Raw genomic sequence first — 115,343 nt, 5'->3', positions numbered from 1 at the left:
GACAGCGAGTTTCGAACGTTGGGGTCGTCGTCGACCACAAAGATTGTGGCGGGCGGGGGGGCCGACATCATTCGGGGAGCACCTGACACGAGTGTGCGTGCTTCGACCGGCGTTGCGCGCGGGTGGGTAGTTACACTTTACACTACTCCCGCGTCGGGAGAAACACTGAACCGGCCGGTTCGGCGACTTGTCCCGTCGGGCGCTGCCATGTTTGGAGCGCATAACCGCTACCTTGCAGCGCCCGGGTGGTCGTCCGCTCGGGTCGAAGTGACGGAAGGCCCACCCACCCACCCTGGGTGCGGTGAAACTGCAAGCGGCCGTCGGTAACCCGGTGCCGTCCCTGCTGCAAACCGACGACGCCTTGAAAGGAAGTATGAGAGCGAGAGGTGTCGGAAGGCCCGTTGCATGTTGTCGATAACAATGATCTTTACGATCTGGTCGGGGTCGGAAAAGGACCGAGGCGATGATCAAGTGGGGACCGGCGACGAACAAGAACGAGAGCGCCCCGCAGGTCGGCTGTCACTTCCAGGTTGAGTTGTTGGTATTCGTCCCGAAGGAACGGTCGAAACGCTCGTCGTGGGATTCTTTCAGCGGCGAGCGCGCTTTCTCTTATCGCCGGCCGACTGAAAGTCATACCATTGAGTTTAGAGCCGAGCTTGGGCAATACCCATATTGTCGCGGTTCGGCACCGCCCCACGTTTTCCTATTCAAGTCGCCCCCTGACATTCGACAGTGCTATCTGCGATTTCGGTCGCGATCACGTGACGCGCCGCGCTTTGTGGTCCTCCCCGCGCTATGTCAGACACCTCACACCTTCCCTCGAACCCCGGTCGGCCGTCGGCGGAACTCGTGCTCGATGCGCTAAGCGACGGTGTTCTGGTCGTTGGCCCTGACGGCGTGATCGGCTCCGCCAACCGCCCCGCAGAGGTGCTGTTCGGGTACGGCCCCGGGGAACTGTGCGACGTTCACCTCGACGCCCTCGTGCCCGACCGCGCGCGGCGCGACCACGAGCGACATCGGCTCGCGCGTGCGACCGATCAGAACGTTCAGGCCGTGTGCCGCCGCCCCGGCATCCGGGGGCGCCGCAAGGACGGCACGGAGTTCCCCGTTGAGGTCGCGGTCCGGCCGTTCCACGGCGGGGCGGTGCTGGCAGTGGTTCGAGCGGAGCACGTTACGCCCGCGCGGGGCACAGAGACGGCCCTGGGCCGGGCGGTGGTTGGTGCGCTCGACGAACTGGTCGCGGTCGTCGATCGCTCCGGGGTGATTGTTGCCACGAGCGCGGGGTGGGAGGAGTGCGCCCGCGCGACCGGGTGCCCCGCTCAGCGCTGTGCGGTCGGGGCGAACTACCTGGACGCGTGCCGCCAGGTGGCCGGGCCGAACTCCGCAGGGGCGGCCGAGATGTGCGGCGGGTTGGCCGCGGTGCTGAGCGGAACGGCGGACCGCTTCGCCGCCGAGTACCCGTGCCCGAGCGGCGGAGCGGAGCGGTGGTACCGGGCGGTTGTCAAGCCGCTCCCGAACGAATCGGGCGGCGCGGTCGTGGTTCACCACGACGTGACCGCCCGTCGCGCCGCCGAGCGGGCGCTGGCGGAGAGCGAACAGCGGTTCCGCGGCGTCGTCGAGGCCCAAACAGAGTTGCTCTGTCGGACCCTCCCGGATGGCACCCTCACGTACGTTAACGGCCCGTACTGTCGGTACTTCGGCCGAACCCCTGAACAGCTACTCGGGCGCCGGTTCTGGGAACTGCTCCCGGAACCGGAGCGGGAGTACGTCGCCCGGCACCTCGCGGCGCTCACGCCCACGCGTCCCGTCGCCTCGGTCGAAAACCGGGTAATCGGCGCCGGGGGCGAACTGCGGTGGCATGAGTGGACGAACCGGGCATTCTTTGATGACGCCGGGCGGGTGACCGGGTTCCAGTCGGTGGGCCGGGACGTAACCGACCGCGTTCGGGCCGCGGACGCGTTGCGCGCGAGCGAGGCCCGCTTCCGTGACCTGTTCCAGAACTCGCCACTGGCGACCGCGTGCTGGAGAGGTGACGGGGCGGACTTCGTGCTGGCCGACTGCAACGAGGCCGCCCGGCGGCTCACCGCCGGGGGAATCACGCGGGTGCTCGGGCGCCGGCTCTCGGAACTGCACCGGAACCAACCGGACCACCGGGCAAGCGTGGCGCGGTGCCTGCGGGAGCGGAGCGCGTTCGAGTGCGAGTCCCGGTGGGCCGGGGTGGACTGGGTCGGGCCGGCGGGGCCGGACGGTGACGTGCTCGTGTCGTACTCGTTCGTGCCCCCGGACCTGGTCATGTCCGCAATGCAGTTCATCACTGCTCGCAAGCAGCAAGAGCGGGCGCTGCGCGAGAGCGCCGAGCGCAACCGGCTGATCCTGTCGGCGCTGCACGAAGGGGTGTTACTGCTGGACGCGGGCGGGCGGGTGCTGAAGGCCAACGAGAGCGCGGCGCGGATCTTCGGCGGCACGACCGATCGGTTGCTCGGCACGCGCCCCGGTAACACGCTCGGGCGCGTTCGGGGCGCGGACGGGCTGCCGGTCGCTGCGGACCTGCTGCCGTGGGAGGTCGTGCGCCTGGGCGGGGGCGTGTGCGTGGGGGTGGTTCTGGTCCTGGACGGCGGTCGGGACGGTGAGCCGGTTCGTCTGGTTGTGAACGCTCACGCGCTTCCGGGGACCGGCGCACCGTTCCCTGTGGTGGCGTCGCTCACGGACACCACCGCGCAATGGCGGGCCGAGGAGCAACTGCACCAGCACCAGGCGGAACTGGCGCACGTGGCCCGGTGCGTGGCGGTCGGTGAGATGGCGGCGGTGCTGGCGCACGAGCTGAACCAGCCGCTCACGGCGGTGATCAACTACTGTCGGGGCGGCGCGCTGCGGCTCCGCGGGGGCACGGGCACGACGGCCGAAGTGGCCGACGTACTCGACCTGACGGTGGCCCAGGCGGAGCGCGCCGCGCGCATCATCCGGCGGCTGCGGGACTTCATGCGCAAGCGGGCACCGCACCGGTCCACGACCGAGCTGAACGACCCCGTGCGCGACGCCCTCGCGCTGGCCGGTCCGGAGCTGCGGCACCATCATGTTGCGGTGACCCTCGACTTGGGGGCGGGGCTGCCGCCGGTTCAGGCCGACCGGATTCAGATCGAGCAGGTGCTGTTGAACCTCCTGCGGAACGCGACCGAAGCGCTGACCGGCACGCCGCCCGGGGCGCGCATGGTCGCGATTACGACCCGGCGCGCCCCGGACGGTGTACGGGTGGAGGTGGCGGACACCGGCACGGGGTTGCGCCCGGACGAACTGGAGCGGGTGTTCGAGCCGTTTTACACAACCAAGGAGCAAGGCACCGGGTTGGGGTTGGCGATCAGCCGGAGCATCATCGAGGCACACGGCGGGCACCTCAGTGCCCGCCCGGCTGACGGCGGCGGAGCCGCGTTCGCGTTCACACTACCCGTTGCCGGTGCGGATTAACCGGCCGCTCTTGGTCCCGAGCGGCGCCTACGGCTTATGGGATGCTGCTGGTACGCAGGTCTCGGTTACTTTTTCTTTTCCACCGTAACGAGTTGTGGCAGCACACGCTCTGCCAGGAGTGCGGCCGCGCTTTGGAGTGCGGTCTTGCCCGCGATCTGTTCGGACGAATCGACCACGACCGATGTGTGACGGTCCACCGCGAGCACTTTGCCGGTTCGGCGATCGATCGCTTTTAATTCGACGCGCGCCCGCACACTGACCAGCGGCCCGACTCGGCCGGCCGCCTCGCTGAGCCCTTCGCCCGTGACGAACACGTCCGCACGACTTTCGCCGTCCGCGTCCAAGTCGATCACCTCGAACGCCAGAGCCCTGGCGCGTTTGGTGATTTCCGTCTGTGCGGCCGGGTCCGCGGTCGGTTGGCCGACGTGCCGTTCGGTCACGCGCACTGCGATCGTGGGGCGGGCGGCTTTGCCGAGCTTGCGGTTGAGTGCGGCGGTACGGTCCGCGACCGGGACCGGCGCGGGCAAAAGCCGGTCGCGTTGCTTGATTGTCACTCCGGTGATCACGTTGGCAAGTTGAGCTACGAGCCCTTCAAGATCGTCCGAGAGCGTCCCCTCGGCGGAGGCACCGACCACCCGGCCGGTCTCGGAACTGATGACCTTGGCGATCAGGTGGACCCGTTTGTCGATCTGAACCACGGACCCCGTTATGAGCAACTTGGCGCCGGTGAGTTGTCCGACCGTCACCGCCGTGTCGGCCTTGACCGCACCGGTCAGGCTCAACACCTGCTCGTCGAGCGCCTTCTTCAGGTCCGCGCGGTCCACCAGAAAGAACTCGGTCCGTGCCGCGAGTTTCAGAAACAACAGGTCCGTGACCTTTGGGCCGAGCCCCTTCGCGCCGGCGCCGCGCTCGTCGAAGCCCAGCAGGGCCACCGGAAGGACGGGTTTGTCCTTACCCCCTTTGGTTTGCTTGTCCTTGGCTTTGTCGCTGACCTTGTCCGGTCCGTGACCGAAGGCCGCGGCCGGGAGGAGGCCGCACACCAGCACCGCAGACACCGCGAGCACGATGCGCACGCTCGTCATTGTTCGGTCTCCCACTCGGGTTGTTCCTCCCCGCCCCGGACGGGTGCTTCAGGAGGGCGCATAAGAATCGCGGTCCGGGTTCGGCGTTACGGCTTCGGGTCGGGGGTGACGAGTCGGGGTAGCAATCGCTCGACGAGTTCGGCGGTGGCACTTTGAACCGCCGCGTGTGCGGCGACCGAATCGGCCAAATCGACCACGATCGCAGTTTGCCGGTCCTCCGCCAGGATCTTGCCGGTTTTCCGGTCCGTTGCTTTCAGCTCCACCCGCGCGCGCACGCTCACCAAGCCTTCGGCGCGGCCGATCACCTCACTGAACGCATTGCCGGTGATGACCACGGCCGCCCGGTCCGGGCTCGTTACTTCGAACCCCGTTTCTTTTGCGTATTTCGTGATCTCCGTTCGCGCCGCTGCGCCGGCGGCCGGTAGCCCGAACTCGCGCTCGGTCGTCCTCACCCCGACGCCCGGGCGGGGGGCGGTCCCGAGCCGTTTGTTGAGCGCAGCGATCCGATCCGCGACCGGAACCGACGCGGGGAGCAACCGATCGCCGTGCCGGTTCACCGCATCTTCGACCGCGCCGGCCAACCGCTCGACGAGCGCCGTCAGGTCCTCGGTGATCGCGCCCGCAACAGCGGCCCCGGTGACCTGTGTGGTCTCGGTGCCGATGATCTTGGCAACGAGGTGAAGACGCCCGTCCGCCCGGACCACAGAGCCGGTGACGATCAGCCGGGCACCGATTAACTGCCCGACCCGGACGGCCTCGGTGGGGCTGACCGCGCCCGAGAGGCTGAGCCGCTGCTCTTCAAGCGTTTTCTTCAGGTCCGTGCGGTCGACGAGGTGAAACCCGGGCTTCGCGACCAGCTTTGCGAACAGCAGGTCGCTCACGGCGCCGCCGAGCCCGCTGGCCGCCCCGCCGCGCTCGTCGAACCCCAAGAGCGCGACCGGAACGGCCCGAACGGCGGCGCGTTTCGGGTCTGGCGGTTTCGCCGGCTCGGTTTGTTGCGCCGGGGGCTCGGCGGGAGCGACCGTTGCGGACGGTAGCCATTGACGCGTGCCGGCGGCGAGCAGAAGCGCGACGAACGCGCCGGCCGCGATCCACGCCCGCCGGGCGCGTGGGGCTCGGACCGCGGTCGGTAAGGGAAGGGGGGCGGACGGAAGCGGCTCGAACCCCGCGCGGCGCAAGAGGCTCGCCGGATCGGCGCCCGCGCAGAACGGCGCGAGCGCCTCGGCGGCAGCGTCGGCGCTCGGGAACCGGTGTTCAGGGTTTTTCGCCAGCATCCGCGACAGAACCCGTGCGAGGGGCGCCGGCACGTCCGGGCGGCTGCTCCGGACCTGTGGCACCGGCCCCACGGTGTGGGCGAGAACCTTGCTCCGCGGGGTGGCGTGCGCCGTTCCTTCATACGGGGCGGCGCCGGTGAGCAGGAAGTACAACGAGCAGCCCAGGCCGTACACATCAGCCCGGGCGTCGACCGTCCCGGTCGGGGCCGCCTGTTCTGGGGGCAAATAATCGAACGTGCCGAGAATTTGTCCGTCGCTGGTGAGCGCCGTGTCCGCCGTACTGGCCTCGGCTACCACGGGGGCCGGGTCGGTGCGGGCCGCGAGCCCCAGGTCGAGCACCTTGACCGTTCCCCCGCGGTCGAGCATGAGGTTCAACGGCTTCACGTCGCGGTGGACGAGGCCGTGACCGCTCAAGTGGTGCAGCCCGGCCGCGGCCTGCCGCGCGAGTGCGCACGCGTCCGCAACCGGTAGCGGGCCGCAGCCGCGGACTAACCCGTCGAGGTCGATCCCGTCCACCAGGTCCATGACCAGGAACGCGGTCCCGTTCGCCTCTCCGGCGTCCGTTGCTCGGACGACGTTCGGGTGGTCGAGCTTCCCGTGGGCGATCATCTCACGCTGGAACCGGGCCAGCGCCGTGTCCCGCACCCGCTCCGGTGGAATGACCTTGAGTGCGACCTCGCGACCGAGCCGGACATGTACGGCGCGGTACACGTTCCCCATGCCGCCGCGGCCGATCAGCCGGAGCAGCCGGTATTCCCCTAGTTGACTCGGGAGCGTTATGGTGGCGGGCTCGCTCACTTCCCCTGGAACCAGCAACTGGGCGCGTTCCACCGCCCGGCGGCACTCCGCCTCGGCCTCGTAAGCGTCCGCCTGGCCGGGTGTGCCTTGGAGGTTCGCGAACAGGGCGTCGGCCTGCCCCACCGTCTCGCCGGCCAGGGCGTGGAGTACGCCCTGACACGTCGGGCAGTGGTCCAGGTGTTCAACGAGCCCGTCGATCGCGCCGGCGGGCACCATGCCCGCATAAAAGCTGGACCACATCTCGCGGTCCGGGCAACAGGTGTTGATCGCAACGTGGCGCATGATCGCTGCCGGGGTACAGGTACGGCTCCCGTGACCGCTCAACCAAGATAACGGCCTCACCTTTCACGCGTTCTTGCAGCGTAATAACTCCGGCCGGAAGTGTCCGTCACTGCGGTGCCCCACCGATTCCGGCGGAGTCTTCGCCGAGTAACTCGCGGAGGCGGTTCAGGATGCGGGACCGGGCGATGTAAACGGCGTTGACGGTCATCCCCAGCTCGCGTGCGATGTCCGCGCCGGGGTGACCCTCGACGGCAGCGCGCCAGAAGGCGTCCCAGCTCCGCGGCTCGAACTCGGCCCGCACCAGTTCCATTGCCCGCCGGAGCAACCCTTCCGATTCGGCCGCGAGCCCGGGCCGGCTGTCGGAGCCGCTCTCGGCGATCAGCAGTAACCGGTCCTGCGCGTCGGTCCCGCCGGCCGCTTGCGGGCGAACGGCCCGCTGCCGCCAGAAGTCGCGGAGCTTGTTGTGGGTGACGGTCCAGAGCCACCCGCGAAAGGTGTCGCCCGGGCGGCCGTGTTGGAAGCGCGACGCGCGGGCGGCGACCGACCGGAACACCTCTTGCGTGATGTCGGCGGCGTCCTCGTTGTGGAGCCCGGCCCGTCGTGCCCATCCGTAAACGAGCGGGCCGTAGACGGCCGTGAGCTGGCGCCAGGCGCTCGGGTCGCCTTGCTGAACGCCGGCGATCAGGCCCGCCTGAGTGGACCCGGGGTCCGCGCCCGTCGCGTGAGATGGGTTCATAACTGAGTTCGGTGGTTTCCCGTTCCCGGTTCAACTTACAAGTGCGTTGGCCGGCTCTGGGGCCTGGCAAAGGTGCCAGGGTAGCGGCTTACTTACCGGCCGGGGCGGCAACCTCAACCTTGTAGAAGTTCGTTGTGCGGTCAGGGCCGTCGGACTCACCCAGGGCAACGAGCCCGTAGTGCGCACTGGTCCCGACCCAGCTAATGTGCGGCAGCCCCGAAGCGGCGAGCCGGGCGCGGGTTGCTCCCGGTTCCACCACCCACCAGTTGGAGGTCCAGCGTGCGGGGGCCTGTGCGCCGGCAGGCGGGGGGATGAACACATGCTCGATCACATGGAACCGCTGGCCGTCCGGGTGAATGAACCAAACATTGCGCGGCAAACCGGTGGCGACCACTTCGCTCACCGGACCGGGAACGGTGAGCCGCATCAGCCGCTGCTCGCCGTACAGGGTCGGTTCTTGAAAGAACAGCTTTCCGTTGAGCATAGGACCTTTGCCGCGGTTCCCGGCTCGCGGGTCGAATGACGGGACTCGCAAGTCGGGTACCACTTCCGTGGTCGCTCGATCGGGATCAATGATCAGAGGTCGCGCACTGATCTCGGGGGTGTCGCCGATGCTCCGCCCCACCACGATGCGGGTGACCGGTTGGCCGTCCGCGGACGCGCCCGTGAGGACGCGGACGGACCCCGGCATGAACTTCACGTTCGTTTTTTTCCACTGGTCCTTCTCGAGCCGGTCCGGAGCCTCTCGCGCTTCGTGAAGCACCTTAGCCGTCCCGCCGGTCGCGGGGTTAAATGTTAACGTCGCCACCCAGGCGCGGCCTGCCGCGCCGGCAACGCACACGCGCCCCGGTCCCAGCGCCGCGATGGCCAGCGGGCGCTCACTGCGCCACTGAACCTCGGTCAGCGCGGGTGGGGCGGGCAACCCGTCCGTTTTCGTCAGGTTCCAGGTCTTACCCGCAACTGGGTCTGTGGCCGTCAAGAACCAGCCGGTGACCCCGATCTTGGGGTTCACGTCCATGCCCGAGGCCCACACGTACTTTCCGTCGAAAATAACGCTCTCGGGTAAGCTCGGCCACGTTGCGGATGGGGCCAGTCGCTCGAACTGCCCCTTCTCCTTCGTGACGTAAACGGCCATTCCGTCCCACGCCACATCGAGATTCGGGCCGGCCGCCACCAGCCCGAGGAGCGGTCGCGCCGGCCGGTTCGGGAGAACCGGGAGTTCCAGTTTAAGAGCCGTCAGGCGAACGTCTCTCGCGCTCGTCGTGGCTGGAGCAGGGGGCCGGTACTTCTTCGAATCCGCCTCTCGCTTTTCGGCGCGCGCCAGCTCGTCTTTCGCCACGGCCGCGAACCGGAATTTCTCGTTCAGGACGCGAGATTTGAACGCCTCGTAAGCCGGCCCCGTTCTGAACACCGCCGGCCGGCCCTGCTCGGGCTGGTCGAACGCATCAAACCCCAGTATCAGGTACCAGCGCGCCTTTTCCGCCGAGGCGGGGGCGTCGGGCAGGCCCGCGAGCAGGCGCTCGACAACGGCGTACTGCTCGGCGGCCGACAGGTTGTGAAGGAGGGGGGCAACGAACTGCAGGTGAACGTCCTGGGACGCGTTAGCGACCTGAGGGGCTTTCAGAAGCCGGGCGAACAAGGCGCGCTCGAACTGCCGGGCCTCTTCAAGTAGCGCCGGCCCCTCCGGGGCGTGCAGGTGCATCGTGACGAGTTCGGTTCTTAAGTAGTAGGCCTGACCGCGGAAGTACGACAGGAACAACTGATCGACTCCCGTTCCCCGCATCGTATGGCGAGACGGGTCGCCGCCGGCGTCGATAAACGCCTCCAAATGCTCGAGCCCGCGGCGGTACAGGAGCAGGAACCGGCGAAAGGCCTTCAGGCCGTCCGTCCTGGAACTCAGCTCGTGCCAGTGGATCTTGCGGAGCGGATCGCCGAGAGCGATCATCACAAACACGTGGAGGTCGATCTGCGTCGGATCGACGAGGAGCGCCGCTTCCGCTAGGGCGACGGCCTCCTCCCAGTAGCCGAGCCGGAGGGCCGTTTTGGCGCGAGCCGCAAGCTGCGCGGCTTCGGCTGCGGGAGCGGCGGGCTGTCGGCCGGGGCCGTCGGTCCCCGCGTCGATCGCACCCGCCGACCACTTGCGCACGGCCGCCGCCACCGCGTCGCGCTTCAGCGTGAACGTTTCCGACTTGCCGACCGGTTTACCGGCGCGCTCGGCGCGGAGCTTCAGTGCGATCGTCCGTTCGTTGCCCTGGCCCTGGTGCCGGTACTCGCCCAAGAGGTAGACCGGGGCCGGGCGCTCGAGTTTGGTGCCCGGGGCCGCAAGGGCGAGCTCCTTCGCCAGCGCTTCGGCCTCGGCGAGTTCCACCACCACGACGCCCTTCCGCCCGAGCGCTTCGGCCTCGGCCAGTTTGGCCAGTGCGCCGCGCATGTGGTCGTGAGTGTGTTCCAGGTCGTTGCTGACGAACGGCGGAACGGCCACCACCTGCGTGACCTTCTCGCCGTGCCGCACGACGCCCGCCCGCACCGCCGCGAGCAGCGCCGCAACATCGGCATCGGCGTCACCGGTTACGGGCACGGCGCTGGCCGCGAGCCGCAACCCGCCCACGGTCTCGCTGACGATCACTTCGAGGGCGGTTGCGCCGGTCCCCGTGACCGGTCGAACGGTGACCAGCAAATCGGCTTTGAGTAGTTTGCCGAACCGGACCCGGTCGCCGACGCCTTGTGGCGCAAGAAGGGCCTGAAGCTTCTGCTCCTTAAGCACCTTATCGATCGCTGTGCGCTCGACCCAGGTGGCGCCCGGTTGCGTGAGCAATCGGGCCTCCAACAGGGTCACGCGCGGGTGCTTGTCCGGGTCCAGCAGGGCGCACACCGGGTCCGCCCCATACACCGGTCCGGTAGACAGAACGGCCGAAATCAGAACGACGAGGCTCAGGCGCACGCGGCGATCCTTGAAGACAAACGGCGACTCGCGCCACGTCCTATCGCTTTGGTGCCCCGTGTTCAGGCCACGGGCGACACCAGAGACGTGAACGCGGTGCACAGTAAACGACGATACGTCCACGCCTTGCGCGGGCACCAATTCGTGGCAGGCGTTCGTACCGGATGTGCGTATTTTACTTCTCGGAGTGGTTCTGTGCGTTGAGTCGGCGGGTTTTCTGAAACGCCTACTGCTTCGCGTGCCGTGTCGGGCGTTCGGGTGGTGACGTCATTCACCTTCCGTTGCAAGAGCCGCTTTCGCGAGCGTTTGCGTTGTTGCGGCGGTCTTGGGCGGGAACAATGGTCGCGTCAGTATCTCTTCCAACGTCCATCGATGATCCGTGATCCCGGCGACCATCGCGGGGGTGCGGGGCCGGTATCGAGGCGGGTTCGCGTGGGTCTTCTGGCGGAGCGTGCGGACGGCCCACCCGAAGTTGTACCGCACTACGCACAACTAGGTGACCGCGAGCGCCTTGGAGAACGTGTACACCTTGCGCGCCTTGCGGGCGTTGAAGTGCCGCTGGGTGCCGTGGCACCGCTCCACGTAGCTCACGTTGATCGTGGGTGGTGTCGATCCGCGCGTCAGCGCCGTGGCCACGGCCTCCGGGGTGCCCCGCACGATCCGCTTCTCGATCGACACCACGCGCCCGCCCTGTCGCTCCTTGCGCACCGTCGCGTGGTTGATCTCCTCGGGGAAGTACACCGCCGGCCGGGACGCGAAGTCACACGCCTTCTTCTCCCGGACGCTCAATTCGAGTGCGGCCTTGGGCACCCCATAGGTCCGGAGCAGGGCCGTGGAATACGCCGGGTACTCATCCGTGGTGACCAGGTCCGGCAACCCGCCGTCGGTTCGCGCGTCGAAGTCGGTCCACGCCGATTCCAGCGTTCCGAGGTTCCGGCGCCCCACCACCAGGGTCACGATGAGTCGGCTGCTGGTGTCCAGGATGACGTGGTCCCACCAACTGCCGCGTTGGCGATCGGCCGCGTTCTCCGGATCACAGTTCTTGTCTTTTTTTCCCCACATAGGACCACGCCTCATCGGCTTGGACCTGCTGCGGCTGGACGTGCCGGACCATCTGGTCGTGGAACCGTTGGGCGTGGTCCCCGGCCTTGCGGGCGAACCGGAGCACCGTGTTCAGGGTGCCCCCGCACAGGCGCCCCGTGGGCCGCATGCCGTTGCCCTCGACCAAGTGGTGGGCGATGTCCAGGGCCTTCTCGTCGCTCATGTGGAGGCCGAACAGGGGCGTCCCTTTGCGCTCCGAAAAGTTCTTCCCGCAGGCCGTGCAACGGAGGCACCGGATGCCCCGCGGCTTGCTCGACCACCCGTGCGGGCGCAGGTTCGATTGACCCACCTGGCCGTACACGGAGCACGCCGGATTCGGGCACGCGAAGGTCGACCAATTACGCTCGCTCATACACCCCTCCGCACTCGGCTGGGCGTACTATCATCCTAGCCCATCGAGACTTCCGGCGGAAGGGAAAGAACGTCACCACCCGTCTTCTCCGTGTTGATGGCGGTCTGGAACAGGGGGAACACCAAGTTGTAAACGTTACCCTGCTCGATGTACGGCAGGATGCGGATCGGCCAGCTTACCCCCTGCGTCGACCCTTCCACCGGGAACCCGTTATAGACATCGTGGAAGTTGTGCATCGCCAGCCCAACTTGCTTCAAGTTGTTCTGACACTTCGCCGCGCGATGCGGCTTCGCGGACCTTCTGAACGGCCGGCAGGAGCAGACCGATCAGGATGGCGATGATTGCAATAACCACCAACAGTTCAATGAGCGTAAAGCCGGCACGCCGGGATCGGAGAAAGCCCTTCATACATGCCCTCACGGATAAGAAACACGAGCGAAACAAGCGATATGGAGCAATGGCCGCGCCCGCGAGACGATGCAAAGCCACATCATGAATGGTCGGTGAAAAAGAAAGGTCACGTTTTTCGTGAACGACTGGTGTATCACCTCTCCAAAATGCCGTAAATAATGTAAATTTAATTGATTAGCTTTGGTGTGCAATAATGGCGCGACTTGCTTTGTGAACGTGAGTCGCGGCCATTCATCAAAGAAGTTTGTGCTCGGCCAAGGTGTGGAAGAGTCCCTCCGGTCAACAAAATCACATTGCGAATGTGCAGGCGGTTGTTTGATGGCGCGGCCGAACACGCTCTTGCCATCTGTTCAGTGTGGGGGCGGTGGTAGTTCCAAATGCACCGAGCCAGTGTGGGTCGCGATGACGTAGTGTATAAATCTTACAGTGAGGATATCGTTTTAGACTCCGGAATTTGGGCTGTCTCGGCAGAACTCGGGAGTACGGAGGAACCCGATGGGGTGCCAACTGGACATTCGCTGCCAGTCCGATGGCAAACCGCTACCAGTTCGCTAGTTGTTTGCTACCCCGAAAAACGGCCAGACGAGTGCCCGGTTGCGGTTGCCAGGACAACTCGGATTCAGCTCAATGTGTTCGCCTCGGATGCTGCAAATTGCTGTCGGGATGGAGGTTGCGGCATTTTGATTCAAGAATGTGGCTATGTTCCTGGGAGTGGAAGTCAATGTCTGGTCAGTCGTGTGGTGCGGATTCTGCTTGTCGCGGCTCCGTGAAGGTTCACCTCAGGAACGTTCAGGCGGAAAAGTACCCGGTGTACGGGCTTTGACCGCTCCGAGTATGGGCAAGAAATGCGCTCGCGCTCGTCTGGCAACACGATTCCGCGTGTGCCGTTTTTGCGAGTGACAACGGCGAGATCACGCAAAGGTCATTCGGGGTGTTGTGTCGGAGTTGATTTTGATGTCTACTGTGTCGGCGCGAGCCGGTTGTCCTGCGATCCCCCCGTGGCGCCGTCGCGATTCGCCAAGCCGAGCGACCGACGGCGCCAAGTATTAGCAGGTTGAGATCACTTGGAGGTAAAGCGGACGAAATCCAGTTCGCTCTTGGCGTCGCGTTTATCTTCGTGTATACAGTTATTCTCTCTTGCGTTTTTTGCAACCGAACCGACCGGCCGCTCCGTGATTGCGGGCCGCGTATCGCTTTTGTCTGAAACCGTCGCGGGGCAGCGACGTCTGTCTGGATCCAAGAACCCACGGGAGCTGCGGATGGCGGGCACACACGGGGGCGGCGATTCGCCGAACGGGGCCGCGGCGCCGGAGTCGGTCGTCCGGTTCCTGAACGGCGTGCGCGAACGGATCGGTACCGTCGTCGTCGGCCAGGACGCCGTCGTCGAGCGCATCCTGATCGCCCTGCTCACCAGCGGGCACCTACTCCTGGAAGGCGTGCCGGGGCTGGCGAAGACGTTGCTCGTCTCGTGCCTCGCGAAGTCGATCCACCTCCAGTTCGCCCGCATCCAGTTCACGATCGACCTGCTCCCGTCGGACATCCTCGGGTCCGAAATCCTGGACCAGCGGACCAACGAGTTCCGCGTCAACAAGGGGCCGGTGTTCACCAACCTGCTGCTGGCCGACGAAATCAACCGGGCCGCGCCGAAGGTGCAGTCGGCGCTACTCGAAGCGATGCAGGAGCGGAAGGCGACCATCGGCAAAGAGGCGTTCAAGCTGCCGTCGCCGTTCCTGGTCATCGCGACCCAGAACCCGGTCGAGCAGGCGGGCACGTTCGAGCTGCCCGAAGCCCAGCTCGACCGCTTCATGCTCCGGCACCGGCTCCGCTACCCGACGCTCGACGAGGAGCGCGAGGTGCTGAAGCGGAACCTCGCGCTGGGGGTGAAGCGCGAGGGCGGCGGGGCGGTCGCGCGGACCGAGTTCGACGTACTCGACGAACAGCCGGTGGGCACGATCGATGACCTGATCGTCGCGATGGAGGTCGCGTCTCGGGTCCACGTGAGCGACACGTTCGTGGAGCACGTGCTCGACGCGATTCACCGCACCCGGAGCCACCCGGACATCGAGTTGGGCGCGAGCCCCCGGGCCGGCATCTCGCTGCTGAAGGCGGCGAAGGCCCGGGCGCTGATCCGGGGGCGCGGCTACGTCGTACCGGACGACCTGTACGCGCTCGCGCCGGACGTGATCCTGCACCGCATCCGCCTGAACTACGAGGCCCTGGCGGACGGCAAGACCGGCGAGCAGGTGCTGCAAGAGCTCCTGCACGACCTCACCCGCGGCAAAAAGAAAGTCACCTCGGTGAGCTGACACATGGACGGGCAGCTCGACACCGCCGACCACCTGACCGCGCGCCAGTTCGTGATCGCGGTCAAGAAGCTGGCCGACGCGCTCAACTACGGCACCGACCGGTCGCCCTTCCTGGGCTCCGGGATCGAGTACGCGCAGTCGCGCCAGTACCAGCCGGGCGACCCGGTGCGGTCCATCGACTGGCGCATCACGGCCCGCATGGGGAAGGTGTTCGTCAAGGAGTACGAGGCGCCCAAGCAGCTTCCGTGCTACCTGCTGCTCGACACCTCGGCGTCCATGACCGTGAGTTCGGTGAAGCGGAGCAAGTACGCGGTCGCGGTCCACATCGCCGGCGCGCTGGCGTTCGCGTGTCTGGACCGGGTCAGCCCGGTCGGGGTGCTCGGCGTCGGCGGGCGGGACGTGCGGCTCGAGCCGAGCCTGTCGCGGGCCGCTGTGCTGCGGTGGCTGCACGAGTTCCGGCGGTACCGGTACGACGAGCACACGACGCTGGGCCGGCGGGTCGCCGAGTTGGCGCCGACCCTGCCGAACCGGTGCCTGGTGGTCGCGCTCAGCGACCTGCACGACCCGACGGCGGTGCCCGCGCTGAAGCTCATGGCGCAGCGGCACGACGTGATCGTGATTCAGCTCCAGGACCCCGCCGAAGAGGGCGTCCCGGGTACAGGATTTTTGCGGGCTGGTGAGGCCGAGACCGGGCGCGTGTTCGTCACCCGCGGCTCGCGCCGGTGGGTGGATGCCGAGCGCACCGCCCGGCAACTCAAACGCGCCGGGGTCGACCACTTGTTGGTGCGCACGGACCAACCGTTCGTCGCGGACCTGCGCAACTTTTTGATCGGCCGCAACGTGCTCGGGCGCGGGCGGCGGTGAGCGAACCACAAGCAGAAGGCGTGAGGCAAACGGGCAATGACACACCGCCGTCCGGCCGAACTCTTCCGTACCGCGGCGCTCGCGTGCGTTCTTGCGCTGCTCGCGCCCGCCGATCGCGCCAGGGCACAGACCGAGACCACCGTCGGCATGACGGGAACGCTCGAGGGCCTCGTGTTGCCCGGTTCCGAACTGGAGGCTGCGCCGCTCACCGACCGAACGGCCAAGGCCGTGGTCCGTGTGGTCCGCGTTTTTCCTCACGGCACCGCGTTCCGCTACGACATCGAGTACTTCGGCCTCGAGCCCGGCACGCACGACCTGCGCCAGTACCTCAAGCGCAAGGACGGATCGCCGTTGGGCGAGTTGCCGCCGATCGCGGTGCAGGTGAAGCCGGTGCTGCCGCCCGGACAGGTGCAGCCGAACAAGCTCGAAATCGACACCGGTTCGCGTCTCGGCGGCTACCGGTTCCTCGCAATCGGTGCTGTCGTGGTGTGGGCTCTGGGGCTGATCGCGGTCGTGGCATCGTTCTTCTTCCCACGACGGAAGAGGGCGGTCGCCGACGCCGACCGCCGTCCGGTGTCGCTCGCAGAGCGGTTGCGGCCGTTGGTTGAGGGCGCGACCGCGGGGACTCTCTCGCGGGCGCAACTGGCGGATTTGGAGCGGGCCCTGCTCGCGTACTGGCGGAAGCGGCTCAAACTCGAAGGCGCGGAGCCGGGTGAGGCGATCGAGGCGATGCGCAAACAGCCCGACGCCGCACCGCTCCTCGCTCAACTGGAGGTGTGGCTGCACCGGCCCGGGCCGGTGCAACCGGTCGATGTGGCCGCGTTGCTGGCCCCGTACCGCGATCTGCCCCCCGAAGCGCTCGATCTCGAAGTGAGGGGCGCGGCGTGAACTACAAAGAAATTCCTCTCGTCTGGCCGCAGTTCGCGCACGTCCCGGTGCTGGTCGCGCTGGTCGTTCCTGCGCTCATGCTCGGGTGGGTGTGGGCCGGCCGTTGGTTGCTCCCGACCCGCCGGGTCGTGCTACCGCTCGACGGTGCCCGCGCTCGCGGTGGGTGGTTCGTGTGGACGCTCATCACGCTGGCGGAATCGGTGCCGCCGCTGCTACTGGCGGTCGCGGTGCTGATCCTCGCGAACCCGCAGCGGAACGGCCCGCCGCAGCAAAAGCGATCACTCACCAACATCCAGTTCGCCGTGGACGTGTCCGGCAGCATGCTGGCGCCGTTCGGCGACGGGAACCGGTACGACGCCTCCATGAAGGCGATCGACACGTTCCTGGACTTCCGCAAGGGGGACGCGTTCGGGCTCACCTTCTTCGGGGACGCGTTCGTCCACTGGGTGCCGCTCACCACCGACGTGACCGCGATCCGGTGCTCGCCGCCGTTCATGCGGCCGGAGACGGTGCCGCCGCCGTTCGGCGGTACGGCGATCGCCAAGGCGCTGAACGGGTGCAAAACGGAACTGCGCCGCCGCGACGAGGGCGACAAAATGATCGTCCTCATCACCGACGGGTTCAGTTACGATCTCACGGGTAACGACGAAGAGATCGCTCGCACCCTGAGTGCCGAAGGGGTGGCGGTGTTTTGTATCATCGTAGGTGGGTTTGAGCCGCAAGCGGAGATCGTCAACATTTGTCGGCTCACCGGCGGCGAAGCGTTCCGTGCCGACGACCCGGACGCGCTGCCCGCCGTGTTCAAGAAGATCGACACCATGAAGCAGGCCCAACTCAAGCCGACGATTGCGGACACGGTCGACTATTACGAACCGTTCGTGATTGTGGCGATGGCTCTGCTGCTGCTGGGCGTACTGTGCCTGTTCGGACTGAGGTACACGCCGTGGTGATGCCAATTCCCAAACTGGACCCCACTTCCGCGACCGGGCTGAACGCGGCCGTCACAGCGGGGTTCGTCATCGCTGCGATCGTCGTGGTGGTGGCGGTCGCGGCGGAGCTGCTGCATTACCTGCGGGTGCGGCGGGTCGCGGCGCTGGCGTTCGGTCCGCGCCGGGACCGGCTGTTTCTGTCAGCCGTCGCGCCGGTGCTCCGGGTGCTCGCGCTGGCTACGGTCGCGTGGGGGCTCACGGTACTGCTGACGGTCGAACCGAAGTCGCACAAGCCGGGGGAGATCAAGGAGTCCGAATACCGGCACCTCGTGCTCGTGCTGGACGTTTCGCGCAGCATGGAAGTGGAGGACGCCGGTGGGGGCGGGAAGCAGAAGAGGTCTGAGCGTGCCGCCGACCTGATCCAGTCGTTTTTCGAACGCGTGCAGGCCGAGCGGTACAAAACGACGGTGATCGCGGTGGCGTCCGAGGCCAAACCCGTGGTGCTCGATACCACCGACCGTGAGGTGATCCGCAACATCCTCACCGAACTGCCGATGCGACACGCGTTCAAGCCGGGCGAGACCAACATGTTCGCCGGGCTCGAGGAGGCCGCCAGGGTGGCGAAGCCGTGGCCCCCGGGGAGCGCGGTGCTGATGGTGGTTACGGACGGTGACACGGTTCCGACGACCGGCATGCCGAAGATGCCGGCGTCGATCGGGGGCAACGTGGTGATGGTGGGCGTCGGCAACCCGACCGTCGGGAAATCACTCGGCGGGCACACCACGCGCCAGGACGCCTCCACTCTTCGGCAGGTGGCGACACGGCTGAACGGTACGTACCACGACGGCAACGAGAAGCAACTGACGACGGCGCTCGTGTCGAGCATCGACGAGCGCGCGAAGCCGAAAACCGGGGACCGGTGGACCGCCCGCGAGTACGCGCTGTTGTGCGTCGGGACCGGGGCCGGGGCGCTGGCACTCATTCCGGCGATTTTGATGCTGTTTGGGACCGGCTGGGAGCCCGGTCGCCGCCCGACGCCAGAGGGCGGTTCCGGACCGCGGCGGTGAACCTGTAGTGACAGGTTCGTGTGGGTTGACGCACAGAGCACGGTTGGCTTGCAGGCTCGGTTCCTGTTCCCTTCGCGGAGGACGGTTCGATGGCGCTTCGCGTTCTGCTGTTGACCGGGTGGCTGCTGCTCGGCGTGGGCGCCGCGGTGGCGCACTGGTTCGGGCCGGGGGTGGACGGGCGCAAGCTCGACCGGGTGGCGCTGCACGTGGCGTCCGCCGAACAGGCGTTGGCGGCCGAGGACTATGCCACGGCGGTCGAGGCGTTCGACCAGGCGCTCAAGGCGCTGCCGGACGGGCGCGCCGCCGAGGCCCGCAAGCTGCGGCTGGAGAAGGCCAAGGCACAGATGCTCGCGCAGCAGCTGACCGAGGCGCACGGTGACCTCCGCACGCTGGTGGACGAGATGGCGGCGGACCCGGCGGCGGACCCGAAGGTGCTGGCCGAGGCCCGGTCCGCGCAGGCCAACAGCCAGTACTACACCACCTGGCTGATGCGGCTCGAGGGGCTGTCCCGGGACGAGTGGGAGCCGGAGATCGAGGCCGCGCGGCAGAGCTACCGGCTGCTGGCCGAGCAGGCCGACAAGCGGGGCGACGGGGCCGCGGCGGCGAAGCACCGCGAGGACCTGGAGTCGGCCGTGCGGCTGGCCCGGATGGAGCTGTCCGAGCTGCAGGGGCTGAACCTGCCGAAGCAGTGCAAGGGGTGCTGTAGCTGCAAGGGGCGCAAGCCCAGCGTCGCCAAGGGGCCGCCCAAGAAGAACGACGTCCGCAGCGCCGGCGGCGCGCCGCCCCTCGACGACAGCGGGCACTGATCTGCTGCGGGGTGTGGGCCGAGCCCGCCCCGCGCTTCTCATCTTCGGAACCTCTTTTGTGTCCGCCCATCCGGCGGATCGACTCAACATTCGGTCCCTCGCGCCGAGGCCACACCTGTGAAGAAGACGTTCGCATTCACCCTGCTCGCACTCGCAGCCGGGATGACCGCCTACGCCCAGTTGCCGGTGGCCCCGCCGCCCCACGAAGCGGGCAAAGGCGCCACACCGACCGCGCCCGGCGCGCCCAAAAAGGAAGAGCCCAAAGAAACGCCACGGATGTCGCGGCTCAAGTCGCTGAGCTTTGACCGCCGCCCGTCCAGCATCTTGAAGGCGTGGGCGCCTCAACCGGAACCGAAAAAAGACGACACCCCAAAGGAACCGGCCGCCAAGAGCCCTGAGGCGAAGGAGCCGGACCCGAAGGCTGCGGAGCAAGCCGCGGCACTCGACAAAGAAATCGCCGCGTTCCAAAAGAACGTCACGCTCGGAAAATGGGCGGATGTGAAGGCATATTTGGTGTCACTGCCCGCGGACGAGGGCGAAGCCGGGTACAAGCAGTTGCTGATGAGCCTTCAAGGGCGGCCCGGAATGGGGCGCCCGGGGGGCGCCATCGACCCAATGGAACTGCAGATGATGCAGGGGCCAGGCCAGCAGTTCGCCGAGCGGAATGTGTTCTCCGCCGACGACGTGCTCGGACTGGCGGCGGCCGCCCCGGTGGGCAAGGCGCCGGCCAAGCCCAAGCAGGAGAAAGAGACGCTGGCGGCGCTGGGCGCGATCTTCCGCGAAGCGGTCAACGGCGGCACGCTGCCCGAGGTCGCCGTCGCGCGGCTCAAGGCCGAGTGCGCGAAGCCCGCGGGCCAGGCGGTGCTCACCAAGCGGCAGGCGGCGAGGCTGCTCACCGGTGCCGGCCTGGCGGAGTTCGCGGGCGACTTCTTGCCGGCCCCCGAGCAGGCCCAGAAGGACAAGGATCTTGAGGCGCTGAACCTGCTCGCGCAGCACTTCCTGGCGCTGAACGCCAAAGAGGCCAAGACGGGTAATCTGGAGCGGGCGTGGGCGGCCGTGCAGGCCGTGCTCGGCGTACCAGACGGGCTGGCCGAGGAGAAGGAGGAGGCGCTCGTCCGCGCCGTCGAACTGGCCCCGCGGCTGAAGGACGAACTCGGTCAGGAGTGGCTCGGCGCGAGCTTCACCAAGGCCCCGGAGCGGGGGCAGGAGATCCTGGCGTCGGTGGGCACCCTCGTGTCCCGCGGGCTGTCCACCCGGCCGCACGCGATCGAGGAGCGGCTGAACGCGCTCAAGCTGTCGCAGACGGCCGTGGCGGCGCTGATGAAGGCGGCCCCGGGGCGGGCCAAGGAGTGGAGGGCGGCGCTCACTGTGCTCGCGCTCGGGTGGCAAAAGGAGGCCGAGTTCTCCCAGCGGTTCGACCGCTCGTCCGGGGGCTCCCGGCTCCGCCGCGACATTTACGGCAACATCTTCTTCTCGGCGAGCGACGAGGACGACCAGATGTCGCGCATGATGATGATGCAGCAGCCGAACATGCCGCGGCCGATTCTGGTGGCGGACGTCATCAAAGCCGCCCCGGACGCCGCGTGGCTCGCCGCGGTCGACGAGTCGCTGCGCCCCAAGCTCGCCGAGGCGGTGGCCCGGTTGCACCTGAAGGTGAACGAGGAGGACAAGGCGTTCCCACTCATTGAGCAACTCGCCACCGCCCAGCCCGCCGAGGCGAAGGGGCTGGTGAAAGAGTTCCTGCGGGTGTGGACCCGGAACCACGACCCGAACGCGAGTCGTAACGAGAACCGGTACTCGTGGTTCTTTTTTGCCTTCGAGCAGCGGGCCGAGAGCATTCCGCTGACCCGCTCGAAGCAGGAGCGGAACCTGAAGGAACTGGCCGACTGGGTGTCCCGCATCAAGAAGCTGCCCGGGGGCGCCGGCGACCTCGACGACGAGGCCGTGGTGCGGGCGTTCACCGCGTGCCACAGCTCCGCCGAGGTGTACCGCACCGAGGCGATCGAGGCCGTGTTCGGGCCGCTCGGCGGGCTGAAGCCGAAGACGCTTGCCGGCCTGGCCGATCAGATGCGCACCAACCTCGCTGGTTTGTGGAAGTCGCCAGCGAACCAGGAGCAGAACAAGACCAAACGGAAGAAGAAGGACATTGAGGCGGAGGTGCTCCGCGGGTACGAGGTGGCGCAAGCGGTGGTGACCGATGGGCTGAAGAAGTTCCCCGGCCACTGGGTGCTGCTCACCGCCCGGGCGGGGCTGATGCACGACGAGATCAACTTCCGCCAGGAGCTGAACAAGTCGTCCGATTTCTCCGCGAAACGCACCGCCGCACTCAAGACGTACCGCCAAGCCGCGGAGGAGTACGCGAAGGCGGTCCGCACTCTACCCGAGGACGAGCATACTACGTCTGTATACGAGCAGTGGTTCGCGGCGGGGCTCGGGGCCGTCGATCTGGGTATGATCTCGGAGGAGAAACAGCCGGACTGGACCCAGCCACCGCTCATCCGCGCGGCCCTGCTCGCGCTGCCCGGCGACCTCGCCGAGAAGCACATGGGTAAGTTCGCGAACAACCTCTTCATCAAGATGAGCGGCGCCAAGCCGCACGTGAAGTTCAACTACCTGAAGGCCGGGTTCCAGATCGTCGAGGATCACAAGCAGGCGGCCGAGGCGAAGAAGGTGTTCGATTACTACAAGGACCTCGTCACCGAGATCAAGCTGGAGGCGGTGGTCGACGGGTCGAGCGAGGTGGGCCACGGGCGCCCGTTCGGGCTGTTCGTGAACCTCAAGCACACGCGCGACATCGAACGCGAGTCGGGCGGGTTCGGCCGGTACCTCCAGAACCAGAACAGTATGTCCTACTCCTACAACTACGGCCGCCCCACCGCGGACTACCGCGACCGGTTCGAGTCCGCCGCGCGAACCGCTCTCAAGGAGCAGTTCGAGGTGGTGTCGGTGACGTTCCAGGACGAAAAGGTAACGTCGCGGGCGGCCGCCGGCGAGTTCGGGTGGCGGTACACCCCATACGCATACATCATGCTCAAGCCGCGTGGCCCCCAGGTGGACAAGATCCCGCCGCTGCGGTTGGACCTCGACTTCCTGGAAACGTCGGGCTACGTCGTGATGCCGGTGGAGACGCCGGCGGTTCCGATCAGCGCGCGCACTGTACTGGGCGAGCCGCGTCCGGTGGAGAAGTTGTCGGTCACGCAGACGCTCGACGAGCGTCAGGCCGATAAGGGCGTGCTGTTGCTTGAGGTGAAAGCGGTGGGGGTCGGGCTCGTGCCGGAATGGTCGGAACTTGCGGGCGACTATGTCCCGGAGGGGTTCGAGGTGGCCAAGACGGAAACGAACGGGTTGGGCGTGAAGAAGTTCGATGAGGACAGCGACCGCAACGCGGTAGTTTCAGAGCAAGTGTGGACGCTCACGCTGAAGGGACGCGAGGACCGGACTCAGCTCCCGAAGACGTTCAAGTTCGCTTCGGTTAAGGTGCCGACCAAGGAGACCGTATACCAGCGCTACGTGGACGCGGACCTCGCGTCGGTCAGTGAAGAGGTGCCACTGGAGCAGACCTACGGCAAAAAGAAGAGCATGCTGCTTTGGTATGTGTTGGCGGGATTGATAGCAGCTTTCGTACTGGTTGCCGTGGTGGTTGCGGTGGTCGTGTCGCGAACAGCCACGCACGCACCGGTCGAGAGCCGGTTGCCCAAGAACCTCGACCCGTTTACCGCGGCCGCCCTCCTGCGAGAGGTACGCGAGCGCGCTGATCTGAGCCCGTCACAGCGCGCCGCGCTGGATCAGGATCTTGCCGAGATCGAACGCTTCCACTTTGCGGCAGCGGTAAACGGGCAACCCGCACCAGACCTGCGGCAAATTTTGGAGCGGTGGGTGCAAAAGGCCGCGCCGGTAAAATCGGTTGTAACGGTGTGACCGTTGCACCCGTTCGGGGTATGGCTGACGCGGTGGCTGGCAGAGCTCATCTCACGGCCACCGTAGCGGCGATGTTGACTTCCCGTCCTGGAACTGAGTGGGCTCATTCAGTGGCCACCGAATCCGGGCTTACGCCGCCCGGGTCTTCGCTGCCGTCTACACTCCGAACATGCTTCTCGACACCCAAACCGAGGGTCTGGAGCTTCGCGCGTAGAGTAGTGCGCGAGATGCCTAATCGGTCCGCGGCCTGCTTCTGGTTTCCGTGAACGTGTTCTAATACGGCCGTTAACAGCGCGCGGTCGACGGTGTGAGTCACTTGCCTGTAGATGTCGGTGGCACCGACTCGCAGCAGACTCGTAATCAGCGCGGTCAGTTCCAGCGCGTCGCCCGGCGGTGCTGCCGCGCCACGTAACGATGCCGGAAGGCAGTCCGGAGTGATCACCTCACCCACGGCCTGGACCACCGCGTATCGCATTGCGTTTTGCAACTCACGCACGTTGCCGGGCCAGCGATGCGACTCCAGTACAGCCAGGGCCGCAGCGTCCACCCCCCGGACGTTCTTCTTCAGCTTGCGGTTCGCCGCCGTCACGAAGTGGCTCACCAGCGGCTCGATGTCGCCCGTCCGGTCACGCAGGGGCGGTAGCGTGACCGTGAACGAGTTGAGTCGGTAGAGCAGGTCCTCACGGAATTTGCTGTCCCGTACCAGGGCTGACAGGTCGCGGTTGGTCGCCGCGATTACCCGCACGTCGGTCTGCACCGACTCGTTCCCGCCCACCCGCTCGAACCGCTGGTCCTGCAGCAACCGCAACATCTTGGCCTGTGCCGCCGGGGGCATATCGCCGATTTCGTCGAGGAACACGGTGCCGCCTTGCGCCTGCTCGAACTTGCCCACCCGGCGCCGGTCGGCGCCGGTGAACGCCCCCTTCTCGTGTCCGAATAACTCGCTCTCCAGCAGCGCGTCCGGAATGGCCGCGCAGTTGATGGCCACAAACGGCTTGTCGGACCGCGGCGAGTGCAGGTACAGCGCACGTGCGACCAGTTCTTTGCCAGTGCCACTTTCGCCCAAGATTAGAACGGGTACGTCCTGTGGCGCGATGCGGCCGATGGCCTTGTACACATCGAGCATCGCTGGGCATTGCCCAACGATCTGTTCTGTATCGGCACTATCTTCCGGCGGTGGAGCGTCTCCGCTCGCTGTCGGTGCAACCTGCGCGAGTCGCATCTCGAATGCCCGTCCGAGCACCTCGTCGAGTTGGTGGAGGTCGATCGGTTTGAGCAGGTACTCGAACGCGCCGCGCTTGGTGGCCTCAATGGCGGTCTCGGTGCTGCCGTGCGCGGTGATCACGATCACCGGCAACCGAGGGTCGGTCTCACGAATCAGTAGGAACGCGTCGAGACCCGACATGTCCGGCAACCGCACGTCGAGGATCACCGCATCCGGGCGCTCGCGCGCCACCGTAGCTAACCCCTGTTTGGCGGTGGCGGCGGTCGCTACCGCGGTGTCACCGCGCTCAAGGGCGGACTTGAGCGAGTATAAGATCCCGGGCTCGTCGTCGATGATGAGCACCTTCGGCATCACGTGGCTCCTGCGGGGCTGAGCGGGGCAGGTCGGGCGTTCGTTTGCGCCCGGCACGGAAGGCGGATCACAAACACCGCCCCTCCGGCAGGGCCGTTGGTTGCGCCGATCGATCCGCCGTGCGCCTCCACGATCCGCCGACAGATGGATAGTCCGAGCCCCAGCCCTGTCTCTTTCGTGCTGATGAACGGGTCGAAGATTTGCTCCTCCAGTCCCACCGGCAGCCCGGGGCCGGTGTCCGATACGAGTACGGTAAGCGTGCCCCCGGGTGTGTCAGTGCCATCGGGCGTGACCGCCGCGGTCACCCGCACCGTCCCGCCGGACGGGAGGACGTCGAGCGCGTTAAACAAGAGATTGTAGAGCACCTGACCGAGTTGTCCTGGGTCTGCGTCGAGCGGCGGTAAGTCTGACGAGACAACCGCCCTGACAGTCACTCCCTGCAACTCGGCCCGAGCCGTCACACCCTCGACGCAGTCTCGGATCAACTCGGCCGGGGCCACGCTCTTTTTCTCGGGGCGCGGCGGCCGGGCGAAATCCAGGAACGTGCGGATGATCTGCTCGAGCCGCAAAATCTCCCCTTCCAGCACCCGTAAATCTTGTGGGCGGAACCCGTTGGCCCGGCGCGGGTCGGTGGCCGCCTGAACCAGTAGTTTGATGACGGTGAGCGGGTTCCGCACCTCGTGCGCGATCCCCGCCGCCATCTGTCCGACCCACGCGAGTTGTTCGGCCCGCAGCGCGTCCCGTTCGGTCTTCTTGAGCCGGTTGAGTACAGCAGCCGCGGCCTGCGTGACGCGCTGGACGGTCGTCTCAGAGTGCTCCCCGAGCGGCGCTACCCCGTCGGCCGCCGGCACAGCCTCACCCAGCAGTGCCGCGGTGTCACGCAGCACGCGGTCGGTGTCGAGCAGTGAGCGGCGGAGTGATACCGCGATCGCCCATCCACCCAAGAGGCCGGCGACCGATCCGCACACGCCCAACCCCACGAGCCCGACGGTGAGTCGTTGCGACAGCTCGTGGTTCGCCTTGGCGGTGTGGTCCAGCATGTCCCGGTTCACCCGCAGGTACTCGCGGGCGGGTTCCAGGATCTCGCGTGTCAGCACCGTGTCGATTAGCTCTAACACCTTCGCGTACACACCCTGTTCGGGCGGGGTCTGCTCAAGGCGGTCGTACGCGTCGAAGAAGTGTTGGTAGCCCGTGCGGACCTTGCGCATGAGAACCTGCTCGGGTTCGGTAGTCGCCATCCGTTCGGCCGCACGCAGCGCCTCGGTGGCATGTTCCCGCAACCGCGGCACAGGGCTGAGGTGTTTGCGCTGACCGGTGATCAGGTAACGGTCGAATTGGACGTGAATCTCGCGCAGGCTGATTTCCAGTTCCTGAGCGGCGTGGACGCTTGCGACATGACTGTCGAGCATCACCGAGACGTTGCGCTGGGAGTTATGCGCGTACCATGCTGCCCCGGCAGCAACTGCGACCAGGAGGACGCTGACCGCGACCACCGGGGCGGTCAGTCGCGCGATCAACCGAGAATGCATGTCCTCTCTGCCTCCACATGATTTGCACGCACTTCATCTTGGCCGTAAACGGTGATCAATAACTGGCCACGCCGGCGCGTTCTGCCCACTTATTGCCTCGCACAACCGACCACTTGAATTGGGCCGAAGGCATGATGCCCTGCATAATCGCCCCCGAAACCCCTCACCCGGAGACGTTTGCGCCATTGCGGTGGGAAGGTAGTGGGGACTTCCGCGCTCTTTTTCGCAACCAACTCAATTAGGGTAGCAATCGTGGTGCCTGACACCTCATTTTATGCGCGGTGTTGTCGGCCCAACACCGACGATGTCTCCGTTTATGTTTGTCCCGGAGCCGAAGACGCGAACGAGCACGCCGGCGACCGCTGGGCGATTTAGTACCATGATGTGCAGACCGGTGCCATCGCTCAAAGTCTCATAGAATCGCCGCCCAAACGCGCGTGACGGTCCGGTGTTGAAAACTCGCTACCGTTCCGGGTTTCTGTGGGCGAACGGACACAACTGCTGCTATCCTGCGATCTTTAAAGAGGTGCGCTGGCCCTCGGCGCGCGAGTTGCGTTTCGCTCAGCGCTCTTTTATTCGATCCGTCCGGGTGGACCGCCGCCGGAGAGCTCGCAACGCTGCGCTCACACGATGTCGGTAGCGGTTTCGAGGTGCTTCGCTCGAAGAAGGACACGCCATGTTCAGCTTGCCCCTCTGGTCGAAACAGCAGCCGTTCAGCCCGCAGACCGCCGATAAGGGCTCGCGCCTCCGTGGCGCGACGGTTACTGATGGGGTGTGTCCCTACTGCGCCGTCGGGTGCGGGCAGTTGATCTACACCAAAGGCGGGACGCTGATCGACATCGAAGGCGACCCGCGCAGTCCTATCAACGAGGGCACGCTCTGTCCGAAGGGCGCGAACGCCTTTCAGCTCGCCACCAACGCGCACCGGGTCACGCGGGTGATGTACCGCGCCCCGCACTCCGACCGTTGGGAGGAGCGGTCGATGGACTGGGCGCTCGACCGGATCGCCGAGCGCGTGAAGGCGGCCCGCGACCGGGACTTCGTGACGCGTAAGGCCGACGGCCGGTTGCTCAACGGGTTCGATACGATCGGTACCCTCGGCGGCGCGACTCTTGATGTTGAAGAGAACTACCTCATCAAGAAGTTGTTCACGGCCGGTCTCGGGGTGATTCCGGTCGAGAACCAGGCAAGAATTTGACACTCCGCCTCGGTGCCCGGTCTGGGCACTTCGTTCGGGCGGGGAGCGGCGACGAACTTTACTCAGGACCTGGCGAACAGTGACTGCATTCTGATCATGGGCTCGAACATGGCGGAGGCCCATCCGGTGGGGTTCCGCTGGCCGATGCGGGCAAAGGGCGCCGGCGCCACGCTGGTCCACGTGGACCCACGGTTCTCGCGTACCTCGGCGCTGTGCGACGTGTTCGTTGGCATCCGTGCGGGGTCCGATGTCGCGTTCCTGGGCGGCGTCGTGAACTACGTCCTGACTCAGGATAAGTGGTTCAAGGAGTATGTTGCCGCGTACACCAACGCCGCGACCATTGTTGAGCAGGGGTTCGAAGACGCGGAAGACCTGGACGGGCTGTTCAGCGGCTACCGACCCGAGAGCGGCACCTACGATCCGAAGGGGGGGCACTGGGCTTACGCGGGCAGCAGCGGGAACGAGCAGAAGAAATCGGAGCCCGGTCAGCACGGCACCCACGGTTACGGCCTGATGGGTGTCGCCGAAGCCGGCGACGCCCCGCGAACGGACCCGACGCTCCAGCACCCGCGGTGCGTGTTCCAGATCCTCAAGCGGCACTTCGCGCGATACACGCCCGAGGTGGTGGCGGAGGTGTGCGGCTGCAGCCCGGAGGAAATGGTCCGCGTGGCCGAACTCCTGTGCGCGAACTCGGGGCGCGACCGGACGAGCGCGATCGTTTACGCGGTCGGTTGGACGCAGCACACCACCGGGGTGCAGATCATTCGCACCGCGGGCATCCTGCAACTGCTCCTGGGCAACGTCGGCCGGCCCGGGGGCGGCATTATGGCGATGCGCGGGCACTCGAGCATCCAGGGCAGCACCGACGTTTCCACGCTGTACGACACCCTCCCCGGATATCTGCCGCAGCCGGTGGCGCACGCCGACCATGAGAGCCTCCAGGGGTATCTCGACAAAGAGGGCATGAAGACCGGCTACTGGTCCAACTTCCCGGAATTCGTCGTCTCGCTGTTGAAGGCGTACTACGGTCCGGCCGCGACGCCGGACAACGAGTTCGGGTTCGGCTGGCTGCCGCGGGTGGACGGCGACCATTCGCACCTCGTCACGTTCGATCGCATGAGCCGCGGCGGGCTCACCGGCTTCTTCCTGTTCGGGCAGAACCCCGCCGGCGGAGGGATGAACGCCGGGCTCCAGCGCGCCGCCTTGCGGAACCTCGACTGGCTCGTGGTGGCGGACTGGTTCGAGACCGAGAGCGCGGTGTTCTGGAAGGACGACCCGAACGGCCCGCCCGCCAAAGACATCAAGACGGAGGTGTTTTTCATCCCGGCCGCCGGTCACGTGGAGAAGGAAGGTACACTCACCAACACGCAGAGGCTGCTGCAGTGGCACAACAAGGCGCTCGACCCGCCCGGCGAAGCCCGCTCGGACGCGTGGTTCGTGTACCAACTCGGCAAGCGGCTGCGGGCGCTGTACGCCGGTTCGACAGACCCCAAAGACGCGCCGCTGCTCAACCTCACCTGGGACTACGAGTACGATCACCCGCACACCCTCCCAGATGGCACGGTGAGCCGGGTCGCGGGTGAGCCGGACGCCGGAAAGGTGCTCCAGGAAATCAACGGCTACCAGACGGCCGAAATTGACCCGCGCAGCGGCCGGCCGAAGTTGCTTCCCGGGTTCTCGGCCCTGAAGGCCGACGGCTCCACCGCGTGCGGGTGCTGGGTGTACAGCGGCGTGTACCCCGAGCCGGGGCGGAACCGCGCGAACCGGCGCGAGCGCACCCCGGGCAATCCGGTCGAACCGAACTGGGGGTTCGCGTGGCCGCATAACCGCCGGGTGCTCTACAACCGTGCGTCGGCCGATCCGGAGGGGCGCCCGTGGTCGGAGCGCAAGAAGTACATCTGGTGGGACGACTCGCAGGACCGTTGGGTGGGGCCGGACGAACCCGACTTCGAGCCCGGCAAGGCGCCCTCGTACCGCCCGCCCGAAGGGGCGCGGGGCATGGCCGCGATCGGGGGCGACCAGCCGTTCATCATGAAGACCGACGGCCTCGGCTGGTTGTACGCCCCGAAGGGCGCGAAGGACGGCCCGCTGCCGTGCCATTACGAGCCGCTCGAATCGCCGGTGCGTAACCTGCTGTACCCCCAGCAGGCCAGCAGTCCGACCGTCCGCACCTTTGCCGGGCCGCTGAACAGCGTCGCGCAAGGGCCGACGGACGTGTTCCCGCTGGTGGCGTTCACGTTCCGGCTGACGGAGCACTACCTGAGCGGCCCGATGAGCCGGTTCAACTCGTGGCTCAACGAGCTGATGCCCGAGATGTTCGCGGAGATCGGCCCCGAACTGGCCGCCGCCCGCGGGGTCGCGAACGGCGACTGGGTGACGGTCCGCTCGGCCCGCGGGGCGATCGAGTGCCGGGCGCTGGTGACGCCGCGGATCAAGGCGCTGACGGTGGACGGTCGTGCGGTGCATCAGGTGGGGCTGCCGTTCCACTGGGGGTTCGCGGGCGAGGTGGTGGGCGGTAACGCCAACGACCTCACCGCAATCGTGGCCGAGGCGAACGTGAGCATGCACGAGGGCAAGGTGTTCGCGTGCCAGTTGGAGGCCGGGCGGCACGGGGGGAACCCGCCGGCGGCGACCAAGATTGCGGTGCCGTGGCCGACCCGCGACCCGGTTCCCGACACGCCCCGGTCCGCACAGCCCGAGGGAGGGTTCGCGCATGGCGGTTAGAGAGCTGGAACTGCCGGCGCACCCCGCGGGTGTCGATGCGACTCCGGCGCCCCGCGGCCTCTTCGCCAAGCTGTTGCACCGGCTGACGTACCCATTCCGTCGCGGCGTCCGGCCGGCACAGCAGCCGCCCACCGGGTTCTACACCGATACCACGGTGTGCATCGGGTGTAAGGCGTGCGAGGTGGCGTGCAAGCAGTGGAACCAGCTCCCGGCCGACGGGTTCACGTTCACCGGCAACAGCTACGACAACACCGGCGCGCTGACCGGCGACACGTGGCGGCACGTGAAGTTCATCGAGCAGTTCACGACCCCCGAGCCGGTCGCGCCGGCGCCGCAGCGGTTCCCTCTGGAAGTCGTCACGGCCCCCGTTTCGCAACCGCCGGTCGATTTCGGCCGGTGGCTGATGATGTCCGACGTGTGCAAGCACTGCGCGGCGGCGCCGTGCCAGCAGGCGTGCCCGACGGGCTCGATCGTGTACACCGAGTTCGCCAACGTGTACATCCAGCCGGACATCTGCAACGGGTGCGCGTACTGCGTCGCCGCGTGCCCGTTCGGGGTCATCACCCGGAGCCACTTCGACGGCCACTCGCACAAATGCACCCTGTGCTACGACCGGCAGTGCGACGGCCTGGTGCCGGCGTGCGCGAAGGCGTGTCCCACCGCGTCGATCCAGTTCGGGCCGGTGAGCGAGTTGCGCGAGCGGGCACAAAACCGCGTGGAGCAACTGAAGGCGAAGGGCGTGCCGGCGTACCTGTACGGGGCCGAGGCGACGGAAACCTATACCGAACTGCACTCCTTCTACCTGCTCACCGACCGCCCGGAGGTGTACGGCTTGCCGGCCGACCCGGTGAACCCGTGGCTGCACATGCGCGGCGACTACCTGCGCTCGGCGCTCGCGGGGTTGGTCGGACTGGTGGCGCTGCTCCTCGCGTTCCTTCTGGGCGGGTGAATTCATGAGCACGTCCGCCGCAACGGGATACGCCAGCGAGGAACCGACGCACGCGCCGCCGTGGCACGGGCTGGTTGTCTGGGATGTCTTTTTCAACGCGCTGACCACGGGTCTGTTCCTGACGGTTGCGGTTGGCGAGTTGACGCGGCCGACCGCGTTCGCGCCGGTCGCGGCCTGGGCGTACCCGCTGGCCCTCGCCTTTTTGCTCATCGACCTTTTGCTGCTGGTGCTCGACCTGGGCGACCCGCTCCGCTTCCACCACATGCTCCGGGTGTTCAAGCCGAGTTCGCCGATGTCGCTCGGTACGTGGTGCCTGACGCTCTATTCGTTCCCGCTCGCGGCACTCGCTGTTACCGACGTTCTGGGCCTCCTCGGCGCGATCCCGACCGATTGTTCGGTCCACGCAGTCGGGCGGACCGTACTAACCGTGGTCGCGCTGCCGTTCGCATTTGGCTCGATGGCGTACAAGGGCGTGTTGTTCAGCACGAGTTCGCAGCCCGGCTGGCGTGACGCCCGGTGGCTCGGTGCGTATCACGTCGCGTCGGCCCTGGCGCTGGGCAGCGCGGCGCTGCTGGGTCTGGCGGCCGTTCTCGGTCACGACCCCGCGGCGAGCTTGCTTCGCCCGGCGGTTGCGGCGCTGGTCGTCGTGCAGGGCGTTCCGCTGCTGTGCCTCGTGCGTGAACTTCAGCCGGAACTTGTTCGGCGCTACCCCCGAATGCAACTCTGGGGCGGTGGGGTTCTGGTCGCGGGTGTGGGTATTCTGATACCCCTGGCGCTGCTGCCCGTTTGGTCCGTCGGCATGGTGCTGTTCGTGTCGGTCGGGGCATGGGTCACACGCCATTTCGTTGTGATGATACCGGAGGCATAGGAGCCGCTATTCGTCCGATGGCAGAGCCCGCCGGCGGCGTCCCCGTACCCGTCCGACCCCGGCGCACGAGCGAAAGAACACGGCGCCATTGAATCGGCACATTGCGCATTTCAGGACCCTCATCCCCGCATTTGGAGCTTCCGGCAGTTTTCCTTCCGCCGCACCAGCCGTTTGCAGCGGAACCGACACCCCGTTTACGCCGGCTTCGTCTTGCTGTTGGATCGATTTGGTAGCCGCAAACAATTGCCATGCAATACATTGCGCTGTATCCGTCGTGCTGAACTAGTTTGGCTCAGCCGACTCTGCCCCCGTGCAAAAGCCCGGGATTCGGTGGTAGCGGCACCCCAGCGATTGGGTAGTCGATCGGCAGCGAACGACCCAGCGGGAGAGCAGTCGGCGGCAACTGGTACGCTGTCACCCCCGTTACAGCGCCGCTGATCGGTTCCAGCCGCCGAACCACAGGCAGGGTTGGCTTTCCCTGGGACCGCGGACGTCCCGTCCGCTGCTACTCAAGTCGCGTTGCGGTGCGGAACTTCCGGGGGAAACGCAACCCTGTTGCGCTGCATACCAGTCACGCCGGCTCGGCGTGGTCGGCGTCCGTCCGAACCGAGTTACGTGAAGCGGTCATACCGTGTCCGGTCGTTTCAAGTTGGCGTGGAGTACCCGCGCACTGGTTCTGAGTGTGGTCCGCTCACTCCGTGAGCGGTTGCGCCGGGTATCGGATTCGCGTTGCGCAAAACGACGGGGCCAGCAAGCTCGCGGAGCGAATCCGGTGCGCGGCGCGGCCGCTCACGGAGTGAGCGGACCACACTCAAAGGCCAGACCCCAAGTCCGGCGCGAACTTGAAACTACTAGAATCCGATTGATCCGTATCCACGCCGTATTCTGTAGCCGGCCTCTGTGAGGCCGGTGCTACCTCGGTCATGTCGCACCGGCCTCACAGAGGCCGGCTACAGAAAGCAGTGACTCTTCAATCGGATTCGGTATCACTCGACTCGCCGGCACCGTCGCCTTCCCGGCTGATGACACCGCCGTCGCCGACCGCGACTTCCTGAAGTTTTGAACCGCATCCGGTCGGAAGAACGGCCGTGTCGCGTGTCACTCGGCCCCGGATGGTCATCGCCTTGTCCTCGGCCCGTTACTGTAAGAACCGTTAAGCCCGTCAGTTACGACGTGTGCCTGCAGCGCGAAAGCGGCGGCGGCGATCGGAAGTGGTGGCCGGAGTTGGTGAAGTCCGTTCGGTCAACTTCCGCAACCTTCCCGCTGCTTTGCTCTGGCTCACGTCGCAAAAAGCCCATACATTAAGGGCTCAGGCCAAGTGGCGGAATGGCAGACGCACTCGACTCAAAATCGAGCGGGGCAACCTGTGTGGGTTCGAGTCCCACCTTGGCCATTGCCTTGAAATTCAAGGGTTTCGTGACGGTTTCAGACCGGAAGGCAGCACCAACGATACCCGAGTGAAAGAGATCCGGCAAGCAGGAATAGTGACCACGGATACTATTCGAGGAAGCGTCCCCAGCGTGCCGGATCGGCAAAAATTTCAGGTCACGAACTTCCGCTTTCGGATTCGCCCGCCTTCTTTCTGCCGGAACGCACTCGACGGCAACCGCACCAGACTTCGCCCGTAGGAAGTCACCGCTGCTCGGAGTGCCTCTCGGGCCGAGTCCCATGTCGGGTACTGCAAGAACCAACCCGTCCACTCGCCGGCATCACAGCAGAAGAACATCTCCCCGTCCGGGAGTCGAGCGAACAGGAGATCGGACACTTTCCCATCTACGGTCCACCCGCCCGGCCACCAACCGCACTGTTCGGGGTCAGCGGGGTCCAGGAAAGCAGGGGACACGTCGCACAACTCGACACTGTTAATCGGGTGCTGACTAAAGAGTTTCTGAAGCCGCTTCCGGTTCCAGATGTATCGCCGCGGTGAAACGATCCAGTCCACGAACCCACGGTCCCAACCGATCTCGAACTCTTCCGGCGGTTGCAGTCCCAGCCACTCGAACCCGGCCGGTAGCAAATCCCAAATTTCCCGTGGGCACTCTATCCCGGCACTCGCAGCCTCCACTTGTCCCCGAATGAACTCACCCCGTTTACGGTCCCCATGTTCGATCAGCCAGTCCGCGTAAACCAGCCGTGCGGTGTCGTCTTCGGGGTCGTTCAGCACGGCTCGGAGTAGAAGGTCGCCATCCGTCATTTCAATCAGTCTCCAAAAAGAAAACTCCCCGACCCGAAGGCTGAGGAGCGAGAGTTAGTTGATCGTCAAGTGGGGCCAAGTCTTTTCGAGTCTGATGCAGGAGATCATTCCGGTGCTGGCGTGGGGGTAGATCCGTTTCACGTCGGGTCCAGGAACTTGGTGGTGCAGGAGCAGTTTGATTCCCCAAGCCTCGTCCTCGCTCAGCTTCTGCCCCGCTACTTTTCCGTGCCGAGCCGTGTCCTGATTGTTCTCCGTTCGACTCCCCCACTCCAGGTTGCAGGCTCGGTTGTCGTGGGGATCTCCCCCTCTGTGACGCACCACCTGCCCTGGTCGGGGATCTGGACCAAAAACTGATAGAACGAGTTGGTGGACGTAGCGGGTTTGGCCGTAGATGGTGGTCTTGAGATACCCGTCAGAGTGGGGAGTCAGGGAGAGGATTCGGGGCTCGGGCCACCACTTCTTTCGCCAGTAGTAAGTTCTCACTCGGCCTTGGTCACTTACTTCGTATCCATCTGCATTCGGAATCGGCTTCCAAATCTCTTCCATAGGTCTCCAGAAACGAAAAAACCCCAGCCGAAGCCGGAGTGAAGGGTAGGGGATCGTGCTACAAGTAGGTGGTGGAGGAAAGGTTAGAGTTCAGTCCTCACCTCTGTAACCGCCAGCTCTCTGTTTCTCGCAATCTCCTACTTGCATCTCTATCCTCTTCGCAGATCCCTCAACAGGATGTCCCCATCTTCAAACGGAGTCAGTCTTTTGACCCGCAAACTGAACACCAAGATGCTAGGGTGGGTAAGCAGTCAGTATCTTTGGGAACAAGAAGAGGGAGTAGGGCGAGATCTTCAGGTTGGTGAATCCCTTGTGGAGGTAATGCACCAAAGAAAGTAATTGAGAGCAGCGGTCCCATGACCAACCAATCCACTCCCGAACGCCAAGGAAACGAGGCTGGTGGCATTTGCGGATTGTTCCAATTCTGCTGCTGTCTTAGTCGGAAAAATGCCCTATAGGGGACGAGGCAGGGCTACTCCATTCTATTTCAGTGCGTTATCGTACTGTCGCGATCGATGTCAATCGTTTAACTGTAAGGGGCTTAGTTCACTACCGGCCCCTTACTGATGTGTTCGTTTTGCCAATAAGCAGGAGGCTGACATGGGGTGGTCTGCACAGAAGCAGGAAGTTCCCATTGCACGTTACACGTATTCGCTCTCCGAGAGAGTCCGGATGCGGGTGCTCCAGTTCTTTAAAAATCATAGGAATGGCTGGGGCGAGATAAGTTACAGCTTCGAGCGTCTCCTGGGGGAAGTTGCGGACTTGGCGTTGCAAAAGTATGGTTCGTTAAAAGCAAACTTTAATCAGGCCTACCCTGCTGCTCAGCACTTTCTTGCGTGTGTAGATGATGAGGCAATTGAGTTTATCGAGATGTGTTTTCGCACAAACGCGGTTGGTACTGGAGACGCTGCCTGTGGTGCCGTAGCCTGGATTAACCAGATGTTTGAAGAGGAAGGGGTTGGATACGAACTGACTGCACCAGTATGGCGTGATACTGGCGAGCGAGCTACTCTGTACGGTCGGCAACTTGATACAAACGTTCAGCGAGTGGAGTACCCACGTCTTATCAAGAAAGGCGAGAGGACAACTCACGAAATTGTCGTTAAGCCCGCACTTGAAGTGTTAGCCGGGGAGCGATTCTCTGTCGCCAACGGGGAATTGCTTAACGCATTCGAGGAAGTCAAAAACGGTGACTACGCTGGGGCTATCACATCCTGTGGATCAGCATTCGAAAGCGTTCTCCGGACGATCTGTGATTTCAAGGGATGGACCTTCGACCCTAACGCCGGTAGTTGCTCCACTTACGTTGAAATTTGCCGAAAACACGACTTGTTTCCGCCTCATTACACGGAGATATTCAAGGCAGTTGGTATGATTCGCAACAAGATGGGGGACGCACACGGCAAGGGGCCAAAGCCTTCTTACATAGCTGGCCGAGAGTACGCTGAGCATATGATCGGGGCTACGTGTGCCCACATTAACCTGTTAATCAGTTTGGCGGGTTGTTAAATCACATTAGTAACTGGAGTTGGTCGCTCTTATGATGGATCAACGATAGTGCTTTGCTGCGAAAGTATGGACTGAGAGTGGAATCGGTAGTGGTGGCGGGTAGTAGAAGTCGTGAAACTCCTCATCGTCATCCTCCACGCTCAGGCCTGTCTTCTCAAGGAACTCCCGTAAAGCTGTGACGCTAGTCATATATTGCCCTCCCAGCTTCTCAGCCCTCAAATTCACCTGCTCTCCATCCAACCCCCGGCGTCCCCTTCGGCACCAATCAGCCAGTCGATTTGCTGTGTAAGGCTTGCCGTGGTCGCGGGCAGGAAGAAGGGCCTGAAGGGAAGGGTGGGAGAGGGCGTGCAAAGTGTGATCGTCTGTAGTCAATGTAGTCCTTGGGGTAGAGGATCGAGATGCAAGTAGGGGTTGGGAGAAAGGTAGAGTTTGATGTCCGCTTGCTCCCAACACCGCTACTCTGCGAGTGTCACCCGTCAGTGGTCTGACGCCTGGATATCTTGGCAAAAAGGGTTGCTAGCTCCGGATCGGCACTCAATTGTGTCTTTGCCCTGCTCTTGGTAGAGCGGACGTTCCCGGGAGAGATATTGAGGAGGCTGGCGATCTCGTTATCGGACAGCTCCCCGCCATACTCCTGGTGCAGTCCTAGACTCATCAAAAGAACGTCCTGTTGCTGCTGTGTCAGGTTGTTGAGCGGCGGCAGCAGTAAAGGGAGAGGGTCTAGGAGGATCTGGCTTGGGTTAAGACCGGGCTTAGCTGCAGCTTCGATTGGTCCTTCACTGTACTCAAGGAACTCAGGTGATTGTTCACGCTCTGTATAGATATCTGTTAGAATCTGCTTGTAACATTTCCAACAGTATCCTACGAACCCCCTTGGCACCTCAAAGCAGCAATTGTAACTTGTGCGAAAGTTGGGAATTACCATGTCTTGTGTCGAAGGGACAAAACGAAAAACGCATTCGGTACCCTTGGCCGTCAGGCGGTTCAGAAGGTCATCCTGACTTAGAGGGTCCGCTTTGTTTGCTTTCATAAAAGTTTCGGCCAGAGCATAAGCACAAATTGCCCTCGCTTCTCGCGGAGTCGGTGGAGTGCCAATTGCGGGTTTTCCTTGGGTGTCGCGGAGTTTACGTTGACCCTCTTGGATGCCATTTGGGTCACGACTCTTGAAGCCGTCGTTGGCTTTGTAGAAGCAGTGTGGGCAGCAAGATCGTCCTTCCACCACCTTAAAGCCACACTTCTTGGTTCTGATCACATTCTCGTGATAGGTTTTTTTGCACTTGTTGCATTCGCACTCTATTACATCAGAGGTTCGGTCACACGGTAGGCAGTTGTAGGTTTGAGCCCGAAATGAGATCGAGCTGCTCCAGCTTCTCGCACCAGCCGCACGTGGTTTCTTTGTTCCCGCACTTCAATTTTTGCCCTCAGCTTTTGGATTAACTTCGACAAGTAGTAACTCGCTTGCTGTATCGAGCGATAGAAACTCGTCATCAGGTATTCGCAGCGTGCGGTCTGGCTCTAAAGACCTCTTCAGGGCTATCGATGCCGCCTCTGCAAATCGACCATATAGCGTGTTGCTGGAGTCCCGGTGAGTGAAGCAGATATCGATTTTGTCTGCAAAATCGGCCCACCGAAGGAGCTTCGACTTTAGGTCTGACTGCTCGCCTTCGGATAGTGGTGCCAGCGGTTTGGCAGCATTCACTGAGTTGGCACTCTGTTGAGCGAAACTCGGGACCGACCGAATGACCCAGAATCGTTGCTGGCCCTTGGTGTGCTCAGCCCGGACGCCCCGCTTTTCTAAGTACTCAACGTGCTGGTTGATCGTTCGGGTCAGTTGGCTTGAACTCTTCGGCCAATCCCGCCCCTTCCGCTCGACCATGCTGTTGAGCTTGTCCAGAAGCTCCGTCGGACTGCCCTGGAACCCCGATCCAGCCACTTTCAGTAGTGGGTCGAGTAGGGACCACTCTTCGGCCACCCTCTCAACGATCCTGGCGTGTGCTTCCGTCACCAGTCGGGTGAACTCCCCGTTCGAGTACCCCGCAGCGTGCACGCAGCGATCCGCCCACGTCATGGCCTCTTTGATTCGCAGGGAGTGACGAGCTGTCACCTCTCCATCCCGAATGCCTCTGAGTGCCTGTGAAACGATGGTGAAAAGGCCGCCGAGTATCTCCGGGTGATGTCGCTCGAACGCCCTGATAAGATCTCCGTCCTCAACACTGGCTTCGGGCCGCACCCGACCGAGAGCCACGGGAATCGCACGGTCCCGGATTCGCTCCTCGTGTAGCCACTCCCCTGCCTCTAGCCCGTTGATGATTGCCGGGCGATTGATTACAGCACATACGACTTCGGTATTCTCGTACTTCTTTCGCTTTTCAAGAGCCCCGCCCGTGCAGATGGTCGCCACGATCCGGGATTTTTCCGGCGGGAGGCTATCGACCTCATCGAGCGGGAGTACCCAGCGGTTGAAAGCACTGAGTTGCAAATCCTCTGCGTTCTGCTGCATCTGCAGCCCCTTCGCCTCGCGAGGATCGATCGTGCAGTACGCAAACTTAGTAAGGGCACTTTTTCCCGAGCCCGGCGGACCCAGGATCGACAAGAACGGGTGGTCGCAGTGCTCCTTCAGGGTGGTGCTCAGCCAGCCCAGCACCAAAATCCAGCTCGGTTCGTCGAGAATGCTGAACAGCTCCCGCAATCGCTGAATGGAGCCGTCCTGTACCGGGACCGGCAGGGGTAGAGCTTGGAGCGGCCTGTGAAAGAGAACCGGACAGTCGGTGGTGACTCGCCACCCGTCAGCCGCAATTTCCACTACCTGTCGCTCGGAGTTGCACAGGTCCACGAAGATTTTCCCGTCCCGCTCGGCGACACGACGCGACACCATTTCAGGTGGACTTTTCTTGGTACTGCGGACGAGTCCCTTGACCGCTTCGGCCACCAGTCGCATGTCAATGGCTTTGCCCGCGTCTCTCAGTACCCATTTGATCTCCTCACACGACTCAGCCAGATCGTAGGGGTGTAGTTCCACACTCCCCCCGGGCTTGCCGGTCGGGCTGGTGGCCAGGAACAGCTCCCCGGACTTCGACCTGACCAGCCGGATGCCTAGCGACCGGAAGACCTCGTACTGGCCCTGAATGTCTGCTTTCGTGACCTTTTTCTTTGCCATATGTCTGTCCTTCTGTGAGTGGGGTGGGGCTAAAATGCGGTGCTGATCTCATCGTCGAAGACTTCTCTGGGGCGGGTGCGTGAGGTCTGCGGCAGCACTCGGCGATCGATTCTGCACAGCTCGTTTCGCGACACGCCGTTGTACTCACTGATCGAGGCGACACCCTCAACAACGATCGGGTCAGGCGGGCCGAAGCAAAGTTCCTCTGCGTGCCCAATGTCGAGCTTTTCGCAATCGGCGTACAGCACCGGGAGTCCGCCCGGGGTTGTCCACCAGCTCCGCGTTAGCACGTGACCGGCATATGGCCCCTGTGTAACCTGCCAGGAACACTCGTATTGGATTTTCTGCCCATTGGCAAAATGTCGAGAGCGGACGCAGGAGAGGAGCCGACACTGAACCAGTGTGCCCTTTGGGACGAGGCGGGACGTGGGAATCGAATCAAGGTAACTCATTGAAATGCCTCGGGAAGTGAGAGAGAAGAAGTGAAGGTGCGTCTGGTGCGGGACCGGAGATCTGAGCACACCGTTAGAGTGAAGGGGGTAGGTGGAACACACGCGATTAGTAACCCTTTGCGGACTCAGCCTGAATGAGCTTGGTTCGAGCTTCGTCGATTAGCTTCGTCTGCTCCTCCAGACTGAGTTGCTCGAATCCTCGGGCCATTGCGGTGGTAACGATCTTCACGTTGGCCATTAATTGTTTTGCTCGCTCCCGAATCACCCGGTGAGTCAGGTAGGGCAGTTGCACGTTCACGAGGTCGGTCGCGGTCTTGGTCTTGGTCTTGGCCATGGTCTAGTTCCTCATCGGTTTGGCTACTCGTGGGAAGTCAGTATGGGCTCCCCAATAATATATAGGCAGTGAGTCCAGGAAAGACTACGGATTCGACACAGAGTTGGATTGAAGGTGTTCAAAACCTATGTTGCTGAAGGGTTTAAGATTTTTGGGCATTTTCAATTTTGCTGCAACATTGCCGGCGACGGTGCCCGGAAAAGGCTGATTTGTGGCGTCCGCTGGTCGAATGCGAGCGTGGTCTGATGGAGAATTCGAGACGGCAGAGACGGCAGAGACGGCGTTTTCCCAAAACTCTTTCCTTGACCATGTTTTGAAGAAAGAAGAGAAAAGAGGAACTGTTCCCCAAAAATCACCGTCTCTGCCGTCTCTGCCGTCTCAAAACGCCAGCTTTCTCCCAAGACCTACTTGCATCTCGATCCTCGAAGTTGCCTCTCTGAATCGTCATTCTGGGGTCGAGTGTGTTCGTATTGATGCAAGTAGGTCTTGGGAGAAAGGTAGGATTTTGAGAATTCTCAAAATGGTGTGGTTTAGTGCAACAATTCGGTCTGCTTCTGCCTCTATATGTATGGCAGGTTAAGGTTCCCTCCTCTGCACTCGTCAAGGTGTCTCGTATGTGTGCCGCTGTTCTGGTTCGTCAATCCCGATTCTCGGCCCCGAATCCGGTGGAGTATCTCCAGTCCTTCGTTGTCCTGCTTACTCTGCGGCGTGCGGGCCTCAAAGCTCCTGTCGTCCAGCCTGTTCCCGTGTCATTTTTGGAGCCAGACGCTAGAGAGATCGGCGAAGAAGAGGTGGTGGAGTTGGCAATGGAGTCTTTACGTTCTGGCTGGCGTGCGGAATCTATGGGGCCTCTCCGGCAGTGGCAAACTGTGGATTGGGTGCTGGTGGAATCTGCGAAAGAGTGGGTGGTCGCCTCCGATCCTGCGAAGGTTAGCCGCACTTCCTACGTGCCCGACACTTCACGCCGCAAGTACACCCCGTCTGAGAATTAAAGCCTTCCTGGAGAACCTGAATGTGTAACGTCACTCCTTCGAACCCGGCTCAGATGCTGCGGGCCTATGCGGTACTGTTCGACATGCAGCTTGTTGGCCAGGACGGTGAGTTAGTGAACGCTCACGTGGTCGATGTCGTCCCGGTCCAAGTTCGTGGCCCTGCGGTTGAGAGGGCCGAAGTTGCACGGTTGGGTCTACAGTCTCTGGAAGAGACTTGGGACGTTGAGCAGCACGGCGACTTCGAGCGGTACCGAATGGTTCGGGCCAAGGTCGTGTCAGTGGCCGAAGAGTGGGCGTTTCGCCCTTCCACGACAGCGGGCCGGACCCGGTGACGCTCCCCCGAAGCCGCCCCGCCTCTTCAGCAGCTTCGGCTATCGATCTGAGTCGGCTACGCTTCCACACTTCTTCCGTCACTTCACTTCACTTCACTTCACGTCACTTCACGTCACTTCACTTCACTTCACTTCACTTCACTTCAGAGGTTTTTATGGATCGTTCAAATCGCAATTACGCCAAATCGTACAACAAGGCACTCCATTTTGCCAAAAAGCCGTTCACTGGGATCGGGCCGATGGTAGACCCCACTACCGGCAAGTACACCAAACCAAAGCGAACCAAAACGCCTCCCGAGCAACAGCCGCGTAAGCTGGGACCGGAGAACAAAGCTTTTCTGAAAGCCCTGGACAAGTCACCTTTCGACCACATCACCAGGAACGCCTACGCCGACTACCTGCGAGAGCAGGATCACCACGACATGGCCGACTTTCACCAGTCGCTCGCCCACTGGCTCCAGCACGAGTACCCCTCGCAGCGATCCGACGACCCCAACCGCCCTTGGTCTATCAAACACGACCCTATGGCCGAGTACACTGGTGAGCAGGAGCCTCCGGTGCTGCCGTGGGGTGTGGACGTGACCGACCTGCCGGGCTACTTGGCGAGTTGGGAGCACGAGACCCCGGCCCAGCACCACTTCATTCCGCGTTTCGCCGGTGACGCTTTGCACTGGCCCTCTGCTCAAGGCATGATCTCCAGTCTCGGCATGGCACACAAAATCGCTACCCACCGACGGACTAGCCCACCCGCGACCGGCATGGATGAGTGGATGTAGGGTGTGCTTCGGGGTGGACTCTATTCTTTACCTTTCTCCCAAGACCTACTTGCATCTCTATCCTCGATCCCGTTCCGCGTCACCTCTGCTCCATCACCTATCCTGTTAACTCATTCTCCTCCATCCACAGAGCTAGTGCTGAGGTCGGCCGTAGTGTCTTCCTCTCGGCTCTGGCTCTGTGCTCGTTCACTTCCCTTCCGCACTTCTGTCCGTGGAGTTCTCCATGCCTGCCGTTTTTCCCTGTCTGGGACCAGTTGACACCTACATTAAGAAGCCCGCCGATTCTGCTTGGCGTTATCTGGGTACTTGCGAGCGTAGCCCGGAGTGGGAGGCTACGGATTCATTCTTACCAGTGTATAATGATTTGGGCGGCCGTTCGCTGGCAACAGATTACGTGCGTGACCGCAGACAGGAGATCGTCACCCTCACCCTCAACCGCTTCAACTGGAACACCTACAACGTCCTCCGTCGAGGCTCTCCGCAGGTCACCAATTCGCCGATTGACTACACCGATTTCCAGACCGATCACGGCACGCTCACCATTGGCAAAACGGACTTCCAGCTACTGATGACGTTTGCCTTCGGTGGGACTGCGTTCTCGGGTGACCCTGCGATCCCGCGTGGCAGACTCTACTACTCAGCCATTCCACGCCGCTCCTCGGAAAGCTCTGCTGGCACCCGCACCCACTCGGTCTCCATCCTCTTCGAGTGCAACGGGGTGTTTGATCCGGCGACTCGGGCTTTTCCCCTCTTCACTGAGGATGGTGGCAAGTTCGGCAGCTTCACGCCAGAGTGAGGTTGCCCCATGTCAGCCCAATTCCTCCCGGTCGGTGCGATCGAACTGTACGTCAGGCTACGCTCACGCAACTCGTTCGACTTCCTCGGCACTTGCACCACCGCCCCAGAAATTCACGTCCGCCGATTCTACAGCGATCTTCACTGTGATAAGGGCGGTGAAGTCCCGTGGCAGAAAACGGGGCAGGGGGAGCAGCACGTTGTAACGGCCACGATCAACCGACTGAATGTTGAGACGTGGAACTCCATCCGCAGCAACTCCAGTTCCCCAACCGTTCACACACCAAAAGTCGGTCGGTTGGTGCTCAACGTGTCAGACTTCGAGTTGTTTTTTCGGCACACGATCTACACCTTTCCTGTGGTTCCTCTGCCTCCCGGGATGTGGACCGGTCGCCTCTACAGATCGGGCACTCTGTTGGATTGGTCCGAATATTCTGAAGACCGTCTTAAGTCAATCACCCTCATGGTGGAGTGCAATCCTCTCTACTACAAGCAGGTGAAAGAGTTCGTCCTGTATACCGAAGTCCCGTCCGATTTCCCTTCCGTCACCCCGGAGTAGCCATGCTGTTTACCGAGCACGAAAAGCAGATTTACACCGCCCCCACCGGGGATAAGTACGATCCGATTGCCCTCTCCTACAGCCTTGTTGCTCAGAGCGGCGGGATGTGGGACGAGTGGTTGGACCTCTGGTGTGGTGCCGACACTCCTCCTCAAGACCGAGCGACTGTGGCCCTTCAGATCGCGGGAGTGGCTCGGCGGGTGTTCGGGTTCCGGAGGTTCGACGAGGAGGGCGGCCGGCTTGACGCGGAAGTCTTGGAGGCGGTCCATCACTTCGAGGAGTATCTCTCAAAAAAAGCCTAGAGGGTGCGTTCTGGGCGGATCTGTTTCACACGTTCGGGCTCGGTAGTGTCGAGTTGGGGTACGGGGACTGGGTGGCGTTGTGGTTGAATTTGCCCCGGCTCTACGACGTTTCGTGCTTTTACTCGACCCTGAGCCAGATCGTTGCAGCAGAGCGGGACGTGCCGGATCACTGGTTGCAGTCGGCGTTTCGGAACGGTGACGGGGACTACTCGAAATGGAAGAGTTGGTCAATGAAACTCAGGCACGCACACGAACAGGGGTCAGGGCCTTTCCTTATTTCACCTTGCTTACACGAGGGAACGTGGCTATGTGGGGCGCCTTCTCGCAGCCAGGAAGGTACCCATGTCTCCTTGCACCCTGGTCGATGCCCTGGCGGCGGTTCCCGATCCCCGCAGCAAGCACGGCCTTATCCACCCACTCGCCCCCTTCCTCGGACTCGTCGCCCTCGCCATGCTCATGGGGCGCACCAGCCTCAATGGCATCGCTCGCTTCGGGCGACAGCACGGACCCGCCCTCGCCCATGCCCTCGGCTTCCGACGCGGCAAGACCCCGGCCGTTTCCACGCTCTCCCGCACCCTGCGACGCTTCGACGCCGACCAACTGGAGCACGTCCTCTCGTACTGGATCGCCAGCCGCGTCGACCCGGCCGCCTTCACACACATCTCCATCGACGGCAAGACCCTTCGAGGCTCTCGCAACGGCGCGATCCCCGGTCAGCACCTGCTGGCCGCATACGCCCCCACCGTCGGTGCCGTACTCGCCCAGGTCAAGGTCGATGCGAGCACCAACGAGCACAAGGCCGCCTTGACGCTCCTCGGCATTCTGCCGCTGCGAGGGAAGGTCGTGGTCGGCGACGCCATGTTCTGCCAGCGAGACCTGGCCGAGGAGGTGGTCGGGGCCGGCGGCGACTACGTGCTCACGGTGAAGGACAACCAACCCGGATTGGGGATCGACATCCGAGCCGGGTTCGCCTTCGAGACCGCCGCCCGATCGATCGCGGCGGCCACTTCCCCCTGGGGATCGGCCTCCGCCCGCCCCGAGCCGCATCGCCACGACCGTCGATAAGGGTCACGGCCGCATCGAGAAGCGGACGCTGCAAACGACCTCGATTCTGACGTGCTCGCCGACGTGGGCGGGGGTGAAGCAGGGCTTCCAGTTGACGCGTGAGCGGACGGTCCGAGGCCAAACGACGGTCGAAGTGCATTTCGGCATCACGAGCCTGTCGGCCGAGAAGGCGGATGCGGCCACACTCCTGAACCATGTGCGGACGCACTGGCGCATCGAGAACGAACTGCATTACGTGCGTGACGTGACACTGGGCGAGGACGCGTGTCGTGTGCGCATGGGGCACGCACCACAGGTGCTGGCGGCGTTGCGGAACGCCGTGGTGCACCTGTGGCGTGAGGTCAAGGCGGTGAGTTGCCCGGAGGCGATCGAGCGGCTCCAGATGGACCCGGCAATGGCCAAGGGACTTATCGGAGTTACGTAGAGTGAATCAAGGAAAGGCCCTGGAACAGGGGTAGCAAATGGCGACAGCGAAAAGAGACGGGGATTACGAGCAGCAGTCGAGAGTCCGAGCAGAGTTGCGATCCCGTGTCCTGGCACCGCCTTCCCCGTCCCGCAGTACGCAACTTCCGCCGGTAGTTCCGTTTCGTGGTATTCGGTTGGGTGACAGTTCGAGCCGAGCTTCTTCCCCTTCGATCCGCCCTCTCAGCCCTCCCGAGCGGCAGTTTCCCCGAGTCACCCCGCCGAAGAAACTGGACCTTCCTGCCCGAACGCCCTTGATTCCAGTTCCGAGCCTGAAACGTCCAGAGAGAGCACCCAGTACGCTCCCAATAAAGCCGTTGACCCTTCCGAGCCCTCTCAGCCCTTCCACCCCTCCACCTTCACCTCGCGTTCTTCAACCTCCTGCGAATCTTGCCCCTTCTGCACCCCCGGCTGCTCCCCTGGTGTTGCGAGAGAGAGCCTCGGTGGTTCAGCCCGCTTTTTCACGCCCCACTACACCGCCCGCTCCTCACACTTCGACGGCTAAACTGGCTCTCGACCAGAGGGGGCAGTCTGAATCCCGAGTGTCAAGGTTTGAAGGCTGGGGCGAGCGACACCGGGTAGCCGTACCGGACACGCACCCCGCCCGACTTCCGAGGCCGGCAGTTGCTCTCCCCCATCTCGGCTCGGCTTCTCTGGCGTCACCACTTCACTCCGCACCCTTCACCGTGACCGTCACCAGCCAGCCACACCCCGAAGCTACCGAACCACTGCGGTTTCAGGGCAGGCCGATGGGCAGCATCCTCACCCGCAGCCAACTCTAGGAGGCTCTAGATGGATATTGTGTACAACGGCATACACCTCTCGATGGGGACGATCAATGAGTACCGGATGGAGGCGGTCTACGATGACACGAAGACGGACTACCTGTACACCCGGCACCGAGTTTCGGGCGTCTGCACCGTGAACGGGCAGTCCGAGGTGAGAGACGTGGCCGGTCCGCCGGTGTCGTATCGGAAGACGGACGAGTTGGTGTATTCCGGCGATGACGCGATCAGGACGGCCCCCAGTGGAGTCAGCCGAGCCGCAGCCGCAGTCCCGCCCAACGTGAACGTGCCCATCACCAAAGTCTTTCACTCCCCGAGCGGTGACGAGGTGTTCGGTGACGCTCCCCCCTCGGGGCTCGGTGCTCGGTCTCCGAATGCGGTCCGCCAGTTCAAGTTGGAGCCCGTGGCCAACCCCGTTCCCTTGACCGTCCGGGCCATTCGAGAGCGGCTCCTCACGCCACGCAAGCCCCTCTTCGTGTTCGCCGGCTCGGCTGCGGATTCGGAACTGTTGCTGATGTCACCGACGCGGTTCTCCTACCACACGGACGCCCGCAACGGACCCCAGCCGATCTCCTGCGAGATCCTCAGTTCCCAGGGCGATGCGGACACGTTTATCATCCAGTTTGACATTGAGACTTGCGTTCGGGAGTCGGAAGAGAACCTCGTGTCCACGGACCCCAATGCGGGATCGGTGGCGTCGCCCCTGCTCAGCAACCGGTTCTCGATGATCCACTCCATCGACGACCAGCACTTGACCAAAATCATCGTCGAGGGGGAGGCCGTTTTCCGATCCGACCTGCTCTACAGCACGGCCACTTCACCCGACGACTTGCGACAGCGGCTTTTGCTGCCGTGCCCGTTTGGGTTCGTGCGGGACGGGATCGTGGTCGAGGGGTTCAGGGACGGTACGGGCGTGAGGTACAGGTTCGAGGACCGCCAACTGCCTGTTCACCTTCCGGGTGCGGCGGTGTGGGGAGCGGTGAGAATCGAGGCAACTCATTCGCAGGCCATCGTGTCGGATGCGGACTTGCTCAAGGGCACTGCGGGAGTCTTCAGTGACTTAAACAGTCAGTTACTCAATTCGCGGTGGTTACAGCAGGCCAACGATTCGCAGAAAGAGCCGCCCAAGCCTACTCCACCGGAAGCTTCACACCCCGTCGCACTTCCTCCCCCAAAGACCGCTCCCGTGAAGCCGATCCCGACGAAGCCAACAGCCAGCACGCCAACCATCAAGCCGTCTCGGGTCATCGTTCCCCGCTCACCTCGACTTCGATAGGAGTTTCCATGCCCGGTCCAGCAGCCGCAGTTATCGGAGCGTTTAGTGCCGCCGTTTCCGCTGCGAACGTGGGGATGTCAGGCCTGAAGGCAGTCAAGGAGCTGTCTGATCAATTTGGTTCAATCCAAGACCTGGTTTCCGTAACCTGCTTCGGCTCACCGCGTGCGAACCGCCAGCAACTCTACCACCTCGCGGCGTCCATCGCGTTCGGTATGGTGCATCGTCTCGCGGCGAACCTGAGTGATTTGGCTCCCCCGCCCGGGGCCATTGCGATCAACTACGACGCCACCTCGAACGTGCTCACCTTCACGCTGCGGTACTCGACGAGTTTGGCGTGGGCTCTGGCCTCGACCCAAGCTGCGGGCCGACCGGATGCCGACCAACTGTACGACCTCCTGCCGGTGCTGAGCGGTCCTAGGGAAGAGGTGGTTGGAGGAAAGTGGGACTTCACAGGTACGGGTGTGGGGTACGGCTTTTCGCTCCTTCCGGGCTTGCCCGTTCCGGTCCTGGAAGACCACTACACCGGCCGGGTCCAGATTACCAAACACGACGTGTCGCGAGTCCCGGACCCTTACGCTCCAGCCGGCTCTGGCGAAGAAGGCCCGACCCTAAACCCCCGACCCGCAGCCGATAGTCGCAGCCGGGGCACTTGGTGTCAGTTGGTCTACTCGGCACTGAGCCTGCCCGGAACCACCTTCGATCAGCTTTACCCCAAACCCCCAGCAAGCAACGACAAATACAGAGGAGAATGACCGGTGAAAGACACGAACAAGGCCATCAGTTACGATCAGATCTCCGGTGAGAGCGAGTACACCTTCGACCCCGGACGGTTCGCCCTGCCCGTCGCCGAACTGCCCCCGACCGATCCGCAAGAATTGGCTAACTGGAGCCCGGTGGTGATGGTGCAGGCTTACGCCCCGCAGATGAAAAGGACTTCGCGGTTTTACGAGAAGAAGACCGGCACCCCGCCCCAGATCCCGACACCGAAAGACGCGGGTGCGTTCCAGATCCTGTCCGGCACGCTGGTGTTCGACGCTCCAAAAGCACACGCCAACGGGACGAAATTTGACTGGGGCGTCGCGGGCGAGTACACTTTCATCCAGGCTGTTCGGGTCGATCCCAAGGACGGATTCCTGTTGAATGGTCTCCCGATCGAACTGGAGACGCAGCGGCAGAACGCGATTCAGTACGGGCAGGGTGCGGCACCCTCGGCGGGTCCGGTCGTTCAGGCTGGTCAGGACGCGAAGGTGGGTTACGCTCAGGCTCAGTACATCAGCTTCAGTGATCCCCGGTACGCCTACAACACCCCGACGTACTTCCCGGGCCAGTTTCTCAATGACGACCTTCTGAATGGAACCTAACAGGTGATGTATGATCGTAGTTGAATGCCCGCACTGCCACATTTCGCTCGATTGTGACCTGGAGCCCCCCGTTACAGTCAAATGCGGTCGGTGCGGAGGGGGGATGTTCGTTGAGAAGCCGGTTCCGACGGTTCAGCCCGCTCAATATCATCAAGACCCTCCAATGCCGTTCAAGTTGGTATGGTCGCGAGAGTCTGTACTTTGGGAAAACAGAATGCTGGCCCTCGTGCTTGTCGGCTGTATTTTATTTGTCTACGTACTGCTCGGGATGACAATGCTTAAAGAAGGTCCGCTGTACTTCCTGAAGTAGCCTCGGCCACCCTCTGGATGAGACAAAGGGATCTGCCAAAAACACTCAGGTCTTCTGGGCCTTCTATCAATACCTTTCTCCCAACTCCTACTTGCATCTAGACGGAGTTACTCGACACTGACCGCTGCTGAGGGCTAACCCCCTTGGTGGCGGTCTTTTCGCTTTTGGTACTGCACGGCACCGCGGTAGACTGGAGTGACCTTTCTGGAGCTTGACATGCGATGGACGCCCCTGGTCGCACTCTGCATCACCCTGTCTGTGGCCAGTGCCGCACCGGTTCCCAAACACCTGATGAAAGAGGAGCCCTTCTGGCCCACCGCGGTCGGCACGAAGTGGGTGTACGACGTGGAAGGTAAAGAGGAGAGGTACGTGATCTCGAAGGTCCGGGACGACCCGGAGGGCCAGTTAGTGAGTGTCGATCAGGTGGTCGGCGGTAAGAACGTTCCCTACGAAGAGGTGCTGGTGTCCGCTACTCGGCTGACTCGGGTGGGTTGGTCGGGGAAAGAGTGCGAGAAGCCCGAGTTGCTGCTGCGTGCCCCGGTCGAGAAGGGTGATTACTGGAGCCCGAACTACACGTCATCAAAGCCGAGGCGGGAGGTCGTCGAGGTGAAGGGGGTGGAAGTGCAGGCTGGCGTGTTCCAGGCTGTTCGGATCGAGTGCAGCTTCCGGGGAGGGATGCTGGGGCCACCACCCATTTATCACGAATGGTACGCCCGCGGTGTAGGGCTCGTGAAAAGGGTCTCGGGAAATGGCGAAGTGAAGGTGCTCAAATCGTTCACCCCAGGCAAAAAATAAGGGATACCAAGATGCGGATGCTGATGGGCTGCTTGGTGCTGGTGTTCTGCGGGCCGCTCGTGGCCGACGACAAGAAGGACGAGAAGATCGATCCGGCCAAACTGCTGGGCAAGTGGACAACCAAAGAGCGGGACTTCGCGGTCATCGAGTTCCTGAAGGGCGGTAAGCTGGTGTTGAGGCACGGGGATGGGAAGGAGGAGGTCGCGTTCGATGGCACTTATAAGCTCGACGGCAACAAGCTCACTGTGAACGCCCAGCCCGGCGGAAAGGAGGAGAAGTCCACCGTGACCATCAAGAAACTTACGGATTCCGAGATGGTAGTCATTTCCGATACGGGCAAGGACGTTGTAATGAATCGCGTGAAGGGTAAGTAGCGTGTGCCGAAAGGGGCACCGGACTCCAAATTACCTCAATTCGCTGACCGCTGCAAAGCCACTGCTGGGGGAGACCCTGGTGGTGGCTTTTCGTTTTGGAGTCCGCTTTTGGGGGTGGGGACGCTTGAGCAGGTAGGCGGGGCAGGAAACCGGGAGAGGACAATGGCCATTCAGCAAATTCCTTGCCCCTCAGAGAGCAGCGGGTACGCTTGCCCAGTACCTACCGGGGTTGAGATGGCCACTTTCCGCGAAACTCTGCGAACGCTTTTGGTGCAGAAGGACATTTCGCTTGCAGATCTGGCGAGTCGATCGGGCATAGCTTACCAGACTCTCAAGGGATTCACATCAAAGACCGCCGCCCGCAAGCCTTCGGTGCCGGTGCTTATCGCAATTTCAAAGTCGCTCGAAATCAGCCTTGACCAGTTCAGAGACTGCGATGACTTGCAAATGAAAAAACCGGACGAGAAGGAAGAGGCGGAATAAACTGAAAAATCGTCGGTATCTACTTGCGTACTAAATTGGAATTTTGCATACTGCTTGGGAGGCTTTTACCGGCTTGTCCGATCCCGCTCGCAGGAGCCCACCGTGGCCAACCCTCGCCAGTCCTTTACGCCCTCGTCCGACTGCCCCACTCCCGTCATTATGGACCCGATCGAGTCTTCTGATTCGCCGCCCTGTCCGCTCGCACCGATCCTCGAACACCTCGAAGCCCTGGTCCGGCCCGTCTGGAACGGTGGCATGGCTGTGGAGTGGAGTCCGGAGGAGATCGCCGAGGTTGGGGCCAACCTGGATCTGGTGTGGTCGCAGTTGAAGAAGATTCCTCTGCCTGCCAAGTGCTGAGCCGGGGGCCGGGGATCGAGATGCAAGTAGGGGTTGGGAGAAAGGTAGGGGTTTTGGCTGGCCCGATCCTCTGATCCGTCGGTGACGGTGCTCGCTCCCCGGCTCTCTCGTTTGCCTCTTCCGGATCGACGGTGGTTGCCTAACGTTCCTTTACGCTAGTGTCGCCGTTCGCTAGTCTGGCAACTCCCCGGTCCGCTCCCCAAGCCGTGGTTCGCCCCCATGCCCACTGTCCACTGCCCCGCCTGCAAAGTACGCCTGACGTTCGGTGCCGATCGGGCCGGTGCGACGGTTGCCTGTCCGAAGTGCAGTAACGCGGTCACCGTTCCGGGTGCTTCCGCCGCACCAGTGTCCCCACCGCCGCAACCGCCCGCTCCTTCACCCAAACCCCGAATCGAGTTCCTCTGCCCGTCCTGTTTAATGGAGTTGAAGGTGGATGGTCAGAGTGCTGGTGCGGAAGTTGACTGTCTGAGATGTGGTCAGGCGATTGTCGTGCCGTCTCCGTCAAGCTCACCTCGACTCGGGATTCTAGTTAAGTCTTATTCCACCTCGCAGTCCCCCGAGGAACGTACAGTTCCAGGGCGGCTGGTGCTCCCGGTACAATTCGAGCTTGTAGACGGTGCCGAGAAGGAGCAACAACCGAAAGTGCGGGGGAGGGTCAGAACCCGAAAGGCAAAGGTAGAAAGCGAAGAGGCCAATAATCTTGGCTTGTGGTTTGTTGGTGGGTTGCTCGCTCTCCTGTTGGTTTGTGGGGGCGGTTTGTTGCTCGGTCACCGTGACCCGGATCAGTTTAGGCGGGCTAAAATATTACTGTTCTTTGTCCTGTTCGGATGTGGTTTTGTTCTCGTTTCGTGTGCAGTAGCTTGGGCGGGAGGCTGTTCGTGGACTGAGGGTGCTCTGCAAGTCGGAAAGGTACTGGCATCGCTCACAGTGGTTCTCCTGATCGTAATGATGGTGGTGGGGAGTTCTAAAGGGTCTGGGCAACCACGAGTGGCATCCTGTTGGTACTGTGGTACGGTTTACGATCGCTCAAGGGCTTTTGTTTGTCCAGGTTGTGGCCGGTAGCCAGAGTTGCCCAATCTCTCGTCGGAAGCTGCCGCGATCGGTAGATGGTGCTTGGCTGAGGTCTGTGTCGGACCGATCCGTCTGCTTCGGTGTTGAGGGCCGAGTGGCAGGTGCGTGTGTGGAGGTTCCAATGAGCGAGCCCGATTGGTGGCAGGAGAGCCCGGCGAGTGAGCCTTCGGCAAGGGCCGTGTTCCTGTCCTGGGAGCGGTTCCGGCTGGCGTACAACCTGATTCTGGCTGCGGTCGTGGTGCTCACCCTGGCCGTGGGTCGCGACTGGTCACTGCTGTCTGACGTTGAGTTCCTGATCTACCTCGTGGTGTACGGGCTGGGTGCCAACTTGTGCTTCGGGGCTGGTCCTTGGGTTGAAGGGTGGCTGCTGGTGTTTCGCACGGGAGGGGTTGGAGCCCGTTGGACTTTGTTCGTTCTCGGCACCGCTCTGGCCGCACTCTTGACCGCAGCTTCCGTGATGGCCTACCGACCACCGGTGTGGGACTGAGGGCGATGGCGTCCTTCAACTCTAAGTTTCTCCCAACACCTACTTGTATCTAGACGCCAGATCCTTGATCCGTAGGGGCTGAGAGTCTAGATGCAGAGTAGGAGTTGGGAGAAGCTTATTGCTTTTGGTAGCGGTCGGTCTGCACGGTACTCGGGAATGGCAGTTGCCAAGAGCGGTTGGGTCAGGGATGATGCAGCGGTGCAGTTCCACACTGGTTCGGCTGCGGAGGGCGTCTCTCGTGACCATGCTGGAATACGTGCTTCAGCAACTCCCGTATCACGCCCCGCTGCTGGCGGTGTACCTGATTGGCTTTATCATCTCGTTGGTCCAACTCGGTCGTCACCCCAGACCCTCCGTGATCGTACTGGTCGCGTGTGGCCTCCTGTTCCTGGCCTCGGTATTGGCCTTACTGGCTCACGGCTACCTCTTCAGTTCTGTCAAAGATCAGAATCTGGGGTTCGAAGCGTTCCGGCGGTGGCAGGTCGTCGTTGCCGCTGTCGTGTCCCTGCTGCACGTCACGGGGCTCTCGCTCTTGTTGGTTGCGGCCTTTGTTGGTCGGAAGGGGGTGGTGCGTGATGATGCGGCGTCTCTTGGGAGTCGGGAACCAGCGGACGGACCGGGCGTGTGAGACTCTCGGTCGGCGGCTGGTGCTTATGGCAATCTCCTGGTGTTGTGGGTGTGCTACTTCTTGCCGGGTGTGAACGACTTGAGCGAGCGAATCACCGTCACCGTGCCGCACCGCTTCTGCGTCCGCTTCACCTCCCCGACCCCCGGTGCGTACCACGAGGTGAGCGTCTCGGTTCCGCTTTCCACCACCACCCGCAGAGCCTTGAACGTACCCGCCGGCACTTTGACCTCTTCCGCCTCGTGCAGGGTTCTTTTTCCCGAAGGCGTTTCCCACGACTCTCCGGCCCGTAAACCGCACTTCAGCACCCACACCGGCTCGGGCTTGTCGTTGAAAGCGTCCTTGGGTTGCCTCAGCCCCTTGGTGGACACGATCATTTGGGTGTACCGCGTGCTGGTACCGTCCACCCCCTTGCGAGACACCACCAACTCGTCCCCGTCCTTCTCGACCGCCGACACTTCGACCGCCTCTTCACCGCCCCGCTCGTCCTCGTACACCCACTTCGCACCCACGACGGTCGGGAAGTAGATCAGGTTCTTGCCCGCGTCTTTAGGGACCGGAGCGGCGGTTGTCGGGAGGGCGAGGCCGAGGACGATCAGCGGTACGTGTCGCATGAGGGCCTCCAAGAGGGGCTCCGACAGTTTACCCGAGCGGGGCAGGGGGTGCTACTTGTGAAATGGCGGGTGTCGCCGATCTCAAACTTCACCATCCTCGTGGACTCGGACTTCACGCCACCCATACGTTTCTCCCAACACCTACTTGCATCTAGACTCTCGCCTCTGTCTGGAGCGGTGGGGGTGGGTGAAGCACGGTGGACGATCGGCACTCCCCACTTTTGAGTTTGACCTCAATGCGTGCCGCCTTCTCGACCCGCGACCGCTTCTCGATCCGTATGGTGATGCGTTCGACCAGCACCTGTATTCCGTTACGCAGTTTTGCATTCAGCCACTTCCGGCACTCCCCCACTGATGCCCTGCGAACCTCAATCAGCGTCTTTGGCTCGACGGGCGGTTGTGGTGCTCGTGCTTCTGCTGCCCGCTTCTCCTGCTCCAGTTGTTTCCCCAGTTCCTTCCGCTCCCTGCCGAGTGCCTCAAATACGGTGAGTAGCTCGTCAAAGGCCACCGCTGGGCAGTTCATCAATGAGGTTGATAATTTCTCGATCTTCACGTTCAGTTCGCCGATACGCCCCTCCAACTCCGCAATTCGATCCACGCAGCCGAAAGCCGCTTCTGTCGTGACCTGCAACTCGGGGAGCAGTGACAGAACCGCCTCCTCCACCAATTGGTACGGGAACGATCGGCCTTTCGGGTGAGGGGTGCTGTTGTAACTCGCAGTACTGCTCAGGAAGGGTTTGAGGTGGCGGTGAGTTCCGTAGGCCATCGAGCTTCCGTCCTCAGCGTTGTACACCAGACCTGACAGCACGTTCTCCCTGAAAGCTCCTCCCCTACCAGCCTTACCCTTCCGCTTCTTGATCGTTCCAAGAGCCGCGTAGAAGTCCTGATCCGAAATCACGCGAGGGAAGTAGTCCAGTATCCGCTCCCCATGATTCTGCATCTTCCCCTCGACCAACTTCTTCGGTTGGTACTCTCCCAACACCCGACGATCGACCAGGATCATTCGCACGTAGGCTGTATTCCACTTCCCGTTTCGCCCCCAACCCTTGATCCCCTCTTCGGTCAGCTTCTTAATCACGAAATAAGTGCCCATCCCCTCCAGAGTCAGTCTGAAAATCCTCTTGACCAACTCGACCCGCTCGGGCACCGGTACGAACTTCCCCTCTTTCACCTCCAGCCACTTGGGGCAAACGGAAGTCATCGGGGTCTTCTTCTCGACTGCGGCTTTTCGCTTCTGCTCCCAGTTCTCGCTGATCCGTTTGCTCTTGGTGGCCGACTCTTCGTGGGCTCGGGAGAAGTAGATCAGAGGCTCGATCAGGGTCATGGGATCTTGGTCAGCAGGTGTGTACTCTCGCTCGGGATGAACGGTGACGATCGATACACCAGAGTCCAAGATGCTCAAGAACAATTGCAAGGCTGGGCGGATTTGATCCCTCGACAGGCGGTCCAGCGACTCGACAATCAGCACCGATCCCACAGGCACTTTCCCCGACCGAGCCAGTTCGAGAAAAGCAGCCAGAGCCCCCTCCTTGACGTTCGACCCACGGAAAGCAGACGCCCCGAGATCCCGAATGGAAGTGCTCTCGTCCAAGGTCAGCCCGTGCTTCTCCGCGTACTTCTGACTGAACTCGGTTTGACGGCGGAAAGAGTCTCCCTTAGCCTGATCGGGGGTGGAGAAGCGAACGTAGGAGAAAGCCTTACGCATGGAACTACCTGATAGGGGATGGGCTCCTGGTAGGATATAAAAGTGATATCAATCTCAATGCGGTGCGAGTGGAATTCTTGGGCCTGCTTGATAACCTCGTGTCTTCCCGCGACTTCCTCTCGCCGAATGGTATTGGGAATCGGTCGATTATAAGGTCGGGGTCGATCGTCGGGTGCCCGGTTCGGGATAAAACGCTTCTCCACTTCCACTTCCTTGACCATCTCAGTTTTTGTGTTTAGAGTGTTAGCAGAGGCTACAGCCCCGCAATGGAGATCTGATGGCTAAGGGCAAACGGCAACCCTCACCCCCTCCACCCAAGAAGAAGGTCGAGCGGGACGAGTTCGGGTTCGAGACGGGGTTGTGGGGCGGACAAACGGAAGACGCAGATCTTGAAAAGCCGGCCAAGCAGCGGTACGAAGAGCCACCACCCGCACAGATCCGCTCGATGGGTAAGAGTTACACCCCCTCTGCTGCCGCCACTCCGAAATCAGAACCCGCACCCGTGCCACCCAGTTTCGGACTACTGAGTGAAGAGCCTGAGACCGAAGAACCCCCTTCTGTAACACCTGCACCCCAACCGGAGACCAAACCTGTGAGTACGATGTCGAAGATGGATGCCGTCCGAGCCGCCCTGCGAGCCAACCCCGACCTGACCGCCAGCACCGGAGTTCCCCTGCTCGCCAAGGAGTACGGGGTTGAGATCAGCCCCAATAACTTCAGCACGTACAAGCAGGTGGTCAAGAAGGAGTGGAGCGAAGGGAAGTCGCCGGCCCCTCCGACCTCTACCCCGGCCCGAGTTCCTGCACCCTCTCCCAAAGCTGCTCCCCAGACTTCAGAGCCCGGAGGCAGTTCGACACTCGCCGTGGTGCGGACCCTGAAATCGCTGCTGGCGACGTACTCTGCGGACGAACTCAAGGACTTGATCGACGCCCTCAGCGAGTGATTGGCCTCTTCCCCTGGATTCGGTTGAAGGGGAGCGACTTGACTGGTGTTGAAAATTCTAGTAGGTTTATGGCCTGAGCCCTTCCGCACCAGGAGATTGGCCGTGCCGCGGAACACCGAAATGATCGGCCACCTGGAATCGCTCAAGAAGAAGCAGGAAGCCGGCACCACCGCCTCCTCGCAGTACACCACCCGGCTCGACGTGGACACGGCCATCGAGTTCATTGAAGACTGCATGGCCCACGACGAGCTTCCGGCCGATGGCATCCGGCGAATCCTCACCTTCTACTACACGCTCCGGAAGAGGGGAGTTGCGGTCGGGCTCGGTCCGGTTCATCGCCAGATCCTGGACGACCTCTGCACCGCCACCAGCAGCGAAATCCCGGAAGCCATCCGCAACCTCATCATCGAGTTCGGCCCGCAGAAGCTGACTCAGATCCGGGATGCTTTACAGGTACTCAAGCCGGCAGACCGCAAACACACTTGACCTACAGACGGGCTGGCTGTTCAGACGCACCAACACATCTCACGCCCTCGCTACTATCTTTCCTCCAACTCCTACTTGCATCTCGACCCTCTTCTCTCAGTCCTCCACTCCCGTTTACACACTCCACTCCGTCAGTACGGGTCGGGCTAAACTACCGATCGGGTGAGGGTGAGTTGGCTATCGTCGAGGATTGAGATGCAAGTAGGTCTTGGGAGAAAGGTAGGGGGAGGGGCGAGAAGGGCTGTGCAGGCGATTTCGGTGGAGGTCGGACGGCGGCTCGGGTACGCTATTGAGGTCTTTCAGGAGGTTCCCATGCGGTGGATTCCACTGGCTGCGATCGTCCTCGCTGTTCTGCCCGCGGTGGAGGCTGCACCCGTTCCCAAGCACCTCATGAAAGACGAACCGTTCTGGCCGACAGAGGTGGGGACGAAGTGGGTGTTTGATGTGAAATGCGTGGATCGCGTTGAAGAGATTGTAGAGGTCGAGGATTTGCCCACGAGCAAGCTGCTGACCGTGCGGGTGCAGATGAGCACTGTGGACAAGCCGTGGGAACTGACTTATGAGGTGTCCGGCAGCAACGTGATCTACCGGAAGTTGACCACGACACGAGTTGACGAGATGCTGCTTCGTTTCCCCGTTCGGGCCGACGATTCTTGGGACGTGAAGCATCAACTTCAAGACAATTTCGTTGCTCAGACCGGTCGTGCTACCGTGGGTCGGACAGAAAAGGTGAAGGTGCCCGCGGGAACGTTCCTGGCGACCAACGTCACGGTCAAAGTCACCGAACTCAACGGGAAAGCTATTGACCCTCCTCGAAATAACGTCTTTTGGTACGCTCGTGGGATCGGGCCGGTCAAGGTGCATTACGACCTGGATGGCTGTGTTCCGCAGGAGTTGAAATCCTTCACCCCCGGCAAGAAGTAACCTCGACGGGAGAACTCGACGCGAGCGTTACTGTCCTGTGTGGTCGTGGTGGGCAGCAGCGGTTGGGTGCTCGCTGGGGACAAGAAAGAGGAAACGGGGCAGAGGGCCGGTTGCTTACTTCTGTATCTGAGAGTGGGTGGAATACAGGGTGAGTAAAGATTCTGGGTACTTTCCTGAAAATAATCGCAAGTGCAATTTTCGTAATGATTTGTGTAAGATTCTTGTGGCTTGCGGTCAGAGCCCAGCGTTGAAACCTATGGGTGTTGTGGGGGCGAGAGGCGTTCTCTATCCCCCCCCCCCTTCTGGAAATGCACGTCTCGCCGAAAGAACATGCCCCTCTTTTTGGGCCAGTTTCCACGAAAGAGGCTAGTGTATTTGTTAGATCGATGATGGTGTAATGCTGAGGCTGGAGTTGGCACTCTCTGTTGCTTAGCTACTTCTCGGAGTTCTTTACGATGGCGTTAGTATCGAGCGTTCACAAATCGCACTACCAACTTAGAAAGTTCGTGAAAGTCGTAAGCGAAATGCTCCTCTGTCGGTTTGGGGTGGCTATCACGAGTCAGTCGCACACGATCGCTAGTGACGCAAGCAAGCCGGAAGGGGAGCGGACAACCCACTCTACTTATGATATTGAGGATTATCGGTCATTTCTAACTCTGTATCGCCAAGTAGGATGGGCCAAAAGCGACAAGCCGTCACTCAATCTGGAAAAGATTGTTGATGTTCTGGAGGAGTGCTCGAATGACTTGAAACTAAGAGAACTCACTTCATACGTAAGAAGAGAAGCCTTGCCAAAAATGAAAGGAGATGCTGCTGTAGTGACTCTGCGGCGTTTGGACTCAGGAGGTCAGGTGCTACAGGAACTGGATGGGCATGAAATTCTTGACGCCTTTCTTAATGGTGAGGTGTTTCATCCCGATCCAAAACACGACAAGGTTATTGAATTTCTCGGTTCAGTTGGTGTTGAAGTCTGGCTACAAACATGGTTAATGATTACTAATGTTGTTTTGCCGACTCTGATAGGATGCCAGATGGTGTTTTGGGCTATTAGACACTTCGATATTCTCGCTGAGTCTGACTACTCCCCTCGGGCGTTTAAGTTGTGGCTCGATTTGGCGAATCCTACAAAAGGGTAAGAGCTTGGTTCCGGAAGTACCCATGATCGATTTTTTCGACCGCTGCCTCCGGGTTGCGGGTCTTCTCTACCAGAAACAAAGAAACCCAGACCGTCCTGGCCTGGGCTCTTTCACTACGCTGCTTGATCGTCCGGTTTGGGCTTCTCGCGGAATTTCAATGCTGCCCTCAGAGCGTCCCCTGCTGCTCCCAAGTGGCTGTAGAACCGATCGATCACTGCCGTTGTGGTGTGCCCGACCAGAGCGGCCACTTGGGAGTTACTGAGTCCGGACTTCAAGCCGTCAGTTACGAACGTGTGCCTGTACCCGTAAGCGATGGCCTTCACCCCGGTCTTCTTCCTCAACTTCTTCATCGACTCGGTGATTGCTCTTCCGGTCCAGGGCACTCCCTTGTTTCCCCTCAGCAGCGGTCCGGTGGGGTACTTGACGAGTTTGCTGTGGAGCAGGTCAGCCAGTTCCGGAGTGAGGTACACTGGGCGGGGCTTTCCGGTGTGGTCAGTCTTGTGTTCCGTAATCACCACCACACGATCTTTGTAGTTGAAGGTTTCGGCAGTGATCTGTTGCAACTCCCCCGGCCTGCACCCCGTACCGTGGAGCACCACCAACACGTCACGGAAGTCTCTGCTCGCCCCTTCCAGCAACCGCTTGTGGTCCGCCTCCGAGATCAGGGCCTTGTCCGAGCGGCTGGCTGTCTTCGGTCTGGTCACCTTCTTCACGGGGTTCTTTTCGAGTTTGTCTTCCTTCACGAGCCAGCCGAAGAACGCGGACACTGACCTGAGCATAATGGCCTTGGTGGTCTGCCCCACGTCGAGATCTGCGAGCCACTGTCGGATGTGGTCTGCTGTCACTTGAGCAGGTTCCAGGGTGGGGTGGTCGTTGACAAAATCCCCAGCGTCGTACTCGTACCGGGCCACCGTGTTCGGTTTTCGGGACAGTTTGCACGCCACGAGAAACTGAGCGAACGCTTGGGGGAGAAGGACGGGTCCGGCGGTAATCGGGGGTGGTTTGGGTGTGGTCCGTAGCTTCTCGAAAGCCGCCTTCGCAGCCTCTTGGTTCCCTTTCCCCTTCACACCGAGACTGGTCAACTTGCCCTCGAACCGCACGTACCAGCAGTCCCGGACCGCACGATACCAGGGGGCGTTCTGACGGGCCATTGTCGGGTCTCCTGCAAGAGGTTGAATAGTCGCCTCCCGATCCCGACTGCCACGAAACCCTTGAAAAACAAGCAATTCCAACGATCTTAATTGCGACTCAAAATCGAGCGGGGCAACCTGTGTGGGTTCGAGTCCCACCTTGGCCACCTGAACGAATGGACACAAGGGGACTGGAGGCGACACGAGCTGCCTCTAGTCCCTTTTGCATTTTCGCTCTGCTCCCCTTTTTCACTCCTTTGCGACCACGGTGTCGTACAACCCGACGCGCGAAAGCCCTTCGTGACTTTCGATGCCGGTGTAACTCAGTGAAGCGTCCTCGTACCGGCGGAAGGCGAAGACCGCTTGGTTCATTTGCTCGGTGTTGAACACTTTCAGCCGCACAAGTAAATGGAAGTCCTTGACATCCAGGCCGGTAACGGTGCGGAACAGGTCCGGTTCGAGCTTGGTAATCACGTCTTGGAGCGTGTTCTCGCGGAAGTCGGTCAGGTACATGAAGGCGGGAATGCGCGTCGCGAACTTGATGAGCTTTTCTTGGACGAGCTTGCGCTTCGACTTGTACTCTTTTTCCTCGTCGCTGAGTTCCTTCTTCTCTTTGCTCGACAGCTCTTGTTCCTTGCCCTTGTTCTTGAGTTCCTTGACCTTGTCACTTTTGTTGATGATGGTCTCGATGATGTTGTCGCCCAGCGCGCGCCAGCCCTCAATGCGCTCAACGGCGTCCATCGCTTCGGGGCTGTCCAGCACGCGGCGCAAAGTGTCGTTGTCCACGTTCACGAGCAGCGCGCTCTCCCACTTGCGAGCCAGCAGCGTGGCCGAAGTGCCCGCCATTGCGATGTCGAGGATGCCCCCGGCGTCGATCTGGGTCATGTTCGCGCCGTCATAGGCCAGCACCGGCAGGAACGACACCAAGTCGCGAACGGCGTTCTCCGGGTTCGACTCGTTCGGCGACAGCCCGATTCCGTACTCGGAGAGCTGCCGCAGCGCGCGGGTGGGCGCGAAGTCGAACACGAAGCAGATGGGCTTGAGCACCTCCTCCTCGTTCGGGTTGTCGCCGTTCGGGTTCTTGATGCTCCACGGCGACTGCACCCGGAACGCGGACTGGAAATAGGTCTCCGGCGACTTGAGGTTGCGCAGCATCAGAATGGCCGACCACTGCGGGACCGTCACGCCCGTGGTCAGCTTGCCGCAGGAGAGCGTGATGGTCTTGGTTGTGAACCCGCTGCCGATGGCTTTTCGCACCGGCGGCAGCGCGTCCAGCCCGATGCCTGCCGACGCACCAGCCGCAACGATCACCGTGTATTCGTGCCAGAAGGTGTTGTGCTTCTCGGCCAAGAGGTTCGCCATCGCGTGGCAGGCCGCGACGTTCGGCAGGAACCAGAACGAGTGCTGAAGGTACGGTAGCAATCGCACGTCCGAATACGGAAAGGGCGGGCGGGTGCCCGTCTTCAAGTACTCGATTTCCTTCGTCATGTAACCGCCGCGGATGATGTCCAGCCACTTCTGGACGTCGCTCTTGTGCTTGAACTGCTCCGTCTCCCCCGCGCCCGTTGACTCAAAAAACGCGTTCAGGTCGAACTCGTTGAACTCGCCGCCGCTGGCAATCGCGAGCAACTCGTCCGGCATCTGGTAGGTGAGCAGGCGCATCTGGGGGAGCGCGCCGTAAGGGTTACGCTGGCCCGGGTGCTCCGCCGCGAACGCCTCCTTCGCGCGCTGCTCATCGGTGTACGTCCAGTTGAAGATTTGCTCCTCAATGAACTCACCCGTGGACAGCGCCCGAAACGGTGTGCCCGAGAGGTACAGGTACGCTCGTGTGGTGATCGGCAGGAACTCGGCTTCCTTCTCTGATAGTTCCCCGATGTCCTCGTTCACCTCTTCCAGCCCGCTGCCGTATTCGAGCTTGGTTTCCTTCTTGGCAACGGCCTCGTCCTCGCCCTCGAACAACTCCTTCGCGGTTTCACGCCACGCGCCGAAGTGGTACTCGTCGAACACCACCAGATCCCACTTAACCGCGTGGAGCCATTCGTTCTTGGCCTTGATGTTGCCCGCCGGGTCGCGGCCGAGCAGATCCTGGAACGAGCCGAAGTACACGAGCGGTTTCGAGTCGGAAACCTGCGTCGGGTCGCTGCCGGAGTGGCGCGACAGGTACTGCCAGTCGTTGAAGTCCACATGCGATTCGAGGTCCGTCTGCCACGCGTCTTCGACGGCGGGCTTGAAGGTCACCACGAGCACGCGCTTGGCGCCGAGCTTCTTCGCGAGTTGGTACGCGGTGAACGTCTTGCCGAACCGCATCTTCGCGTTCCAGAGGAACCGTGGGACGGCGTGCGGGTTCTCTCGCCAGATCGATTGAAACTGCTCGAATGTCTTGTGTACCGCGTCGGCCTGCTCCCGCCGCATTGGGAAGGTTTCGTGGTGCGTGCCGGTGTACGCCTTGCCGGTGCGCAGTTCCGCCAGAACAGTCTTCACGTCCGGGACGGAACAGCGCATCCACTCCAGTTGCGGGTTCTCGAACTTCTTTCTGCGCAGCGCCGCCCGTACTTCGTGGTCGGTGAAGATGGTCCCATCGGCGCGCTCGGCGGACTCATCCAGTTCGATCGTGTAGTTTTCGATGGCGGCGGTCTTGAGCTGCTCGGCGATGCGCTGCTTCACGTCGCGCGTGGTCTGCCCCACCTTGAGCAACCCTTTGTGCGCGTCGTCGTGGATGGCGTAGGCGTAGATGCGCGGCCTTGCTTCCGGCTTGGGCGCGAGAATCTCCGCGATGGTCTTACTCATCGTCACCCTCTGGCATCAGCCGGATCACGTTTTCGATGAACGCGATCTCGCTTTGCGTAAGTCTGTACTTCTTATACAGGGCTTCATCGGTCCATTCGCAGTCCATCGGAAGCCGTGGAACGAAGGCGAATCGCTCGCTGTACAAGTGCTGCGTGTTCGTTCGGAGCGAAACGAAAAATCGAACAAACCTCGTGCGGAGATAAGCACGAAAGTTCGTAGCTTCAGCCTCGGTGTCGAATCGGCCTGCGACAAGATACGTTTCAGTGCAAGCTGTCCCAGGTTTGCCGATCAAAATCAAAGAAAAGACTCGCCGGGTACCATTCTTGTCTGCCTGTCCACCGTGTTCGGCTGAGGTTCCAGACAGAAACACCTTCCACTGATCGACCCACTCAGCGTTTCGCGGAATCGCACCGCGCTCGATGAAACTGGTGCCGCCGTTCTGGTAGAGGAGCACTGGGTTGACCATCCCGTCGCTACTGGTTTCACCGCGATAATTCGTTCGGATGCTAAAAGGCTGAATCGGTGCAACTTGACTCGACAAGCTTTCAAATGCACCATCAGAAGTTGAGCAGAGAACCTTTTCAAGTATTGGGATCGCTTCGTTGTAGCGGACAAGGATGTCGTACTCGTCCAAGTGGCGACTGAGCGGCGGGCTGGCGATGCTGCCGTAAATGTTGGTAACGGCGCACTTACCGTTCCAAGACGAGTCCCACAGAAAATAGGAAACCCCACCAGCGATATCGACGCCCGCAAAAACCTCTCGTGAGTCCGGGTAGTCGATCAAGCAACGTAAACGCCGATCAGAAAGCATCTCCCGCCTGAATTCCTCAAGTCCACGGCCGCCCGCGAACCAGCGTGAGGGGGTGACCATCACCACATATCGCGGGTCAAGGCTCTTGGCGACCTCAACGAACTTTTGATAGATCGGCATCGCAAAACGGCCTACAGAGTCCCCGCCGCTCTGCCCAGTTGGTAAGGTGGGTTGCCGATGATGACATCGAACTGCATGTCCCCTCCGAATATCTCGGCCAGCCGCGATTTAGGATCGTCAGTGTGTAGCAGCGCGTAGGCGTGAGACTCCAGGCCGTCACCCCGCTCGTAGTCGCGCTCGTTGGCCCCGCAATAGCGGCACTTTTCGCCTTGCCAGGTGTGTTCGACCCGCTCGAACCAGACGTTGCCGGCGTCAGTGGTGAATGACTTTGCAACGGAGTGCTTACCGTTTGCGTGCTTTGAGCAGTACAGACTGCGCCGCGCGAGCAAGCTCGTCAGGTGCGTAATGGCGATGCCGAATACCTGCTTCGTCAGGACGTGATCGACGCGCGCTTGTAGGTTTGGGATTAACCCTTCTAAACCCTTGATGAGTCGACTAGCGATTTCGCGCAGGAAAACGCCGCTTTTGGTGAACGGGTCGAGGAATCGAACCTTCGGGTCGGCCCACAGGATTGCGCCGTTGTGGTCTGACGCCCAGGCCGCTTCCAGGGTGTCGAGCATCTGGTTGGCGAACGTAGGCGGAGTAAACACCTCGTCATTGGAGAGGTTCGCGATGCACGTCAGCACGTCCGGGTTGCGGCCCTTTAGCCCGAAGTCGACTTGTATGCTCATACGGCCCTCTTCGCCGTAACGCCGTAGGCAATTGCTAGTTCGCCTACGGTTGTTGGTGGGTACGTCTTATCAGGTGTAAAAATCTCGTGCTTGCCGAGGTCGGCGAAGAGCGAACCTTCCGCGCTGAAGGTCGAGGACTGTGTGAGGAAATCGAAGTGGAAATCGCGCCGCTGGAACTTCCCCTTGCCCAGGTAGCCCCACTCGGCGAACGTGATCGGCTGCTCGTCGCGGGCGCGCATCGTGAGTGCGTCCTCGTGGACGAGGTTTTGCGACAGAACGAAGAACGCGGCGCGGTAGAGTTTATAGTGGACCCCGAAAACTGGACCGCCGGTTAAGCTATACCGGAGGCCCAGGAAAGGGGAACCCATGGCGGGCAAGCGGAAGAGTCACTCGGCGGCGTTCAAGGCCCAGGTCGCGCTGGCGGCCCTCAAGGGCGACAAGACCATCAACGAACTGGCGAGTCAGCACGGCGTCCACCCGACCCTGATTCATGGGTGGAAGAAGCAGTTGCTCACCGGGGCCGAGGCCGTGTTCGCCTCGGGGGCGAAGGGCACCGGCCCCCCGGAAGACAAGACGACCGAGTTGTACGAGCAGATCGGCCGCCTCAAGGTGGAACTCGACTGGGTGAAAAAAAAATCGGCCGCCCTCGGCTGAGGCCAAGCGTGCCCGGATCGAGGCCGAGCACCCGGAGCTGAGCGTCCGGCGCCAGTGCGAGCTGATCGGATTGAACCGCTCGACGGTGTACTACGAGCCGACCCCGGAGAGCGCGGAGAACCTGACGCTGATGCGGTTGATCGACGAGCAGTACACGACGTGCCCGTTCTACGGGAGCCGGCGCCTGGCCGCGTGGCTGGGCACCCAGGGCCACGAGGTGAACCGCAAGCGGGTGCAGCGGCTGTTGCGGATCATGGGGTTGGAGGCCCTGTACCCCAAGCCCAAGCTGTCGGTCGGGTCCGGGCACAAGGTGTACCCGTACCTGTTGCGGGGCGTGGCCATCGACCGGGTCCATCAGGTGTGGAGCACGGACATCACGTACATCCCGATGCCCACCGGGTTCATGTACCTGGCCGCAACGATGGACTGGTTCAGCCGGTACGTGGTGGCCTGGCGACTGTCCAACACGTTGGACGGGTCATTCTGCCAGGACATGCTGGAGGAGGCCTTGGGCCGGGGCAAGCCGGAGGTGTTCAACACGGACCAGGGAGTCCAGTTCACGGCCGCCGCGTGGGTCGGGCGATTGGAGCGGGCCGGGGTCGCGGTGAGCATGGACGGGCGGGGCCGGTGCCTGGACAACGTGTTCGTGGAGCGCCTGTGGCGGAGCGTCAAGTACGAGGACGTGTACCTCAAGGGTTACGAGTCGGTGCCGGCCCTGGAGAGTGGGCTCCGGGCGTACTTCGGGTTCTACAACACCGAGCGGTTACACCAGTCCCTGGACTACCGCACCCCGGCTCAGGTGTATGGCGTCGGAGCCACGAAGGCCCCGACGAAACAGTAGCGAAGGATAGCAACTTTTTGGTCTAGACAATGGGGTCCACTGTAGTTCGTCCGACGCGGTCAGGCCCAAGTACTCTGCGAAGACTTCCAGCAAGTTCGCGCGGCACTCGGCGATGTTATCCGCGAGCAACTCGATGCCGTAGATACACATCAGCCCGAGTATCGCGTAGTGCCGCCGCTCGAAGTCAGACTTCGCGTACTTGAGTTCCACGGCCGCGAGTTTGCGCCGCAGCACCGGAACAAGGAAGTTGCCGCTTCCGCACGCCGGTTCGAGGAAGCGCGAATCAATGCGCTCGGTCTCATCCTTTACCAGATCGAGCATCGCGTCCACGAGCCACGCCGGGGTGAACACCTCCCCGTGGTCGGCGACGCGGTCTTTGGACTTCACCAAGTTCACGTGCGAACATCCTTGAAGGTCATCGATCACCACGCGGCCGAAGGCCCCTCAGGTGCGATCTCTTTCGCGAGGGTAACGGCGACCGCCACGCAGGTCAACAGTTACGCATTCGTCGCGTTCCATCGGCTACGAATTGCGAGTGTGGTAAGCGCTCCCCGCGGGACTCACGGGCGCAACCGCCCGACTTGCCCCTTCGCTCCAAGTCGGGCAAAAGTGCGTGGTGCAGCCTGATGTCGGGCACGATGTTCGTGTCAATGAGGCGGAAGGCCACGGCTATTCCTTGCCCCGCGATTCGCGTACGAGTTGTTGGAACCGCTCGAATTCCTCTTCCGACGCCCACAGGTGCGCACCGGCCCCGAGCAGCGCTTCGAACGTCGCTTTGCCGAGGGTGGCTTGTTTCTCGGCGATCGCGCGGAGCTTCTCGGCGGCGCCCGCGATCGGCGGGATCGGCCTCGCGCCGCCCGCAGTCGGCGGCGGGGTTTGGATGTCGGCGCTCATTTTCAGGACCCCTCGCGTGCAAAGCCGTACTGACAGCACACCCGCGCGAGCGGCGGTCAGGAGTGTGCGGTAACGGGATCGCCGAGCGAGCCGCACCCGGCGCAGAGGTTCCGGTAGGTACGGTTACGCTCTGACTACACCTCGGCCGGCTCGTCCCGTTGCGCATCGTAACGGCCTGACGCCCGCGCTCGGTAACGCCGCCTGCTACCGCGGCACGGCTACCCGGACCGCGGTGCGGTCGCTCCGCGGGATCAGGCGAGATCCTTCCCGCGAATCTGAGCTTTCAGCGTTTCTTTCAGTCGCGCCTCGACCTTCTCGTGCGCCTTGGCAATCTCTTTCTCGCCGAGGGTGCGGTCGGGCGCCCGGTAGGTCAGCGCGAACGCGAGGCTCTTGCTCCCCTCCGGCAGGCCCGCGCCGCGGTACACGTCGAACAGGCTCGCGTCGGTCAGCAGGTCGCCGCCCGCGGTCCGGATCTCCGTCAGCACCGCCTCCGCCGGGGTGGCGTCCGCGACCACCACGGCCACGTCCCGCTTGGCGGGCGGGAACGTGCTGAACGGCTTGTACCCGTACCGCGCGGGCACCGCGGCCAAGACCGCTTCCAGATCGAGTTCGGCGACCTGAACGGCGCGCTCGCCGAGGAGGAACGCCTCCGCCACCTTTGGGTGCAACTCGCCGAACGTTCCGACCGCCGCGCCGTTCACGCGGAGTTCGGCGGCGCGCATCGGGTGCAACCACGGCACGTCGCGCGTCGGTGCGAACGACACGCCGGGAATGTGCAGGTCGCCCGTCAGCCCTTCCACCACGCCCTTGAGGTCGTAGAAGTCGTACTTCGCGGGGCTGACGCCTTGCGGATCGTCCCACGCCGCGCCGGTCCGCCGACCGCACAGCACGACCGCCAGCTTCCGCGGCTCCGCCGGCAACCGCTCGCCCGGCTTCGGCAGGTACACGAACCCGAGTTCGTACAGCGCGACGCTGTCCGCCGCTTCGAGGTTCTTTTGTGCCACCTGGAGCAACCCGGGGAGCAGCACCCGGCGCATCACCGCCCGCTCCGGCGACAGCGGGTTGAGGAGCGCGACGAAGCCGCTTCCCGCTTGCCCTTCGGCCGCAGGCTGCGGCGCGGCGGGCTGGAGCTTCGCTTCCGCGTCCGCGCTGCTGAGCGAGTACGTGATCGCCTCGTTCAACCCCTGGTCGGCGAGCAGGTCGCGCACCCGGTCTTCGAGTTCGAGCGCCCGGTTGCCCTTCGGCTCGGGCAGCTCCAGCGGGAGCAGCCGCTCGGGCAGGTTGTCGTACCCGTACACGCGCGCCAGCTCTTCCACCAGGTCCGCGACCCCGGCCTGAATGTCGAGCCGCGTTTCCGGGGTGGTGACCACCCACGCGTCCTCGCCGTTCGGCTCCACCTGGAACTGAAGGGCGGTCAAGACGCGGGCCACTTCCGCGGGCGGAATGCTGAACCCGAGCAGCCGCTCGATGTCGCCTGCGTTGAGGTCGATGACCTGGCGCGGGACCGGCGCGGGGTAGCTGTCGACGACGCCGGCCAGCACCTCGCCGCCGGCGTGGTCGTGGAACAGTTGCGCGGCGCGGACGGCCGCGGTGCCGGCAAGCGCGGGGTGAACGCCGCGGCTGAACCGCGTGCTGGCCTCGCTGAACAGGTTGAACTGCCGCGCCGTCTTGCGCACGCTGACGAAGTCGAAGCTCGCGCTTTCGAGCAGGAGCGTTTTCGTGGCGGCGGACACTTCCGTTTCGGCCCCGCCCATCACGCCCGCGAGCGCGATCACGCCGGCGGCGTCCGCGATCACGAGGTTGTCCGGCGACAGCTCGCGGTCCTGTCCGTCGAGGGTTTTGAGCGTTTCGCCGGCTTTGGCAGATCGCACGGTGATCGTGGGGGCCTTGCCGCCCGCGCGGGCCACGAGCACGTCGTAGTCGAACGCGTGCAGCGGCTGGCCGTGTTCGAGCATCACGTAGTTGGTGATGTCCACGGCGTTGTTGATGGGGCGCATCCCGGCGGCGTGCAGGCGCGACCGCATCCACCGCGGCGCGTCCTTCACCGTGACGTTGCGGACGACGGTCGCGGTGTACCGGCCGCACAGCTTCGGGTCGGCGATCTCGACGTGAACCTTACCCTCCACCTTCTCGTGGCTGACGGGGACGACCGGGGTCGGGATGGTCGCGGCGACGCCGGTGAGCGCCGCGACCTCGCGGGCGATCCCGTGCATCGACAGGCAGCGGGCCATGTTGGGCAGGATGTCGAGTTCGACGACGACCTCGCCGAGCACGTCCTGAACCGGCGTGCCGGGTTCGGCGTCGGCGTCGTCGAGGATGATGATGCCCTCGCTCTCCTCGGCGATCCCCAGCTCGAAGTCCGACATGCACATGGCGTCGTTGTCGATGCCGCGGAGCGCCTTCGGCTCGAGGGTCATGACGGTCTTCTTGCCGTCCTTGCCGGTGAAGAAGTACCGCGAGCCGCGCAGCCCGAGGACGATCTTCATCCCGCTCTGACCGGGGGCGATGTTCTCCGCGCCGGTGATGACGGTTTTGGGCTCGCCGGCGCCGTAGTTGAGTTTGACGAGCTTGAGGGAGTCGGCGTTGGGGTGCTTGGTGATCTCGAGCACCTGCGCGACGACCAGCTTGTCGCGCTCCCAGACGAGCCCGGCGTCCTCGGGCTTGACGCGCAAGGTGCCGGCGGCCGGCACCCCGAACAGCTTCACGCCGGACGACTCGAGCCCCGCGATGGTGAGCCGCTCCACAAGGGCGCCGGGGTCGGCGGGGAGGGGCACGTAGTCTTTGAGCCAGGACAGCGGAACGAGCATGGCGTCGGCCTTGTACTTCACGGAGTGCGAATGCCTGACATGTTACGGGACAGCCCGCGGGCCGGCAGTGGTTCGCGGCCCGGTCGGAATCAGCATGTGGGGGAAACGATCGCGCCCGCAAACCGCCGCCGCGCGGTGCGGAATGCGGGCAATGGGGCCGATCGAAGAGATGTCCTGCGCATCCGCACCGAAGGCCCCGGCACCCCGAACCGTAATTGCCGGCCGAACGAAGGCGGGCCACGGGCCCCGCGGCAATCTACCATTGCCGCGGGGCCCGTGGCCCGGACCGATTTTCGCTTTCAGATCACGGCGCCGGCGGGGCCGGGTCACCAACGCCCACGTTATTGAGGTACGGGACGGTCGCCTGGTTGATCCGGTCGTCGGCCACATCAAGGCGGAACTTGAAGCCCATGCGGCCGAAGAAGTCACGGAAGTTAACGGCGGTCACGCCTTTTTGTTTGGTCTCGTTGATGGCCGCGCTCATGGTGTTGAGCAGCTTGGTCTTCTCGTCGCGGTTGGGGTCGGTGGCCGAGTTGATCGGGTAGTACCCCTCGACCACGTACCGGGTGCGCTCGGTCACCTGGCCCACCCACACGCGCTTCTTCATGTCGAAGTACGCGTCCACCGGGATGCCCATCTTGGTCAGGTCGCGGACCACCGTTTCGATGTCATCAATGCCGTCGCCGTTGATATCGAAGATGCCCACCAGCGCGACACGATCCGCCACACCCTTGCGCCACACGGAGTTGAACAGGAGGTCGCCGACCACGATGCCGTCGCGGACCGGGTCCAACTCGGCCCCGTAGGGGCTGTTCTGCGGGTCCGCGGACCGCTGGAACCGGGCCAAAGACAGGTTCGGCCCGAGCACCTCGTACACCTCGACCGCCCCGCGCGGGATGAACTTGTCGACCGACTTGAACCCGCCCTTCGGGTCGGGCACCCGCACGGACCGCATCCGCGACTCGCGGCCCTTCTCCTGGAAGTCGCGGGGCTGCACCGTGAACGTGAGCCCCGGGCGCACGTTCGCCGCCGAACCCAGGTTGATCTCGTACACGCCGTCGGGCAATTTCCGCAGAATCTTACCCTGCGGCTCGTCGAAGCTGAACGTGTCGCGGTCGCCCTTGTTCACCTCTTGCGCGAGGCGCTGGTTGTCCTGTTGCAGATCCTTAATGTTGGCGGTGGCCCGTCTCAGTTCGCGAGCGGCCAACTCACGAGCGTCATTGGCGTCGGTGAGATCCTTGCTCGCTTTGGCCATATCTTTTTGGTACGTCTCGGTCCGTTTGTCGAATGCGGCCACCACGTCGGCCACCTGCTTCTTCACATCGGCCGGGAACTTGTCCGACGCCTCTTTCAGTGCCGCCGCAGCGGCCTGGAGCCTCTTGGCGTCGTCGACCATCGACTGAGCCAGCTTCTGGTAGTTCGCCAGCGCCTTCTCGATGGACTCGTACAGGGTGTCCTTTCGGTTTAGCTTGGCCACCTGACCGATCAGCCCCTCGGGCGGCGGGGTGCCGACCTTGCCGTTCGCGTCGATCGCCCACAGCTCGATCTCCTTCGGCAGCCCCGCAGCGTCCGCGACGCCCGACTTCTTGATCAGGGTGTCGTTGAACTGCTTCACCTCGACCGCGATCTTGTCGTTCGGCTTGGCCTCGGTGGTGACCACCTGCACGTCGTCGTCCCGGGAGACGCCCGCAAGGATGCGGTACACGCGGGCGAGGCGCTCGGCCTCGTCCTTCGAGGTCCGCATCGCGGCGAGGTCCTTCTCCGCGTTCTTCTTGTTGTTCACGTGCGTGTCCATCTCGGAGTACGAGAGGTACCACATCACGCCGAACGCGATGGTCGTGAGCACAAAGAACACCACCGCGCAGATCAGCGGGGTGCTCGCCTCTTTGGTCTTGGCCATGAGTTTCCTCGTCGCGGTGGCCGAAGGTGCGGTCTCAAGGGTTCATGGCGCGCGGCGGGCCGCACCTTTCACTCTTTACTTGAACTTAAACGGTGGGGTGGGGGTGTCAACCGGAAACGAACCGTAACCCCGCGCCGGGCGACGAGATGTATCGAGGGCGCCGGTCGCGCCATGAACGCCATGCGAAATTGTACGCGGACCGATGTGTCCGAAGGGCGCCGAACACGCACCAGGTGGCCCCGGGGCGGTACAAGCATCCGGCAGACGCGGTGCGTTCAATCACACTCGCAAGGTTAAGGTGTAGTCAGGACAGCCGGTGTGAATTGCTCCGTGTCGCCCGCGCGTTGCGAGCGGTAGGAGACGACCGGAGCGGTCCTGGCGGCTGTCACGAGCCCCCGTGGAATTGTTCGTATTCAGCCGCGTCCCACCGGTAGTCCACGAAGATCTGCTCGCCCTCCTGAATGTCCCGGAGCGCCCGGAACACGATGTCGTTGCGCGACATCCGCGGTTTGAACCGGGCGTTCGGCTCCGGCGAGTGGTTATACAGCGACCCGTACCCGAGCGCGATGGCCAGTTCACCGGTGCCCGCGTCCCACTCGAACACGTAGTGCTCGAGTGCCTTCCCCCCGGGGCCTTTGGGGTGCGTCGGAATCCGGACGACCGGACACTCCTCGATCACCTCGCCCGCACGGTAGGCGCGGCCGGCGAACACGCCGCGGCCCATACCGCGGACCTTTCGGACGTACAGGGCGGGCGGTTCGTTCGTGGTACTCATGCTTCGGCGCGGGTGCTCAGGTTCGATCGGCGTGCTGTGGCCTTTGGCCACATCGATTCGCCGGTGCCGGCGGCTTGAGGACTAAACGGGGGCGGACCGCGAATCCGTGGCCGGTGCCGATGGCACGCCCGGAGCGATCCGCGCGTTCGCACAGTTCGGGTCAGCCGAACGAATCGATCCCATGTGCGACAGCAGACGCAGGCCGCCGCGCGGTCGTCACGGCGACCGCGCAGAGAGGACCGGACGGGCTGCTGGCGGCGACACGGCCGCGGCCGCACGTAAACTGACCCCGGGCGAGCGGATCGGCGTTAGAGCGCTGACGGCGTGGCGCCGGGGAGCAGAGGGATGGAAGAGATCTACGTCAGCACCGATGTCGAGACGGACGGGCCGATCCCCGGCCCGCACTCGATGCTCAGCTTCGGGTCGGCTGCGTTCACCGCCGGTGGGAAGGTCCTCGGGACGTTCGAGGCCAACTTGCGCACCCTGTCCGGCGCCTACGGGCACCCCGAGACGATGGCCTGGTGGAGGACGCAACCGCACGCTTGGGACGCGTGCCGCGAGGGGACGCGGGAGCCCGCCGACGTGCTGCCCGAGTACGTCACGTGGGTGAAGGGCCTGCCCGGCAAGCCGGTGTTCGTCGCGTACCCCGCCGGGTTCGATTTCCTGTTCATGTACTGGTACCTGATCCGGTTCGCCGGCGAGTCGCCGTTCTCGTTCTCGGCGCTGGACATGAAGACGCTCGCGATGGTGGCGCTCGGGTGCGACTACCGCAACGCGACGAAGAGCAACATGCCCCGCGGGTGGTTCTCGGACCGGCCGCACACCCACCGGGCGCTCGACGACGCGCTCGGCCAGGGGGAGCTGTTCTGCAACATGCTCGCGGCGGCCCGCAAAAGGCAATGACCCCGCTCGACTGCCCGCGTCACGGCAGCCACCGTGCTGAAATCGCCGGGGTGGTAATGTCGCGGGCGAAGCGTTCTTGAGCGGGCCGAGTTGACTACAAGGCTCGTTGGCCTCGCCCTTGCGGTAGGCTCGATAACTGCTGCCGGATCGTTCCACGGGGCTTGTTGACGACGGCGAAGATGGCCGAGGTGGCGGACGCGATTCTGGCGCCGACTGGTTTCGAGACGACGGCCGGACTGCACGCGTCGTATGCACTTAGCTCGACTGATGCCGAATCTGTGACGCTTATCCGGCGGGTGCGAGCGTGGTAAGCAAGAGCTCGCGTACGGGCTCCGGGAGTTTATCAAGACCCATGGTTTGCCCGGCCTGTGGCAAAAGTGCCTCGGCCCAGAGCCACCGCCGGACCGCCGCCAACGCATCGGAGAAGGTTGTGACGGTCTTGCCCGGCCATTCCACGGCCCCGGTTCGCTTCGATGCGGGCAGGGTGTGGAACAGGACGGCCACCACGGTGTACAACCCGAACAGGCACGGGGCCGCCCGCAACACGGTCTTCTCGCGCCACCCGCGGGTCGTCTCCAGGCCCAGTTCCGCGCGCATCTCTTGGAACGTGGTCTCAATATTCCAACGGCCGCAGTAGATCGCGATGACCGCCGACACGGTCAGGCCGAGGTCCGTGGTGAAGAAGTACTCGTCCCGGTGTGTGCCCGTCGTGTCCCGGACGAATACCCAGCGGATCGGCACCAGGCTGTACTTTCCGCGAATCAGCCGTGCTCACGCGGCCAAGTCCAAGCACCGGTAGGCGAGGTCGCGGATTTTCGTGTGGTCGTGGTGCTCGCCCACAACGGCCCGAATCTCCTCGGCCAACAGCTCGTGTTGCCAGGCCCGGCGCTTGTCCGCGTGACTCGGGCGCCGGCTCGGATCGTCCCACGGGGACGCGGACCGGTGCCCCACCAACTCGTCCGCGTTCCGAGCCCAGGCCCACACCTCGGTCAGGGTGTGCGCCCATGCACACAGGTGGAAGCACCCGACGTTCGACGGCACCCCGCGCACCTGTTGCTGGCCCGTCCCGGCGACTTGTTTGAGATCCCGGAAGCACGTCTCCAGGGTGAACCGGTCGGCCACCCGTTCCAAGATGTCGGTCACCGTCGCGCCCGGGTCGGTGCTGAAGAACGCGACCCATCCGTGGGGCTCGTCCACCAGCACCACCCGGATCGCCCCACCGGCCGGGCGCCAGGTGGCCACGAACGTCTTGTACCGCTTCTCGACGGTCTTCCCATACACGGTGAACGTGCCGGTGCTCCACCCGCCGTTGTGCCCGGCCCGCTTGGCCAACGAGATCCGTGCCGTTCCGTACACCCGCGGGCGCCCGCGCAGCCCGGGCTCCCGCGCGGGCGGTAACGAGCACAGGGCCGCATCCCGGCGGAGCCGGCTCACCACCGTCACCCCGAGCTTCCGCAGCGGCTTCAGCACCGGCCCCTGGGCGTACGCCCCGTCGGCCACCACCCACACCGCCATGCCCCACATCTTCAGCCATCCGTGCGCCCACCGCACCAGGTCAACGGCCATCGCCAGCTTGGTGGCGAACCGGGGCCGATCGGTCGCCCGCACCGCGCCCAGGTTCGCCTTCCGGATGTACAACCGGGCCAACAGGGGCAGAGCCACGACCCCACCCAGTGGATGCGCCACCAGCAACCCGAGCACCACCCACACGTGCCCGTACACGAATGCGCTCCCGGCCGGCCCGGGTGTCGGGTTGTGATGCACCCCGGCCCCTTGTACCTTCGGTCCGTACCGGGCGGTCGGTGTGTCGTCCAACGCCAGCACCACCCGCGGCCCGGTCACCAGGGGCTTGAGGATCTCGACCAACAACCGGGTCGCGATGCGCTCGACCCGGCGCCCGACCGCGGCCGCGGTGGGGTAACAGCGGCGGTATTGGGACGATAATCCGGCCGCCCGAATCCAGCAACTCAGGGCGTGCCGCCCGCGGGCCAGCAGCACACCCAGGAACAGGGCCGCCAACCGCCGACCCGAGCGCCGATCCAGTGCCCCGGCCAGAACCGAAAACCAGTGGCAACGCGGGGACGGAGTATGCGCAGATGGCATGGCCGTGTCCGTTCGGGGTGGCTGGTCGTGTGGTAACGCCATCCTCCCGGACGGGCCGGCACTCGTCTACTCCGAACCCACCATCACCTCCCGACCTACAAATTCGCGGAAAGTACAGACCAGGCCGTGACCCGCTTTATACCAGTGCCCGGTTCCGGTGAGCGTATCGACCTGCCTCTGGCCGCCCCCGTACCATCCCACCTTCAACGGGGCCAACGCCGGGGCCGCATCGACCACCTGACGCGGCTTGGGCACGGGCGCGCCCTTGACCCGAGGCCGGCCGTGGCCCGAGTACGGGGGCGGGGGCTCGAACAGGTTGGCCTTGGGGTGCAACTTGCTCACCAGGGTGAGTCGGTCCCGGTGACGCTGGGCGAACCGGGCGACCTCATGGGTCCCGTACCCGGCATCCCCGGCCAATACGAACGTGCGGTTCGGGAATCGGATCAGCAGGGCCCGCACGAGCACGCACATGATCCGCGCCGGTGTCCGGTGCGGCCGGTTCCGCTAAGTGACTGTCCCATATGTGGCGGTTGGGTGGGTAGAATGGTCCATGCGAACCCAATCCTACCCGAGCGACGTGACCGACGAGCAGTGGGGGCTCATCGAGCCACACATCCCCGTGTACCCCGGCGGCCGTCCCCGCACCACCGCCCTGCGGGACGTCACCGACGCGGTCTTCTACGTGCTGCGGACCGGTTGCCAGTGGCGGTACCGGCCCAAGGACTTCCCGCCCAAGTCCACGGTCGGGCGGTACTTCGACGAGTGGCGACACAACGGCACCCGCGACACGATCCATGACCTTCTCCGCAAAAAGGTCCGCACCGCCGAGAGGCCGTACTCGCCCCGGACGACCGCGAGCGTGGATAGCCAGTCGGTGGACACGACCTCCGGCGGCGAGGAGCGGGGCCGGGACAACGCCAAGAACGTGGACGGGCGGAAGCGGCACATCCTCGTGGATTCCATGGGGTTGCTGCTGGCCGTGCTGGTGACGGCCGCGAGCGTCGATGATGCCAAGGCGGCGGCCGAACTGTTCGGCCGGCTGGACGAGCAACCGATGGGGAAGGTGCGCCGGGTGTTCGCCGACCGCAAGTACCACAACTACGCCCTGTACGAGTGGGTCGAGACGAACGCCCGGTGGGAGCTGGTCATCGTCCGCCGCCCGGACGGGGCCAAGGGGTGGGTGAAGTTACCGCGGCGGTGGACGGTGGAGCGGACGTTCGCCTGGCTGGGGACGTGCCGGCGGTTGTCCAAGGACCGGGAGAAGACGGTGCGGTCGTCGGAGGCGTTCGTCAAGTTGGCCATGATCCACCTGATGCTCAACCGGCTTGAGCCGAAAGGGGGCGACGCCGAGTTTCAATACCACACGGTGGCATAAATCTCACATATGGGACAGTCACTTACGGTCGTCTTCTTGAGACCGGTACAGGTCGATGAGAATGGGCAGCGCCCACGGGCGGGTGGCGAACGGGAACTTGACGAGCACGGCGAGCACCACCCACTTGTGCCCGTACCGCCACGCGGTGTAGGCGTGGGACGATCGTACGTGGTCGCGGTGCCGGGCCTTGCCGTACACGCACCGACCCGGGTGCCCATCGACCGTGTCGTCGCCGACCAGCATCACGGGGCCCGCAGGGACCACGTGGTCCAGCAGGAACCGCATCACGGCGCACCCAACCGCGAGCCCGGACCACGGCGCGCGTGAGAGCACCCGTTGGTAATCGGTCCGGTGCCCCGGTGTCAGGTGCCGGAGCGTGCGCAACAGGTTGGCCACGGTCCGTCGCCCGGTCGTGACCAGGGCCCCGACCAGGAGCGTCGAGAACCGTTGGTATGTGGGGTTGGTGAAATGCAGCGCCAGAACCTGCACCAGGTCGTGCGCCTCGGGTGGTAGAATCATGGCAGCCGTCCGTGGGCGAGGGCCATGGGAGCTTCAGCAACCCTCATGTTACCTCACCACGGACGGCCCCAGAATCGGCATCAGTCGAGCTTAGGGACTCGGCAAAAAATAACTATCCCAATTCTCGTATCGTAGGATGACCTTCTCGGTGGTACCCGCAGGAGGTCGCTGTGATTCCGTTCGGCGAGACACTCACGCCCGCGTTGATCGAGGCGGCGAACGATCTGCGCGGGGCGCAACGACGGTTGTTCATGGCCCGGGTGGTGCGTGCGTTGGGTCCCGGCGGTCAACGCCGAGCCGAAGAGGCGTTCGGGTGGAACCGGGTCACCATCCGCAAGGGCATGCGGGAACTGAACTCGGGCGTCGTGGCCCGCGACGCGTTCTCGGCGCGAGGCCGGCACCGTGCCGAGGACCGATTGCCCGACCTGCTGGCCGACATCCGGGACCTCGTCACCAGCCAGAGCCAGGCGGACCCGCGGTTCCGCACCCTGCGCCTGTATACCCGGCTGACGGCCGAAGAAGTGCGGCGTCAGCTGGTCGCCACGAAGGGGTACCGCGCGGACCAGTTGCCCCAGGCGCGAACCCTCCGCACCAAGCTCAACGACCTCGGGTTCCACCCGACCAAGGTTCTCAAGTGCGTGCCCAAAAAAAGATCCCCCAGACCGATGCCATCTTCGCACGGCTGAAGGAGATCAACCCGCAGGCCGACGCTAGTGCCGACACGCTGCGGCTGTCGCTGGACGCGAAAGCCGGTGTTCAGGTGGGGGCGTACTCGCGCAAGGGCAAGAACCGAGTACGAACGAAGGCCGCGGACCACGACTTCCGGGCCGAAGAGGTCCTGACACCCTACGGGCTGTTGCTGCCGCGTGACAGCGACCTGTGGCTGTACTTCACGACGTCGCGGGTGACGAGCGATTTCATCGTGGACATCCTGGACCGCTGGTGGGTACAGCACCAGCCGCGCTTCCCGCGGGTCCGGACACTGGTCATCAACCAAGACAACGGGCCGGAGAACAAAGGCCGGCGAACCCAGTTCCTCAAGAGGATGGTGGCCTTGGCGCGTCAGCGGAGGCGGCTCGTGCGGCTGGCGTATTACCCGCCCTACCACAGCAAGTACAACCCGATCGAGCACTGCTGGGGGGTACTCGAGAACCACTGGGGCGGAGATCTGTTAGACACCCGCGAAGCGGTCCTCGGGTTCGCCCGGTCGATGACCTGGGGCGGCAAGCATCCCACCGTTGAGGTACTGACCGATGCCTACCCGAAGGGCGTCCGCTTGACGAAAAAGGAAATGGCGCAGGTCGAAGACGAGGTTCATCGGCTGCCGGATCTCAACGATTGGTTCGTGGACATCCCTGGCCACGAACTGCCTCCGTTGGGATAGTTATTTTTTGCCGAGTCCCTTACGCGGCTGAAGCCCTGAGTCGCGTGACGCGCTCTCACAACAACTGCCGCGGCGCCCATTGCTCAGGGCGCTGCGGCGGTTTCATTACCGAAGGGGCGATCAGTAGCTGCGGGAGTACCCGTTGCGGCTGGCGCCGCTTCGCGATCCGCCGGACGAGCCGCCCTCGCGGGGCTTGGCTTCGTTCACCGTCAGGCTGCGGCCGCCGAACTGGGCCTGGTTCAGACCCTGGACCGCTTCGTCGGCCCCCTCCGCCAGTTCAACGAACGCGAACCCGCGGCTGTTACCGGTGTCGCGGTCCGTGCAAATGGTCGCGCTCAGCACGCGGCCGAACGCGGAGAACATCTCGCGCAGTTCGTCGGCGGTTGCGTTGAACGGCAGGTTACCAACGTAGAGCTTCTTCAAAACGCACTCTCTTCTGGGCTTTCGGCCCGGGAAACGGACGGCGCACGGCTGGAGCAGCCGTGACCGGGTCAGGAGCCGCGTTGCGGCGGAGCAGTCCTGGGTGCTGTGAGTGGACGGCACAGGGCGGGCAATCCAAGATGAGCTGGCGCGAGCGGAACGATAAAGCATCATCTCCTGACGGGCGGACTGGTTGTCCGCGTGAGGACATTATACCCGATGCGGGGCGCCGCGCGAATGCCGATTCCGACTTTCGCGTCAGGGCTCACGGACGCGTTCCGCGTTTCACGGCGAGCGCCGTCATGCGCCCTCCGAAGCATTGCGCGGAACGGTCCGAGGTTAAACCCGACTCACGCTGAACGGGCGAATACGTCCCTTGCCCACTCGTTTAAACACAAGTGGGTCGCGCGTCGGGCGTCGCCACTTACAGGTCGTTGAGGCTGAAGACCTGACCATCGGCGCGGTTGCATGCCGCCTGGAGCGCGCTAGTGGTCACCCCGTAGCGCACGTTCCGAACCGAGCCGTCGCAGAACGCGCTTTGGAAGCCGCTCGAATGCGCCGAGCCGTACCGGTGCCCGTAACTGCCCCAATCGGTCGTGACGATATCTTGAGCGGGTGGGTTGGTCAGGAACCGGACCGAGTCCCAACCCCACCCCGAGTAGTAGCCGGTGTTGTCCCCCCACATCCCGCCCGTGTATACGTCCTTGGACACGAACTTCTCGGCAAAGACGATCGTGTTGGACGTTCCGTCGGCGATTGTCTGAAGCTGGATGACGCCGGCGTTGAACCGAACGACCACGCCGTTGTGCGGTTCGACGTTCTCGCCGGTCGTTCCGCCGTTGGCCACGTAATCGCTGAGCATCCCGCCGTTGTAAATGGTCGGCGCCCGCCGGGACGGGCAAGAGAACATCTTCAACGCCGTGCCCTTGACGGTGGCGTCGGTCGCGTTCCGCCACAGGTTGTCCTGCTCGATGTACGGCAGGATCTGGTAGCCCCACCCCCACGTTTGGCTCGTCGCCTGTGTGGCGCTGGCGGTGGCGTAGCTCCCGTTACTCCCCAGACGCGCGGAGTAATACCGGTCGCCGCCCTGGGGGAAGTACCCGAGGGTGTCGTGGTGGTTGTGGCACGCGAGCGCGAGCTGCTTGAGGTTGTTGGCGCACGACATTCGTGCGGCGGCCTCGCGGACCTTTTGGACGGCGGGCAGCAAGAGCCCGATCAGGATCGCAATAATCGCGATCACCACGAGCAGTTCAATCAGCGTGAACCCGCGCCGACCGGCGCGGCGGGCGGAGAGAGGGTGGGAGAACACGTACGACCTCCGGCAAAGTAACGGAAGGAGTGAGACACGATCCGGCCGCGGCGCGAACGCGTCACGGCTTTTTGTGATCCGCGGGAAAACGGAGCTTCTCGAACTCGGACGCGGAAAACGGACGCACGCTGAGCCGTGAATCGACAACGTACCGCGTGCCGCCCGAGCCGACCTGCTCGTAGGCAAGCACATTGACCGCGTCCGATGCCCCGAGCTCGCGCACGTTCACGCCGGCCACAATTACGAACGGCTTCTGGTCGTTCGGGGACACCAGAACGCTGGCCGGATCGGTCCCGGGCACGTCCGGCAGGAACCGCTTGAGTTCCTCCGCGCTCCGGGGCGGGCGTTTGAGCCCGTCCGACGCCCGCCCGTAAGCGGTGCCGATCGCGCGAAGGCGCTCTTCTGTCGGGTTCGCGGTCGTCTGAACGGAATCGCTCGAACAGCCCGCGAGAGCAACGAGAGCAAACGCCGCCAACGCCCACCGTGGCCAGGTGTGGCGCGTTAACTGGTCCGGAGAGGGGGACCGGGACATAAGGGCCTCACAGCAGGATGATGACCGAAAAGGAGAGTGGCTACTTTTGACAGAACGCAACGCAGGCGTGCGATCGCCCGCGACGACACGAGGATACCCACTCCGGAGTTGCGTGCAAGCGCTTTCTAAGGGTTCCTAACTAAATCACTCAGGCGGCCGAAGGAGAGGCTTGGCAGGCGATCGTGACGGCCGTGCCAACCACTGTGTGGTTTGATGTGTGAATGTCGGGCTGGCGGATGCGGCTTTCGTGCGTGCTGTAGTCGGAAATGGGGCATAACGCGACTGATGCGCGTTCAAATGACCCGGCGTCAGGGTAACATGGGTGCGTGTGCTCCCGAGGTCGGCCGCGCCTCCTTTTCGTTCGACTTGGCGCGGACCCTGCCGCGGCGTTCCCTTGGAGCGATGACGGTTCCGAGCCGGGTGTCGAGTCGTAATGTGAAGATGCTGCCCTATTTGGAGATCATTGCGTGCTGCGATCCCTTCTCATCGTTGCTCTCCCCGCGCTCGTTCCACCGCCCACTGCCCACGCGGCAGACAAACCCATCCCCCCGCGACTCGTCGTACTCGTGTACTTCGATCAGTTCCGGGGCGATTACCTCGCCCGCTGGAAGTCACAGTTTGGCGAGGGCGGATTCAAGCGAATTACGGACGAGGGGGCCTGGTTCGATAACTGCCATTATCCCTACGCGTACACCGTCACCGCCGCGGGGCATTCGTCGGTCGCGACCGGGTGCGGTCCGGCCGAGCACGGGGTCGTTGGCAACGACTGGTTCGATCGGGGCGTGGGCAAGTCGGTCAACTGCGTTGGTTCCGAGCGCCATGAACAGGTGCCATTGCGGACACTCGCCGGCACCGACGAGGACGAGAAGAAGGGGGCGAAGGGCGGTGTATCACCCAATCGACTCCTGAAGCCGACGATTGCCGACGCGCTTAAGCTCGGCACCGTTGGGAAGGGTAAAGTGGTCGCGCTTTCGCTCAAGAACCGCGGTGCGGCGCTGCCGGGCGGCAAATCGCCCGACGCGGTGTATTGGATGGACGGTGGAACCGGACAGTTCGTCACGTCCACATTTTATCGCGACGCCGTTCACCCGTGGGTTGCGGACTTTAACAAGATCAAGCCGGCCGAGCGGTGGCGCGGCAAGACCTGGGACCGGTTCCGGGCCGACCTCGACTACGCGAAACTGAGCGGCCCCGACGACGTGAGCGGTGAGAGTAAAGGTGCTGCCGGGCAGGGGCGTGTGTTTCCGCACCCGTTCGAGCCGGCCGACCCGAAAACCAAACCCGCTTACCTGAACGCAATCTACACGTCGCCATTCGGTAACGATTTACTGCTCGAACTCGCTGAAACCGCGGTCACCGCAGAGAAACTGGGGGCCGACGACGTTCCCGACCTGCTGTCGCTCAGTTTCTCGTCAAACGACGCGGTCGGTCATGCATGGGGGCCGGATTCGCAAGAGGTGCTTGATGTGACGCTTCGCTCCGACCGGATCATGAAGCGCCTACTCGACACGCTCGATTCCAAAGTGGGGAAGGGCAAGTACGTTCTTGTGATGACCGCCGACCACGGCATCTGTCCGTTACCGGAGGTGAGTCGCAAAGAAGGGCGTGACGCGGCGCGCGTTCAACCGGCCACTGCATCCAAGATCGAGGCGTTCCTAACAGAGAAATACGCCAAAGGGACTGCAAAGTGGGTTGAGGCCATATCGGGACCGTGGGTGTATTTGAACACGAAAGCGGTGAAGGCTGCAGGACTTAAACAATCGGACGTTGAAAACGCTCTTTCCGACTGGCTGACGAAACAAACCGGAGTTCAAGCCTCATACACCCGTACCGCGCTCATGGATGGCGTTCCGGCAACGGACGCGATCGGGCAAATGGTTACGCGTTCGTTCCACGCAGAGCGGTGCGGAGACGTGTACGTGCTGCTGAAACCGTATTATCTGCCGTCCGCAACGCTCGGTACCGGCACGACACACGGTAGTCCGCATCCATACGACACTCACGTACCGCTGGTTGTATATGGCACGGGCGTCGTTTCTGGGGTGCGTAAGGACCGAGTCACGCCGCTCGCGGCGGCCGCAATCCTGGCGAAGGCCGCCGGCATAAAGCCCCCGACCGGATCGATTACAACCGTTCCTGATGGGCTCTTCAAAGCCGCACAAAAGTGATGCTTACAGATTTTCAAGAAGCTGTCCTGGCGTGTCGTTATAACGAGACGCTGTTGTAAGCCGAGGCCGGCTCAGGTCTGACCAGTTTCGGCCGTGATTGCTCTTCTACAAGCGGTAAAAAGTCCGATCCCGTTTCTGAGTAACGCTTTATGGTGCTCAGCGACGCTCGGCGAGTTGACGGTTGGGTGTTCGGGGTGCTACGATGTGGGAGAAGAACACGTGAGGCACGGGCGCTGGGGCCGTGCAGTTGGACGGGGAACGAGTGAAGTAGCGACGAACCTGTGTCGGTGCCAATCCGGCTGGTCAAGCGAACCCTTTTCCGCGAAAAATCTGTCCAAAAGTGTGCGAGTCGTGGTTCGGGCGCAAGCCCGTTCGAGCGGATGACTTGCACGTCACGAGGGGGACCGGGATTCGGCGTGATGCCGGTCCGGTTCCGAGATGGGGCTTGGCGAACGGCTGCCGGGGCCCTATACCTCAATCTTCCCCACGATTGCGGACGCATCGTGCCGCGAAAGTGACGGGCAGACATGCCCGCACGTGTTAGTTATTTGATGTTCGAGACTGGTTCGCGAGTCGGAAAGAAAAGTGATGGGACGGGTTGACGGATGGGGGTCGCGAGCTAAGATGATCGGAGTGACGCAAACGCAACGCGGGTAACGAGTTGCGACGCGAAAAGTTGGTCCGGCTCGCTCGACCAGGGCGGCCGAACCATTCGGGTTCCGGAAGCGGCTCGTGAGGGCGGCGGACGGGGCTCAACAAGCCGGTAAGACGGCCAGTGGCAGGTGGTGTGACCTCCTGCCGAGACGGTCTTTGACAACGTGGTGAAGCAAGTTAAGTTGCATCTTCGTCGGTGCCGCTTGCGGGTCGTCTGGGTGTGGCGTCGCTCCTTCGGGTGCGGGGCCGGGTCCGGCGGGTTGCGGGTGGCGGCGATCAGTGACAAGACGAGACACGAGCCTTAGAAGTGGTTGAGATAATCTCCGTTGGTGGCACATATCGGTGCCGCGGCGGAACTAGTGGTGATGCTCGACTAACGGTACCCGCTTGCCGGCGGGTGCGGTGGTCTGGGCAGTGCGGCCAAGCTAGTAAGGGCGTGTGGGGGATGTCTTGGCACCAGGAGGCGAAAGGGCGTGGAAGACTGCGAAAAGTCCGGGGGAGTTGTCAAACGAACTTTGATCCCGGAATACCCGAGCGAACGCAGGGAACTGAAACATCTCAGTACCTGTAGGAGGAGAAAGAAACCTCGATTCCGTCAGTAGCGGCGAGCGAACGCGGAGTAGCCCAAACCGGGGGTAACACCCCGGGGTTGTAGGACCGCAGTTAGGATCCGGAGTTCCAAGCTGAAGCACCTGGAACGGTGCGCCGCAGAGGGTGAAAGTCCCGTAAGCGACTGGAGCGACGGCCGAGCGGTATCCTGAGTAGGACTCAACACGTGAAAGTGAGTCCGAAGCGGCGGGGTCCATCCCGCAAGGCTAAATACTCCCTGGTGACCGATAGCGTAGAGTAGCGCGAGCGAACGATGGGAAGAACCCCGACAAGGGGAGGACACTGAACCTGAAACCACATGCCTACAAGCGATCGGAGCCCCATGTCGTAAGACGGGGTGACGGTGTGCCTTTTGCATAATGATCCGGCGACTTACCGTAACCAGCGAGGTTAAGGGCCTTTGGTCCGGAGCCGAAGCGAAAGCGAGTCTTAAACGGGCGTCAAGTTGGGTGCGGTAGACGCGAAACCACGTGACCTACGCATGGCCAGGATGAAGTGGGGGTACAACCCCATGGAGGACCGAACTCATTTGGGTTGAAAACCGATGGGATGAGCTGTGTGGGGGAGTGAAAGTCTAATCAAACGTGGAGATAGCTCGTTCTCTCCGAAATAACTTTAGGGTTAGCGTTCGGATAGTTGGCCGTGGGGGTAGAGCGACTGATTGCGAACGGGGGCCTACCCGGCTACCCGTCGCAGCCAAACTCCGAATACCGCGGTTCAAGTCCGGGCAGCTAGACGGTGGGGGATAATCTTCATCGTCGAGAGGGGAACAGCCCAGATCGCCCGCTAAGGTCCCAGAGTCGTGCTCAGTGCGAAAGGAAGTTGGGCTCCGGAGACAGCCAGGATGTTGGCTTAGAAGCAGCCACCATTTAAACAACGCGTAATAGCGGACTGGTCGAGGAGCCCTGCGCCGATAATGAACGGGACTCAAGCACGACACCGAAGCGGCGGGTGCAGCGATGCACGGTAGGAGAGCGTTGGGTGTGCGGCGAAGCGGTACGGGCAACGATCCGTGGAGCGCACCCAAGTGATTATGCCGGAATGAGTAGACGATAAAACGGGTGAGAATCCCGTTCGCCGTAAGCCTAAGGGTTCCTGGGGAAGGTAAATCCGCCCAGGGTTAGCCGGTGCCTAAGGCGAGGCCGAAAGGCGTAGCCGATGGGGAGCAGGTTAATACTCCTGCGCTCCTCGCGTAACACGGGACGCCGGTCCGAAGCAGTGTAGGCTAATTAGATTGCCTCAGGGCGCTTATGATCCCGATATCTGCTGAGGGCCGGCCGAGAAAACCGCGCGAGAAACCGTACTAAAACCGACACAGGTAGGCGAGATGAGTATTCTAAGGCGCTCGAGAGAACGCTCGTGAAGGAACTCTGCAAGTTAAACCCGTAACTTCGGGAAAAGGGTTGCCCACGCGAGTGGGCCGCAGTGAAAAGGTTCTGGCGACTGTTTACTAAAAACACAGGTCTGTGCGAAGGCGTAAGCCGCGGTATACAGACTGACGCCTGCCCGGTGCTGGTAAGTTAAGGGAGAGGGTTAGCCGCAAGGCGAAGCTCGCAACCGAAGCTCCAGTAAACGGCGGCCGTAACTATGACGGTCCTAAGGTAGCGAAGTTCCTTGTCGGGTAAGTTCCGACCTGCATGAATGGCGTAACGACCGGAACACTGTCTCCACGAGCGACTCGGTGAAATTGTAGTTGTCGTGAAGATGCGACATACCCGCAGCTAGACGGAAAGACCCCGTGAACCTTAACTGCAGCTTGGTATTGGGTTTAGACCCAGCATGCGTAGCGTAGGTGGGAGGCTATGAGCGGCGCATCTCGGTGCGCCGGGAGCCAACGATGAAACACCACCCTTGCTGTGTTTGAATTCTAACCCGTCGTGTGGAACGACAGGGACCGTGCTAAGTGGGCAGTTTGATTGGGGCGATCTCCTCCTAAACGGTAACGGAGGAGTGCAACGGTACCCTCAGCCCGGTTGGCAATCGGGCATCGAGCGTAAAGGTATAAGGGTGCTTGACTGCGAGCCCGATGGGGCGAGCAGGGACGAAAGTCGGCCTTAGTGATCCGGTGGTCCCGGATGGAAGGGCCATCGCTCAACAGATAAAAGGTACTCCGGGGATAACAGGCTTATCTCCTCTGAGCGTTCATAGCGGCGAGGAGGTTTGGCACCTCGATGTCGGCTCATCACATCCTGGGGGTGGAGAAGCTCCCAAGGGTTCGGCTGTTCGCCGATGAAAGTGGTACGTGAGCTGGGTTTAGACCGTCGTGAGACAGGTCGGTCCCTATCTGCTGTGGGCGGAGGATACTTGCGGGGCTTTCTCCCTAGTACGAGAGGACTGGGAGGGACACACCGCTGATGTTCCAGTTGTGGCGCTAGCCGCACCGCTGGGTAGTCACGTGTGGACGGGATAAACGCTGAAGGCATATAAGCGTGAAACTTCCCCCTAGATCAGGTATCCCGCGCGAGCGAAGGCTCCTCGTAGACCACGAGGTCGATAGGCCGGACGTGTACGCGTGGCAACACGCTCAGCTAACCGGTACTAACAGCCGACCGCTTGGCCGCACTCCCCACTCCACCGCTCTGTCTCGAATGACACACGCGATGCGACTTGACGCTTCACCACGTTGTACCGATACACCGTCGGGGTAACACCCGACACGAACCATGCCGGTGACCATACCCAAACGGAAACACCCGTTCCCATTCCGAACACGGCCGTGAAACGTTTGAGGCCGATGGTAGTGCGTCCAGCGCGAGAGTAGGTATCGCCGGCTACTTTATAATTGATCGACTCCCACTGTACGAGTGAGTCGATCGTCAATACACTCTGATGAGGAGTGGCTTGCTCGACCGGTCAAACGGTTGAGCCGAGTGCTGATCTTTGACAAGTGGGTGCGTGAGATCTGTTTGAGGTGGGTTAGCGCCGTTGAGTGGGTGTTAACTCCATCTCGGATCGAATCACAACGAACGGGCTTCACCGCGAGGTGGGGTGCGTGCGGTGTGGTGCGGTCCAAAGTGAAGTCGACACCGAACAACGGCCGGATTGAACTCGACCAAGTCGCTGCCGGGTGACTGGCAGTGCGAAAATTAACTTGAAGGGTTTGATTCTGGCTCAGAACGAACGTTGGCGGCATGGATTAGGCATGCAAGTCGGGGGAATCCCGCAAGGGGGAACCGGCGTAAGGGGCAGTAAGGCATGGGTACCTACCCGGGGGTTCGGGATAGCCATCAGAGATGGTGGGTAATACCGGATGACCTCGTGAGAGCAAAGATTCATCGCCCCCGGAGGGGCCCATGTGATATTAGCTAGTTGGTGGGGTAACGGCCCACCAAGGCGAAGATGTCTAGCGGGTGTGAGAGCACGACCCGCGCCACTCGCACTGAGACACTGGCGAGACACCTACGGGTGGCTGCAGTCGAGGATCTTCGGCAATGGGGGCAACCCTGACCGAGCGATGCCGCGTGCGCGATGAAGGCCTTCGGGTTGTAAAGCGCTTTAGTGGGGGAGAAAAGCCGAGAGGTGTGATCTATCCCAAAAATAAGCTCGGGCTAAGTTCGTGCCAGCAGCCGCGGTAAGACGAACCGAGCGAACGTTGTTCGGAATCACTGGGCTTAAAGGGCGCGTAGGCGGGCTATCAAGTCTGGGGTGAAATGCCGCGGCTCAACCGCGGAACGGCCTCAGATACTGACGGCCTGGAGGGAGGTAGGGGCATGTGGAACTGTAGGTGGAGCGGTGAAATGCGTTGATATCTACAGGAACTCCGGTGGCGAAAGCGACGTGCTGGACCTCTTCTGACGCTGAGGCGCGAAAGCTAGGGGAGCAAACGGGATTAGATACCCCGGTAGTCCTAGCCCTAAACGATGGGTACTAGATAGTAGACCAGATATGGGTTTACTGTCGAAGTTAAAATGCTAAGTACCCCGCCTGGGGAGTATGGTCGCAAGGCTGAAACTCAAAGAAATTGACGGGGGCTCACACAAGCGGTGGAGCATGTGGCTTAATTCGAGGCTACGCGAAGAACCTTATCCTGGACTTGACATGTGCGAAAGCGCTCGGCAGTAGGACCCGGAAACGGGAACGGACCCCAGCAATGGGGGGACCGAGCACAGGTGCTGCATGGCTGTCGTCAGCTCGTGTCGTGAGATGTCGGGTTAAGTCCCATAACGAGCGAAACCCTTACCTTTAGTTGCGACCCACAAGGGCACTCTAGAGGGACTGCCGGTGTCAAACCGGAGGAAGGCGGGGATGACGTCAAGTCCTCATGGCCTTTATGTCCAGGGCTGCACACGTGCTACAATGGTGTACACAGAGTGAAGCGACTCTGCGAAGAGGAGCCAATCACAGAAATTACACCCCAGTTCAGATCGCAGGCTGCAACTCGCCTGCGTGAAGCCGGAATCGCTAGTAATCGCGGGTCAGCAACACCGCGGTGAATGTGTTCCTGAGCCTTGTACACACCGCCCGTCAAGCCACGAAAGAGAGGGACGTCCGAAGCCACCTTCACCGGTGTCGAAGACGGACTTCTTGATTGGGACTAAGTCGTAACAAGGTAACCGTAGGGGAACCTGCGGTTGGATCACCTCCTTTCTAAGGATACTGACACACAGGTCGTGTGGCTCGAGCACCACCGACCACATATCACCCCGCCTCACACAGACCGCACGCACCCACTTGCCAACGATATATCCGCGACCCCGATGCAGAAATGCACCGGGGTCGCGGCTTTTTGCGTTTCGTTCTTGACGCCAATTCTGCGTTCGCCCGCACCTTTCTTTACACCCGAATGTCTCTTCAGCGGGTTTTTCGAGCCTGACGTGGTGCGTCTGAACTCCCCGTAGAGGGGCAGATTGGCATCTGGCAAACTTGCATGACGTTCCGGGCAACCGATCGGGTACGATCGGCTACAGGTACCAGGAGCGGAATGATGTCGAGCGGTACTTGGCCCCCAGCGGCACCGCCGGTGAGTGGCCATCCGCTGCGACAAATGAGCCACCAACTCCCCAGTTGCTTTTTCAAATTAATCAGAGCGGTTTGACGCATGACGCACGAAACCGATCTCTCTACCTCTCTACCTCGCGTTCACGAACGCGAGACGTTGTGGTACACTTCCTGAACGTCATCGCAATCGTTGAGCATGCTGAGAAATTTCTCGAACAGGGCCAACTCGTCGCCGCTGAGTTGTTTTGTTTCCTTCGGAAGGAAGCTGATTTCTTGAACGTCCAGTTCAAGGCCCGGAAAGGCTTCGAGTAGCGCGGTTTTGGCTTTATAGAACTCGCCGGGGGGAGCAAAGACCGTAACGGTGCCGTCCTTACATTCCACCTCTTCGATGGCCACGTCCGCGGCGAACATGGCTTCCATGACTTTCTCTTCATCGTTACCGGTGAAGGAAATGACGGCCAGGTGATCGAACAGCATCACCACGGACCCGCTGGCGGACAGTTTGGAGCCGGTCTTGGTGAAGCAACTGCGCACGTCGGAGATCGTGCGGGTGTTGTTGTCGGTCAGGCAGTCGACGACGACGAGCGAGCCGCCGGGGCCGAAGCCCTCGTACCGCGCCGATTGGTAGTTCTCGCCCCCGGCGCCTGCGGCTTTCTGAATCGCCTTTTCGATCACGTGGCTCGGCACGTTGTCGCGCTTGGCTCGTTCGATGATGTTGCGGAGAACCGGGTTGGCGTGCGGGTCGGGCACGCCGTTCTTGGCCGCCACGTACAGTTGTTTGCTGTACTTGGAATAGACCTTCGAGTTCTGCGCGGCGGTCTTGAAGATCGAGTACTTGCGCTTCTCGAAAATGCGTCCCATACGAAGCCTACCCCTCTACTGTTCCAAAGGAGCGGGGACTTGAGTGGCCCCGCGCCGTCAGCAGAATCTTAACCTATTTCCCGAACCCCTCCGCTGCGAATTTCGCCCCGGCCGGTATCCCTTCTTCTTGACCAACCGACATCCGCACGGCGCGAGGATTACGTCGGGGTGACGGTCCCGTCATGCCCGCCGGCGGGCAGTCGGAGCGTCACCCGCGTCCCCTGTCCGGGCCGGCTGGCGATCTCGGCACGGCCGCCGTGCAGCTCCGCGAAGCTCTTGACGATCGCCAGCCCGAGACCGCACCCGCCGCCGGAGGGGCGGGCCGCGTCCGGCCGGTAGAAGCGGTCGAAGATGCGGGGAAGGTGCTCCGCGGCGATCCCCGAGCCGGTGTCGGTAACGCTGATCACCACCTCTCCCCCTTCGACCGTCCCTGCGATGGACACTCGCCCGCATTGGGGCGTGTGGTCCAGTGCGTTTGTAATCAGATTTCCGATAGCCCGCTGCAGGAGGGTGCGATCCACCCGACACGGGAGCGGCGGAACGGCGAGTTGTACCAGTTCGACCCCCGTCTGCGCCGCGACGGGCTCGTAAAACTCCCGCAGCGACTCCAGCTCGGTCGCCAAGTCGATCGTCTCCAGCTCGAGCACGGCCCGGGGGGAATCGGCGCGGGCGATGAAGAGGAGCCGGTCGATCAGCCGTGCGAGTCCGCCCGCGGACTCGAGGCAGACTGCCAACGCCTCCCGGTCGTCGGCCCGGGTCTGGGAGGTCCTCAAGGCAACCTCGGCGACGTTGCGGAGCGCATGCACCGGCGTCCGCAACTCGTGGGCGATGTCCGCCGAGAAGCGCTCCAGCCGGCGGAACGACTCCTGGAGTCGGTCGAGCATCACATTGAACGTGGCGGCGAGGTCGCTCAGTTCGGCGGGCAATTGGTCCACCGCGATCCGCTCGTCCAACCGGTCCGGCCCGATCCGGGCCGCTGTCGCCGCGATCTCTTCGACCGGTCGCAGGCCCTTGCGGGCGATGAGTGCCCCAATGACCGCCGAGGCCAGGAGGGCCGGCGCGAGGGTGAGCGACATCGAGCGACGGTACCGCCGCAAGAGCTCCAGTTCGCGGGTCCGGTCGTAGGACACCTCGTAGGTCCGCCCACCGATCTCCCGCGCAACGGCTCTCACCCAGCGGCCGGTGGCGGTCCGATGGTCGACCCGCCCGCCCCGGCGACCAGCCCCGGCGGCAGGCGGTCGTCCGCCTCCGGGGACGAGGCGATCACCTCGCCCGTGGCGGTGCGGACGCGGTAGTCATCGCCCGGCCAGTCGTCACGCGTCGGCCGACCGCCGGACCCGGGCTTCAACTTGTCCAAGCTCACGGCCGCATCGTCGAGCAGTTCGTCCCCCTCGGCCTCAAGGGCGGACGCAACGGCGAGGTAGAGCGTCGTTGTCCCAACCAGGAGCAGGACGGCAGCCGAGGCCGCGTACCAGACGGCCATCCGCCGCCCCATCGACCAGCTAGCCGCGCTCTTCGAGAACATAGCCCACCCCGCGTACGGTGTGAATGAGCTTCGTGGGGTACGGGTCATCGAGCTTGGCCCGCAGCCGGCGGACGTGTACATCCACGACGTTAGACTCGCTGTCGAAGTTCATGTCCCATACCTGTTCGGCAATGACCGTCCGCGAGAGCACGTCGCCGGCCCGCCGGGCCATCAGGGCGATCAGGCCGAACTCCTTCGGGGTGAGGTCCAGCTTGCGACCCGCTCGGCTCGCCGCGAGGCGCACCGTGTCGACCTCCAGGTCGGCGACCCGCAGGACGTCCGTCCGCCGGTCCGTTCCCCGCCGGAGTACCGACCGCACGCGGGCGAGGAACTCGGAGAAGGCGAACGGCTTGATCAGGTAGTCGTCGGCGCCCAGTTCCAGCCCGCGGACGCGGTCCGTTACGGCGTCCGCGGCGGTCAGGAACAGGACCGGTGTCTGCCGCCCGGCCGCCCTCAGCGCGGCTAGGACCGACCAACCGTCGCGGCCCGGCAACATGATGTCGAGTACGACCAACTCGTACCCTCCGGTCGCGGCCAGGTGCAGCCCGTCGTCGCCTCGCGACGCGATGTCGACCGTGAAGCCCGCCTCCCTTAGCCCCTTGCGGAGGTATTCGGCCGTTCGGGTATCGTCCTCGATGATGAGCACCTTCATTCACCCACCCGCCCAGAATTGGATTGCAACAGACCCAACCACCCGGGAGCGTTCCAAACCGTGGCATCCATTATAGATTGTTACGTCGTTGCACTGCGCCGCGCCTGCGGTTCCGACACACGTTCTTGCCCGGCACGACCGACGGTCGCGATCCGGACGGTGGCCGGCTCGGGGACCGGCGATCCTGATTACGGAAACGTCACCCCCGCGTCACATCCGCGTCATTTACACCAACTACCTTTCAAAATCCGTCGCCCACATTTGGCTCCCGTTCAGGCCCGGGAGCCGGTCCACCGGCACCATCGCCGACCAGCGACAAGAGACGAGTCATGAGCGCGAACGTTGACGAGGATTCTGCCGGCTCACGATCCGAGCGGCCGCGCGTGCAGGTCCTTGATGCCCTCCGCGGCATCGCCATCCTGGGCATCTTTTTCATCAACATCCCGATCATGGTGGAGTCACCGGGTGCGACCAGCGCGAAGTCGACGGCCCCCAGCCCCGAACACGCCGGAGGGGGCGTCGGGCTGCTGGTGGACGGGACGCAGCGCGGCCTGCTGCAGATGTTGTTTGGCGCGGGCATGCTCCTGTTGACGGCGAGGGTGGCCCGGCCGGACGGCCCCGTTGCGGTCGCCGACGACTACTTCCGCCGCAACCTGTGGCTGCTCGGCATCGGGCTCGTCCACGTCTTCCTGGTCCGGTGGGCTTACGACATCGTCCACGTCTACGCCTTGGCGGCCCTCTTCCTCTTCCCGTTCCGACTCGTCAGGCCCATCACGGCCCTGCTTCTGGGCCTGACCTTTGCGGCCCTCACGCTGGTCGGGACCGTCCCCGGCTTCGGCGGCGCGGCCGGCCCTGATTTCGGCTCGGGCGTCGCCGCGGGGGCGCTGGCCCGGGACCGGGCGGTTGAGATGTGGCTCACGACGTTCGACGGTTTCGGCTTCTGGTCGGTCCTCCTTGAGTCGCTCTGCACGATGCTCGTCGGCGTAGCACTGTTCAAGTGGGGCGTCCTACAGGGCCTTCGGTCGCGGCCCTTCTACCTGACGCTCGCCGTGGTCGCCTACGCCATCGGGTGCACGGTTCGTCTGACGGCCCCGCCGCCCGCGGGGTCCGGGGCGCCGGGCGGCTGGGACTTCGGCGAGGTGGGCCGGCTCTCCCTTGCGGTGGGGCACATCGCGGCGGTCAACTTGGCGTGGCAGACCGCGGCCGGCCGATGGCTCCTGTACCCGTTCATCGCCGCCGGCCGCACCGCTCTGTCGCTCTACGTCACGCAGAGCGTCGTGGGCCTGTGGGTGCTCGCCTCGCTCCCGGGGATCACCTGGGCCGCGTGGGCCGGGGGCGGCCAACTGGTGGCCACAGCGGCCGCCGTGGTGCTCGTTCAGTTAGTGCTGGCCAACCTGTGGGTCCGGTTCTTCAAGAGCGGACCGGTCGAGTGGTGCTGGCACCGGCTGCTCGACCTCAGCCGCCCTTCCGCAATTAACCCGCGAACAGCAGCAGGAGCGGTACAAGCCGATTGCTGAACCGGCGCAAAGTCCGGCCAACTCATACTTAATGGGAGTGAAGGCACATGAGGGTGCATGAGGGTGTCGGAGTGGTGAACCTCCAGAAGGCCAACGCAGACTCCATGGGTGAGTTCAAGGCTGCGCTCCAGGACTCGTTCCGAGTGGCGGCCGAAGCCGACCTCGGTCGGCCGCTGGAAGCGCCTTTTCCACCTGAAGAGGACATCGAGCAGTCAATCTCTGCCGCCGGAGCTGCTACCTATTGGATCATGGCCGATGGTCGGCGTGTCGGCGGCGCAGTCGTGGTAATCGATGAGGTTAGCAATCGAAACTCGTTGTCGTTCTTTTTCATTTCGACGGACCGGCAGGGTCGTGGGCTGGGGCTTCAAGCCTGGAACGCAATCGAGAGGGAGTACCCGAACACCCGGGTTTGGGAGACCGTCACCGCGTATTTCGAGAAGCGAAACATCCACTTCTATGTAAACAGGTGCGGCTTCAGAATTGTAGAATTCTACAACAGGTTTCATCCCGACCCAAACCGAGTTCCAGGTCAGGCCGAGGAAGATGGTGATAGTGACGAGATGTTTAGATTCATAAAAGTGATGGCACCCGAGAGCAATTAGTTTTGCAGCCGGAGTTCGTTCGGCGGTCGCGGCAGCGGCGTGTCCGACAGATGTTCGCTCCGGTCTGACGCTGCCGCGAGCGATTCGTCACTCAGCGATACGCTCTGCGGTCACCTCGAGCGATGCTGGGTTCCGCCGACTTGACAACCACGGCACCCGATACGGACCCAGAGTTCTGACCTGGCGGTGAGCTAGCCGCTACGGCTTCGGACCGGAGTTCCCTTTCCGCTTCTCCTGCCGCCTTTTCTGCGACTTCCGCCCCGGGCGGTAGCCCGTCTTCGCCGGCTCGGCGCCGCGCTCGCCCGGCTTCTCGCCCCTGGCGGGGTTGGCGACGGTGTGGTAGTGGTCCGCGCCCACGGCCGCGTTGGCGTGCTTGCGGCGGGCTTCGATGGCTTCCTTCGGGGGCTGCGCGGGGATGAGGCCGTTGCACCCGCCGATGAGGTCGGCGCGGCCGGCCTGGATCAGGGCCTCGCGGACGGTGAAGTAGTTCTCGGGCTTGAAGAACTGCATGAGCGCCCGCTGCATCTTGCGGTCGGTCAGGTTCTTGGCCGTTTGCACCGGCTTCTTGGTGAACGGGTCGAGGCCCGCGTAATACATGCACGTCGCGATGTCGAACGGGGCGGGAATGAAGTCCTGCACCTGGTCCGGGCGGTAGCCGTTCTGCTTCAGGTACAGGGCGAGGTCGATCATCTCCGCGAGGTCGCTGCCCGGGTGGCTCGCGATGAAGTACGGCACGATCTGCTGCTTCGGCTTGCCGGCGTCGGCGCTCGCCTGGCGGAACTGCTCGGCGAACACCCCGAAGTTGTCGATGTCGGGCTTCTTCATCGCCTCCAGAACCTTGGGACTGGTGTGCTCGGGCGCGACCTTCAAGCGTCCGCCGGTGTGGTGCTCGGCTAGCTCGCGAACGTATTCCGGTGAGAGTTGCGCCAGGTCCATCCGGATGCCCGAGGACACCAGCACCTTCCGCACCCCTTCTGTTTCGCGCACCTCGCGCATGAGCTCGATCAGCGGGCCGTGGTCGGTCCCGAGCAGCTTGCACACCGTCGGGTGGACGCACGACAGCCGCTTGCACTTCGCTTCCACTTCCGGCAGCGTGCAGCGCATCGTGTACATGTTCGCGGTCGCGCCGCCGATGTCCGAGATGATCCCCTTGAAGTCCGGGTCGGCCGCGAGCTTCTCCACCTCGCGCAGGACCGACTCCGGCGAGCGGCTCTGGATGATCCGCCCCTGGTGCGCCGTGATCGAGCAGAACGTGCAGCCGCCGAAGCACCCGCGCAGGATCGTCACCGAATCCTTGATCATCTCGTGGGCGGGGACCGGCTCCGTGTAGCTCGGGTGCGGGCGGCGGTTGTACGGCAGGTCGTACACCGCGTCCATTTCCTCCCGCGAGATCGGCAGCGCGGGCGGGTTCTGCACCACCGCCTGCCGGTCGTGAAACTGCACCAGCGTCGCCGCGTTGAACGGGTTCGTGTTGGTGTGGATCAGGCGCGTCGCCTCGGCGAACGCCTCCTTGCTGTCGCGCACCTGCTCGAACGACGGCAGCAGCTCGAACGACGCGTCGGCGGTGCGGGCGGCGTACGCTTCGGACTCCTTCGCGCCCAGCGCGTACGTGACGCCGCGGAGGGCCCGGAGGTCGCGCAGCGTCCCGCCGGCCTTCAGCTTTTGCGCGATCGTGACGATGCTCCCCTCGCCCATCCCGTACACGACCAGATCGGCCTTCGAGTCGAGCAGGATCGACCGCTTCACCGTGTCGGACCAGTAGTCGTAGTGCGCCAGCCGCCGCAGCGAGGCTTCCACCCCGCCGGCGATCACCGGCACGCCCGGGAACGCCTCGCGCGCCCGCTGACAGTAGGGCAGGGTGGCGCGGTCCGGGCGCAGCCCGATGCGCCCGCCCGGCGAGTACGCGTCGTCGTTGCGGACCTTCTTGTTCGCGGTGTAGTGGTTGATGAGCGAGTCCATGTTCCCCGCGCTCACCGCGAAGAACAGGCGCGGGCGGCCGAACTGGCGCCAGGGCTCGCAGGTTTTCCAGTCCGGTTGGCTCAGGATCGCGACCCGGAACCCGGCCTTTTCGAGCACCCGGTGCAGGATCGCCATCGCGAAGCTCGGGTGGTCGACGTAGGCGTCCCCCGTTACGAACACGATGTCGACGGCGTCCCAGCCGCGGGCCGCCACCTCGGCCGCCGTGGTGGGCGCGAACGGGGCCGCGTACCGCTCCTGCCAGAGTGAGAGGGGAATGCGGGTCGGAGCGGTAGACATCACGTCGGCCTGGAATAGAAAGGGCTGATCCACGCTGATTATAGCAGCCGCCGAAGATGTTCTCGCTTCTCACACGAACTTCGTGCAAGGTGCCGGTGAAAGCGCCCGTAATACCCCCGGCCGTGTTTCCAGAAGTGAATTCCTGCTGTCGCTGTGCCGAAATAAACGTTACGGTTCATGCGACCGTTTAATTCGGTGTGGCGTACGCGCTTTCCGATGAGAACGGTCTTTTAAGAACAACCGGCCCTCGGTATCGTCTTTTAATGTAGCGCGACCCTCCGCGCTGAGTGATTTTTAGTCCGGCGTCTTGAACGCGGGAGCTCGTCCGCCATGTGTCGTTCATCCGTCCGTGCCCGGCTGGCCGCCCTTGTCGCGGCCGTCCCGCTCGCCCTGTTCTCGCAAACGCGAGCGGTGGGGCAGGAGCCGGCCCTTGAAGTGTTCTACAACAGGCTCGAGCCGAAGGAGCAGTTCAAGTACAAGTACAAGCAGGACGGCAAGTTCAAGGAAAGCGTTTGCTCCGCCGGGGTCTTCCGGTGGGAAGTCCCGCGCACCGAGTACGGCACCAACGGCCTCGACCGGAACTTCACCGGTTACTGCGCCGAGGTGCTGGTCCCGATCGTGGCGGAAAAGACCTACCAGTTCCGCGCAAACAACCTCTACGAACCCAAGAACTTCAACCTCGCCGGGGTCGCGCAGGATAAGGTTGGGGATGTTACCAACCGCCGCGCCCGCCTCGTCCAGGAACTGTTCGGTCGCCACTTCCGCGATCCGGTCCTGAAGTCGGTCGACCCGACCGACGCGGTGGCGTTCCAAATCGCCCTGTGGGAGGTCATTCAGGAGCCCGAACCGGCCCAAGGGGAACTGAAGCTCGACCTGTTCGACGGCGACTTCCAGGCCAACTACCCGAAAGCCGAGGCGCCGGTTTACGTGACCCGCGCTCAGGAGTACCTCGGTACCCTGACCGGTAAGGACGACGCGCTGCTGATCGAGAACCCGGACCTTCGTGGTCGGGAACTGATCCGGCTGCAAGGCCTTCCGCAGGCGGACGGTAGCGCTACCCAGTCGCAGTTCGCTCTGCGATACGCGGGCGGCGGGGCAGCGGGTACGGGGGCGATGGCCCGGGCGCTGACCGCCGGCGGCGGTGGGCTGGCGGGTGGTGCCGGTGCGCCGCTGGGCGGAGGCGGTGTCGGCGGTCTGGGTGGTGGCACCGGTGGCGGTGGCGGGTTCTTCAGCAACCCGAATAACGGCACGACCACGACCACCCCGCCGGGGGGCAGTACGACGACCACGACCACAACCCCGCCGACCACCACGACCACGACCCCGCCGGTGGGAGGCCCCGACACGCCGACGACCCCGACAACGCCGACCGACCCGAATACGCCGACGACCCCGACAACGCCGACCAACCCGGTTCCGGCGCCCGCGGGCTTGTTGCTGGGTGCGATCGCTCTCGGCACCGTCGGGACGTGGCGGCTCGGTGTCCGGATGCTCGGCTCCAAGTGAACTGAAACGGATTATGCGAACGGTCGGCGTGGAAACATGCCGACCGTTGCTTCGTTTACTTCCCCTTTTTTCTCTCCAGCGAGGCACAGCGGCGTGGACGTCATCGAATACCGCGGGTGGAAGAACAACCTGCTGCTCACCAACGGTGCGGTCGAACTGGTGGTGACCCTGGACGTGGGGCCGCGCGTGATCGCGTACCGGCTCCCCGGCGGGTTCAACGTGATGAAGAACTACGACTCCATGATGGGCGGCACCGGCGAGGCGGAATGGCAGATCCGTGGCGGTCACCGGTTCTGGCTCGCGCCTGAAGATCTCACCCGCACGTACTTCGCAGACAACCGCCCGGTGAAGTGGGAGGCGATCGGGACGCACGGCGCCCGGTTCACCCCGCCGCCCGAGACCGAGTACGGCGTTCAAAAGGTGATGGAACTGCGCCTCGCCCCGAGCGGCACCGCGGTGGAGGTCACTCTCCGCGTGACGAACATCGGGACCGCGCCGACCGAACTCGCGCCCTGGGGGCCGACCGTGATGGCGCCCGGGGGGGTGGAAATCCTCCCACTGCCGCCGAAAAAGAACCACCCGGGGCATCCGAGCAACGCCAAGTCCCCCGCGGACTACGGCCCGAACCAGGAGCTGATCCTGTGGCCGTATTTCGACTTCGCGGACACCCGCTGGACGTTCGGAAAGAATTACGCGCTGCTCCGCCAGGACGTGAACAAGGGGCCGACCAAGATCGGCCTGGCGCACCGTGAAGGGTGGGTCGGCTACCTGAATTCGGGCACGCTGTTCGTTAAGCGGTTCGACTACCGCGAGGGAGCGGTGTACCCCGACCGGGGCACGCGGTACCAAACGTTCTCCAACGAGGACATGCTCGAAATGGAGACAGTCGGAGAGCTGGTGACCCTCGCCCCCGGCGCGTCCGCGGAACTCAAGGAAAGCTGGGAGCTGCACGGCAACGTCCCGCCGGTGCAAACAGAGGCGGATGTGGACCGTGTGATTCTGCCGCTGATCGGGAAGTAAGCGTGTCAGTGCCGTTGCACCCGCTCGCATTGTGTGCGGGTGCACGGCACTGAACCCAGTCGGTTTTCAGACCCCGCGCTCCAGGTCGGTCAGATTCCAGTGCCGTCGCCACGCGCTGTACAGGTGGCCCCCTTCTTGGGTTCGGAAGATCGACTCTCCGTCAACGAAGTCTGAGGCGGGAAACCCTTTCCACTTGGCCCGGAACTCCACGAGCGTTTGGCAGCTTTGCTGCGTCTGCACGCGCCACGCTTGCGGGTCATTGAAGTCCTTTGTCACGCCCTGATCGTTCGGCCGCTCCAGGTCAGCGAGCACACCGAGCGGGTGGAGCGGCCACAGGGCATCCCCCTCGACGCACGCCAGGGCGAGGCGATCACCGGTGGGCGGTGGGGCCGGGTTGCGGAGCTTCCAGGCGTCGTGCGTGCTGATGATCTGCGCGCACCGGTCGATTTCTTCGGCGGTCAGCAGCGGCCCGTCATCGGTGCGCGGATCTGTTAGCCGGTTCAGCAGCGAGCGGGCGTTGGCGGCGCCGAACCGCATGTGCTCGTACCGTTGCGCTTCCTTTCTGGTTTCCAGCAGGACTTTCGCTTCGGGTGATCTCGCTTCGCGCACCTCCTGCTCCGAGATGCGCGGGATGAAGTGCGAGTCGTGGGTGAAGGTGAACGCGACGGCGACGCGCTTCTCGGAGAGCGTGAGCCGCTCCGCTTCGGCGATTCGCAGGACGTTGGCGAGTACGACCCACTCGTGCTCCTGGCGGTTGTCTCGTGGCCCACGCGAGCCGATGAAGCGGTCCCAGGCGGCGTGAGACACGGCACGGGCGACGTTGCGCAGGTCGTCGCGCTCCGAGATTGCTACGACGGCACCGAGGGCCTGTTCGAGCATGGCGCCGAACGACTCGGGCGGGGCGGGGCGGGGCGTCGGGTTCATGCAGGTCGGCTCAGGGGTCGGGATTACGGGGCCGGTGGCGTGGCGGCTTGTTCGCTCGGTTTAGACTTGAGTCCTGCCGTGTTGACCGCGATCACGCGGTACACGTGCTTCTTCCCCGCCTCGGCTTTAGTGTCCGTGAACTTCATCGGGACGAACGGCTGGGTGGGGGTGTCGCTGTACTGCAGGTTCTGAAAGACCGGCCGCCCGAACGGGTTCTTCCCCTGCTCGGGAACGGTCCCAATCACTTTCCCGTCGCGCTCGATCACGAAAGCCGCCAGCCCGCTCTCCAGATCGGCTTCGCCGTCCCATGTGATCTCGTTGCCGTTGCGCCGGACGTTGGTCGGTGGGGGTGGGGGTGTCCTGTCGGTGACCGCGGAGTCCTTCACGTACTGAGCCCACGCCCGGGCGATCGACTCGTTCGGGAGCCACGCGGCCTTGAGCGGGTCGCCGGTAAACTTCGCGGCCGGGGTCGCCTCGCTACCGGTCGGAGGTGCGAGCCAAACGCCTTCGGTCGGCATCGCGTTAAGCGGTTTCCCCGCTTGCTTCAGTAAGCGGGCGCTGAGACACGCGTCCAGCCACGGGATCGCGAGGTACCGCTGGTTGCCGCAATCGTGGCTCGAAAGGGGATCGACGGCCACGCCGATCAGCCCGCCTTTCCCGCGCACCTCGTTGAAGAAGGTCTCGTTGGCGGGCCATACACTCGCGAACCGCGGGTCCTTCACGGTGACCCCTTCCTTCGTGCCGAGGTTGCACATAAGTGGGACTTTCAGCGCCGCTTCGGGGAGCGTGTGAGCCTTGATCCCGGTCCGGGTCGGGTCTGGCTTCAGGAGCGGCACGCCCGAGCGGAGCCACGCCGCCGCCACTCGTTCCGGGTGCAGCATCACCATGCCACCGGCCCAGTGCCCGCCGCCGCTGTGCCCCCACAGCGCCCACGGCACTTCCGACAGTTCCGGATGTCCGGATTTTGCGCCGAGGTCGATCAGGCATTTCCGGAACGCCGCGTCCGAGCCGTTGCGCGGGTCGCACCACAACTGACAATCGGCCTTCTCCGGCTGCTCGTAGGCCGGCGACAGGAGAGCACAGTCGTGCTTCCGGGCAAGCGCCTGCCAGTGCAGGTCGAACGCGCCCGTCAGGCCCGACTTGCACGACCCTTCGCCGCAGCCGTGCTGGTGGACGATCACCCCGCGGAGCGCCTTCACACCTTTTGGAACCCAGACCGTGTAGTTGACGGCGAAGGGCAGCTCGCCCATCTTGGCCGACGCTTCATACCGCACGCGGTAGTACGGCGGGTCGGCTGGTGGGAAGACATCGTAAGGCGGCTTCTGCGCGGACAGGTCCGCCGGGAGCGCGAGGAGCAGAACGGAAACCGTCCAAATGCTGTGGGCTCTTGACGAGATCACGGGCGCGCCGGGGTGTGAGGAGGGGATTGGACGAGAGACATGCTAATTGCCCCGGCGGTGGGCAGCCATCAGAACTTGTGTGTGGGTGTGAAAACAGCGTGAGCCGGGCGGAAATAATTCCGGCCCGGCTCACGCTGCCTCAAGATTCTAACGCGTTCTGCCGACTAAGTGACCCTATCGGGATTCGAACCCGAGTTTGAGCCTTGAGAGGGCTCCGTCCTAGGCCTCTAGACGATAGGGCCGGCTTCAGAGGTTTTGTAAGCGCCGCGACCGGGTTTGTCAAGTGTGCGGTCCGCCCCGCGGCGATGTCCGCGCCGGTTCGTTCCCGTTCGCCGTATCGTCTGGTACAGTAGTACAAAGGCGTTCAAATCGCGGTGTTCGGGGGCGGTCTATGGGCATCCAAGATCGGGACTATTACCGCGACAACCCGAGCTTTTTTGATCGGGTCGGTCAGCAGGGGGCCACCACCTGGTTGATCGCGATAACCGTCGGTGTGTTTTTCGGGCAAATGTTCTCCACGATCGGCGGGGGCTTCGATGCCGGACCGCTGATCCAGTATGGCTCGTGCCGGCCGAATAAGGTCCTGGAGGGCGAGGTCTGGCGGCTGCTCACGGCGGTGTTCCTGCACGGCGGCCTGATGCACCTGTTCTTCAACATGCTGGTGCTGCACTGGGCCGGCGGGCGGTTCGAGGAGCGGCGCGGCGGGCGCGAGCTGGTGCTGTTCTACCTGATCGGCGGGGTGGTCGCGAACATCGTGTTCGTTGCCACCCAGGTGACCGGTGTCGCGCCCGGTGGGGAAAAGGTCGGCGCGATCGGCGCCAGCGGCGCGGTCGCGGCGGCGATGGTGGTGTTTGCTCTGTATTACCCGCACGCACAACTGCGGCTGTACTTCTTCATCCCCGTGCCGGCGTGGCTCCTCGCGATCCTGTTCGTCGGGTTCAACAGCCTCATGGGGTTCGGACACGCGGGCGGGGGCGTGGCGTATTTTGCGCACCTCGGCGGGGCGGCGTTCGGGTTCCTCTATTACGAAACCGGGGTCGAGTTCGGCCGGTTATTCGCACGGGACCCGTCCGCCCGCGCGCGGCCCCGGCTGCGGGTCGTGAATGCCCCGCCTGAAGAGGACCGGCCCGAACCTGTTGCGGCCGCCGTTGAAGCCCCGCGCCCCGCCAAGCCCGCCGACGAACAGCTCGAGGCGAAGCTCGACGCGATTCTGGAGAAGGTGTCCCGAAACGGCCGCGGTAGCCTCACGGCCGAAGAGAACGAGATTCTGGTTCAGGCGAGTGAACTCTACAAGAAGCGACGAAAGTAAGACCCGGGAGAACGGTATGCCTCTCTACGAATACAAGTGCCGGAACTGTGAGCACGGCTTCGAGGCACTCACCTCGTCCCGCACGGCGGTGGCAGTCACGTGCCCGAAGTGCGAGGGGAAGGAGTTGGATCAGTTGATCGGGTTGCCCGCTCTGGGGCGAGTATCCGAGGGCGCGCCGGCGACCAACTGTCGCGGCGACGGCCCGCCGTGCGGAGCCTCATGGTGTGGTCGGAAAAATGCTTAATTGAAACGGCAATCTCCTGAATGTTACCTTGAAATTGCTTGCCTTTAGCCACCGCTGGCCTATAAAGACTTTGATTGAATAACTCTGTTGAGAATTCCCCATGTCCTGACGGAGTATTCAGTTCCGCCGCGGCCGCCGTGCCACCCTCTCCGCTAAACTCGCTTCAGGGGAACTGACCGATGACCGACAAGAAGCAAGCCGAAGATTGCGCCGTGATGCTCCAGGCGCTTGCCGAGCCGAACCGCATTCGCATCATCGAGTGCCTCCGCACCGGCTCCAAGAACGTGACCCAACTGGCGAAGGAACTGGGCGTTGAGATCGTGAACGTGTCTCATCACCTGGGTGTGCTCCGCACCGCCGGGCTGGTTGAAGACATCAAGGACGGCCGGTTCGTGATCTACTCGCTGCACCCCAAGGTGTTCCACAACGACAGCTCGAAGGCCACGTACCTGGACCTCGGCTGGTGCCGCGTCGAGATCCCGCACAACTAATGCTGACCGACGGCCGTTGAGCCCTTTGGACCACAAGTCCTTAGGTTGTGAAGTCCGTGGCGCCTTCGCGAAGTGGCCCGCGACTTTAAGATCTGTGGACTTGTGACCAAACGGCGTGCGGATTACTGAAGGCCGCCGTACAGTGCCGGCCGGTACACCTCGACCTTGAGACGTTGCGGCAGCACCTCGATCGCGATTTCCTTCACGCCGTCCTCCGGCACACACACGAACTCACCGTCCGCATGCACGCACAGCGGTGCCTCCCGTTGCACCTCGATGCGGCTTGCGCGGCCGAGCGCCAGTCGCGGGTGACCTTCCGGGAGCTTACCGCGCACCATGGCCGGCAAGTACCGAACGAGGTGCAGCCGGGTGAGCCCCTTCGCGTGCATGTAGTCGAACTGACCGTCGGTGAGGATGGCGTTCGGGCGCAGTGGGAAGTTGCCTTCCCGTTGCGCGTTCAGGATCGACAGCGCGAGCGTCGGACCGGTGATCTCGCGGCCGTCGAACCGGACCGTCATCGGCGGTGTAGCGAAGTGCCGCGCCAGCGCTTTGAGGAAGGCCCAGGCGTACAGCGGCAGCCCCGCGAGCCACTTCGTTTTGCGGGATTCGATGGTCACCATGCCGTTGAACCCGATCCCGACCGAATCCACGAAGAACCGTTCCCGGCCCGGTGCGGTCACGCGGCCCACATCGATTTCGAGCACGTCCAGGGGCGGGTTTTGCTCGCGGATCTTCCACCAAACGTCCAGGCCGAGGGTGAACGCGAAGTCGTTGGCGGAGCCGATCGGCCAGGTGCCGAACACCACGTCGCGGCGCCCGCTCTGGAGGACGCCGTTCGCGACTTCGTGAACGGTGCCGTCCCCGCCGGCGGCCACGACCTTCACGAACCCGTCGTCACACGCGCGGCGGGCGAGTTCGACCGCATGGCCCTCCGTTGTTGTGGGGCGCAGTTCGACCCCGCTCGCGAGCGACGGCGGGAGGGCGTTGAGGAGCCGTTCTGCCCTTCCGCGACCGGCCGCCGGGTTGTAAATCACACAGGTGGCGTGCATTCCGGCCTCGCGGGTTCGGCGATGGTCACGTTTCGTTCGATGCTCGAAGAAGACATACCCGCGGCGCTCACGCTGTGGCAAGGGTTGCCCGGAATCGGCCTGCGCGACGCGGACAGTCCGGCCGCGCTCGCGCGGTATTTGCGGCGCAACCCGGGGTGCAGTTTCGTTGCGCTCGGTGCGGCGGGCGAACTGGTGGGGGTCAGCCTCGCGGGGCACGACGGGCGCCGCGGGTACCTGCACCATGTCGCGGTCGCCGAGGCGTTTCGCGGGCGTGGGATCGGCCGCGCCCTTTTCGACCGGTGCGCCGGCGCACTTCGTGCCGAGGGCGTCGAGAAAATCAACCTGTGGGTGAAGGCCGACAACGCGGCCGGGCTCGCGTTCTGGAAGCGGGTCGGCGGGAGCGAACGCACGGAACTGGTGACTGTCTCTATCGTGTTGGGAGACAATCCGAACGCATGAGTTGGACGCGATGAACGGCCTTTTAGTGATCGACAAGCCCGGCGGGATGACCTCGCGCGACGCGGTGAACCGGGTGCAGCGGTGGTTCCCCAAGAAAACGAAGATCGGGCACACGGGCACACTCGACCCGCTCGCCACGGGCGTGCTGGTGGTGTGCGTCGGGGCGGCGACCCGGCTGGCCGATTACGTTCAGGCGATGGGGAAGACCTACGCCTCGCGGTTCCGGCTCGGCGCCACCAGCACCAGCGACGACGCCGACGGTACCGTGACCGACACGCCCGGTGCGGTGCCGCCGACCGGCGAGGCGGTGGAGGCCTCGCTCCAGCGCTTCGTGGGGGTGATCGAGCAGTTGCCGCCCGCGGTGTCGGCGTTGAAGGTGGACGGGCGGCGCGCGCACGACCTCGTTCGCCAGGGAAAAGAGGTGACGCTGGCGCCGCGGCCGGTGCGCATCGACGCCGTTCGCTTAACGGGTTACGACTGGCCGTTCGCCGACGTGGAAGTGGATTGCGGCAAGGGGACGTACATCCGCTCCATCGCACGCGATCTGGGGGCGGCTCTGGGGTGCGGTGGGATGGTGCAAACGCTGCGGCGCGCCCGTGTCGGGTGCTACCTCGCGGAAGACGCCGTCACACTCGACCTCGACCCCGGCGAAGTCGGCAAGCACCTCATGCCGATGTCGTCGGCGCTCTCGACGCTCCCGGCCGTGCGCATCTCCGCGGAAGTGGTGACCCGGTTTCGTCAGGGACAGACGGTTGCGACCGCGGGCGAGGCTTCGCCACAGCCGGGTGAGGAAGTTGTGGTAATCGACGGATTTCAGGAAGTAATTGGGATCGGCGCCGTGTTGCCCAACGGGTTCGTCAAGCCGACCCTAGTGCTACCGTCCTGATTTGCGGCCCGCTTGTGGTTTCTGTCTCTTGTGGCACAGACATTCCTGTCTGTGCAGCGCGATAAGGATGCACAGACAGGAATGTCTGTGCCACGAAGACAAAATCAAGTCAGACACAACCAGACGGGTACGTGTGTGATACATGAACCTATCTGCGGTGTTGCTATCTTGACGAGCCGCGACCGCCAGGGAGCGGGGCCACGGATCCCGCTCCCTGGCGGTCGCGGCTCGTCAAGATAGCGGCCGTATTGCCAAGTACGTGTGTTAAAAGCGGCCCGCCGGTTGTGACCAGCGGACGCACTGCGGCGGTCAATTTCACGCGCTCTGCAAATCCTTGAGGTTCTCCTCCAAGGTTGCGATCTGCTTCTCAATGTCGGCGAGCAGGTCGCGCTGCTGCTGCACCACCTCGGCCGGGGCGCTGTTCACGAACTTCTCGTTGGCGAGTTTCGCCCGTGTGCCGTCGAGCGCCTTCCGCTTGTCGGCGATCTGCTTTTCGAGCCGCTTCATCTCGGCGGCGGCGTCGATCAGCCCCGCGAGCGACACATACGCCTCGAAGTCCGGCTTCACCAACCCGCCCGCCTGTTTGGGCTTGGCGGTGTCGGGGCCGGCGGTGAGGGTCGCGATTCCCGCCAGCGGCCCGATGAACGCGGCCAGGGCGTTGAACTCGGCGGCCACGGCCGCGGAGCACTTCACGGCCACGTCGAGCTTCGTCTTGTCGTCCACCTGGTAGCGGTTGCGGATCTCGCGCACCCCGCGCACCAACTCCTGCATCCGGGCGAAACGTGCTTCCACGTCGGCGCTGATCCAGGCGTCGGGGTACGACGGCCACGCGGCAATCGCCGCACTCTCCTCGGCCTTGGCGGGGGAGGGGAGCCCACGCTCGGGGGCCGTTTCGTTCAGCGCCTGCCACAGCGATTCCGACACGAACGGCATGAGCGGATGCACCAGCCGCATAATGCCGTCGAGCACCCCGGCGAGCACCCGCTGCGCGGTGGGGCGCGCGGCGGCGTCCTTGAGTCGCCCCTTCGACATCTCGATGTACCAGTCGCAGAACTCGCTCCACACGAAGTCGTAGAGCAGCCGCGCCACGTCGCTGAACTTGTAACCGTCGAGGGCCGCGGTCACGGCCTTCGTGGTGGTCGCGAGCCGCGACAGCAGCCAGCGGTCTTCGGTGGGAAGTTCCGCGATGTTCACCGGTCCGGCCGCGTACCCTTCGAGGTTCATGAGGAGGAACCGCGTCGCGTTCCACATCTTGTTGGCGAAGTTGCGGCCCTCCTCGAACCGGTCGGAGCCCTGCTTCGCGGTGGGGCGGTCGGGGTCGTCCGTCGGCCACGGGCCGCCGGGGCGGAACTCCTTCTTGCATTCGGGGCAAGTGAGCTTCTTGGTCCGCATGTACATGTGCTCTTGCTTCACCGCCACATCCTTCCCGCAGTGCGGGCAGATGTTGGACACCGGGAGCTTGGCGTCCTGCGTCTCGGTGGCGAGCTTCACCATGCCGTAGCGCATGGCGTCGGTGCCATAAAGCTCAATGATGTCGAGCGGGTCCACCCCGTTACCCTTCGACTTGCTCATCCCCTCGCCGAACCCGTCGAGCACCTTTGGCGTGATGTACACGTGACGGAACGGGATCTCGTTCAGGTTGTAGAGCCCCGTCAGCACCATCCGCGCCACCCACAGCGTGATGATGTCGCGGCTCGTCACGAGCGTGCTCGTGGGGTAGTAGTAGCGGTCGCGCTCCCAGTCGGGCGCGGTGCGGTCGGCACGCTCCTCGGGCAATGCGGGACCGGGCCAGCCGAGCGTGCTGTGCGGCCAGAGCGCGGATGAGAACCACGTGTCGAGCACGTCTTCAGACTGCGTGTATCCCTGCTGCTCCAAGTCCCGTTCTGTTTCCTGATCGGGGCTTTGAATGCAGATGTACTGCGTGATTTTTGATCCGTCACCACTGCGGTTGGAGCGCGAAAACCCTCGCCCATTATAGAGCGAGAAGCCCTCCGCGCCGGTTGCTGCCCATTGTTGTTCATGTGGGCCTCGCATCCGTTCCACGTTTGCTGCGATTTCTGCCTCAGACGCCTTGGGGTCAAGTTTTCTCAATTGTTCTGAGATAATCTTGCGCATCGCTGCATAGTCTTGCTCAGCGGGAAACTCTTTACTCCACACCGGGATGCGGTGCCCCCACCACAGTTGGCGGCTGATGCACCAGTCGCGCTTCTCGCCGAGCCAGTCGAGGTACGACCGCGCGTAGCGCTCGGGGAAGAACTTCACCTTCCCGGAGGCCACGGCGTCCATCGACATCTGTGCGAGGCCGGGCTTGCCGTCCTCGCGGTCGGACATCTTCACGAACCACTGGTCCGACAGGAACGGTTCGATCGGGGTCTTGCTCCGATCGCTGAACGGCATCGGCACGATCCGCTCGGACTTGTCCACGTACAGCCCGAGTTCCTTCATCTTCTCGGTCACGGCCTCGCGGGCCTTATACCGGTCCAGGCCCTTGTACTCGCCGCCGGCCTCGTTGATGGTGCCGTCAGGGTTCAGGATGTTGATGATTCCAATTTCTGGGTGCCGTTGCCAGCAGGCGTAGTCGTTCGGGTCGTGCGCTGGGGTCACCTTCACGCACCCGGTTCCCAGCTCGGGGTCGGCGAGTTGGCCGTCGGCGATAATGGGGATCTTCCGCCCTGTGTGCGGTTGCACCACGGACTTGCCCACGAGCGCTTTGTACCGCTCGTCGTTGGGATGCACGCACACGGCCGTATCGCCCAGCATCGTTTCGGGGCGTGTGGTGCTGAACGAGATGAACGTGTCGGGCATCCCGTCCACGGGATACTTGAACGTCCAGAACCCGCTCTTGGTGTCCTCGGTGTAGGTTTCGTCGTCAGCCACGGACGTTTGCAGGTGCGTGTCCCAGTTCACCAGCCGCTTGCCGCGGTAGATGTACCCGTCGCGGAACATCCGGAAGAACGTCTCGCGCACCGCGCGGGCGCACACTGGGTCCAGCGTGAAGCGCGTGCGCTTCCAGTCGCAGCTCGCGCCGATCTCGCGGAGCTGGCCGAGAATGCGGGCCTCGTACTTGTCCTTCCACTCCCAGATGCGTTTCACAAGTTCGTCGCGGCCCAGGTCATGACGGGTCTTTTTCTCCTGAGCGAGGACGAGCCGCTCCACCACGGACTGCGTGGCGATGCCGGCGTGGTCGGTGCCGGGCATCCAGAGGGCGTTGAAGCCCTGCATCCGCTTCCAGCGGATCAGCACGTCCTGAAGCGTGTTGTTGAGCGCGTGCCCCATGTGCAGCGCGCCCGTCACGTTCGGCGGCGGGATGACGATCGTGTACGGCCCGTTGGGGTATTTCTTCTTTTCCGGGTCCGGCTCGCTGTGGAAGAAGCCTTTGCCTTCCCAGAAGGTGAGCCATTTCTCCTGAGCGGCCTTGGAGTCGTATGCCTTCGGAAGTTCGGTCGCCATATTACTTTACCTACAGCCTTTGGCGCACAGGGCGGGTGCCCTGTGCTACGCTCGCCGGCCCCTCCGGGGCGGGCAATTAGGGGATACGCTCAATACGGTTGCACCCCGGAGGGGTCGCCGGACGTAGCACAGGGCGGGAACCCCGTGCGACCTCCCGACAGTTTACTTTTGGTCGCGTTCCACGTCCTTGAACAGCTTGAACTCGATCGCGTCGCAGAGCGCGAGCCAACTCGCCTCAATGATGTTCTCGCTCACGCCCACGGTGCCCCACACGTCGGTACCGTCGCGCGATTCGATCACCACGCGCACCTTCGCCGCGGTCCCGGCCTTCGGGTTCACCACCCGCACCTTGTAGTCCACCAACTGCATTTCTTCGAGGCGCGGGTAGAACCGCACGAGCGCCTTCCGCAGCGCGCCGTCGAGCGCGTTCACCGGACCGTCCCCTTCGCTGGCGGTGTGCTCGACGACCCCCGCCACTTTCAGCCGGACGGTCCCCTCCGTGATCGGGGTGCCGTTCGCGCGGGCCTCGATGTTGACCCGGTACGAGATTCGCTCGAACCACGGCTTGTACAGCGTCAGCGACTTGTCCACCTGCCACGGCTTGTGGTCCTTCGCCACCTTCCGCACGAGCAGGTCGAATGACGCCTCGGCCGCCTCGAACTCGTACCCCACGTTCTCCAGATCTTGAACGGCGTGGAGGATCTTGGTCGTCAGTGCCTTGTCGTGGTTCATCTGGTACTTCGCGGTCTTCGACAGAATCGTCGAGTGCCCGGACAGTTCCGACACCAGGATGCGGCGCTCGTTCCCGACGGCCTCCGGCGTGATGTGCTCGTAGGTGCTCGGGTCCTTGGCGACCGCGTGCGTGTGCATCCCGCCCTTGTGGGCGAACGCCGAATGGCCGACGAACGGCTGGCCGTTCCGGGCGTTCATGTTCGCCAACTCGTAGGCGTAGCGGGACGTTTCGGTGAGGCGCGTCAGGCTCCCGGGCTTGAGCACGTCGTACTTGTACTTCATGGCCAGGTTCGCGATCACGCTAATCAGGTCGACGTTCCCGCACCGCTCGCCGATGCCGTTCATCGTGCCCTGCACCTGGGTCGCTCCGGCCCGCACCGCCGCGAGCGAGTTCGCCACCGCGAGTTCACAGTCGTTGTGACAGTGGATGCCGACCTCACACGGCAACGCCCGCGTCACGATCGCCACCACCTCGGCGACGCGCTCCGGCATGGTGCCCCCGTTGGTGTCGCAAAGGATCACCGCCGCCGCACCGGCGCCCGCGGCGGCTTTGAGCGTGCGGAGTGCGTACTCCGGGTTCGCGCGATAGCCGTCGAAGAAGTGCTCGGCGTCGTAGAACACCTCCCGGCCCTGCGCTTTGCAGTATTGAACGGAGTCCGCGATCATCGCGCAGTTCTCGTCGAGCGTGGTGCCGAGCACCTCCGTGACGTGGAAGTCCCACGTTTTGCCCACGATCGTCACGACCGGCGTGTGCGCGTCCAGCAGGGCCTTGAGGCACGTGTCGGTTTCCGCGGGCGCGTTCTTTCGCCGGGTCATGCCGAACGCACAGACCTTGGCGTGTTTGAGGTCCAGCCCGCGCACCGCCTGGAAGTACTCGAAGTCCTTCGGGTTGGAGAGCGGGTAGCCGCCCTCGATGTACTCCACGCCGATCTCGTCCAGCCGCTTCGTGAGGAGCAGCTTGTCCTGGAGCGAGAAGTTGACCCCTTCGCCCTGACTCCCATCCCGGAGGGTGGTGTCGTAGATGCTGACGCGGCTCATGGCGGACTCGGGAGAGTGCAGAAAAGAAAAACCCCGGAGGGAACTCCGGGGTGCGTAAGGCTGAACCTTCGGCGGACCCCGCTTACCCGGTGGTAATAATCACGACGGCGCCAATTACGGCGCTCGCGGTAACCAGGATAGCGGAGACGTTCGACACAGTTCTATTCCTCTTCAGATCGCAGTAAAACTACACCACTTCCGGCAAGAATCAAGTGAATAGCGCGTCAACCGACAGACGCCATCCGGGTACCGCAGGTTCGGCGTCGGCCGTGCTTCCGCGTCGGAACGTCGTCGATGTTGTCGGCGCGGTGGCGGAGTAACTCGTGACCGTCTGTGCGACCGGATCGACATCCCAGACCACCCGCGTGCCCGCTGAGAAGTAATCGGCGCGTTTGTCCGCGTACTCGCGATCGGCCTTCGGGCCGTAGTCGCTCTCGCTCCGCACCTCGACCGCAAAGACCGGGAAACCTTCGATGAACCCCATCGGGTTCGTGGGAAGTGCGCCGGTGTAAAACGATGCGTCTGGGCAAAGAGATTGACGACCCGATGGTAATGGAGGGTCGAAGGCGTACCCCGTCGGGTCGGCAACCGGTTCACCGTGACCGCCACTCGTTGCGTAGTCCTCAAGAGCGCGAACAATCTTGCGCGCGACGCGGCTGGGCAAAAATCCGCTGGGCATGAAGGTCACGATCCTCCCGTTGATGAGTTCGGCCTTCCCTTCGACTTTCATCAGGTCCGCGAGGGTCGCGTAGGGCATCACTTGTGTACTCATGTTCCCTCCTCACCTTACCGTACCGTCTCCCTTGCCCTTGTGTCAATGAATGCGGCCCGCGGGACACTGCCTGAGCGTCCCGCGGGCCGGTCGGTGTGCTAACGAGGCTACTTCTCGACGGTGATCTTCACCGGCTCGCTCTTCAGTTCGTAGGCCTTCTCACCGTCCTTATCAGAAATCGTGTACTTGGCGCTCAGTTTGTACTCGCCGGGGCCGGTCCAGTACACGTACCGGCCCGCCCCGCGGGCGCCGTCGGACAACCGCTTCACCGGGATCTCGTGAGACTTACCCGGGGGCAGCGTCACCGCCTTCGGTAGCCGGAACTCCAGCGTCATCGCCAGCCCGCTGCCGAGGTTCACTGTGCCGTCGCCGCCGGTCAGGTCGAAGGTCCAGGTGTTGGCGTCCCCGCCCACGTAAATCGTCACCTCGTCCTTGCTCGTGTTGACGATCTCCAGCACCAAATCGACCGCCGGCGGTTTGGGTGGTTGGGCCGGCTTGCCGTCCTTCTGGGCCTGCGCAATCTCTTCGAGGTACTTTTTGAACTCCGCGGGAACTGTGCCGCTGCCGAACTTGTACTTGTCGGTTTTGGCGACCAGTTTCAGCTTGACCGGGGGTTCGGCCTTCTTGTCCTCTCCCGAAGCCGACACGGCGAAGGCGATCAGCGCAACGGTCACTGTGAGCAGTTTCATTTGCGGCACTCCACGGGGAAGGCGACACAGACCAGACGACGCCGTTGTGGGTGCGGATTGCGGGCGCGCCGCGAAGATGGCGGCGCTGACCGGTCACTTGCCGACGGTGATCGTGATGGACTCGCTCGCGAGTTCGGCGCCCTTGCTGCCGTCGGCGTTCGCGAGAACGTATTTGGCGCTCAGCTTGTACTCGCCGGGGCCGGTCCAGTACACGTAGCGGGACGCGCCGCGGTGCCCGTCGGCGAGTTGTTTGACCCTGATCTCGTGAAACTTGCCCGGGGCCAGGGTGACCGCTTTGGGGAACCGGAACTCTTCCGTGAACGCGCGCCCGCTACCGACCGCGACAGATCCGCTGCCGCCGGTGAGATCGAACGTGTACGAATTTGAATCGCCGCCAACGTAAATCGTGGTGTCGTTCTTGGTGGTGTTGGTGAATTTGAGCACCAGCTCGACCGCCGGCGGTTGAGGGGGCCGGGCCAACTTGCCGTCCTTCTGGGCCTGTGCGATCTCTTCGAGGTACTTTTTGAACTCCGCGGGCGCCTTCCCGTTGCCGTCGAACTTGTACTCGTTGCTTTTGGCCACCAGTTCGAGTGTGACCGGCGGTTGGGCCTTCTGATCCTCGGCCCGACCAGTCACGGCGAACGCGACCAGTGTGACTGCGACTGTGAGCAACTTCATCTGAGACATCCCGCGAGAGAGGCGACACAGACGAGACGGGGCACCGCCTCTCGCGGATTGATGTTCCCCTGATGGGGCCTATGGTTCGGGGACGCGCTGTCAGACGAGCGCGACGAACGGCTCGCTCACCACGTGGCGCCGGTCCCAGCCGGCGGCGTCGTTGCGGGCGGGGAAGTCGCTGCGGAAGTGCGTACCGCGGGACTCCTCGCGGGTGAGGGCGGCGGCGATCATGAGCCGCGCGATCGTGAGCAGGTTTTGCAGCTCCCAGCCGGCTTTGCCGTCGAACTCCCGGCTCAGCGCGTACCGGCACCAGAACCGCAGGTCTTCTTTCGCTTCGAGCAGCCGCGCCCGCTCGCGCACTATGCCCATCTTCCGCACCATCAGGCCCCGGAGGGAGGCCAGTAGGTCGGCCAGGTCGAGCCCGGCGTCGTCGTCCGGCGGGATGACCGATCGGACCGGAAAGGCGGTCATGTCGCGGGGCATTTTCCGGACCGCCTCCGCCGCGCCGCGCCCGCAGTGCGTGCCGTACACCAGCCCCTCAATGAGGCTGTTGGAGGCGAGCCGGTTGGCCCCGTGCAGCCCGCTCGATGTGACCTCGCCGGCGGCCCACAGGCCGGGGACCGTTGTGCGCCCCTGCGCATCGACCGTCACGCCGCCGACCATGTAGTGCGCGCCGGGCCGCACCGGGATGCGGTCCTTCGTGATGTCCAGGCCGAAGCTCTTGCACACGCGGTTGATGCCGGGGAAGCGGTTCAGCACCATCGCCGGGTCCAGGTGCGAGAGGTCCAGGTACACGTTCGGGTGCTGGGTGCGCTCCATGGTGCGGAAGATGGCCCGCGCGACGATGTCGCGCGGCGCGAGTTCGTGGCGCGGGTCGTCCTTCAGCATGAACCGCTCGCCGTTCACGTCGCGCAGGTGCGCCCCCTCCCCACGGACCGCCTCGCTGATAAGGTACCGGGCGGACCCCGCGACGTAGAGCACGGTCGGGTGGAACTGCATGAACTCCATGTCGCGGAGTTCGGCGCCGGCGCGGTACGCCGCGGCCATGCCGTCGCCGGTGGCGACCGAGGGGTTGGTAGTTTCGCGGTACACCATCCCGCACCCGCCGGACGCGAGAACCGTTTGCTTCGCCCAGATCAGCAGTTTGCCCAGGCCGTTGCGCGCCACCACCGCGCCGCGGCACGCGCCGTCGTGGGTCAGCAGGTCGATCGTGAAGGTGTCGTCCCAGATGCGGATGTTGGGCCGCGTGCGGGCGTGGGCGATCGTCGCCCGCATCATCTCGAAGCCGGTGGAGTCGCCCAGCGCGTGAACGATCCGCCGATGGCTGTGCCCGCCCTCCCGGGTGAGCGCGAGCTGCCCGTTCTCCTCGTCGAACTTGGTGCCGAACGCGATCAGGTTCTCGATCTGCTGCGGCGCCTCGCGGACGACCATTTCCACCACGTCGCGGCTGCACAGGCCGTCGCCCGCCACCAGGGTGTCTTCGACGTGGTTCCCGAAGGTGTCTTCCGGGGACCGCACGCCGGCGATTCCGCCCTGCGCGTAGGAGCTGTTGCTCTCGGTCACGCGGTCCTTGGTGACGACGAGGACCGAGAGGTCCGGCGGGACCTCGAGCGCGGCGCGGAGCCCCGCGATGCCCGCGCCGATGACCAGCACGTCCGCGAACCGGTGGAACGTGTCGCGCGCGTCGAAGGACACAAGGTAGCGGTTCGCG

92 protein-coding genes, 2 tRNA genes, 3 rRNA genes and 4 pseudogenes (2 of these 101 running past the window's edge) are annotated in these 115,343 nt (G+C 63.4%); 50 read left to right on the top strand and 51 right to left on the bottom strand.

Going from position 1 to position 115,343, the window contains the following annotated elements:
- On the bottom strand, positions 1 to 71 hold the start of the coding sequence (locus GobsT_RS20185) for a response regulator transcription factor (protein WP_010039796.1). The gene continues 547 nt to the left of window position 1, outside the view; 71 of the gene's 618 nt are visible here — the first part of the coding sequence; the start codon lies at positions 69 to 71; its stop codon lies off the left edge, out of view.
- Between the two features lie 778 nt (positions 72 to 849).
- Here GobsT_RS20185 and GobsT_RS20180 point away from each other — a divergent pair.
- Positions 850 to 3,462, top strand: a complete 2,613-nt coding sequence (locus GobsT_RS20180) for a PAS domain S-box protein (RefSeq protein ID WP_162542147.1) — start codon at positions 850 to 852, stop codon at positions 3,460 to 3,462.
- A gap of 65 nt (positions 3,463 to 3,527) precedes the next feature.
- Here GobsT_RS20180 and GobsT_RS20175 read toward each other — a convergent pair whose 3' ends face one another.
- From GobsT_RS20175 to GobsT_RS20145, 8 genes and pseudogenes are all read right to left on the bottom strand, one after another.
- Positions 3,528 to 4,544 carry a CsgG/HfaB family protein gene (locus tag GobsT_RS20175; protein ID WP_010040595.1) on the bottom strand — a complete coding sequence of 339 codons (1,017 nt, stop codon included), beginning with the start codon at positions 4,542 to 4,544 and terminating at the stop codon, positions 3,528 to 3,530.
- Between the two features lie 86 nt (positions 4,545 to 4,630).
- The gene (locus GobsT_RS20170) at positions 4,631 to 6,898 is read right to left on the bottom strand and encodes a serine/threonine-protein kinase (protein ID WP_109570977.1); all 2,268 of its coding nucleotides are present in this window, start codon (positions 6,896 to 6,898) and stop codon (positions 4,631 to 4,633) included.
- Positions 6,899 to 7,004: 106 nt separating this feature from the next.
- The gene (locus tag GobsT_RS20165; protein WP_010040590.1) at positions 7,005 to 7,634 is read right to left on the bottom strand and encodes an RNA polymerase sigma factor; all 630 of its coding nucleotides are present in this window, start codon (positions 7,632 to 7,634) and stop codon (positions 7,005 to 7,007) included.
- A gap of 88 nt (positions 7,635 to 7,722) precedes the next feature.
- Positions 7,723 to 10,575: a hypothetical protein gene (locus GobsT_RS20160; RefSeq protein ID WP_109570978.1), complete on the bottom strand. Its 2,853-nt coding sequence runs from the start codon at positions 10,573 to 10,575 to the stop codon at positions 7,723 to 7,725.
- 492 nt (positions 10,576 to 11,067) lie between these two features.
- Complete coding sequence (locus GobsT_RS20155; protein WP_010040584.1) at positions 11,068 to 11,637, bottom strand: hypothetical protein; 570 nt, start codon at positions 11,635 to 11,637, stop codon at positions 11,068 to 11,070.
- Positions 11,609 to 12,028 (bottom strand): hypothetical protein, encoded by a 420-nt coding sequence (locus tag GobsT_RS20150; RefSeq protein WP_010040582.1) that lies wholly within the window; start codon positions 12,026 to 12,028, stop codon positions 11,609 to 11,611. Before GobsT_RS20150 ends, GobsT_RS20155 begins: the two co-directional genes overlap by 29 nt.
- Before the next feature lie 35 nt (positions 12,029 to 12,063).
- Positions 12,064 to 12,228 (bottom strand): hypothetical protein, encoded by a 165-nt coding sequence (locus tag GobsT_RS41140; protein WP_417936417.1) that lies wholly within the window; start codon positions 12,226 to 12,228, stop codon positions 12,064 to 12,066.
- Positions 12,208 to 12,436 (bottom strand): annotated as a pseudogene (locus GobsT_RS20145) (type II secretion system protein); the annotation flags it as partial. The pseudogene GobsT_RS20145 and the gene GobsT_RS41140, both read right to left, overlap by 21 nt.
- A 1,262-nt stretch (positions 12,437 to 13,698) precedes the next feature.
- On the opposite strand from GobsT_RS20145, the gene GobsT_RS20140 reads away from it, so the two are divergent.
- The 7 genes from GobsT_RS20140 (at position 13,699) to GobsT_RS20110 (ending at position 23,217) form a co-directional block, all read left to right on the top strand.
- Positions 13,699 to 14,745, top strand: a complete 1,047-nt coding sequence (locus GobsT_RS20140) for an AAA family ATPase (protein WP_010040578.1) — start codon at positions 13,699 to 13,701, stop codon at positions 14,743 to 14,745.
- Between the two features lie 3 nt (positions 14,746 to 14,748).
- A complete protein-coding gene (locus tag GobsT_RS20135) occupies positions 14,749 to 15,609 on the top strand; it encodes a DUF58 domain-containing protein (protein ID WP_010040574.1) in 861 nt (286 codons plus the stop codon).
- Between the two features lie 36 nt (positions 15,610 to 15,645).
- Positions 15,646 to 16,497, top strand: coding sequence for a hypothetical protein (locus GobsT_RS20130; RefSeq protein WP_010040572.1), 852 nt, complete (start codon positions 15,646 to 15,648; stop codon positions 16,495 to 16,497).
- Positions 16,494 to 17,447: a vWA domain-containing protein gene (locus GobsT_RS20125; protein WP_010040570.1), complete on the top strand. Its 954-nt coding sequence runs from the start codon at positions 16,494 to 16,496 to the stop codon at positions 17,445 to 17,447. Before GobsT_RS20130 ends, GobsT_RS20125 begins: the two co-directional genes overlap by 4 nt.
- Positions 17,447 to 18,493: a vWA domain-containing protein gene (locus GobsT_RS20120; protein WP_148087817.1), complete on the top strand. Its 1,047-nt coding sequence runs from the start codon at positions 17,447 to 17,449 to the stop codon at positions 18,491 to 18,493. The genes GobsT_RS20125 and GobsT_RS20120 overlap by 1 nt, the downstream gene beginning before the upstream one ends.
- Before the next feature lie 89 nt (positions 18,494 to 18,582).
- A complete protein-coding gene (locus tag GobsT_RS20115; RefSeq protein ID WP_010040566.1) occupies positions 18,583 to 19,299 on the top strand; it encodes a DNA repair protein RecN in 717 nt (238 codons plus the stop codon).
- 117 nt (positions 19,300 to 19,416) lie between these two features.
- Complete coding sequence (locus GobsT_RS20110; RefSeq protein WP_109570979.1) at positions 19,417 to 23,217, top strand: hypothetical protein; 3,801 nt, start codon at positions 19,417 to 19,419, stop codon at positions 23,215 to 23,217.
- A gap of 103 nt (positions 23,218 to 23,320) precedes the next feature.
- Here the strand turns inward: GobsT_RS20110 and GobsT_RS20105 are convergent, their stop codons facing one another.
- Positions 23,321 to 24,793 (bottom strand): sigma-54-dependent transcriptional regulator, encoded by a 1,473-nt coding sequence (locus tag GobsT_RS20105; protein ID WP_010040554.1) that lies wholly within the window; start codon positions 24,791 to 24,793, stop codon positions 23,321 to 23,323.
- Positions 24,793 to 26,322, bottom strand: coding sequence for a sensor histidine kinase (locus tag GobsT_RS20100; protein ID WP_010040551.1), 1,530 nt, complete (start codon positions 26,320 to 26,322; stop codon positions 24,793 to 24,795). The genes GobsT_RS20105 and GobsT_RS20100 overlap by 1 nt, the downstream gene beginning before the upstream one ends.
- Positions 26,323 to 26,998: 676 nt before the next feature.
- On the opposite strand from GobsT_RS20100, the gene fdh reads away from it, so the two are divergent.
- The 4 genes from fdh (at position 26,999) to GobsT_RS20075 (ending at position 33,454) form a co-directional block, all read left to right on the top strand.
- Entirely contained in the window at positions 26,999 to 30,244 is a 3,246-nt protein-coding gene (gene fdh / locus GobsT_RS20090; RefSeq protein WP_271413140.1) for a formate dehydrogenase, read from the top strand.
- The gene (locus GobsT_RS20085) at positions 30,234 to 31,193 is read left to right on the top strand and encodes a 4Fe-4S dicluster domain-containing protein (RefSeq protein WP_010040545.1); all 960 of its coding nucleotides are present in this window, start codon (positions 30,234 to 30,236) and stop codon (positions 31,191 to 31,193) included. Before fdh ends, GobsT_RS20085 begins: the two co-directional genes overlap by 11 nt.
- A gap of 4 nt (positions 31,194 to 31,197) precedes the next feature.
- Positions 31,198 to 32,061, top strand: coding sequence for an NrfD/PsrC family molybdoenzyme membrane anchor subunit (gene nrfD, locus GobsT_RS20080; RefSeq protein ID WP_010040542.1), 864 nt, complete (start codon positions 31,198 to 31,200; stop codon positions 32,059 to 32,061).
- A 1,312-nt stretch (positions 32,062 to 33,373) separates the two neighbouring features.
- Positions 33,374 to 33,454: transfer RNA gene (locus GobsT_RS20075), tRNA-Leu, on the top strand.
- A gap of 147 nt (positions 33,455 to 33,601) precedes the next feature.
- On the opposite strand, the gene GobsT_RS20070 is transcribed toward GobsT_RS20075, so the two are convergent.
- Together GobsT_RS20070 and GobsT_RS41135 are read right to left on the bottom strand one after the other, a co-directional pair.
- Entirely contained in the window at positions 33,602 to 34,255 is a 654-nt protein-coding gene (locus tag GobsT_RS20070; RefSeq protein ID WP_010051116.1) for a TIGR02996 domain-containing protein, read from the bottom strand.
- Between the two features lie 54 nt (positions 34,256 to 34,309).
- Positions 34,310 to 34,801: an NUMOD4 domain-containing protein gene (locus GobsT_RS41135; protein ID WP_010051105.1), complete on the bottom strand. Its 492-nt coding sequence runs from the start codon at positions 34,799 to 34,801 to the stop codon at positions 34,310 to 34,312.
- A 600-nt stretch (positions 34,802 to 35,401) separates the two neighbouring features.
- On the opposite strand from GobsT_RS41135, the gene GobsT_RS20060 reads away from it, so the two are divergent.
- Complete coding sequence (locus tag GobsT_RS20060) at positions 35,402 to 36,310, top strand: abortive infection family protein (RefSeq protein ID WP_148087816.1); 909 nt, start codon at positions 35,402 to 35,404, stop codon at positions 36,308 to 36,310.
- 469 nt (positions 36,311 to 36,779) lie between these two features.
- On the opposite strand, the gene GobsT_RS20055 is transcribed toward GobsT_RS20060, so the two are convergent.
- The 4 genes from GobsT_RS20055 to GobsT_RS20040 all read right to left on the bottom strand — a co-directional run bounded on the left by GobsT_RS20055 (position 36,780) and on the right by GobsT_RS20040 (position 40,253).
- The gene (locus GobsT_RS20055) at positions 36,780 to 37,340 is read right to left on the bottom strand and encodes an RNA polymerase sigma factor (RefSeq protein ID WP_148087815.1); all 561 of its coding nucleotides are present in this window, start codon (positions 37,338 to 37,340) and stop codon (positions 36,780 to 36,782) included.
- Between the two features lie 378 nt (positions 37,341 to 37,718).
- The gene (locus GobsT_RS20050; RefSeq protein ID WP_010052245.1) at positions 37,719 to 39,467 is read right to left on the bottom strand and encodes a hypothetical protein; all 1,749 of its coding nucleotides are present in this window, start codon (positions 39,465 to 39,467) and stop codon (positions 37,719 to 37,721) included.
- A gap of 29 nt (positions 39,468 to 39,496) precedes the next feature.
- Entirely contained in the window at positions 39,497 to 39,715 is a 219-nt protein-coding gene (locus tag GobsT_RS20045; protein ID WP_010052244.1) for a hypothetical protein, read from the bottom strand.
- A gap of 310 nt (positions 39,716 to 40,025) precedes the next feature.
- Positions 40,026 to 40,253 (bottom strand): hypothetical protein, encoded by a 228-nt coding sequence (locus GobsT_RS20040; RefSeq protein ID WP_010052241.1) that lies wholly within the window; start codon positions 40,251 to 40,253, stop codon positions 40,026 to 40,028.
- A 1,479-nt stretch (positions 40,254 to 41,732) separates the two neighbouring features.
- Between GobsT_RS20040 and GobsT_RS20035 the strand changes: the two genes are divergently transcribed.
- The 16 genes from GobsT_RS20035 to GobsT_RS19960 all read left to right on the top strand — a co-directional run bounded on the left by GobsT_RS20035 (position 41,733) and on the right by GobsT_RS19960 (position 53,463).
- The gene (locus tag GobsT_RS20035; protein ID WP_109570981.1) at positions 41,733 to 42,353 is read left to right on the top strand and encodes a hypothetical protein; all 621 of its coding nucleotides are present in this window, start codon (positions 41,733 to 41,735) and stop codon (positions 42,351 to 42,353) included.
- 223 nt (positions 42,354 to 42,576) lie between these two features.
- The gene (locus tag GobsT_RS20030; RefSeq protein WP_148087814.1) at positions 42,577 to 43,149 is read left to right on the top strand and encodes a hypothetical protein; all 573 of its coding nucleotides are present in this window, start codon (positions 42,577 to 42,579) and stop codon (positions 43,147 to 43,149) included.
- A 9-nt stretch (positions 43,150 to 43,158) separates the two neighbouring features.
- Positions 43,159 to 43,707, top strand: a complete 549-nt coding sequence (locus tag GobsT_RS20025) for a hypothetical protein (RefSeq protein WP_010043832.1) — start codon at positions 43,159 to 43,161, stop codon at positions 43,705 to 43,707.
- A gap of 2 nt (positions 43,708 to 43,709) precedes the next feature.
- Complete coding sequence (locus GobsT_RS20020) at positions 43,710 to 44,009, top strand: hypothetical protein (protein WP_010043829.1); 300 nt, start codon at positions 43,710 to 43,712, stop codon at positions 44,007 to 44,009.
- Positions 44,010 to 44,351: 342 nt separating this feature from the next.
- Positions 44,352 to 45,074: an ISAs1 family transposase gene (locus GobsT_RS20015; protein ID WP_010035860.1), complete on the top strand. Its 723-nt coding sequence runs from the start codon at positions 44,352 to 44,354 to the stop codon at positions 45,072 to 45,074.
- On the top strand, positions 45,055 to 45,498 hold the full coding sequence (locus tag GobsT_RS20010; protein WP_109570720.1) for an ISAs1 family transposase: 444 nt from the start codon (positions 45,055 to 45,057) through the stop codon (positions 45,496 to 45,498). Before GobsT_RS20015 ends, GobsT_RS20010 begins: the two co-directional genes overlap by 20 nt.
- An 830-nt stretch (positions 45,499 to 46,328) precedes the next feature.
- On the top strand, positions 46,329 to 47,597 hold the full coding sequence (locus GobsT_RS20005; RefSeq protein WP_010043823.1) for a hypothetical protein: 1,269 nt from the start codon (positions 46,329 to 46,331) through the stop codon (positions 47,595 to 47,597).
- 74 nt (positions 47,598 to 47,671) lie between these two features.
- A complete protein-coding gene (locus tag GobsT_RS20000) occupies positions 47,672 to 48,349 on the top strand; it encodes a hypothetical protein (protein ID WP_010043821.1) in 678 nt (225 codons plus the stop codon).
- Between the two features lie 3 nt (positions 48,350 to 48,352).
- On the top strand, positions 48,353 to 48,958 hold the full coding sequence (locus GobsT_RS19995) for a hypothetical protein (RefSeq protein WP_010043819.1): 606 nt from the start codon (positions 48,353 to 48,355) through the stop codon (positions 48,956 to 48,958).
- Positions 48,959 to 49,061: 103 nt separating this feature from the next.
- Entirely contained in the window at positions 49,062 to 49,268 is a 207-nt protein-coding gene (locus GobsT_RS38885) for a hypothetical protein (protein ID WP_109570982.1), read from the top strand.
- A gap of 216 nt (positions 49,269 to 49,484) precedes the next feature.
- Positions 49,485 to 50,063, top strand: coding sequence for a hypothetical protein (locus GobsT_RS19985; protein ID WP_010043815.1), 579 nt, complete (start codon positions 49,485 to 49,487; stop codon positions 50,061 to 50,063).
- Between the two features lie 11 nt (positions 50,064 to 50,074).
- Entirely contained in the window at positions 50,075 to 50,437 is a 363-nt protein-coding gene (locus tag GobsT_RS19980) for a TIGR03066 family protein (RefSeq protein ID WP_010043812.1), read from the top strand.
- Between the two features lie 234 nt (positions 50,438 to 50,671).
- Positions 50,672 to 50,920 carry a helix-turn-helix domain-containing protein gene (locus GobsT_RS19975; RefSeq protein WP_157506845.1) on the top strand — a complete coding sequence of 83 codons (249 nt, stop codon included), beginning with the start codon at positions 50,672 to 50,674 and terminating at the stop codon, positions 50,918 to 50,920.
- A 102-nt stretch (positions 50,921 to 51,022) separates the two neighbouring features.
- Positions 51,023 to 51,277, top strand: coding sequence for a hypothetical protein (locus GobsT_RS19970; protein WP_029601058.1), 255 nt, complete (start codon positions 51,023 to 51,025; stop codon positions 51,275 to 51,277).
- A 1,192-nt stretch (positions 51,278 to 52,469) separates the two neighbouring features.
- On the top strand, positions 52,470 to 52,835 hold the full coding sequence (locus GobsT_RS19965) for a hypothetical protein (RefSeq protein WP_010043805.1): 366 nt from the start codon (positions 52,470 to 52,472) through the stop codon (positions 52,833 to 52,835).
- 238 nt (positions 52,836 to 53,073) lie between these two features.
- On the top strand, positions 53,074 to 53,463 hold the full coding sequence (locus tag GobsT_RS19960; protein WP_148087813.1) for a hypothetical protein: 390 nt from the start codon (positions 53,074 to 53,076) through the stop codon (positions 53,461 to 53,463).
- A gap of 53 nt (positions 53,464 to 53,516) precedes the next feature.
- Here GobsT_RS19960 and GobsT_RS19955 read toward each other — a convergent pair whose 3' ends face one another.
- Positions 53,517 to 54,074, bottom strand: coding sequence for a hypothetical protein (locus GobsT_RS19955; protein ID WP_010043801.1), 558 nt, complete (start codon positions 54,072 to 54,074; stop codon positions 53,517 to 53,519).
- 151 nt (positions 54,075 to 54,225) lie between these two features.
- The gene (locus GobsT_RS19950) at positions 54,226 to 55,779 is read right to left on the bottom strand and encodes a recombinase family protein (protein WP_109570984.1); all 1,554 of its coding nucleotides are present in this window, start codon (positions 55,777 to 55,779) and stop codon (positions 54,226 to 54,228) included.
- Between the two features lie 277 nt (positions 55,780 to 56,056).
- Between GobsT_RS19950 and GobsT_RS19945 the strand changes: the two genes are divergently transcribed.
- The 4 genes from GobsT_RS19945 to GobsT_RS19930 all read left to right on the top strand — a co-directional run bounded on the left by GobsT_RS19945 (position 56,057) and on the right by GobsT_RS19930 (position 59,268).
- On the top strand, positions 56,057 to 56,722 hold the full coding sequence (locus GobsT_RS19945; RefSeq protein WP_148087812.1) for a hypothetical protein: 666 nt from the start codon (positions 56,057 to 56,059) through the stop codon (positions 56,720 to 56,722).
- Between the two features lie 102 nt (positions 56,723 to 56,824).
- Positions 56,825 to 57,208: a hypothetical protein gene (locus tag GobsT_RS19940; RefSeq protein WP_010043794.1), complete on the top strand. Its 384-nt coding sequence runs from the start codon at positions 56,825 to 56,827 to the stop codon at positions 57,206 to 57,208.
- Positions 57,209 to 57,520: 312 nt separating this feature from the next.
- Positions 57,521 to 58,132: a hypothetical protein gene (locus GobsT_RS19935; RefSeq protein ID WP_109570985.1), complete on the top strand. Its 612-nt coding sequence runs from the start codon at positions 57,521 to 57,523 to the stop codon at positions 58,130 to 58,132.
- Positions 58,133 to 58,587: 455 nt separating this feature from the next.
- Entirely contained in the window at positions 58,588 to 59,268 is a 681-nt protein-coding gene (locus GobsT_RS19930) for a hypothetical protein (protein ID WP_148087811.1), read from the top strand.
- A gap of 113 nt (positions 59,269 to 59,381) precedes the next feature.
- On the opposite strand, the gene GobsT_RS19925 is transcribed toward GobsT_RS19930, so the two are convergent.
- From GobsT_RS19925 to GobsT_RS19910, 5 genes and pseudogenes are all read right to left on the bottom strand, one after another.
- On the bottom strand, positions 59,382 to 60,419 hold the full coding sequence (locus tag GobsT_RS19925; protein WP_010043789.1) for a tyrosine-type recombinase/integrase: 1,038 nt from the start codon (positions 60,417 to 60,419) through the stop codon (positions 59,382 to 59,384).
- Between the two features lie 228 nt (positions 60,420 to 60,647).
- A complete protein-coding gene (locus tag GobsT_RS19920) occupies positions 60,648 to 63,185 on the bottom strand; it encodes a GIY-YIG nuclease family protein (protein WP_162542148.1) in 2,538 nt (845 codons plus the stop codon).
- Positions 63,178 to 64,116, bottom strand: coding sequence for an Eco57I restriction-modification methylase domain-containing protein (locus GobsT_RS38880; protein WP_050790391.1), 939 nt, complete (start codon positions 64,114 to 64,116; stop codon positions 63,178 to 63,180). Before GobsT_RS38880 ends, GobsT_RS19920 begins: the two co-directional genes overlap by 8 nt.
- An 11-nt stretch (positions 64,117 to 64,127) precedes the next feature.
- Positions 64,128 to 64,787, bottom strand: a complete 660-nt coding sequence (locus GobsT_RS38875) for an Eco57I restriction-modification methylase domain-containing protein (RefSeq protein ID WP_197905132.1) — start codon at positions 64,785 to 64,787, stop codon at positions 64,128 to 64,130.
- Positions 64,784 to 65,086: pseudogene (locus tag GobsT_RS19910) on the bottom strand (SAM-dependent DNA methyltransferase); the annotation flags it as partial. The pseudogene GobsT_RS19910 and the gene GobsT_RS38875, both read right to left, overlap by 4 nt.
- 67 nt (positions 65,087 to 65,153) lie before the next feature.
- Here GobsT_RS19910 and GobsT_RS19905 point away from each other — a divergent pair.
- A protein-coding gene (locus tag GobsT_RS19905; RefSeq protein ID WP_417936319.1) for an IS3 family transposase occupies positions 65,154 to 66,282 on the top strand; the annotation gives its coding sequence in 2 pieces (ribosomal slippage) (positions 65,154 to 65,432 and positions 65,434 to 66,282; 1,128 coding nt in all).
- Between the two features lie 42 nt (positions 66,283 to 66,324).
- Here the strand turns inward: GobsT_RS19905 and GobsT_RS19900 are convergent.
- The 5 genes and pseudogenes from GobsT_RS19900 to GobsT_RS19880 all read right to left on the bottom strand — a co-directional run.
- Positions 66,325 to 66,678: pseudogene (locus GobsT_RS19900) on the bottom strand (DNA methyltransferase); the annotation flags it as partial.
- Between the two features lie 273 nt (positions 66,679 to 66,951).
- A complete protein-coding gene (locus GobsT_RS19895) occupies positions 66,952 to 67,176 on the bottom strand; it encodes a hypothetical protein (RefSeq protein ID WP_010051229.1) in 225 nt (74 codons plus the stop codon).
- 251 nt (positions 67,177 to 67,427) lie between these two features.
- The gene (gene pheT / locus GobsT_RS19890; RefSeq protein ID WP_148087810.1) at positions 67,428 to 69,983 is read right to left on the bottom strand and encodes a phenylalanine--tRNA ligase subunit beta; all 2,556 of its coding nucleotides are present in this window, start codon (positions 69,981 to 69,983) and stop codon (positions 67,428 to 67,430) included.
- A 304-nt stretch (positions 69,984 to 70,287) separates the two neighbouring features.
- Entirely contained in the window at positions 70,288 to 71,883 is a 1,596-nt protein-coding gene (locus GobsT_RS19885; protein WP_109570988.1) for a hypothetical protein, read from the bottom strand.
- A 385-nt stretch (positions 71,884 to 72,268) separates the two neighbouring features.
- The gene (locus GobsT_RS19880) at positions 72,269 to 72,658 is read right to left on the bottom strand and encodes an SET domain-containing protein (protein ID WP_010052450.1); all 390 of its coding nucleotides are present in this window, start codon (positions 72,656 to 72,658) and stop codon (positions 72,269 to 72,271) included.
- Positions 72,659 to 73,003: 345 nt separating this feature from the next.
- On the opposite strand from GobsT_RS19880, the gene GobsT_RS19875 reads away from it, so the two are divergent.
- Positions 73,004 to 73,561 (top strand): 3'-5' exonuclease, encoded by a 558-nt coding sequence (locus tag GobsT_RS19875; protein ID WP_109570989.1) that lies wholly within the window; start codon positions 73,004 to 73,006, stop codon positions 73,559 to 73,561.
- A 285-nt stretch (positions 73,562 to 73,846) separates the two neighbouring features.
- On the opposite strand, the gene GobsT_RS19870 is transcribed toward GobsT_RS19875, so the two are convergent.
- From GobsT_RS19870 to GobsT_RS19860, 3 genes and pseudogenes are all read right to left on the bottom strand, one after another.
- Positions 73,847 to 74,302, bottom strand: a complete 456-nt coding sequence (locus GobsT_RS19870; RefSeq protein ID WP_010053415.1) for a hypothetical protein — start codon at positions 74,300 to 74,302, stop codon at positions 73,847 to 73,849.
- Positions 74,303 to 74,332: 30 nt separating this feature from the next.
- The gene (locus tag GobsT_RS19865) at positions 74,333 to 75,664 is read right to left on the bottom strand and encodes an IS701 family transposase (RefSeq protein ID WP_029600695.1); all 1,332 of its coding nucleotides are present in this window, start codon (positions 75,662 to 75,664) and stop codon (positions 74,333 to 74,335) included.
- A 66-nt stretch (positions 75,665 to 75,730) separates the two neighbouring features.
- Positions 75,731 to 76,147: pseudogene (locus GobsT_RS19860) on the bottom strand (transposase); the annotation flags it as partial.
- Between the two features lie 67 nt (positions 76,148 to 76,214).
- On the opposite strand from GobsT_RS19860, the gene GobsT_RS19855 reads away from it, so the two are divergent.
- Positions 76,215 to 77,039, top strand: coding sequence for an IS5 family transposase (locus tag GobsT_RS19855; RefSeq protein WP_010038832.1), 825 nt, complete (start codon positions 76,215 to 76,217; stop codon positions 77,037 to 77,039).
- A gap of 18 nt (positions 77,040 to 77,057) precedes the next feature.
- Here the strand turns inward: GobsT_RS19855 and GobsT_RS19850 are convergent, their stop codons facing one another.
- Positions 77,058 to 77,558: a transposase gene (locus tag GobsT_RS19850; protein WP_010052912.1), complete on the bottom strand. Its 501-nt coding sequence runs from the start codon at positions 77,556 to 77,558 to the stop codon at positions 77,058 to 77,060.
- Between the two features lie 173 nt (positions 77,559 to 77,731).
- Here GobsT_RS19850 and GobsT_RS41130 point away from each other — a divergent pair.
- A protein-coding gene (locus GobsT_RS41130; RefSeq protein WP_417936405.1) for an ISAzo13 family transposase occupies positions 77,732 to 78,942 on the top strand; the annotation gives its coding sequence in 2 pieces (ribosomal slippage) (positions 77,732 to 78,203 and positions 78,203 to 78,942; 1,212 coding nt in all).
- A 120-nt stretch (positions 78,943 to 79,062) separates the two neighbouring features.
- Here GobsT_RS41130 and GobsT_RS39785 read toward each other — a convergent pair.
- The 3 genes from GobsT_RS39785 to GobsT_RS38860 form a co-directional block, all read right to left on the bottom strand.
- The gene (locus GobsT_RS39785; RefSeq protein WP_010050922.1) at positions 79,063 to 79,365 is read right to left on the bottom strand and encodes an RNA recognition motif domain-containing protein; all 303 of its coding nucleotides are present in this window, start codon (positions 79,363 to 79,365) and stop codon (positions 79,063 to 79,065) included.
- Positions 79,366 to 79,786: 421 nt separating this feature from the next.
- The gene (locus GobsT_RS19835) at positions 79,787 to 80,671 is read right to left on the bottom strand and encodes a DUF1559 family PulG-like putative transporter (protein ID WP_010050924.1); all 885 of its coding nucleotides are present in this window, start codon (positions 80,669 to 80,671) and stop codon (positions 79,787 to 79,789) included.
- Between the two features lie 61 nt (positions 80,672 to 80,732).
- On the bottom strand, positions 80,733 to 81,203 hold the full coding sequence (locus tag GobsT_RS38860) for a hypothetical protein (protein WP_197905131.1): 471 nt from the start codon (positions 81,201 to 81,203) through the stop codon (positions 80,733 to 80,735).
- Between the two features lie 566 nt (positions 81,204 to 81,769).
- Here GobsT_RS38860 and GobsT_RS19830 point away from each other — a divergent pair.
- The 4 genes from GobsT_RS19830 (at position 81,770) to GobsT_RS19815 (ending at position 89,221) form a co-directional block, all read left to right on the top strand.
- The gene (locus GobsT_RS19830) at positions 81,770 to 83,371 is read left to right on the top strand and encodes an alkaline phosphatase family protein (protein ID WP_162542150.1); all 1,602 of its coding nucleotides are present in this window, start codon (positions 81,770 to 81,772) and stop codon (positions 83,369 to 83,371) included.
- 1,072 nt (positions 83,372 to 84,443) lie between these two features.
- A 23S ribosomal RNA gene (locus tag GobsT_RS19825) occupies positions 84,444 to 87,195 on the top strand.
- Between the two features lie 104 nt (positions 87,196 to 87,299).
- A 5S ribosomal RNA gene (gene rrf / locus GobsT_RS19820) occupies positions 87,300 to 87,407 on the top strand.
- A 315-nt stretch (positions 87,408 to 87,722) separates the two neighbouring features.
- Positions 87,723 to 89,221, top strand: a 16S ribosomal RNA gene (locus GobsT_RS19815).
- A 492-nt stretch (positions 89,222 to 89,713) separates the two neighbouring features.
- On the opposite strand, the gene GobsT_RS19810 is transcribed toward GobsT_RS19815, so the two are convergent.
- From GobsT_RS19810 to GobsT_RS19800, 4 genes are all read right to left on the bottom strand, one after another.
- Positions 89,714 to 90,433 (bottom strand): YebC/PmpR family DNA-binding transcriptional regulator, encoded by a 720-nt coding sequence (locus GobsT_RS19810; protein ID WP_010045607.1) that lies wholly within the window; start codon positions 90,431 to 90,433, stop codon positions 89,714 to 89,716.
- Between the two features lie 158 nt (positions 90,434 to 90,591).
- Entirely contained in the window at positions 90,592 to 91,605 is a 1,014-nt protein-coding gene (locus tag GobsT_RS19805; protein WP_010045604.1) for a heavy metal sensor histidine kinase, read from the bottom strand.
- On the bottom strand, positions 91,602 to 91,916 hold the full coding sequence (locus GobsT_RS38855; protein WP_010045602.1) for a hypothetical protein: 315 nt from the start codon (positions 91,914 to 91,916) through the stop codon (positions 91,602 to 91,604). Before GobsT_RS38855 ends, GobsT_RS19805 begins: the two co-directional genes overlap by 4 nt.
- A 19-nt stretch (positions 91,917 to 91,935) precedes the next feature.
- On the bottom strand, positions 91,936 to 92,610 hold the full coding sequence (locus GobsT_RS19800; RefSeq protein WP_010045600.1) for a heavy metal response regulator transcription factor: 675 nt from the start codon (positions 92,608 to 92,610) through the stop codon (positions 91,936 to 91,938).
- Between the two features lie 329 nt (positions 92,611 to 92,939).
- On the opposite strand from GobsT_RS19800, the gene GobsT_RS19795 reads away from it, so the two are divergent.
- Together GobsT_RS19795 and GobsT_RS19790 are read left to right on the top strand one after the other, a co-directional pair.
- Complete coding sequence (locus tag GobsT_RS19795) at positions 92,940 to 94,127, top strand: DUF418 domain-containing protein (protein ID WP_010045599.1); 1,188 nt, start codon at positions 92,940 to 92,942, stop codon at positions 94,125 to 94,127.
- A gap of 47 nt (positions 94,128 to 94,174) precedes the next feature.
- Positions 94,175 to 94,729, top strand: coding sequence for a GNAT family N-acetyltransferase (locus GobsT_RS19790; protein ID WP_010045598.1), 555 nt, complete (start codon positions 94,175 to 94,177; stop codon positions 94,727 to 94,729).
- A gap of 198 nt (positions 94,730 to 94,927) precedes the next feature.
- Here GobsT_RS19790 and GobsT_RS19785 read toward each other — a convergent pair whose 3' ends face one another.
- Complete coding sequence (locus GobsT_RS19785; protein ID WP_109571489.1) at positions 94,928 to 96,985, bottom strand: YgiQ family radical SAM protein; 2,058 nt, start codon at positions 96,983 to 96,985, stop codon at positions 94,928 to 94,930.
- Positions 96,986 to 97,315: 330 nt separating this feature from the next.
- Between GobsT_RS19785 and GobsT_RS37925 the strand changes: the two genes are divergently transcribed.
- Both GobsT_RS37925 and GobsT_RS19775 read left to right on the top strand, forming a co-directional pair.
- A complete protein-coding gene (locus GobsT_RS37925) occupies positions 97,316 to 98,491 on the top strand; it encodes a hypothetical protein (RefSeq protein WP_010045595.1) in 1,176 nt (391 codons plus the stop codon).
- Between the two features lie 93 nt (positions 98,492 to 98,584).
- The gene (locus tag GobsT_RS19775; RefSeq protein WP_010045594.1) at positions 98,585 to 99,511 is read left to right on the top strand and encodes a hypothetical protein; all 927 of its coding nucleotides are present in this window, start codon (positions 98,585 to 98,587) and stop codon (positions 99,509 to 99,511) included.
- Positions 99,512 to 99,577: 66 nt separating this feature from the next.
- Here the strand turns inward: GobsT_RS19775 and GobsT_RS19770 are convergent, their stop codons facing one another.
- From GobsT_RS19770 to GobsT_RS19760, 3 genes are all read right to left on the bottom strand, one after another.
- On the bottom strand, positions 99,578 to 100,435 hold the full coding sequence (locus GobsT_RS19770; RefSeq protein ID WP_109570992.1) for a hypothetical protein: 858 nt from the start codon (positions 100,433 to 100,435) through the stop codon (positions 99,578 to 99,580).
- 23 nt (positions 100,436 to 100,458) lie between these two features.
- Positions 100,459 to 101,835 carry a hypothetical protein gene (locus GobsT_RS19765; RefSeq protein ID WP_197905125.1) on the bottom strand — a complete coding sequence of 459 codons (1,377 nt, stop codon included), beginning with the start codon at positions 101,833 to 101,835 and terminating at the stop codon, positions 100,459 to 100,461.
- A 169-nt stretch (positions 101,836 to 102,004) separates the two neighbouring features.
- A tRNA-Glu gene (locus GobsT_RS19760) sits at positions 102,005 to 102,077 on the bottom strand.
- A gap of 149 nt (positions 102,078 to 102,226) precedes the next feature.
- Here GobsT_RS19760 and GobsT_RS19755 point away from each other — a divergent pair.
- The 3 genes from GobsT_RS19755 (at position 102,227) to GobsT_RS19745 (ending at position 103,879) form a co-directional block, all read left to right on the top strand.
- Complete coding sequence (locus GobsT_RS19755; RefSeq protein ID WP_010050298.1) at positions 102,227 to 103,144, top strand: rhomboid family intramembrane serine protease; 918 nt, start codon at positions 102,227 to 102,229, stop codon at positions 103,142 to 103,144.
- A 16-nt stretch (positions 103,145 to 103,160) separates the two neighbouring features.
- Positions 103,161 to 103,388, top strand: coding sequence for an FmdB family zinc ribbon protein (locus GobsT_RS41125; RefSeq protein WP_071529364.1), 228 nt, complete (start codon positions 103,161 to 103,163; stop codon positions 103,386 to 103,388).
- Positions 103,389 to 103,567: 179 nt separating this feature from the next.
- Positions 103,568 to 103,879: an ArsR/SmtB family transcription factor gene (locus tag GobsT_RS19745; protein WP_010050297.1), complete on the top strand. Its 312-nt coding sequence runs from the start codon at positions 103,568 to 103,570 to the stop codon at positions 103,877 to 103,879.
- Between the two features lie 122 nt (positions 103,880 to 104,001).
- Here GobsT_RS19745 and GobsT_RS19740 read toward each other — a convergent pair whose 3' ends face one another.
- Positions 104,002 to 104,928, bottom strand: coding sequence for a diacylglycerol/lipid kinase family protein (locus GobsT_RS19740; protein ID WP_109570993.1), 927 nt, complete (start codon positions 104,926 to 104,928; stop codon positions 104,002 to 104,004).
- Between the two features lie 21 nt (positions 104,929 to 104,949).
- On the opposite strand from GobsT_RS19740, the gene GobsT_RS19735 reads away from it, so the two are divergent.
- Positions 104,950 to 105,387 carry a GNAT family N-acetyltransferase gene (locus GobsT_RS19735; RefSeq protein ID WP_010050293.1) on the top strand — a complete coding sequence of 146 codons (438 nt, stop codon included), beginning with the start codon at positions 104,950 to 104,952 and terminating at the stop codon, positions 105,385 to 105,387.
- A 10-nt stretch (positions 105,388 to 105,397) separates the two neighbouring features.
- Positions 105,398 to 106,273 (top strand): tRNA pseudouridine(55) synthase TruB, encoded by an 876-nt coding sequence (gene truB / locus GobsT_RS19730; RefSeq protein WP_148087809.1) that lies wholly within the window; start codon positions 105,398 to 105,400, stop codon positions 106,271 to 106,273.
- A 315-nt stretch (positions 106,274 to 106,588) separates the two neighbouring features.
- Here truB and GobsT_RS19725 read toward each other — a convergent pair whose 3' ends face one another.
- The 6 genes from GobsT_RS19725 to nadB all read right to left on the bottom strand — a co-directional run.
- Positions 106,589 to 109,723 carry a valine--tRNA ligase gene (locus GobsT_RS19725; protein WP_109570995.1) on the bottom strand — a complete coding sequence of 1,045 codons (3,135 nt, stop codon included), beginning with the start codon at positions 109,721 to 109,723 and terminating at the stop codon, positions 106,589 to 106,591.
- A 162-nt stretch (positions 109,724 to 109,885) separates the two neighbouring features.
- Positions 109,886 to 111,493, bottom strand: a complete 1,608-nt coding sequence (cimA, locus tag GobsT_RS19720) for a citramalate synthase (protein ID WP_109570996.1) — start codon at positions 111,491 to 111,493, stop codon at positions 109,886 to 109,888.
- Between the two features lie 208 nt (positions 111,494 to 111,701).
- Positions 111,702 to 112,265, bottom strand: coding sequence for a Uma2 family endonuclease (locus GobsT_RS19715; protein WP_063744649.1), 564 nt, complete (start codon positions 112,263 to 112,265; stop codon positions 111,702 to 111,704).
- A 107-nt stretch (positions 112,266 to 112,372) separates the two neighbouring features.
- Positions 112,373 to 112,954, bottom strand: a complete 582-nt coding sequence (locus GobsT_RS19710) for a hypothetical protein (RefSeq protein WP_010051649.1) — start codon at positions 112,952 to 112,954, stop codon at positions 112,373 to 112,375.
- Between the two features lie 93 nt (positions 112,955 to 113,047).
- Positions 113,048 to 113,632 carry a hypothetical protein gene (locus GobsT_RS19705; RefSeq protein WP_010051646.1) on the bottom strand — a complete coding sequence of 195 codons (585 nt, stop codon included), beginning with the start codon at positions 113,630 to 113,632 and terminating at the stop codon, positions 113,048 to 113,050.
- Between the two features lie 99 nt (positions 113,633 to 113,731).
- Positions 113,732 to 115,343: the 3' portion of an L-aspartate oxidase gene (nadB, locus tag GobsT_RS19700; RefSeq protein ID WP_109570997.1), read on the bottom strand. It continues 8 nt past the right edge of the window; the window shows 1,612 of its 1,620 coding nt (coding positions 9–1,620); its start codon lies beyond the right edge, outside the window; its stop codon occupies positions 113,732 to 113,734.

This window comes from Gemmata obscuriglobus, from assembly GCF_008065095.1.
Lineage (GTDB): Bacteria > Planctomycetota > Planctomycetia > Gemmatales > Gemmataceae > Gemmata > Gemmata obscuriglobus.
Note: the sequence above shows the minus strand (reverse complement) of the source record. Positions and strands in the feature narration are given on the sequence as shown.

Coding starts and splice junctions, on each gene's coding strand:
- GobsT_RS19925 (WP_010043789.1), bottom strand. CDS start 60,419: ATGGCCCGTCAGAACGCCCCCTGGTATCGTGCGGTCCGGGACTGCTGG.
- GobsT_RS20085 (WP_010040545.1), top strand. CDS start 30,234: ATGGCGGTTAGAGAGCTGGAACTGCCGGCGCACCCCGCGGGTGTCGAT.
- GobsT_RS19735 (WP_010050293.1), top strand. CDS start 104,950: ATGGTCACGTTTCGTTCGATGCTCGAAGAAGACATACCCGCGGCGCTC.
- GobsT_RS19855 (WP_010038832.1), top strand. CDS start 76,215: ATGCGAACCCAATCCTACCCGAGCGACGTGACCGACGAGCAGTGGGGG.
- GobsT_RS19800 (WP_010045600.1), bottom strand. CDS start 92,610: ATGAAGGTGCTCATCATCGAGGACGATACCCGAACGGCCGAATACCTC.
- truB (WP_148087809.1), top strand. CDS start 105,398: ATGAACGGCCTTTTAGTGATCGACAAGCCCGGCGGGATGACCTCGCGC.
- GobsT_RS19975 (WP_157506845.1), top strand. CDS start 50,672: ATGGCCACTTTCCGCGAAACTCTGCGAACGCTTTTGGTGCAGAAGGAC.
- GobsT_RS38860 (WP_197905131.1), bottom strand. CDS start 81,203: ATGTCCCGGTCCCCCTCTCCGGACCAGTTAACGCGCCACACCTGGCCA.
- GobsT_RS19895 (WP_010051229.1), bottom strand. CDS start 67,176: ATGAGCGCCGACATCCAAACCCCGCCGCCGACTGCGGGCGGCGCGAGG.
- GobsT_RS20025 (WP_010043832.1), top strand. CDS start 43,159: ATGTCAGCCCAATTCCTCCCGGTCGGTGCGATCGAACTGTACGTCAGG.
- GobsT_RS19755 (WP_010050298.1), top strand. CDS start 102,227: ATGGGCATCCAAGATCGGGACTATTACCGCGACAACCCGAGCTTTTTT.
- GobsT_RS20020 (WP_010043829.1), top strand. CDS start 43,710: ATGCTGTTTACCGAGCACGAAAAGCAGATTTACACCGCCCCCACCGGG.
- GobsT_RS20140 (WP_010040578.1), top strand. CDS start 13,699: ATGGCGGGCACACACGGGGGCGGCGATTCGCCGAACGGGGCCGCGGCG.
- GobsT_RS20135 (WP_010040574.1), top strand. CDS start 14,749: ATGGACGGGCAGCTCGACACCGCCGACCACCTGACCGCGCGCCAGTTC.
- GobsT_RS19885 (WP_109570988.1), bottom strand. CDS start 71,883: ATGGCCAAGACCAAAGAGGCGAGCACCCCGCTGATCTGCGCGGTGGTG.
- GobsT_RS19795 (WP_010045599.1), top strand. CDS start 92,940: ATGAGCGCGAACGTTGACGAGGATTCTGCCGGCTCACGATCCGAGCGG.
- GobsT_RS20060 (WP_148087816.1), top strand. CDS start 35,402: ATGGGGTGGTCTGCACAGAAGCAGGAAGTTCCCATTGCACGTTACACG.
- GobsT_RS19790 (WP_010045598.1), top strand. CDS start 94,175: ATGAGGGTGCATGAGGGTGTCGGAGTGGTGAACCTCCAGAAGGCCAAC.
- GobsT_RS37925 (WP_010045595.1), top strand. CDS start 97,316: ATGTGTCGTTCATCCGTCCGTGCCCGGCTGGCCGCCCTTGTCGCGGCC.
- GobsT_RS19745 (WP_010050297.1), top strand. CDS start 103,568: ATGACCGACAAGAAGCAAGCCGAAGATTGCGCCGTGATGCTCCAGGCG.
- GobsT_RS20055 (WP_148087815.1), bottom strand. CDS start 37,340: ATGAAAGCAAACAAAGCGGACCCTCTAAGTCAGGATGACCTTCTGAAC.
- nrfD (WP_010040542.1), top strand. CDS start 31,198: ATGAGCACGTCCGCCGCAACGGGATACGCCAGCGAGGAACCGACGCAC.
- GobsT_RS20035 (WP_109570981.1), top strand. CDS start 41,733: ATGGATCGTTCAAATCGCAATTACGCCAAATCGTACAACAAGGCACTC.
- GobsT_RS19980 (WP_010043812.1), top strand. CDS start 50,075: ATGCGGATGCTGATGGGCTGCTTGGTGCTGGTGTTCTGCGGGCCGCTC.
- GobsT_RS19850 (WP_010052912.1), bottom strand. CDS start 77,558: ATGATTCTACCACCCGAGGCGCACGACCTGGTGCAGGTTCTGGCGCTG.
- GobsT_RS20115 (WP_010040566.1), top strand. CDS start 18,583: ATGGCGCTTCGCGTTCTGCTGTTGACCGGGTGGCTGCTGCTCGGCGTG.
- GobsT_RS19935 (WP_109570985.1), top strand. CDS start 57,521: ATGCGGTGGATTCCACTGGCTGCGATCGTCCTCGCTGTTCTGCCCGCG.
- GobsT_RS19985 (WP_010043815.1), top strand. CDS start 49,485: ATGCGATGGACGCCCCTGGTCGCACTCTGCATCACCCTGTCTGTGGCC.
- GobsT_RS20000 (WP_010043821.1), top strand. CDS start 47,672: ATGTCAGGCCTGAAGGCAGTCAAGGAGCTGTCTGATCAATTTGGTTCA.
- GobsT_RS19770 (WP_109570992.1), bottom strand. CDS start 100,435: ATGAACCCGACGCCCCGCCCCGCCCCGCCCGAGTCGTTCGGCGCCATG.
- GobsT_RS19785 (WP_109571489.1), bottom strand. CDS start 96,985: ATGTCTACCGCTCCGACCCGCATTCCCCTCTCACTCTGGCAGGAGCGG.
- GobsT_RS19950 (WP_109570984.1), bottom strand. CDS start 55,779: ATGCGTAAGGCTTTCTCCTACGTTCGCTTCTCCACCCCCGATCAGGCT.
- GobsT_RS38880 (WP_050790391.1), bottom strand. CDS start 64,116: ATGCCGATCTATCAAAAGTTCGTTGAGGTCGCCAAGAGCCTTGACCCG.
- GobsT_RS20170 (WP_109570977.1), bottom strand. CDS start 6,898: ATGCGCCACGTTGCGATCAACACCTGTTGCCCGGACCGCGAGATGTGG.
- GobsT_RS19930 (WP_148087811.1), top strand. CDS start 58,588: ATGGCGTTAGTATCGAGCGTTCACAAATCGCACTACCAACTTAGAAAG.
- cimA (WP_109570996.1), bottom strand. CDS start 111,493: ATGAGCCGCGTCAGCATCTACGACACCACCCTCCGGGATGGGAGTCAG.
- GobsT_RS19965 (WP_010043805.1), top strand. CDS start 52,470: ATGAGCGAGCCCGATTGGTGGCAGGAGAGCCCGGCGAGTGAGCCTTCG.
- GobsT_RS19715 (WP_063744649.1), bottom strand. CDS start 112,265: ATGAGTACACAAGTGATGCCCTACGCGACCCTCGCGGACCTGATGAAA.
- GobsT_RS20175 (WP_010040595.1), bottom strand. CDS start 4,544: ATGACGAGCGTGCGCATCGTGCTCGCGGTGTCTGCGGTGCTGGTGTGC.
- GobsT_RS20030 (WP_148087814.1), top strand. CDS start 42,577: ATGCCTGCCGTTTTTCCCTGTCTGGGACCAGTTGACACCTACATTAAG.
- GobsT_RS19710 (WP_010051649.1), bottom strand. CDS start 112,954: ATGAAACTGCTCACAGTGACCGTTGCGCTGATCGCCTTCGCCGTGTCG.
- GobsT_RS20150 (WP_010040582.1), bottom strand. CDS start 12,028: ATGAGCGAGCGTAATTGGTCGACCTTCGCGTGCCCGAATCCGGCGTGC.
- GobsT_RS38875 (WP_197905132.1), bottom strand. CDS start 64,787: ATGAGCATACAAGTCGACTTCGGGCTAAAGGGCCGCAACCCGGACGTG.
- GobsT_RS20105 (WP_010040554.1), bottom strand. CDS start 24,793: ATGCCGAAGGTGCTCATCATCGACGACGAGCCCGGGATCTTATACTCG.
- GobsT_RS38855 (WP_010045602.1), bottom strand. CDS start 91,916: ATGGCCGTCTGGTACGCGGCCTCGGCTGCCGTCCTGCTCCTGGTTGGG.
- GobsT_RS20130 (WP_010040572.1), top strand. CDS start 15,646: ATGACACACCGCCGTCCGGCCGAACTCTTCCGTACCGCGGCGCTCGCG.
- GobsT_RS41125 (WP_071529364.1), top strand. CDS start 103,161: ATGCCTCTCTACGAATACAAGTGCCGGAACTGTGAGCACGGCTTCGAG.
- GobsT_RS20120 (WP_148087817.1), top strand. CDS start 17,447: ATGCCAATTCCCAAACTGGACCCCACTTCCGCGACCGGGCTGAACGCG.
- GobsT_RS19865 (WP_029600695.1), bottom strand. CDS start 75,664: ATGCCATCTGCGCATACTCCGTCCCCGCGTTGCCACTGGTTTTCGGTT.
- GobsT_RS20015 (WP_010035860.1), top strand. CDS start 44,352: ATGTCTCCTTGCACCCTGGTCGATGCCCTGGCGGCGGTTCCCGATCCC.
- GobsT_RS20155 (WP_010040584.1), bottom strand. CDS start 11,637: ATGTGGGGAAAAAAAGACAAGAACTGTGATCCGGAGAACGCGGCCGAT.
- GobsT_RS20070 (WP_010051116.1), bottom strand. CDS start 34,255: ATGACGGATGGCGACCTTCTACTCCGAGCCGTGCTGAACGACCCCGAA.
- GobsT_RS41135 (WP_010051105.1), bottom strand. CDS start 34,801: ATGGAAGAGATTTGGAAGCCGATTCCGAATGCAGATGGATACGAAGTA.
- GobsT_RS38885 (WP_109570982.1), top strand. CDS start 49,062: ATGTTCGTTGAGAAGCCGGTTCCGACGGTTCAGCCCGCTCAATATCAT.
- GobsT_RS20165 (WP_010040590.1), bottom strand. CDS start 7,634: ATGAACCCATCTCACGCGACGGGCGCGGACCCCGGGTCCACTCAGGCG.
- GobsT_RS19740 (WP_109570993.1), bottom strand. CDS start 104,928: ATGCACGCCACCTGTGTGATTTACAACCCGGCGGCCGGTCGCGGAAGG.
- GobsT_RS20050 (WP_010052245.1), bottom strand. CDS start 39,467: ATGGCAAAGAAAAAGGTCACGAAAGCAGACATTCAGGGCCAGTACGAG.
- GobsT_RS19875 (WP_109570989.1), top strand. CDS start 73,004: ATGGAAGAGATCTACGTCAGCACCGATGTCGAGACGGACGGGCCGATC.
- GobsT_RS19955 (WP_010043801.1), bottom strand. CDS start 54,074: ATGCGACACGTACCGCTGATCGTCCTCGGCCTCGCCCTCCCGACAACC.
- GobsT_RS19725 (WP_109570995.1), bottom strand. CDS start 109,723: ATGGCGACCGAACTTCCGAAGGCATACGACTCCAAGGCCGCTCAGGAG.
- GobsT_RS19920 (WP_162542148.1), bottom strand. CDS start 63,185: ATGAGTAAGACCATCGCGGAGATTCTCGCGCCCAAGCCGGAAGCAAGG.
- GobsT_RS20005 (WP_010043823.1), top strand. CDS start 46,329: ATGGATATTGTGTACAACGGCATACACCTCTCGATGGGGACGATCAAT.
- GobsT_RS20040 (WP_010052241.1), bottom strand. CDS start 40,253: ATGGCCAAGACCAAGACCAAGACCGCGACCGACCTCGTGAACGTGCAA.
- GobsT_RS19705 (WP_010051646.1), bottom strand. CDS start 113,632: ATGAAGTTGCTCACAGTCGCAGTCACACTGGTCGCGTTCGCCGTGACT.
- GobsT_RS19810 (WP_010045607.1), bottom strand. CDS start 90,433: ATGGGACGCATTTTCGAGAAGCGCAAGTACTCGATCTTCAAGACCGCC.
- GobsT_RS19880 (WP_010052450.1), bottom strand. CDS start 72,658: ATGAGTACCACGAACGAACCGCCCGCCCTGTACGTCCGAAAGGTCCGC.
- GobsT_RS19945 (WP_148087812.1), top strand. CDS start 56,057: ATGGCTAAGGGCAAACGGCAACCCTCACCCCCTCCACCCAAGAAGAAG.
- GobsT_RS20100 (WP_010040551.1), bottom strand. CDS start 26,322: ATGCATTCTCGGTTGATCGCGCGACTGACCGCCCCGGTGGTCGCGGTC.
- pheT (WP_148087810.1), bottom strand. CDS start 69,983: ATGCTCGTTCCGCTGTCCTGGCTCAAAGACTACGTGCCCCTCCCCGCC.